Origin of the sequence: Streptomyces sp. NBRC 110035 (genome assembly GCF_000829695.1) — a bacterium.
In the GTDB taxonomy this organism is placed as follows: Bacteria; Actinomycetota; Actinomycetes; order Streptomycetales; family Streptomycetaceae; genus Streptomyces.
Genome location: NZ_BBNN01000015.1, coordinates 401123 through 515335 on the forward strand (window position 1 = coordinate 401123; position 114213 = coordinate 515335).

Below are 114213 nucleotides of genomic sequence, written 5' to 3' on the forward strand. Positions count from 1 at the left end.
CGGATGCGGCGCCGCCGACGCCCCGACGACGAGGTGCTGCCGTCGGTCCTCCCCTTCGTGGTGGTCCTCCTCGGTACGGCCCTGTGGCTGCTTCCGCTCTGCTCTCTGCACCCCACCACGCTGTTCACGTCACCGCTGACGACCGTCTGGCCGGTCGCGGGCGCACTGGTGTCGCTGGCCCTGTTCGCCTGGGCGTGGCGCGTCACCCGCTTCCGCGGGCCCGGGGAGAGCGGGCCCGGCGGGGCGACGCAGTCCGCCGGCCGCGACGACGAGGAGGAGATGTTCCTCCGTGCCCGCTTCCTGGAGGCCACCGACTACAACCCCCGACGCTTCGGCACCCACGTCGTCCTGGGTGGCGACGGCCCGCCCTCCGTCACCCCGCACCCCGGCCCGGGCCGCTTCGCGGCGCGGGCGATCCCGGTGGAACGCCTCGCCCTCAGGAAGGTCCGCCCGGTCCGGGGCAGCGACGACGACGGCGTCCCCGGTGCCTGGCACATCGCCGAACTCGACGACGCCGGCACCCCGGTCCGCCTGGCGGCGGCGCCGGCGGACCTGGGCCGGATCCTTCGGCACCTCGCGCCGGGGCAGGCGCCGGCATCGTCGTAGGGGCCGTCGGTGGAGGCCGCCGCAGCCGGGCGGTTCACACCGTGAGCTTCACGGCCTCCAGCCAGACGTCGTTGTCGAGGGTGCCGCCGAAGGTGTAGGCGGGGCGGGCCTTGCTGCACGTCCGCTGCCCCCAGTCCCTCTGGCGCAGGCGGACGCTGTGGCAGATCTCGCCGCTGCCGACGTTGACGGCGAAGCCCAGCATGTTCGGGGCGCTCTGCTTCGCGCTGCCGATGTAGAAGTTCTTGCCGTCGCCGGTGATGGCCGTCCAGCTCGGCTGCCACTGGCCCCGGCCGTCGACCGGCTTCGACACCTGCCGGAACGCGTTGGCGGCCGAGCCGTCGACGCCGTGCACCGCGATGTTCAGGGCCTTGATCGGCTTGTTCTGGCCCGCCGTACCCGCGATGGTGCCGTCGCACACCGGCTTCTGCCAGCCCTGCCCGGAGACGTACGCGCGGTAGCAGATGTGGCGTCCGGACGGGTCGCTCGCGGCGAGCCGTTTCACGGCACTGGCGGCGGTGTCCTGCGGGGGTTTCGCCGTGACGGTGGTGGTGTCCTTCGGAGGCGTCGCGGTCACGGTGACGGTGACGCCCCCACCGCTCCCGGCCTCCGGGGTGTACGTCGGCTTCGGCCCGTTCTTGGCCTTGTCGTTCTTGTCGTCCTTGTCCTTCGGCTTGGCCGACGGTGAGGCGGACGTCGAACTGGGCGGGGGCGGGATCGGCCGCGGGGGCGTCCTGAGCGTCGGTGAGGCCTCGGCCGAGGGCGAGCTGCTCACACCGGCGGCGGCCTGTTCCTGGTTCCCGCCGCCGTCCGATCCGCCACTGCCCAGGATCACCAGCGGTATGACGACCAGCGCGGCCACACCGAGCGCCACCGGCCCGACGACCAGGGGCCTGCTGAGCAGTCCGGGGCCCTCGAACTCGTCGTCCGACTGCCGGGAGGCGGTCCTGCGTGCAGGCCTCGGCGGCGGTACGGGGCGGGCGGCCGACTCCGACCGGGATTCCGACCCGGAGCCCGAACCCCAGCCCAGTCCCGTGCCCAGACCCGAACCCGACCCGGCCCCGGGCTCCGACCCCGGTTCCGGGCCGCCGGACGGAGGCGGGGGCGGCGGCCCCTCGGGCTCGGGAAGCGCGTACGACGTCTCGTCGAAGTCGTCGTACGCGTCGTCGTCGGCATCGATGCCCGGAGCGACCGCGGTACCGGTGGCACCGACGGGCCCGTCGTCGGCATCGTCGATGGCGTCCCCCTTCACGAGGGACGGTGCTGGTGCTGGTGCTGGTGCTGGTGCTGGTGCGGGTGTCGGTGGTGCTGCCTCCGGCTCCTGCTGCTGTTCCAGCAGCGAGCTCGAGCCGTCGGGGGAGACCTCGACGAACGCCACGTACCCCGCGGCGGGGTCGGAGATCGCCGCCGTGACGGTGACGTCCCGGTCGCGTGCGTGTCCGTGCAGGGTGTCGAGGATCGCGGCGTCGACCGTCTCCCCCTCCGCCACCGGCACGGGCTCACCGTTGATGACGGCGGAGCCGTCACCGGAGATGACCACCGTGAAGTGCGGGGACGGTTCGGAGGTCCCACCGGACACGGCGTGTTCGCCTCCGGCGACCGGCTCGTCCGCCTCTTCTCCTTCGCCCCGGATCATAAGCGTTCCTCTCTGACGTTCCCGGCCGCATGGCACGGCCGGGTCCGTATCGGCGTTGCCCGCGTACCGCAACGGTCGCCGGATGAAAAAGGTTCAACTCCAGGGCGACAACCGGGATAACAGCGAAATCAGCGATGACACGGGACGGAATGGCACGTTCCGTCCAGGTGACGGTGGCGACTTCCCGTCCTACTAGAGTCCGAGGGTGGACCACTACGTGAATTCCGTTCGCTTCGCCGTGCTGGGCCCGGTCCGGGCATGGCGCGGGAAACGGGAACTGGACCTCGGCTCGCCCCAGCAGAGAGTTGTGCTGGCGCTGCTGCTGTTACGGCGTGGACGCCCCGTACCGCTCGGTGAACTCCTCGGCGCCGTCTGGGGGGAGGAGCCGCCCGCGGCTGCCGTGTCCGTCCTGCGGACCTACGTGTCGCGCCTGCGCAAGGTGCTGGAGCCCGGCCGTGACCGGGCCGCCGGGCAGCCCCGGGTGGTCGTCTCCGTCGGGGACGGATACGTGCTGCGGATCCCGGACGACGCCCTGGACCTCGCCGTGTTCCAGCGCCGGGTCGCCCGGGCGAAGAGGGCACGCGCCGCGGGCGACGTGTCCGGCGCCGCGGAACTGCTGCACGCCGCGCTCGGCGAGTGGCAGGGAGCCGCGCTGGCCGGACTCCCCGGCCCGCTGGCCGAGACGGTGCGCTCCTGGCTGGACGAGGAGTGGCTGACCGCGCTGGAGGCGCGGCTGGACGTCGACGTCCAGCTCGGACGCCATCACGAGGTGATCGCCGAGCTGATCCCGCTCACCGGCAGGCACCCCCTGCGGGAGCAACTGTGCCGGCTGCTCATGCTGGCGCTGTACCGGTCCGGGCGGCAGGCCGAGGCACTGGCGGCGTACCGCGGGACACGGAGTGCCCTGGTCAGGGAGCTGGGTGTCGAGCCCGGTGCCTCGCTCCAGAACCTGCATGACCGCATCCTGGCGGCCGACCCGGCCCTGATGCCCGACCCGGCACCCGCTCCGCTCCGGCCCGCGTACCCGCTCAGGCAGCTCCGCCCGTCCGTGACGCCTGTGGCGTCCGAGCCGTCCGTCGTCGCATCGGCGGACGGGAGAGCGGGCGATGACACGGCAACCGGCGGCAGGACGGCGGACGAGCCGGCGTCGGACGACGGTCCGGCCGACCGGCCGACGGACGGGGCCGACCGTTGTGACCCGCACGGCACCCCGGAGGGGACCGCCCGCCCGGCGCAACTGCCCGCCGATCTGCCGACCTTCGCCGGACGGCACGCCGAACTCGAGCGGACCGAAGCCCTGTTGCCCGAGGACGGCAGCCCTCCGTCGACCGTCGTGATCAGCGCGATCGGCGGCATGGGCGGGATCGGCAAGTCCACTCTGGCCGTGCACTGGGCCCACCGGGTCGCCGACCGCTTCCCCGGCGGCCAGCTCTACATCAACCTGCGCGGCTTCGACCCGACCGGCTCGGCGGTGACGCCGGACGACGCCGTGCGGATCTTCCTCGACGCGCTCGGCGTCCCCCCGATGCGCATACCCTCCGGTCTCGACGCGCAGGTGGCGCTGTACCGCAGCCTGCTCGCGCGGAGCAGGCTGCTGATCCTCCTCGACAACGCCCGCGACACCGAGCAGGTCCGCCCGCTGCTGCCCGGATCCCCGGGCTGCCTGGTCATCGTCACCAGTCGCAATCGGCTCACCGGCCTGGTCGCCGGCGAAGGGGCGCAGCCCCTGACGCTGGATCAGATGACCTCCGCCGAGGCACACGACCTGCTGGCCCGGCGCCTCGGCACCGACCGGCTGGCCGCGGAACCCGAGGCGGCGGACGAGATCATCGCGCGGTGCGGCCGGCTGCCGCTGGCGCTCGCCATCGTCGCCGCCCACGCCTGCGCCCACCCGGCCTTCCCGCTCAGCGCCATCGCCGACGAGGTGAGCGACAGCCACGGCAGCCTGGACGCCTTCGCCGGCGGTGACGACATCACCACCGACGTGCGGGCCGTCTTCTCCTGGTCCTACAAGGCGCTGTCCGTCCCGGCGGCACGCCTGTTCCGGCTGCTGGGCCTGCACACCGGGCCGGACATCTCCGCGCCCGCGGCGGCCGCCCTCGCCGGGCTCCCCCCGCGTGAGGCCCGCGGCATCCTCGCCGAGCTGACCCGCGCCCACCTGCTCACCGAGCACTTCCCGGGCCGCTACACCCTGCACGACCTGCTGCGCGTGTACGCCGCCGAACGGGTGCGTGCCGAGGAGACACGGGAGGAGCGGGACCTCGCCGTCGAGCGACTGCTCTCCTGGTACCTGCACACCGCCGACGCGGCCTACCCGCACATCACCCCGAACCGCCGCCGTATTCCCCTGGAACCGCTGCCCGAGGGGTGCCGGCCGCTGGAGTTCACGACGCACGAGCAGGCGCTCGACTGGTGCGAGACCGAACGGCCCAACCTGGTCGTCGCGGTGCACCAGGCCGACCAGGCCGGGAAACCTGGCATCGCGTGGCGGCTGCCCGCCGTCCTGTGGGGGTTCTTCTACCTGCGCAGCCACACGCACGACTGGCTCGACACCTCCCGTACGGGTCTCATCGCCGCCCGCACCGCCGGCGACCGGCAGGGCGAGGCCCAGGGGCTGTCCGACACGGCCGCCGCGCTGCGCAACGCCGGCAGGCTCGAGGAGGCCATCGTGCACCTGCACCGGGCGCTGGAACTGTGCCAGGAACTCGGGGACAGGAAGGCAAGGTCGACGGTGGTCGCCAACCTGGGCGACGTCTACCTGCACGTCGGCCGGCTCGGCAAGGCCGTCGAGTACATCCGAAGGGGGCTGGCCCTCGACCGCATCGAGGGCAGCGCCTGGGGAGAGGGCGTCGCCCTGTGCAACCTGGGCGACGCCTACCAGCGGCTCGGCCGGTACGACGACGCCCTCGGCTGCCTGGAGCGGGCACTGGTGGTGCTGCGCGCCGGCGACAACCGCTGGGTCGAGGGCGTCGCCCTCGACATCCTCGGCACGGTCCACCACCGGCTCGGCCGCTACGACGAGTCCGTCGAGTACTACCGTCAGGCACTCGCGACGCACCGGGACATCGGCAACCGGTGGGGCGAGGGCCACACGCTGGGCAATCTCGGGGACGTCCATCTCGACGCCGAGGAGCCGGAGGCCGCCCGGGCGAGCTGGCACCAAGCCCTCGCGATCTTCGCGGAGTTCGGTCATCCGGACGCCGAGAAGGTCCGCGCGCGGCTCGCCCGCCTGCAGGACGGCCCGGCCGACGCGCGTGCCCGAGGGGCTGCGCCGAAACGGACCGCCTGACATGGATCTCCTCCGATCGTGAGCCCCGTCGAGGAGTCGCCGGGGCACACCCGAACAACGGCCGCGGGGCGAGGACGGTTCAACCCCGGTGATCTTTTGGGAGCCGAACCGCCCTCGTGCCCGCGGCGGGTGCCTCGGTGTCTCAAGACGCCTCAAGGCACCTCAGCGCACCTCGCGGTAGATACGCCCGCTCGCGTTGGCGACCGCCCCGTCGTAGAGACCCGTCCGGTGGGTCTCGGTGGACAGCACGAACCACGCGTAGCGCTCCAGGAAGTCCAGGCCGTTCAGCATCTCGGTCGAGGACCGGACGAAGGCGGTCTGCTCCTGTTCGCTCGGGTAGCGCGGGGTGCCCTGGGAGAAGTCGATCAGGGCGTACTCCGTGAGCCAGACCGGCTTGTTGTAGCGGTCGTGCACGGCCTGCAGATAGCCGCGCAGCTGGTTGACGGCGTCGGGGCCGAAGTCGGCGCCGTACCAGTGCAGGGGAATGAAGTCGACGCGCAGACCGCGCTGTTCGGCCCCCTTCATGAACCGGTCCAGCCAGCCGCCCTCGAGGTCACCGCCGGAGGCGACCGCGGGTGCGCCCAGGCGCAGACCGGTGGACTCCAGCCGGGGCCACAGGTCCAGCGCCTGTTCGGGCGACATGGTGGCCTGGCCCGGATGGTCCGGCTCGTTGAAGCCGAGCAGCACCTTCCCTTCCTTGGCGGCCTGGCCCAGTTGGGCGTCGGTGACCGAGTCGGGGCCCCAGATCATCGGGACGTACTCGACGCCCTCCGGCCTGGTGACACCGTCGCTGGAGGAGGCCCAGTTGTAGAACCAGGACGAACCGGAGTCGGCCAGGGCCTCGGAGGCACCCGCCACGGGGTTGAGGCTGATGCCCTTGCGGGAGGCGGCCGGGGTGTTGCCGCCCTCGCGGGGCTGCTCGGTGACCACGGGGGCCGGCGGGGGCGCGGCGTTGTTGTCGGGCGGGGCGGCGGCCTCGCCGGTGCCGTGGAAGGTGACGGTCATACCGGTGCACTGCCGGCACTGGTACACGACCTGGTTGCCCTGCTCGGTGTCGTGCTTGGACCAGCTGTAAGCGGTCGGGCACTTGCCGGCCAGCGCGTCGCTGTAGGGGGTCTTCGCGTCCCGGTTCGGGTTGACGCAGACCAGCGCCCGGCCGGTGGCCTCGTCCTTGACCAGGTTGTCGGCCGGGCAGGCGGCCAGCAGGTCCTCGACGCAGCCCGCCGACGTGCACTCGCCCGACTCGGGCGGTGTCACGCCGTCCGGCGTGATGGTGATCGGCGACGCGACGGCGTTGACATAGCTGACGTTGTACCAGGGCGCCAGGCTGTCCTTCGGGTCGAAGTTGAACTCGGCCAGTCCGGTCGGCTGTTCACCGGTCGAGCACCGGTCGGAGTACGGACCGCAGTCGCCGACGGCGCAGTGGAACGTGCTGCCCTCCTCGCCGGTGCAGCCCTCGCGGGCGAAGAACTTGCCGCGCCAGTGTCCGGCGCCGGAGTTCTCGGGGATCGTGATGGTGGCCGACTGGCCCGGGTCCAGCGTCGGAAGCCCGGTGAGTTCGGCCGACCCGTCGGCGTTGACCGTGCTGCCGATCCAGATCCGCTGGCCCGTCGTGTTCTTGAAGGTGACGGTGTGCTCGCCGGCGTTGGCGGCCGGTGTGCCCGCGATGCTCACGTCGTCCGAGCGCTGGTTCTGGATCAGCAGGGCGGTGCCGGTGACCCCGACCGCGACCAGGAGCAGTGCCAGCAGGAACGAGGTGCGTCTGCGCAGGACGGGCCTGCGCAGGACGGGCCTGTGGATGAGGGGTCTACGCATGGATCACGCCTCCTGGTGGGGCGACGTATGTCATTTCCGTCCTCTCGGCTGGGAGTTCGTGCGTGTGGTGGTGTGGGCTCTGACGGGCGCCGGGCTGGAGGACCTCGTCGGTGAGTCGCTGCTGCCCGGGGCCGTGGGGGAGCGCAGGGGAGCGAGCGACTCGAGCGAGCTGCGCAGGGCCGCGTGCCCGTCGCCGCTGAGCAGGGACGGCAGGGTTGCGGACGGCGCCAGGGGCGCTACGGGGCTCGGGGGCGCGCTCGTGGGGGCGCTGTCCACCGGGCCGCCTGCGTGGGCGGCCCGCCCGGTCTGCTGAGCAGCCCGCTCGGCCGCGAGAAAGGCCTGTCCGTCGAAGGCGTCCTGGGCACTGGGGGTGGCGGTGGGGGTGGTGCCGAGGCGTTCCCATTGCGTCTGCTGGGCTGCTTGGAAGGCCTGGCCGTCGAAGGCGTCGGTGGGGCGCGGGGTGAGGGTGGGGGTGGTGCCGAGCTGCTCCCGTTGGGCTTGCTCGGCGGCGCGGAAGGCCTGTCCGTCGAAGGCGTCCTGGGCACTGGGGGTGGCGGTGGGGGTGGTGCCGAGGCGTTCCCATTGCGTCTGCTGGGCTGCTTGGAAGGCCTGGCCGTCGGCCATCTCGTTCTGGCGGAGCCCCTCGAAGCCGCTCCGGCCCTGCTCCACGACCGGTGCCACTGCCGGTGCGGCGTCCGACCGCTCCGGCGAAGCCGGACGCTCCCAGCGCTCGCGCAGCGCCGCGAACTGCTGTGCGTCGGCGGCCATGATCCGGTCCCGGGCGGCCTCCATGGCCTCGGTGGCGGTGAGGGTGGGGGCAGCAGTGTTCGTGCTCGTGTTCGCGTCTGTCTGCGTACTGCTGTCGGTGTAGGCGTTCGTGGCCGTGACCGGCGTGGTCCGCAGTGCGGTGTCCTGCGCCGGAGTCCTTTCCCGCTGAGGCGGGTCCACACCTTGGGACGTCTCCCGCAGCGACTCCCGCATGTACGCGTTGGCGGCGTACCGGGCGACGGTCGGCATGCTCTCGGGGGACTGCTCGAACGCCTTCTTCCGGTTCGCGTCGGTCCTGACCAGGTGGAGAACCGCGTCCTCGAAGGCCTCGTGCTGGAGCGTCGACAGCCGGCCGATCCTCTCCCCGAGGCGCGCCACGTCCGGGTGCGCCGATTGCACCGAGGACATCTCGGACGATTTCTCCGCCGGCCTCTGTGCCGGGACGGGCGGCCACGGGTCGGACCGGTCGGCCTCCCGTCCGCCGACGGACGCGTAGTCCCCGCCGGCCGGGGTCGCCGCCGACTGCGACCGGCCCGTCAGACGGTCCATGAGCCGGCGCAGCTCGGCCGCCAGACGGTTCCAGAGGCCCGCCGTGTCGGTCGGATCCCGCCCGTTGTCGCGACGCTCGTCCCGCAGGCGGTACTCGGTCTTGACCAGGTCACGCGCCAGTCCGACTTCGGGGCGCTCCTTGGTCAACCGGTTCCGGCTCGGGGAGGCCGCGTTGTCGTCCGCCACGGTGCCCCCTCTCTCGGGTCGGAGGTTCGGACACGAAGCGACAACGGGCGGGCCGGGGGCAACGGTTCAACGAGCGAAGCGTCCCGGCGGGTCACGGCACGGCGGCCGCGCCTCCCCCAAGGACGCGGCCGCCCTGTGCCGGGCCGGTACGGAGCGGTGCGGCTACTTGCGCCTCCGGCGTTCGGGCTTCTTGCCCTGAGCATTACTCGACAGCGGCTCCACCGGTGCCCTGCTGGTTCTCGTGGAGCTGCTGGGCGGGTCGAAGTTCCCGGCCGGAGCGTTGTTGGCCGGGGCCGGCAGGGACGACGTGGAGGACGGGGGCGGCGAGGCCGGGTTGTACCCGGGCGGGTACTGGCCCGGCTGGTTACCGAGAGGCGGGTTCCGGTGCATTCCGTACATCTCGTAACCGGGGTCCTGCGCCACCCGTTCGGGACTGGTGTGGGCGTGGTGCATGATGTCGGTCATGGTCGCGCCGCCGGCCACCCAGGAGCCCGCTCCGCCGACCATCTTGGTGGTGTCGGACTCCTGGTCGCCCACAGCCGCGTACGTGTTCAGAGCCGTGGATGCCAGCCGGCCGAGGCTCGCGCCGATCTGGACCCCGTCGACGTGGCCGCCCGAGCGGTGCTGCTGGTACTGGCCGTAGAGCTCATGGCCGGCCACCGCGCCCTGGGCGGCGATGCCGACGCCGTTGATGATCGTTCCCGCTCTGCCGGGGGCAAAGGTGGAGGCGCCCTGGATGAGGGTCGGGGAGACGTCGACCAGGGCCTTCACAATGCGGGACTTGTTCTCCGCGACCCACTTCGTCGCACTCTTGCTCCACCGCGCGACTTGGCTGCCCCGCGGGTTGTCCGGGTTGACCGCGTAGAACTGCTGGTTGGTCCGGTCGTACACGCCGGTTCCGGCCCCGGCGAACAGCGGAGGCGCGTTGTCCGGGGCAGGCTTGCTGGAGACCTCGGCCCGTGTCCCCCTTCTGTCCTCACTGATTCTGACGGACACGTAGGAACTGGCGTTGGAATTGGCGCTGTCGTCCGAGTGGGTGGATCCTGCCATGTCACCCTTCCTTCCGGGAGGTGATCGCTCCGCACGGAGCCTGTGACGGTGCCGGGTCCGGCTCCGCCGACCGGATGCTTACTCCGCTCTGCAACCACAACGCGGCTGCCGAGGCAGACGGTTCATCACCTTCCGCCCGCACGTACCACCTGCCGGAGCGGTACCCCGCACGGCTCCGTCAGGACCACGGGGACGGCGGCGGCGGAGGGGGCGGCGGCCCGAAGGGGTCCATCGCCTCGACGACGGGTTTCTCCTTCGGGCGGTGCATGCCGGGCTTGCAGCCCGCGAACGGTCCCTGCGGGTCCCGAAGGGTGTCCATGACCGACGGCATGTAGTCGCGGTGCCAGATGGCGGGTCCGGTCATGTCGGAACCGGGGCCGGTGAGATCCCCCCAGGCGAGCCACAGACCGTGCAACTGGGCCACGGCCTCGGGGTGTTCCCACCACACGGAGCACCAGGGGGACTGGGAGGTGACCTCCCTGCCGTAGACCGGCAGCAGCACGTGGTGCGTCCACAGGGTCAGCTGGCGCAGCGTCTGCGCGTACGCGGGTCCGTCCAGGTAGAGGATGAAGCGGGGCGGGGCGGAGGGCTTCTCGCCGGGGGCCGGGGTCGCCGGACCGCTGCCGGCCCCCTGGGACGGCGCGGCGTCGGGTCGCCCGGCTGCGGAGACCTCGGAGTGGGCCGACTGGGTGGTGGACATGGCGCCCTTCTGGTGATGCGTGGCGTGGCGGCTGGGAGATCGGTGCTCGGTGCCGGGGCGGCGGCCGGTGCGCGTTCCACGTGCTGTCCCCGGACGGAAGGTTCACGCGTCGGGCCGCACCACCCCGAGGATCTCCAGCGACCCGGCCGGCGCCACCGTCACCGAGCGCCCCGGGCGCGGGGCGTGGATCATCCGGCCGTCGCCGATGTAGAGGGAGACGTGGGTGGCGTCGGCGTTGTAGATGATCAGGTCACCGGGGCGCATGTCCGCGACCGGGACGCGGTGGAGCAGGCGCCACTGATCCTGCGAGGTGCGCGGGATGGCCACGCCCGCCGCCAGCCATGCCTGCGAGGTGAGGCCGGAGCAGTCGTAGGAGTCGGGGCCCTCGGCGCCCCAGACGTAGGGCTTGCCGAGCTCACGGGTGGCGAAGGCGACGGCCTTGCTGCCCGCGCTGCTGCCCTCGGTGCCGGCAGTGTCGAGGACGCCCGACTCCACCCACTTCGCCTGGGCCTCGTCGGCGGTCTCCCTTTCGAGCGCGGCCAGTTCACGGCGCTGCTTCTCCGCCAGCCGCGACTCCATCTTCTGTGCCTCGTCGATGCGGGCCTGGATCGTTGTGCGGTGGGAGTCCATGGATCTGCGGTTCTTGCGCAGCCGCTTCAGTTCGTCGTCCGCGTCGTCGCTGCGCGTGCGCAGCTCCTCCTGGGTCTTGGCCAGGGCCGTCATCACACGGTTCGTTCCCCGGTGCGCCTGGCGGGCCAGGGAGGCGTTGTCCAGGGCACGTTCGAAGTTGTCGGCGAGGACGAACTGAACCTCGGCGGGGACACCGCCACCGCGGTACTGGGTGCGGGCCGCCACCCCGGCCAGTTCGGTGAGGCGGGTCAGTTTCTTTTCCGTCGACATCACTTGGGCCTTGAGCGTGCTGACGCGCTTCTTCTGCCGGGTCACCTCGCCGTCGACGGCGTTGTACTTCTCCGTGGCGACCTCGGCGTCGTGGTAGAGGCGGTCGAGTTCGGCACGCACCTCGGGGAGGGTCGCCGGCTCGGCACTGGCGGGCTGGTGGAGCGCCGCCGTCAGAGCGAGAGCCGTCGTGACCACGGCCACCGTCCGGTGGCCGTGTGCGCGCGGGGTCCGTCTCATGTGGGCTGTGGCTCCCTTCGTAGGCGCCGCATGGGCAGGGATGCAGGAACGCGGGGATGCGGGGGCATGGGTCGCCCATACAACGGGGCCGGTCCGTCCGGAGGTTCAAAGCGGGCGGAACGCGACCGGATGAACCGGGGCGACCTCGCCGGCCGTTGTGCGCGCAGGGCACCGGACGGCAGGACCTGGGCGAAGGGATGGGTATGAACGCGCAGTTGGTGCTTCTCGCGTTGTGTACGGGGCTCGGCCTCGGCTTTCTGCTGGCCGCGGTCCGGGCAGCGGCGACGGCCGCGGCCCTGTGGGCGCGCGGCCGGCGGGTGATGGGGTGGGTGACGCCGAGGAAGGCGGCCGACCGGCGGCGTGGCGGGCTCGTCATGTTCTCCGACCACCTCGGCAGAGACCTCGTCCTCGATCCGGGACGGTGCGGGCCGTTCTACGGAGTGCCCCCGGTCGGCGACAACGTGCCGGTCGTGTACGTACGGGAGCGTCCCACGCAGGCCAGGCTGTGGACGTCCAGGCATCTGCTGGCGTCGTCGTTCGGGTGGTTCCTGTCCGCCACCCTGGCGTTCGGCGCCGGGACCGTGATGGCTGGGTGAGGCCGGCCGGGCCCCCACCCGAATGCCCCCGGCGCGTCGGCGAACTCGACGTGCTGCGCGGGTTCGCCCTGTTCGGCATCCTGGTGGTCAACGCCCAGTTGATGGCGGGCCCGTACACGGCCTTCGGCGGCGGGCCCGGCGCCTCGGCACTGGACCGGGGTGCCGCGTGGGCGGTGACCGCGCTGGTCACGGCCAAGTTCTACGTCCTGTTCTCCTTCCTCTTCGGCTACGGCTTCGTCCTCCAGTCCCGGTCCGCCCGGGGGGCGGGCGTCGCCTTCGCCCCGCGCCATCTGCGGCGCGCCGCGGGCCTGTTCGTCCTGGGGGCCGCGCACGCCGTCCTCCTGTATCCCGGCGACATCCTGACCACGTACGCCGTCATCGCGCTGGTGCTGTACGGGCTGCGCGGCATCTCCGCACGGGCCGCGCTGTACCTCGCTGCCGGCCTGCTGGTGGTGCTGTCGGCGCTGCTGCTCGGGTACGGGCTGCTGACCGTCGCGCTGACCGAGCCGGTCACCGCCGTCGAGTACGCGCCCCGCGTCGCCGACACCGTCGCCGCGTACCGGGGCGACGCCGGGTCGGTGCTGGAGGCGCGTCTGCGCGGACTGCCGGCGGTGATCGCCACGGATCTGCTGTACGCGCCGGCCATGCTGGCCGCCGCCCTGGCAGGGCTCGCGGCGGCGAAGTCCCGGCTGGCCGAGCGGCGCGGCCGGGACCGGGTGTGGCTGCGGCGGGCCGTCGTACGCCTGCTGCCGCCCGGCCTCGCCGGCGGTGTGGCCGCCGCCTGCTGCGCGAGCGGGCCACTGGACAACCGCTGGTTCCTGGTCGGGCAGGCGGTGACGGTGCTGACCGCGCCGGCGCTCACGGCGTCGTACGCCTGCGGCCTGCTCCTGCTGCTCCTGCGGCGCGAGGCCCGCGTCCCGGCGGCGGCCGGTGTGCTCGCCGCCGCCGGACGCATGGCACTCAGCCACTACCTCACCCAGTCGCTCGTCCTCGCCTGCGTGTTCACCGGGTACGGGCTAGGACTGTACGACCGGGCCGGCACGGTCGCCGTCCTCGCGGGGTGCGTACTGCTCTACGCCGTCCAGCTCGCCGTCAGCGTGCGGCTGATGGACCGGGTGCGGTACGGGCCGGCCGAGCTGGTCCTGCGTACGATCGCACTGGGCCGCCGGCCCGGCACCTCCCCGCACCGGGTCAGTACACCGGCTTGGACAACGTCACCCCCGGGGCCCCCTGCGCGCCCGGCAGCCCCGGCACCCCCGCCGTCTCCGTCCCGCCCGGAGCATCCCCCAGCCCCGGCAGAAGACGGCGCGCGGCGCGCTCCGTGATGGCCGCCGTCTCCGCCTTCGCGGCCGCCGAGATCGCGCCGGCGCCGGGCTCCTTGTACCAGGGACGCAGCCGGATCAGCGCCGGCTTGACCCCGGTGGCCAGGAGCAGTGCCGTGCCCTTGGGGAGGGCGCGGATGCGGTCCGGCGGCAGGACGGACTCCTGGCGGTAGGAGTACGACCGTGAAGTCCCCTCCTTGCCGCGGGAGATGGTGGGTGTACGGACGTCGTGCTGGCCGACGAGCGTGGAGATCTTCTGCACGAAGTCGGCGTCGTCCAGGCCCGCGCCGAGGAGCTTGATCGTCGCCGCGCTCCACAGCGCGTCCATGCCGATCTCGCCCCACACCCGGGCACCCTGCCGGTAACTCTGCAGAAGTGTCACGACGTTGATGCCGCGTGAGCCGAAGTGCGAGTACAGGTCGGGCAGATCGGAGATGCGGCACACGTTGGCGGCCTCGTCGAGGACCGCCGTCAGCGGCGGGTCGAGCCGGCCGCCCATGCGCTCGGCGGCGACCACGCCCGCCCGCAGCGTCGCGTCGGCGAGCCCCGCGATGACGCCGGCGGCGGAGCCACCGCCGTCCTTGGAGAGCAGGTAGAGCGTGTCCTGGCCGAGGACGTGCAGGTCGGGACGGAACTCGGGCAGGTGGGGGTCGGGCGAGACCCAGGCGAGGATCTCCGGGTCGAGCAGGCAGGACACGGTCTGGCGGGCGGTCTCGTAGATGCCGTCCCGGGTCTCCACCGCACCGCGCACGGTGCCCTGCAACTGCTCGGCCATCGCGACGAGTCCGGCGTCGCGGAGCAGGTCGACCGGGGTGCGGTCGGCGGGATCGGCGAGCCAGCCGAGCAGTTCGGTGATGGGGGTGCGGCTGCGGGCGGCGGCCAGGAAGAGGGCGGTGAGGGTGTTCTGGGCGGCCGAGATCCAGAAGTCCTTCTTCGCGGTGTCGTCGTTGACCGACGCCACGAAGTGACCGGCCATGCGGCGGGCACCCTCGATGGTGTGGCACTCGCCGAGCAGGTTCCACCACATGGCGCGCGGGGTGTGCGCGATGCCCTGCGGGTCGAACGTCCAGACCGTGCCGGCCTTCTCGCGCTCGGCGCGGGTGACGGCGTACACGTCGGACTTGTTGGAGGTGAGCAGGACGGCGCCCTGGGCGCGCAGCACCCGGGGGACGGCGATGCCGGTGGACTTGCCGGCCCGGGGCGCCATGAGGTCCAGTTCCACGTCCTCATAACTGCTGCGCAGCTCGGGGCCCTTGGGGCTGAGGTCGCCGAGGAGGTTGCCGGTCTCGTCCGGGTGCACCCGGTCGCGGCCGTTGAGGCTGGGGCGCAGTTCGCGGGCGCGGGCCTCGATGCCCTTGGGGCACATGGCGGCGAGTTCGCGGCGCCCGGCCAGGCCCTTGGTGCGGCCGGACCGGCCCAGGGCGAGGCGCAGGACGAGGGCGACGGGCAGCGCGATGAGAGCCAGTAAGGCGAGCATGCCCCCGTAGACGGCGACGGCCGGAGCCCCGGGCCACAGGCCGGCCGGCCCGTCGGAGACCAGGTGCGACACGGTCGACATGGCGAACGGCGGGCCGGCCCAGCCGTTGCCGGACAGCCCGGATCCGAGGGTCCCGCCGGTCCAGACGACGGTGAACATGGTCAGACCGGTGCCGGCGATCGCCACGATGGCCCACGGCAGCTGCTCGTGCAGGTCACCGGTGCCTGGAGCACTCACGCGGACCACCTCCCGGCGGCGGCCCCGGCCCCCGGGCCGCCGGGGAACCCCGGAACGCCCGGCTCGCCGGGTCCACCAGGCATCGCGTACGCACCCTCCTGCGCGGCCCGTGCCACCTGCGCGGCGGTGTGGGCGAGCTCCTGCTCGACCGCCTGCTCGACGGCCTCCTCGTTCGGCGTCCACCGGGTGTTGGTGTTGTGCAGCCGGCGCTCGGCGTCGGTGATGGCGACCTTGATGGGGATGCCGGGGCGTCCGCCGACCTTGATGAGGAAGCGGCCCCGGCCGGGCGGCTCCCCATGGTCGCCGGAGACACCCCAGCCGGGCGGCGAGGACCAGGAGGAGACGAGTTCGATCTCACGCCGGGACAGGCCCACCACCTTGCCGAGGTCCTCCATCTCCGCCTTCGGCAGCCCCGCGCACACCACCATCCCGGCCCGCTCGACGAAGCCGCGCGCCTTGGCCCGGTCGGCGTCGCTGCCGAGCGCCTCGGCGTCCTTGAGCGTGTGGGTGATCTTGGCGTCGCCGAGGCCGAGGGAACGGTTGAGGCGGGTCAGGGCGTCGATGCGGTCGACGATGCCGGAGGCGGCCCGCAGCGGGCGCCACAGCTCGTCGAGCACGGTGAAGAACCAGCGCCGGGGCTCGAGCCCGGAGTCCGCGAGAGCGTGCGAGGCTGCCACCGTGCCGAGCCCGTCGGACCAGGCGGCGAGCATCGCGGCGGCGGTCAGCTGGGTGTCGGCCTCACCGATGCCGGAGATGTCGATGCACACCGCCGGAGCGTCCGGGTTGATGCGGGTGGACGTCTCGGAGGCGAAGGTGTCGCCGAGCGGGCCGTCGAGAATGCCGAGCAGGGAGCGGTGCAGCGGGTCGACGGCGTCCCGGTAGCGGGCGTCGTCCCCCCGGTCGAGGGTGACCGCGCGCACCCGGTCGGGGCCCTCGGTGAGCACCCGGAGCACGTCCGGCAGCAGCACGGTCCGGCCGGGCGGGGTGCGTTCGCGCAGGTGGTGCAGGACGGCGGAGAGCACCGACTGCTCGTGGTCGTCCATCGGCCGGCCGCGCACGATGGTGATGAGCGCGGCCACCATGTTCAGCACCCGGCCGTGCGTCTCGGCCTTCAGCACCTCGCCCGCCTCGCCGCCGATCCTGGCCGCCGCCGCGCCCATGGCGCCCGGGTCGAGGACGTTGATGCCGCCCCGGCCGCGGCCGATGGAGATCACCTGGCCGCCGAGGGCACGGACCGTGTCGGCGTAGTCGGGCTTGAGGTCGCCGAGGACCAGCGGGACGACACCGGTGGCGGAGAGCCCGATCAGCATGCGGTTGACGAGCGTGGACTTGCCCAGACCCGGCATGCCGAGCATGAACAGCGACGGGTTGGAGATGTACCGGGCCCGGGTGAACCAGTTCAGCGGGTCGCCGCAGACCGTGGCCCCGGTGAACAGGTGCTGCCCCAGCGGTACGCCCGTCATGGGTGAGCCGGAACCGGCCGCGAACGGCCACATGCCGCACGCCTGCACGGTGGTGGCCCGCCACATGGTCGGCGGATCCAGGTAGCCGACCCGCCCGCCCCCGGCCCCGTACCAGCCGCGTGGCGGCACGTACGGCTCGCGGGGGCGGGAAGCGGCCGTCTTCCCGCCCCCGCCCTGCCTGCCGCCGCCCTCGCCGAGCCCGGCCTTCTCCCGTTCCTTGCGCTCCGTACGGCTCACGCGGCCCTTGCGCCCGGCCTTCTCCGGCCGCGGGGACCCCGCCCCGGGACGCCTCGCCTCCAGCTCCGCGCGTGCCCGCTGCTCCGCCAGCCGGTCGGCCAGCTCGGCCTTCTTCTCGTCGCGGCGGCTCACAGCGCCTCCTGCAGTTCGTGCGGGATCAGGGTCTGCTCCCACGGGAGGATCCCGGCGGGCAGCGTGCAGCTGAACGCGGCCGCCTGCATCCGGTCCGCGGGCCGCATCAGCACCCGGGAGGCCGCGGTCAGGTTGCGCACCGTGACGCTCGCGTCGGCCAGTTGGTCCATGGTGTCGACGGTGACGGTCAGCATCAGCGAGAACTCCACGAGCCCCGCGCCCGACGCCTCCTCGGTAGCGGTCTGCTCCGCCGCCCGTATCTCGGAGGCCGCGCGGGCCTGCACCATGCCCCGGCCGGACGTCGCCATGAACTGGGCGCTGCGCCGGTCCGCCTCGACGATCCGGGCCGAGGTGGCCGGGTCGATCGGCCGGTACACCAGCGCGACCCGCTTGCGCCGCGTGCCGGGCGCCGCCTCCAGCATGCCCCGGAGCACCGAGGACCGTACGGTGCCGCGCGGTGCCAGCGTCATCAGCCAGGTCCGGGACACCCCCGAGTCGTGCTGGTAGCTGCCCACGGTCTCGACGGCGGCGGCCGGCCCGGCGTCGTCCCACTCCAGGCCCGTACCGCCCTGCTGGGCGCGGGCGTTGAGGACGTCGGCGGAGACGGCAGGGTCGTAGGCGACCCGCACGACCTCCGCGATCCGCTCCGCCGACAGCGGGTACGCGGCCCCGCCGCCGGCCGCGACCAGACCGCTGAGCAGGCCCGGGATGCGGATGGCGAGGTCGGTGATCACGTCCTCCTTCTTCCGCTTCTGGCCCGCGGGGACGCCGTAGGTGAGGCTGACGTACGTGTGCATCTCGGAGGACGCGGTGGGGTAGCGCTCGACGACCTCCTCCATCACGGCACGGGCGGCGGCCGGCGCGTCCGGCCGGATGCGGGGCAGCACCTCGTGGGCGAGCCGGGTGCCCGGGTCGGGGGCGGTCTCCACGATCACGGACGCGCCGCGCAGCCCGGGTTCGTGGGACAGGCGGGCCAGCCACTCGCCCCACAGGGCGACCCACACGTCGACCTGGTCCGGGTCGACGAGCGAACCGCCGTCCGGGTCGCAGCCCAGGACGATCGTGTACAGGTTGCGGTTCGGATGGTGCAGCACGCCGAAGGGACGGTCGTAGGCGTCCCGGCCCTCGGTCGCGGAGACCTTGTTGAGCAGCCCCGGCGGACGGAACCGGCCGCCCGGCCGGGCGGACAGCGGCCCGGAGACGTACAGGTGCGCGCCCCTGGCCTTGCGCCGCCGCCAGCCGATGCGCAGGGCGATCAGCTGGTAGACGTTGCGGCCGTCCTGGGTGCGGATGGCGAGCGGGACCAGGAACACCGCGATGGGGACGAACACGACCATCGCCGCGTACAGCGAGATCAGGGACGCGAGCAGGGTGAGGACGAGCCCGCCGAAGACACCGAAGGTGCCGACGAGCCCGAGCGGACCGAGCCCCGGACGCCTTGGGCGGCGCCAGTTCCCGTAGGTCGGATGGGTGACGGCTTCCGTGGACATGAGGGTCCGTTTTCCCTTCGTTCGGTGATCGGGTGACGGGGGCGGGGGTGGGCGGGGCGCGAGGGGGCGGGGGAGGAAAGCGGCCGCCGAACTCCATCGGGGGGACGTGGAGTTCGGCGGCCGTTCAGGAGGCGGTGCGCCGGGTGCCCGTCCGGGCCGCCGGGGTCAGCGGTTGTGCCCCTGGTCGCCGTCGGCGCCCTCGAGGGAGCCGGAGGCGGTACGGCCGGCGACCTGCGCCGCCGTCACCGCCGCCCCGACAGCGACACCGACCGGGCCTCCCGCCGCCGCGGCGGCCCGGCCCGCACCGGCGGCCGCTCCGCCGCCGGCTCCTCCGCCGCCGGCGCCGGCTCCCGCCCCGGCACCCGGGGCTCCCGGCCGGCCCGCGCCGCCGTCGGTGCCGCCGAAACCGGAGGAGCCGGACATGCCGCCGGAACCGGAGGAGCCCTGCGAACCGCCCGAGCCGCCCGAACCGGACGCCCCCGACGCGCCGCGCGGACCGCTCTGCCCGCCGGCGCCACCGCTGCCGCTGCCGCCCCCGCTGCTGCCGCCGAGCGAACGGGCGCCGGACGCCAGGGAGCCGCCCACCGACGACATCGCCCCGGACATCGCGGACGCCCCGCCGAGCGCGGCGGTGGCGGGGACGACGAGTTTCAGCAGGGCGGGCAGGGCGACGGCGGACAGCAGCATCACGCCGATACCGGCGATGCGTTCGTTGATGTCGCTGCCGCCGTCCTGACCCGAGCTGATCATGGCCGAGCCCGCGTACAGCACCAGGCCGGCCGCCGGTTTGTACAACAGCCAGGCGATCATCCAGCCGAGGTGCTTGCGCCACCAGCCGCCGCCCCAGTTCGTCATGGAGGCGGCGGCGGCCAGCGGAAGGGTGCCCAGCAGCAGGATCATCACGCCGAGGCGGATGTAGAGCAGGATCGTGTGGATGATCCCGGCGATCAGCAGCAGGAAGGCGAGGATCAGCAGCAGGAAGGCCTCGATGCCGTTGCCGTCGGAGCAGGCGCCCACGGCGCTCAGCTGCTTCTCCGCGCCCGCGTTGAAGAGGTACGTGGAGTAGTCGTCGGAGAGGGTGGCGGCGGCCGTGACGACGGTGGTGGCGGCGCCCGAGACGAGGATGACCCGCATGATGCCCTTGAGCGCGGTCGTGCCGGCCTCCCCGCGCCGCTCGATGGCCATCCGGGCGGACGCGAACAGCAGCGAGCCGACCGCCAGATAGACCACGATCCACTGTGTCTGGCTGTTGATGTCCTGGGCCGTCGTGGTTCCCGAGAGGGTCGGGATGCTGGTGGTCAGCGCCCCGAACACCGCGATGGCGCCCGCGAGGACGGCGTTGGCGATGCCCTCGACGATGGTCCCGATGGGATCCCCGAGGAAGCTGAAGAACCCCACCGCGATGTCGACGATGGGATTACCGGTCGGGCACGCCATGTCAAACCCCCCAAAGGAGATGGCCGTTGGTTCCCTGGACCGCCTTCACCGGCGTGTGCAGGGCACCGTTGTCGGAGGGCTGGACCTTCCAGTCGCCGCCGCTCCAGCGCAGGGCGATGGAGGTCGTGGCGTAGCCCTGACTGGTCTTGAGCAGCAGTTCGACGGTCGCCGCCTCGCCGGAGTACGCGGGCACCGAGTATCCGGCGTAGGAGGCGACGGACGAACTGCCGGTCCCGGCACTCGCGCCGGAGCCGCCGGAGTCCGACCCGTCACCCGCCTCGGCACCGGAGCCGGATTCGGCGTCGTCCTGGACCGTGGAACGTTTGAAGACGAACAGGTCCCGGCCCCGGCCGGACACGACCTGCTCCCGCGCGACGGTCCGCCAGTCGGGACCGCTCATCTGCGAGGGAATGATATGGGCGGCCAGCACGGCTCCGGTCGGCGTGTGCGCGAAGCACCACCACAGGGGCCCCTGGGTCAGGGCCGGCCCGGCGGAGGCCGAGACGGGCACACGTGTGACGTCGAGGGTGTGCCAGTCGACGTCGTCGGGCGGAGCCGTGGGCAGGGCGTCGCCGTCGCCGTCGTCCGTACGGCACCCTTCGGGCCGGCCGTCCTTCATGGCCGGGGTGCCGGACAGCGGCCCCTCGGCCGCCGGCGCGTTCCCGTTGTTCCCGTCGGTGTCCTGGTCGGCCGTCAGCGCGACGATCCCGCTCAGTACGACGACGACGGCGAGGAACCCCGCCGACACCTGCCAGCCGCGCTGCTTCCAGTACGGCCCCGACGGGTCCGACCGGTACCGGCGTGGCTCCCGGTACTCCCTACGTGTGAACATCCCGACCGTTCCCGTCCGCGGACTCAGTTGAAGACGAACTGGACCAGCGGACCCGCGGTGGCGACCAGGACACAGCCGCCGATCACCATGCCGAGGCGGCTCATGTGCTCCGAACCCTCACCGCGCTTGAGGGAGACGGCCATCATCGTGCCGGTGATCAGCACTCCGGCGACGCCGGCGGCGGTCCCGGCCCAGGCCGCTATACCGAGCACGGTGGTGACCTTGGTGGTCAACTCGCCGGGCGCGTTGCTCACCGGCTGGGGCACGCCGGCGGCGAGTACGGCGGTGGCTTCGAGGAACAGGGACATGGAGAGTCTCCGAGAGGTCGGTCGGCGCCACGGGACGAGCGGTGGACGCGAGATGTGAACGGGATGCTGCCCAGAGGACTGGGACAAGGGGTACCGAAGAGGTGCGCGATCCTCAGAAGAGGGACAGGTCCCCCAGGAACGAGACGAGCGGTCCGGCCGTGGTGGCGAGCAGGCAGCCGAGGACGACGTAGAAGCCCCCGCGGAAGTACGTGGCGCCCTCTCCCATTTCGCCGCGGCGCAACTGCAATGCCATCTGCAGGCCGATGGCGATCATCCCGAAGACCCCCGCGGCCGAGACGCACCAGGAGAGGATGCCGAGAATGGTGTCCGCGTCGGAGGTCGGGGTGTAGCCGGCCAGCCGCTCCCCGAGAGGGAGGGCGGGGTGGCTGATGGAGGAGGTCATGAAACGGTTCTCTCGCCGTCGGTTCCGGGGCCCACCAGGTCGGCGAGCGCGCTGAGTTGTCGGGGCAGGTACGTGGGCTGACCGCCCACGCGCCAGGCCGGGATCCACGGCACCCGGTGCACGTGGGTGACCGAGCGGACGACCCGGATGCGGCGCAGCAGGCTGAGCGGGAGCCGTCCGGGGGCGTCGGCGACGAGGACGACACCCAGCAGGTCGATCCCCTGCGGGGCCTTTCCGTCCTTCAGCGCACCCAACGCCCGTGACACGGAACGCAGTCCGCGCGCGCTGGTCCGGCCGACCAGCATGACCCGGCGCGGCTCGCCCCGCGCGGGCTCCGGCCAGCGGGCCCCCACGTCGACCCCGCCGAGAGCGTCGGCGAGCGAGGAGGCACCGGCTCCGCCGTGCGCCTTGACCCACCCGATCTCGTCCCGCGACTTCCCGCGCAGGGGCACCCGCCGTCTGGGCTCACCCCAGGAGGGCTCGCCGTCGGGGGCGGGGGCCCTCTTGCGGGGGGCGGGGGAGGAGGGGCGGGATGTCCGGGCCGGGGCGGCGGCGGGCGCGGGGGCCGCCGCCTGCGTGGGCGGGGCGGATGCCGTCGGGTGCGCGGGCGGGGCGGGCGCGGCCGCGGGGGCCGCCGACGCGGACGGCGCGGGGAACACCGGAGCGGGTGCCGGGTGCACGGCTGTTCCGGCCTGGGTGTGCTGCCCCGGCGGGATGTGCTGTCCCGGCTGAGGGTGTTGCACCTGCTGAAGGTGCTGTTCCGGTTGGGGGTGCTGTCCCGATGCCCTGGGCTGGACCGGCGTCCCCGGCCGGACTGCCGTACCCGCGCCGTACCCCGTCGCCGGCCCGGTCCCCGGACCCGCAGCCGCCCCGGTTGCCGGAGCCCGGCCCGCACCGGAGGCCCCGCCGTCCGTGGCGGGCGGCGCGGCGGCCGGGGCCGTCGGCCGCGCGGGTTTCGGCCCTCGTACCCACGACTGCGGGCCCGACGGCGTTGCCGGAGGAGTGCCCATGTGCGCCCCGCCCCCTTCTCCGCTCGTGCTTCGGCTGCTCTGGCTCATCTGATTTCCACGGGTTTGAACTTATTCGCGCCGGGGCCCGTTTGGATCTTTCGAGCCCGTCGACAGCACAACGGGCCGTTCGGCCGTCGCGGTTCAAGGTGAGAGGAAGAAGGCGGGCACGCATGAGCGCGGGCACGGGAGAGAGCGGGGAGGGCGGAACCTCCACCGCCGTCAGGAACACCATCGCCGCAGGCACCGGCTGCGGCTGCCTGCTGTCGCCGCTCGCCCTGCTCGGCGCCCTGGTCGTCGTCATCATCATCGGCGGGTTCGGGGTGCTGCTGGCCCCGCTCATCGCGCTGATCCTGCTGTTCTCGGGTGGTGGCGGCGACGGAGGCTCCGCCAGTGAGGACGACGCGGACGAGGTGATCGCCATCTTCAACGGCGACGGCCGGGGAGAGCTGGACACCTCGACGGTGCCCGAGGAGCTGGCCGACCCGATCGAGGAGGCCGGCGAACTGTGCGACGCGATCGGCCCGATCGTCATCGCCTCCCAGCTCGAGAGGGAGTCCGGCTTCAACGAGACGCTCGTCGGCGAGAACGGCGAGGAGGGCGTCTCGCAGCTGCCGCCCGAGATCTTCGACGAGTACGGCGAGGACGACGACGACAACGACGAGACCTCGGCGCTGGACGCGGAGGACTCGATCATGGCGCAGGGCCGTTACCTGTGCGATCTCGCCGAAGAGGCCCAGCAGATGATCGACGCGAACGAGGCCACCGGCAGCGTCCTGGACCTCGCCCTGGCCGGCTACCACGTGGGGATGGACGCCGTCCGCGCGGCCAGGGGGGTGCCGCAGACGAACGAGGCCCAGGGCTATGTCCTCGCCATCCGCGCCCAGTTCGCCAAGTACGAGGGCGTGGCCGCCCCGCCCGCCGGCTCCACCCCGGGTGTCACCCCGGGCATGGGCCCGGACCCGACGGGCTCGCCCTCCGCCTCCCCGTCGCCTTCCCCGTCCACCACCCCCGCCGAATGAGAACAACGAGGAGGAGGACAGCAGCCATGGCCCACTTCGAGGTGCGGATCTCGGGCGAAGGGCTCGCCGAGATCAACGGAGAGCCTCTGGTGCCCGCGCCGGGCCAGTCCGTGCACGAGGCCGTACTGGACCGGTTGCAGCAGTACGCGGAGCAGCGCGCGGCGGCGGTCGGGGCAACGGTGAACGACGGTCCGGGCGGGTCCCACTTCGTCCTGGAGGTGTCCCCCGACGGCTCCAGCCGGGTCCTCGACCCGACGGACCCCGCGCACCGGGCCCCTGAGCCGACGCCTCTCCCCGCGCCCACCTCTGCCCCCGCGCCCACCTCTGCCCCCGCGCCCACCTCTGCCCCTGTGCCCGCCCCTGCCCCCGCGCCCACCTCTGCCCCCGCGCCCGCCCCTGCCCCTGCCCTTGCCCCCGCGCCCGCTCCTGCCCCTGCCCTTGCCCCCGCGCCCGCTCCTGCCCCCGCCTCCGCCATAGCCCTGGCGGTCGCCCGGGCCCGAGCTGCCGCAACGGCACCCCCCGCCCCCGCCCCCGCTCCAGCCCCGGCACCACCCCCCGCCCCGGCGCCGCCTCCTCCCCCTCCGTCCCGCTCCCTCCCGGCGGAGCTGGCGGAGCAGATCACGCGCATCAACGCGCTGGCGACCACGGGCCGGCTGGAGGAGGCGTCGGCCGAGGCGACCGCGCTGCGCGAGCGTCTGACGAGTTCGGCGGGCACGGAGCACCCGGACGCGCTGGAGGCGCGGGCGATGGAGGCGTACCTGGCGCACCTGCGCGGGGACCACCGGGAGGCCACGGTGCTGGCCCTGTCGGTGGCCCGCATCCTGTGCGGGGCCGGCGACCCGCAGGCACCGGCGGCGGTGGCGAGGGCGGCGGCCGCGTGGCAGCGGCTGGAGGACGACAGGGCGGCGGAGATCCACGGGAACGAACTGCTGCACATGTGGGGCAGGTTGCACAGCAGCGGCCGCCTCTCCGCCGCGGACGAGCAGCTGGCCCACCGGGTCCGCACCCAGATGGAGGATCTGTCGGCCTACGTCTGACCCGGGAACCGGCCCGCGAACCGGCCTGCCCCACCGCCCGGGCGACCCCGTTCCACGGGGTGGCCCCACAGGCGTTGTACGAGCCGTAAATCGAACGTCAAACGAACATGGAACACCCCTAGGAACACTCCCTTCCCCGGAGGCCCCGGCTCCAATCCCCACGACTGGGGCCGGCCATCCCAAGGAGCAGGAGCGGGAGCACACCATGAACGTGACGGTGATCGGGTCGGCGAGCGCGGTATCCCCCGAGGAACGGGCCCTGCGGGACCTCTACCTGGAGCACGGACCGGCCCTCTACTCGTACGTGCTGCGCATGCTGGGCGGAGACACCCACCGCACGGAGGACGTCATCCAGGAGACGCTGCTGCGCTGCTGGAACAAGCAGAACCTGGCGGACAGCGAGGGGATGGCCGTGCGCCCCTGGATGTTCCGCGTCGCCCGCAACATCGTGATCGACGCACACCGTACGAAGATGGCCCGCCCGCTGGAGATAGGCGGCGCGACCTGGCTGACCGAACTGGGCGCCGAGGCCGACGACATCGAACGGATGCTGTCGTCCATCGTCCTGCACGACGCCCTCCAGGCCCTGACCCCCGCACACCGTGAGGTCCTGGAGGCCACCTTCTTCGCCGACCGCACCACCCAGCAGGCGGCCGTCACCCTCGGCGTCCCCCAGGGCACGGTCAAGTCCCGCGTCTACTACGCCCTGCGCAGCCTGAAGACAGCCCTGGAGGAACGCGGCATGCGCTGAACGCTCCCCGGCATCCGTCTGCCCTCGTGAACAGGTCCACCGCCGGGCAGTCCTGTCCACCCCGGTACCGGTCAAGATCCCGGAACGCGCCACCGGGGTGCCGCGCGGTCACGGAGAACGGGCGGGGCAGGCCACGTGTCCTGAGCCGTCGGCTCAGGCAGCGGCGGGCAGCCGCTCCTCGCGTCGTCGGCAGTCCCGGCAGTGTCCGGGCCCGGGTGCGCGGAAGGCGCGCTCGCAGCCGTCGCAGGTCTGGAAGGGCAGCACGGCCGGGCGTTCGACGACCGGTGGGAGCGGTGCCGGGGGCGGCGCGGGCAACGGCGTTTCCCGGAGGCGGAAGGCCAGGATGCTTGCCGGGCGGGCCCGGAAGGTGTCGGGGAGCCGTACGGTCAGCAGGTCGGTGATCTCGCGCGGCCCGACCCCGGCCGCCAGCCACGCGGCGACGGCCGGCGCCAGACGGGCGGCCTCCCGAACGGACAGGACGAGAAGGGGATCGACGCGGCGCAGGGAGGTCAGCAGGGCGACCGCCTCCGGGTCGGCACCGGCGAGTGGGAGCGCCGGGTCGGCGTCCGTACCCGCGAGTGAGGAGGCCGGGTTTTCGGCCTCCTCGTGGCGGGGAGCGGGCACCGCCTCCCGCAGGGGCGTGGCAGTGGCCGAGGCCTCCGCGACGGCGGGCTGCTTCCAGGGCCGGGGGTGGGGCGGCTTCGGCGGCCCGGGAGGTCCCTCCGGGCCGTGGCCGCCGTGGTCGCCGCCGCCGGGTACGTCGTAGAAGTACGTCCGCGTGCGGATCTTCCCGGAGGGCAGGCGCTCGCGGCGGCGTTCCAGGTAGCCGGCCGCTTCGAGCTCCCTGAGTGCCCGCGAGATGAGGATCTCGCCCTCGCTGAAGTGCTTGCACAGGGCGGTGATGGTCACGGGGGTGCCGGTGGGCAGGGAGAGGATGTAGACCGCGACGCCGATGGTGACCGCGCTGCCGCGTCGCTGGGCGAGGGCGTTGGAGATCACGGTGAAGTCGGCGGCGAGCCGGGTGCGCACGTGGATCACGCCGGAGACCGGAGCTCCGGCGTCGGCGCGCAGGCGCGCGTTGGCCTGCGAGTCGGCCATTGGGAAAGACTGCTTCCTGATCGGTCAGGCCCTCGTCCGGGATGCCCGTCCCGATCGAGGGCCGTATCTGTTTGCGGTTGTCGCGCCGAACGCGCTTCTCGCGGTGAACGTAACCGCCCGTGTCCCGCCCCTGCAAGCCGGTCACCCGGACGAGTGAGGCGGGCCTTCCGGCAGGGTGGGCGGGTAGTTCTTTCCCACGGTTCTTTGTGGAGGTCAGCGGCCCACCGGACCCTCGCGGACAAGGGCCCGGTGGCCCCGACGGACGGACATCGACCGGACCCCGGCCACCTCAGGGGCGGAGCTGCCCGCCGGCCTTCAGCTCGCTTGTGAACGCGGCCCAGGGGTCGTTTGCGAAGCGCAATGTCGGTCCGTGCGGGTCTTTGCTGTCACGGACGGGGACGAGGGTCCGGAACCCGTCGGCCACCTCCACGCAGTCGCCGCCGGCCTGGTTGCTGTAGCTGCTCTTGCGCCAGGCGGCGCCGGTCGGATCGGGACGGGACGTTCGCTCCACGGTGGTCGTCCTCCGTCACGGATCGGATCATGTCGAGTGACATGAGCGGGGGCAGAGCTGCCGCCCGCAGCCGATCGTAGGCCAGCGCCAAGTTCCTCACATCGTCCGGATTCTGGACGAGTCGGCCGTAATGCGCGCCTTCCGTGTAGGCGCTCTCCGAGCCGTCCGGCATACTGAGCACCGTGAGCGAGCCACCCATCACATCGTGCTCGCCCTGGTCGAACGGCAGCACCTGCACGGTGATGTGAGGTTCCTCCGAGGTCCCGAGCAGCCGCACCAACTGCTCACGCATCACCGCCCGGCCACCGATGGACGCCTGAGCACCGCCTTGTCGAGGACCACCCGCAAATCGGGCCGACTGGGTGTGCCGAGGCGTTCCTGCCGTCCCGTGCGAAGGGCGACCCGTTCTTCCAACTGGTCTTTGCTTCCCGGCGTTAGACCGACGCGCAGCACCGCCCGCGCGTAGTCCTCCGTCTGCAACAGGCCCGGCACCACATGGGCCGCGTACTGCCGGACGGCCAACGCCCGCCCCGAGTACTCCATGAACTTCCGTGACCAGTCCGGAAACGCCTCCCGGTACACGTACGGCCACAACTCGACCAGCAGGTCGTCCCCGCCGAGGACGGCGTCCAGCGCACGGGCCAACTCCAGGGTCGGCTTCGCCCCGGACGCCCGCTCGATCTGCGTGATCCGGGTGCTCACCACGTGTGTCCTGGAGCCGAGTTCGGCCTGGGTCGGTCCGGCGGCCGTACGGAGCCTGCGCACCCGCGCTCCGAACAGGGCGGCCATCGACGCACTGGGGTCGATTGCGTTGGCCAAGGCGTCACTCTCTTTCTTTACGGACCCATACGTAATGCCGTGTCACCTTTCGAGCGTAGGGCGACGCCCCGATTCTTGGGTACGGAACGTGACAACTCGCGCACCGAGCGAGACCTCTCCGGTTCCGCCGAAGAAGAGCACCGCACCGACGTACACCGAAGGACAGGCCCGTGCTGACAGAGCCGACCAAGCCGACCGCCACCCCTCCGCCCGACGAACCCCGCACCCTGTCGGCGCAGTTCACGTCCTCACCGCGAGGTGCGCGGCAGGCCCGGTGCCGCACGGTACGGGCGATGGAGGAGTGGGGATTCCCGCCGGAGTCGGACCCGTCGTGCAGGCTCGCGCTCGTCGTGGCGGAACTCGCGGCGAACGCCGTACAGCACGCCCGCACCCCGGGGCGCGACTTCGCCGTCCGCCTCACCCTGGACGCGACGGCGGACGTGGTCCGCATCGAGGTGGCCGACGCCAACGCGACGAAACGACCCCCCGAGACCCCGCCCACCACGCCGCCGGAGGGCGAATCGGGCCGAGGCCTCCTCCTGGTCGACACCCTGGCCCAACGCTGGGGCACGGTCCCCCGCCACCCCGTCGGCAAGACGGTCTGGGCGGACGTCTCCCTGGACTGCTCCCGCTAGGAGGACGCCTCAACCGGTGACTGCGCTGGTGGACGCAGGTGATCCAGGAGACCGTCGGGCACGGGACAGGGGGTTTCCCGCGGAAGGAGCCGCCGCGCGGCCTCCAGGTCGCCGTCCTGCACGTGCCCGTGGATCTCGTGCGCGAGGCCGGTGACGTCGGTGATGGAGACCGTCCACTCATCCGCGTAGCGGCGGGCGGCCTCACCGGCGAGCCCGAGCTGGAGCGAACGCTGGGGAAGGGGCCGCAGGAGCAGATCGCGCTCGGGGTCCCACTGGACGCGGGCCGGGGCCCGCTGCAACTGCCGCTTCCAGGAGGCCCGGTCCGGGTGCAGCCCCCGCTCATAGTGGGACAGGCAGCCGTGGGCCAGTGCCCACTCGAAGCCCTCGCGGGTGATCTCGACGGCGAGAACGGTTTCCTGCCCCTCCTTGGTGCCCCACCCGCAGCGGTACATCATCCAGAGGAAGGACGGCTTGATCCATGTCAAGGCGCGTTCACAGACCTTTTACCCGGGTGGTAGCGGGCTTTGATCAACGCGATTTCGCGCCTTCCCCTCACTCGAAGCCTTGAGTCATCAAAACGACAGCACCGGTCTGCCACCACGCGTACCATGTCGGATGGTTGGCAACATACGTCGCGGTGGCCCACATTGCTTCACCCGCCCCGGGACTATGCCGGGATGCTGGGAGGGGTGTACGGCGCTGGGCGGCAAAACATGGTCCTCTGATGGGGGACACCACGCCATCAAGGGCTTCGCTTTTCAGTTCGATGCATCATTGCTGCAAGTCCTGACGAACCCTGGTGTAGCCGTCGAGATCGAGGGCGCACAGGATATTGGCGTTCGCACCTTTCATATCCAGGTCAAACACAGAAGCACCTCTTATAGCCTTTCGCGGATCGCGCGGGCGGTGCGACAAATGATGAGCCAGTTCGCCACTGACAGTACACTCGGATTCGCGCTCTATGGACATTTCCCCGATCGGACCCCTGGCGAGACATTGCGAATCAACAGGGAAGAGTTAGAAACCGCACTCGGGAAATTTTCTGACGACTACAGTAATGACATCAAAGATTGGTTTACGAAATCTTTCGAGGTGATTTTTGCACCGGACTTCGTGTCACAATTCAGTTCAGTCCTTGATCATCTGAAGCGAACGCTTCGGGCACGGAGTGAAGCGGAAGCCCTTTGTTGGCATGCGGTAATCCATGGATACCTGCGTGATGTCATCCTGAAGCGACCACTAGGAGAGCGGAGCATCACTCTTCGCGACCTGAGAGATCTAGTACACCGGGCTCGCACGGCCGTCTTCGAGGCCAGTTACGCTCAGGTTTGTGGCCACGAAAAGTATTTGAGATTGATTCGCGAGGAGTACAAGAGCGTCACCGCACATGTGCCACCTCGAGAACGACTTATCCTCGTTGAATGCGACGATCAGACTCACCCGCTGGACCTAGTCGACGTAGCAGTATGTCTCCAGCGTCGATACTTCGCCGGCGAGTCGCCAGCACCATATGTATGTTTCCGCGGCCCCATTGGATTGCTCTCGATTAAGCATGCTCTTTGGCAGCAAAGAGTGCACTTCCATGACGGGTTTGACTATGGTGGTGCAGAGTTTAGCGTCCAAAGCCTTGTCTCCCCGCGCCTTCCTGGCCACGGAATCAAGCTGGTCGATCCCTTAGTTTTGGCGCAACTGGTCGGCCATGTGAAAATGAACGAAGTGCATGACTTCTACCTCACTGAACCAACGGGGAATCTATCCCCTGATGCCAGGGTGCGGCATGTGATCGTTCAGTCACCTTCTGATCTGTGTGAAGTCTTCAAGAGCGGGGGTAGCGGTGTCAAGCGCTGAGGTTGTAGGGGTTTACCCCGACCGCATCAAAATCGCTGTCACTGATATCAAGGAGCTTTCCGAGGGAGATCCCCTCAAGGTCGGCTCTTATTTGCGAGTATTTGATAGTGCTGATTGTTCCATCATTGCCATCATTGAAAACTTCTCGATCGAACTAAAGCCCATTGCTTCAGGGAATGGATCGGGCCCTTCGGAGTACCAGCGGGTGTACATTCTGGAAGCCTTGCCTCTCGGATTCCTCGACACGGACGGCAACTTCGAGCGGGGTGGAGGAAGTATCGCTATTCCTCCTAAATCGGTTGAAGTGGCGACGCGCAGCGAGGTCCAAAAGGTGTACGACACCGTTCCGGATGAAAAGAAATTCCTGTTTGCTCGGCTAGCGCACGAGCGTCACGTAGATGTCCCGGTTGACGGGGACAAGTTCTTTAACCGACACCTCGCGATTGTTGGCTCCACTGGATCTGGAAAGTCGCATGCGATGGCTAGGATCATCCAAACCGCGACTGGCATGAGAGATTCCCAGCATGGGGACTACCAGCTCAACAATACGCATATCGTAATTTTCGACATTCACTGTGAATATCAGACCGCTTTTCCCGATGCGAACTTTCTAAATGTTCATCAGCTCACGCTACCCTTCTGGTTGCTGGATTCCGAAGAACTTCAGGATCTTTTGATCGAGAGTAGTGAGGAGCAGTCGCATAACCAAGTCGCCGTCTTGAAGCGCGCTGTAACCGACAGCCGGCGAGCGCATTTTGATGGCGAAGAGAAGCTAAAAGAGCGCATCCACTACGATTCGCCTCTTCGGTTTGATTTCGAGGATGTATTGACGGCAGTCCGCGGCAAGAATGAGGAGATGATCGACGGGGCCCGCGGCCCGAAGCAAGGGCAATTGCACGGGAAGCTGGATAATTTCCTCACCCGTCTGGAGAATCGCTTCAACGACCGCAGGCTTGACTTCTTGATGGGACAGCGAGCGAAAGAAACAACTCTTGAGGAGACTCTGAGGCAGTTCACTGGTTACACAACTGACTCCACATCCAATGTCACCGTGATCGACCTCAGTGGCGTCCCGTTTCAGGTCTTGAGTATCACCGTTTCACTCATTTCTCGGCTTCTCTTTGACTATGCGTATTACTACAAGAAGACGCATCCCGAAATGCGAACGGATACCCCGCTTTTGGTGGTGTACGAGGAGGCACACAAGTACGTTCCGAAGGGTGGGCCGGCGAAATTTAACGCCGCCCGCAAGGCGATCGAGCGGATCGCTAAAGAGGGCCGCAAGTACGGCATCACGGCTGCGATTGTCAGCCAAAGGCCATCAGAGATCTCCGAGACAATCTTCTCCCAATGCAGCAATTTCCTTGCAATGCGGTTGACGAACCCTGAGGATCAGAACTATGTGAAGCGACTAATTCCTGACTCTCTCGGGCCGTTAACGCAGTCGCTTCCTATGCTTTCCTCGGGTGAGGCACTGCTCATCGGAGACGCCGCTGTCATGCCTTCACTCGTACGCTTGGAGGAAGCGCTGCCAGTGCCTTCTTCCAGCGACGTACGGTACCTTCAGGAATGGGTGCGCCCCTGGCATGATGTACTGTTTCCGCCAATCGTTGCTGATTGGGAACACTAACCTCGACGCAGCCAAGAGAACGTCCTCTATGGGGTAGGCGAAGGTTACCAACCAGAAGGAGATACAGCAGTGAGCGGAAGATTCCCGGAAGTCGATTGGTTCTGCGACCGGTGCCACGAGCACCTGAATAATCAGTCCGGCTTCGACGACAGCAAATATACCTGGAAGTGCACAGACTGCGGCCACAAGAACAGCATTTCGAAAGACAATATATACGAATCCCATGAGAAATTCCTCGGATCTGAATAACCTATAGATCAGGTCACTCTCGTGTACGCGGGTTGTCCCGGGTACGGTCGTAGTCGTGTCTGGCGCACGCAGGGTTGGTCACCCGAAGCGTGCGCAGGGGATCGCGCGACTAGGGGAGCTGGTACGGGCATGGCGGCTGATGCTGCTCGAACGCAAGAGGGGTTCACGTCGGCGAGGGCTACGCGGGTGATGGTTGGCGCGTGCCGGTCGGCGGGGCTGAATGACGGGGGCGCGGAGCTGATCCGGTTCGGGGAAAACGCTCTGTTTCGTCTGGCATCGGTGCCCGTGGTCGTACGGGTGGCTCGGGGCGAGGAGTGGCTGCCCAAGGCGCGTACCGAGGTGGCCGTGTCACAGTGGTTGGCGGGTGAGGGCTTCCCCGGGGCGCGCATCCTCGACGATCTCGAACAGCCGCTCTTGATCGACGGACACCCGGTGACCTTCTGGCATCTCATCCGTGAAAGTGACCGTAAGGCAACCTATGGGGAGTTGGGCGGCATTCTTCGAGAGCTCCACTCGATGACGTTGCCGGCCGGGGTGGAGTTTCCCTCGTTTGATCCCTTCGGCAAGCAAGACTTGCGGATCGACCGGGCTCCGATTCCGGAGGATGACCGGGTCTTCCTGCGGAAGCGCTGGCGTGAGTTGCGTGATCAGTTCGAAGAGCTGAGCTTCGAGACTCCCAAGGGGCCTGTCCACGGTGATGCTCACGTGCAGAACCTCATGGTGGACGATCAAGGGCAAGTCATTTTGATCGACTTCGAGGCGTTCTGCTTCGATCACCCGGAATGGGACCTGATGGTCACGGCAACGGAGCATCACAGCCTTGGGTGGCAGACGGGCGAGCAGTACGCCGACTTCGTGCGGGCGTATGGGCGGGACCTGTATGACTGGCCCGGCTACGACACGCTGCGTCGGCTTCAGGAGTTCGGCATGACGACGTGGCTCATGCAGAACGTGCGGGAGGACGAGGGGACAGCTGCCGAGTACCGCCGGCGCATCTCGGCGTTGCGTAACGATGATGCGCCTCGGGACTGGCGGCCGTGGTAGCTGCTACTCGTCGTCGTCCAGACGGGCCATTGCCTCGCTCACCTTCTCGTTGAACGCGACTACGGCGGGGTGGGCCGCGTGTGTGCTCACCTCGGCCTGGAAGTCGGTCACGTAGCGCTGGAAGCGGGAGGACTGGAGGGAGTCTCCGCCGTCGACGGCCAGGCTCGCGGTGGCGACCGCGGCTTCCAACTCGCCGTCTATGAGCTGGCTCTGGGCGAGCACCATGCGGCAGAAGCCGAGGGTGCGGGCGTATGCCGGGTCGGTGCTGTCGACGGCGCGCTGTGCCTGCTCGACGGCTTCGCGACGCATCCGCAGATCGCGGAAGCAGTGGCAGAACTCGCCCGTGAGTTCCGCCTCGTCGAAGTAGTTCAGCCATGCCGGGTCGTCTGCGCTGTCGGCGTGCTCGAAGTGGCGTTCCGCTTCGTTCATCGCGCGGGCCGCGCCGGCCTTCTCGCCTGCGTTGGAGAGGGCGCGGGCCTCCATGGCCCAGTAGTTGGACATAGCGCGTGGGGTGGCTCGGCCCTTGGCGCCCTCGACGGCGGCGCGGGCGAGTTGGACGGCTTGGGCGTGGTTGCCGAGGTAGTTCGCTTGGTGGCTGAGGTTGCCGAGGATGCGGGCGCCGAACATGCGGTCGTCGATGACCTGGGTAAGGCGGAGCGTGGACGACAGGTAGCGGTGGGCGAGTCGGTGGTTCCCGGTGTCGTACGCGGTCCACGCGAGGAGCTGGGAGACCTCGGCGGCGGCGCCGAATAATGCGGTGCCCACCTTCTCGCTGTAACTGACGTCCAACAGCGGCAGCACTTCGTGGCGGAAGTAGTGGCGTAACGCCTTGTGGCCGTGGCCTCCGCCGTACTTGAAGTCGAGTTGCATGAACATGCTGGCGGCGTCTCTGATCGCGCGTACGTCGCGCATGCCGACCCGTTGGCGTCCGGGACGGTCGGCCTGGATGCCGTCAGGGCGCGCGATCATCCATGAGAGGACAGCGGAGCTGAGGTCACCGTCCGCAACGATCAGCCGGTCGTCGACGGGTGTCCCCACGTTCTCGTCTGCAAGGCTGCCCAGCGTGGAGAGCACTTCGGGAACAGTGCTCGGGTAGCCGACCGGCTGAGGGGCGGCGGGCTGCGCGTGGTCGAAGAAGCCGAGATCGCCGGGCGTGATGCGGCGGCCGAGTTTGGTGCTCAGTACGTCCGCCATGATCGCTGCGGTCTGGGGCTGGATGCCTGTGCCGTCCCGCCATCGCTGTACGGATACGTGCGTCGTTCCCAGGTTGATACCGCGTGCGGCGGCGGTGTCCTTCATGCGCTTCGCAAGGCCCTTGTTCGAGACCTTGGCCTGCTCCATGACGGCAATCAACTGCGCGTTCGGCTCTCGGCTCATGCTCCCCTGCCAACCCGAGAATGACGGCGAGTGTTCATCGTGTCACAGCAGTATCAGCCTCGGGGGTTCATTGGTGAACCCCCTTTGCCTTTGCCGGTGTTCACGTGAACCCCCTGGTGAACGCTCCCGGTCACGCCTGCTTCGCCGTGTACTGGCGTGCGTGAAGCAAGCGGTGCCTTGAGGGCCGCGGGGTCTCGGAAGGGGAAGTGATGGATGCGGGGAAGACCGAACGGCTGGCGGGTGAGCTGGACGCGTATGCGCACTGGTTCGCGTCGCCGGAGCCGTACTCGGACGGGCACTTCCTGTCGTTGACGTTGTTCGCCGAGTTCAGCGACACGGCGCGCGTCGCGCGATACATGACGGCCGTGTTCCTCCGGGGCGCGGGCGCCTGTGCGGTGGTGGACGATGCTCGGTTGGTTGTCTCGGAGCTGGTCGGCAACGTGGTGAATCACGCCGTACCGGACCGGCACCTGTCCACTCCCGGTGGCTGTCGGCGCATTGACCTGATCTTCAAGCTGTGGCCGAAGTGGTTGTTCATCGGTGTCGCCGATGAGGACTCGACCCCTCCGCTGCTTCCGGTGGGAGAGGTGTTCTCCTCGGGACTGCTCGGAGAGCTGCCTGAAGCGGTGCTGCCTGACAGCGGTCGGGGACTGCTGATCGCTCAGCGCCTGGCGGCGGCGGTCTGGTGGACGCCGGAGGAACGCGGCGGGAAGACGGTCTGGGCCCGCTTCGATCTGAACGGCGAAGAAGAGCCCGTACCGCACTGATGATCTCCGGGCCACTGCCCTGGTTTCGCTCCTTCGCGATCGGGAGCGGGCGGCGGCCCGGTAACCGGCCGGAGCTTGACCCCTCCGGCCAGGGCGCGGCTCCTCCGGACTTCCGGGAGCTCCCCTCTCGGCCGGAGGGCCGCGCCTGACAACCACAAACCGAGACCGGGCCACCCCATCAGCCCTGGAAAGCGAAGGGTGGCCCGGCTGGGAACGCGGCGGTTCCCGGTGCCTGATGGTACCGGGGCCGCCGCGCTGCGTGCTTGCCCTGGTCCAAAGAGATGTGACGACTCGTTACCTGGATCGGGACAGAGGTGGGCAAGGTGACTGGCTCGGGTGAGAGCTGGCTGAGCGACGGTCTTGATGACGTTGCAGGGGACGACTACTGCGGACTGTGGGTGCCGGGAGTCGACTACGTATCGGGCTGGCGCACGGCGCGTGAGGCTGCCGACCGGTTGAACCGAGCGCTCCTCGGGGTGGGCATCGAGCTGTCCGCCGTGCGGGCGGTCGCCTCGACGGACGGGGACGGACGCGGGGTTGTGCGGCTGGCTGGCCGGCCGGAAGCTTCTGAGCTCCTTGCCGGGCTTCTGGAAGAGCTCGCTGACCGTAGCGGCGGTGCGGCATGAGGGGCCTTCTCGCCAGTGAGCGGCGCACGTGGGCACGTCGCCTGCCGGAGAGACTTTGGGCGGTAGCTGCCATGGGGCGAGTGAACAGGGGGCCCTACGCTGGCCCGGCGAATCGGGCAGGCACTGGTCCTGCCCGCGTTTGTGCCCGATGGGCCCCCTGTTCTTCGAGGCTCGCCCCATGGGAGCTGCCTAAAGTCTCGGAGGCCGGCGACCCCCGGCCGACCGCGCCCCGGCTCACGACTGCTGGTCGACGCCTCGGCTCCTTGGGCGGGCTGCGGCGTGGGGCGCTCGGCGACCGGACGGGACCGGCGGCCACGCCGCACGCCCGGCCGGGGCGGCCGGGCGACCCGGCGCGCCGCAGGCGCGCCCTTGAGGAAGTGAAGGCGGTTTCGACCGATGCTCCTCGTCCCTCACGCCTTGCGGCGCCGAGCGGGCTGCCTGTCGGCGGTGATCCGGTAGGCGACCTCGGCGCGGTCCGCACCGACGCGCAGTTCTTCGAGGAGCAGAGGGCGGTCGTCGGTGCCGTGCGCGATGCGGGACAGGTGCAGGATCGGAGTCGCGTCCGGGAGCTGGAGGGTGGCGCGCTCGTCGGGCAGCGGCATACGGGCGCGGACCGTCTCCGACCACCACAGGGCGTGGCCACCGTCCTGGGTGAGTAGTCGGTAGATCTCTGCCGGTTGCTGGCACGGCTCCTTCCCGAGCGGCGGGATGGCTTCGGCCACCTCGAAGGGGATCAGCGTGCGGTGCATGGCACGGGTGCCGGTGCCGGGGTCGTGCAGCAGTCGGTCACAGCCGAAGAGCGCTTCCTCTTCGGCGAGTTGGAGCAATCGGCCGGTTGCCTTGGTGGTGCGGGTGCGGTAGGTGGTCGGCTCCTCGGTCTCCTCCCATGCGTCACCGTTGGGCATGGTGAACCGGTCGTCGCTGGTGCGGCTGATGCGACGCTCGATGGTGAGGGCGGGCTGGCCGTCGGACCGTACGAAACTGCCCTTGCCGTGCCGTACATCGATCAGCCCTTCCGCGCGCAGAGCCGCGATCGCGTTGCGCACGGTGGGTCGGGAGACCCCGTAACGGGCGATCAGTTGGGACTCCGACGGCAACGGCGAGTCCGGTGCGAACTCGCCGGACAGGATCGCCTCTCGGATGGCGGCGGCCACCTGCTGGTAGAGGGCTCCGGGGCGCTGGATCTCCGTCATCTCGGCTTCTCCGGTTCGGTGTCGTAGACGCGTCGCACGCGCGTCATCACTCGTCAGCATAAGTAGTTGCACTCCTGCCGTACAGCACTCCATAGTCGTAACTCGTAAGGACAAGTGACGTCCGCATGTGTCGGACGTCCTGATTGGCCAGGGAGGCCGAAGAACATGCAGTCCATTCCCGTGGACACGGCGCGACTGGGCGTACTGCGGTGCGCCATCGCGCCGGAAGCGAAGATCAGCAACCCCGAAACACAGGAGGTGAAGAAGGACCGGGACGGCAACCCGGTGTTCACCGTGGCCGTCACCGTGCGGCAGGACCGGCGGCGGATCTCCGTCATCGAGATCGCGGTGACCGGTGAGCCCAAGGGCATCGAGGAAGGGCAGATCGTCACGGTCACCGGACTCACGGCGTTCATGTGGGCCATGGGCGACCGGCACGGCGTCAGCTTCCGGGCGGACGCGATCACGCCCGTGCACAGCGGCACTGCCGCACACCGCAAGGGCGGTGACGCGTGATGGGGCCGATCCTGCTCGCTTTCGCGCTCGCGGTGCTGGCCTGGGCGCTCGTCGTCGGTGACATGGTGCGCCGGCACCGCCCGGCCTGGCACTGGTACCTCATCGGTTACCCCGTCACCGCGTGCCGGGTGGTCTTCACCTGGCGCAAGGTCGCCATGCTCAACGACCTCGCCGTCTCCCGTCGTCCGCCCCGCGGGCTGCTCGGGGACCTGGTGGTCAAGGGCGATCCGGTCCGGCCGATCGCTCCGAGGGTCTCGTTCCCGCGCGCCACGCTGATGGGGCTGACCGTGGCCGTGCGGCTGCACGCGGGTCAGACCCCGGCGACGTACATGAAGGCGGCTGATGCTCTGGTCCACGCCTGGCGGGTGCACGCGGTGCGGGTCACCTCGCCGGAACGCGGCCTGGTGCTCCTCTCCGCGATGGCCACCGACCCGCTTGAGCGGCCCGGCTTAGCCACCGCCCCGGCCGAACTGCTCTCCGCGCTCATCGGCGCACTGGAGAGTGGCGGTGCGTGGGTGATGAACCTCCGGCTCGTCCCGCACTGGCTGATCACGGGGGCCACCCGGTCCGGCAAGTCCACTGTGCTGGCCCGGCTGATCACTCAGCTTGCCGCGCAACGCGTCGCCCTGGTCGGCATCGACTGCAAGGGCGGCATGGAACTCGGACTGTTCACCGGTCGGTTGAGTGCGCTCGCCACCTGCCGACGCGAAGCGGTCACCGTACTCTCCGCGCTCGTCGTCGACATGCAGGAACGGATGAACGCGTGCCGTACGGCCGGCGTGCGCTCGATCTGGGAGCTGCCCGACAAGCTAAGGCCGGTGCCGGTCGTCGTGCTGGTCGACGAGATCGCGGAACTGTACCTGTCCGACGGCACCCGTGAGGGCAAGGCAGAGGCCGAACAGTGCTCCACGCTTCTGCTCCGCATCGCTCAGCTCGGGGCCGCGCTCGGCCTGCACCTGGTGGTCGCCGGGCAACGCGTCGGCTCTGACCTCGGTCCCGGTGTCACCGCGCTGCGGGCCCAGCTCGGCGGCCGTATCTGCCACCGCGTCAACGACCCCGGCACGGCTGAGATGACCTTGGGCGATCTCAACAAGGATGCCGTGGCCGTCGCGCAAGCGATCACACCGGAGGAACGCGGGGTCGCTGTGTGCACCGGACCGGACGGCGGCTGGAGCCGTGCCCGCTCGCACCTGACCCCCACGGATGAGGCCGTTGCGACAGCCCGCAAGTTCGCCGGCATGACCCCGGAACTGCCCACCGTTCACCGTGCCCTCGTGGCGCTGGAAGGGGAGAACAAGTGATCAGCACCGGTACGGCGTTCACGTTCGCAGTGATCTTCGGGTTCATCACCGTTCTCCTCGTCCGCTCCCGCGACGTACGGGCCTGGGAAGCGGTCTGCGTCGGCCTCTTCGGCCTCTACCTCGGCCAGACCCCCGTGATCCACACCGTGCACGGCCTCGTCACCTGGGTCATCAGCGGCTTCTCCCACACCTGAGCAGGAAGGACCCACCACCATGCCCATGCCTCGCGTAAGGTGCCCGCACTGCAAGGGCGACGGGGCCCGCAGGACCTGGACCGGACGACTGCGCCGCTGCCGCGTCTGCCGGGGCACCGGAACCATCCGCTGACCCCCGCCCACCCACCGACCAAGCAAGAGAGGCGATCCCCATGAGCGACCACGCGCCACCCACCATCCTCCGTGCCGCTGCGGCGGCCCACACCGGAAGGTCACCACCATCACCCCGGAGTTCACCCCGGCTGACAGGCGCGCCGTCCTCGACCGCGCGGCGCGCCTGCGTCAGCTCGCCGAAACGGACCGCGACGCCATCCGCATAGCCCAAGACCCACACTTCTCCCGCTGGCTGGAACAGATCACCGCTACCGGCGGCTGCTCCCACCCCATCCACCTCTCCGGCTCCACCACCACCCTGGACGGCACAACCGGCGAGATCCTCCGCCAGTACGACACCCGCAACGAACCGGGCGAACGCCTCCTCGTCCGCTGCCGCAACCGCCGGGCCACCGTCTGCGCCCCCTGCTCCCGCCTCCACGCGGGCGACACCTTCCACCTCGTCCGCGCGGGACTCCTCGGCGGCAAGAACGTCCCCACCACCGTCCGCAACCGCCCACGGCTCTTCGTCACCCTGACCGCACCCTCCTTCGGCCCCGTGCACCGGACCGGGGAACGCTGCCGCCCTCGCCGTGATCGCGGCACGTGCGGACACGGCCACCCCCCTGGCTGCGGCACCGAGCACACTGCGAACGATCCCCTCGTCGGCCAACCCCTGTGCCCCGACTGCTACGACTACACCGGACACGTCCTCTGGCACGCGCACGCCTCCAAGCTGTGGGACCGCTTCGTCATCGACGTCCGACGGCGCCTCGCCTCCTCCGCCGGCCTCGTACAGTCTCACTTCGCCCGCCACGCCCGACTGTCCTTCGCACGCGTCGCCGAGTACCAGAAACGGGCGGCCGTCCACGTGCACGCCGTCGTCCGTCTCGACGGCCCCGACGGACCGACCGACGACTCTCCGCCCTGGGGCACGGCCGACCGACTCACCGACGCTGTGCGCGCCTCGGCCGGGCGGGTCCTGGTCCGCACTCCGTACAGCCTGGCCGTGGGCGAACTGCACCTTCGCTGGGGTGCCCAACTCGACGTCCGCCCGCTGCACGCCGAGGGTGACGGGCCCGGTGATGACGCGGTGGCCGCATACGTCGCAAAGTACGTCACCAAGGGAGCAAGCGAGACAGGCGCCGGCACCGACCACAAGGTCACCACCTGGGACGACATCAATGCAGCACCCGTGAGCGAGCACATCCGCACCCTGATGCGCACCTGTTGGCGCCTCGGCGGCCTTCGCGAGTACGCACCCCTGCACCTGCGCACCTGGACCCACACCCTTGGCTACCGCGGCCACATCCTCACCAAATCGCGGGCCTACTCCACCACCTACGCAGCATTACGCGCTGAACGTGCCCACCACATCGGCCAAGCCGAGATCCCCGATGCGATCACGGATGCGCACTGGCGCTACGTAGGTTCCGGCCACACCCCCGGCGCCGCCCTCATCGCGGCCGGAGTCGCCAGCGACCTGGCGAGCAACCGCGAGATGGCCCGCGAAGAGATCAGCCGGGCGGCGGTGAGCCATTGACGAAACAGAACCGCGACGCGGACAGAGCCCACCACCTGGAAAGAGTCTGCCGGGCCTTCTCCACCAGGATCGGGCCGGAGTCAGCAAAGCGACTGGCCCGGCTCCTGGAGCGTCAACCAGGAGGAAAGATCGAATGAGACGGCAAGGGGGCCTCGTGTGAGGCCCCCTTCTCTTTCTCTGTGCTGGGGCTCAGGCCCAGATCGGGTTCTGCTCGATGTCGATCCTGCCGTAGTCGAAGTACCGGCCCTTCTTCGTCGCTTCCTTGATCTTGACCGCAGCAAACAGGAAGCGCATCACCGCGTTCATACGCTGGAAGTCCTCCGCCTCCCTCAACGCCTCCCAGCTCGCCCGCGCATGCGGGCCCACAAGACCGTTCAGGACCTCGGTAGTCGGCCGGACGATCATTTTGCGCTCGATCTCCGCGATGCGCGCTTCGACGGTCCTGCGCATCTCGCGGTATTCCCGGGTCTTCAGCTCCTGCTTCTGCCACATGTCCTTGAGCTCGTCGAGCTCGCGCCGGTCCCCCTCGATAGCGGCCCGGTCCTCGTCCGACAGTTCAGAGGGCGTCGGCGCCTCCGACAGATCAAGGCGTTCAAGAAGGTTGATCGCGGCTTCGCTCACGAACTCTTCCAAGATCGGGGCGGAGACGGCCCGGTTGCAGCGTGGAATGTCGAGCCGCTGTGTGTGCTGGCAGACGTACTTGGCGCCGCTTCCTCCGGACCCACCCATGATCTTTCCGCACCCCGTGCAGGTGACCAAGCCACGCAGCAGGTAGAACCGGCCCGGCTGCCTGCCGTTCGCCAGTCTGGCGGCCCGGTAGGCCCGGCGCTCCCGAACCTCGAGCCACATCCCCCGGTCGATGATCGCGGGCCACTCTCCGTCTCCGACCTCCTCACCACGGAACACACGGATGCCGGCGACGTGGCGGTTGTCGAGCACGTCTCGCACTCGCGGGGCAGTCCAGTTGCGCCCCTCGGCGGTCTTCTCACCCCGGTCGAACAGTTCTTTGGCCAGTTGAACCGGGCTCACTCCGTCGAGATAGCGGGTGAAGATCTCCCGCACGATGTCGGCCTCTTCAGGGACGATCACGGTGCCGGTCTTGTCGTACCCGTAGCGTCGGCGGCCGGTGTGCGGCCTCCCGTCCTGCACGCGATCGATCATGGAGTCGATCAGTCGGCGCGACGTGTCGTCACTCGACCGGCACGCGTGCGCAACCTCAATACGCAGGAAGAAGCGGTCATCAGGGTCCGCGAGGTCACGCCGGTTCGCCTGGCCGTGCAACGTGATGTCGTGATCGTCCGCGATCTGCAAGAGCTCTTCGAGGTCGCGCGGCTGTCGCATAAGCCGGTCCGGGTGGTAGGTGAGGACGTGACGCACACGGCCCTTGCCTGCCTCGGCCAGTAGCGCATCCCACCCCGGCCGCCTGCGCTTCCGCTGCCATGCCGACCGGTTGTTGTCCACGTAGACCTGATCTTCGTCCACGACGAGCCCCAGACGATCCGCCACTTCGCGGCAGATCTTCTCCTGACGCTCCACACCCGTCTGATCGTCGTCGTTCACATGGGAGATACGGCAGTAGATCGCCGCTGACTCTCCTGCCCAGTCGGCCCGGTGCCTCTTCGCCCGCTGCTGCGCGCCGGCCGTCTGCCTGGCCCGGAGGGCTCGCCGTAACCGGGCGTCCGTCTGCTGCTCGTCGTCGTCTTCAGCCATGAATAAAGGCTATGAGCACTGCTTGATCCACGTCATCCGGTCCCGCTGCCACTTCGCCGGGAAGCGGCCCTCCCGGGCCGCGGGCCGGCCGATCTCCGGCATGTATGCCTGATGGACGGTGATCGTGGAAGCGGTATGGCGGGCGCGGATCCGGTGCTTGGGTTCTGCCACGGTGACAGCGTGCGGACACTGTTCGATGTGCGCCACCGAATTACCGGGGGGCCCGACGGCCAATGAACCGAAGGGTCCCCCTCCCCAGGGGAGGCCCCGGCCCTCCCGGCCGGAGGTTGCCCCACGCCGACGTCTTGTGCGGCACGGAAGCCGGGTCGGCATCGGTCCCGACATCAGGGCGAGTGCCGAAGAGGGGCGGGAGGGAAGCCGATCCTGTCTCCTGGATCGCTTGAGCGTACGAATGGGCGCAGAATGCGGTAAACGGGCCCCGCGCGTCGGCGTGGGCCGCTGAGGGGTGACTGGTGTGCTTGATGTCCCGCTTTGGCTGTGGCTGGCGTTCGCCGCGACCGTGGTGGTGTCGCTGGTGGTGGACCTGCTGGCCCATCGCACGGCGCACGTCATCGGCTTCAAGGAAGCCGGTGCCTGGAGCGCCCTGTGGGTGGGCCTCGCCCTGGTCTTCGGTGCGGTCGTCTTCCTGGTTCTCGGCACGACGGCGGGCACGGAGTACACCACCGCGTGGCTCCTGGAGAAGAGCCTGTCGGTCGACAACCTCTTCGTCTTCGCCGTGATCTTCGCGTACTTCAAGGTGCCCCGCGCCTACCAGCACCGTGTGCTGTTCTTCGGTGTCATGGGCGCCCTGATCTTCCGCGGGATCTTCCTCACCCTCGGCGTCGCCGTGGTCAGCCGCTTCACCGTCGTGCTCTTCGCCTTCGCCGCCGTGCTCTTCTACAGCGCCTACAAGCTCCTCAAGGGCGAGGAGGAGAGCTTCGACCCGGGCAGGAGCTTCGCCGTACGGATGCTCCGCAGGATGATGCCGGTCCGCGACGAGTACGCCGGCACGAAGTTCTTCGTCAGGGAAGCCGGCAAACGCGTGGCCACCCCGCTCCTGGCGGTGGTGGCCGCCATCGAGGCGGCCGACCTGATCTTCGCCGTGGACAGCGTCCCCGCCGTTCTCGCCGTCAGCGACGACGCCTTCATCGTCTACACCAGCAACGCGTTCGCCATTCTCGGGCTGCGGGCCCTCTACTTCCTCCTCTCAGGGCTCTTGGACCGGTTCCACTACCTGAGCAAGGGCCTCGCGATCATCCTCGCCTTCATCGGCGTCAAGCTCGTCCTGCAGGCGGCCCACAAGACGATCAGCACCAGCGTTCCCGAGATCCCCTCACCGGTCAGCCTCGCGGTCATCGTCGTCATCCTGGCCGGTTCCGTGGCCCTCAGCCTGCTCCGGCCCCCTCCGCCCCACCCGGTGCCCGCCGGTCCGGACGAGGAGGCGGCCTCGCCACCGGAATCGGCCACCACCGGGAAACCCGGCCCGGACGCAGACGCACCCACCGAGAGGGACCGGGACGGGAAGGAGCCGCCTCGACCGGCAGGTTGATCCACGCCGGAGGAGGCGTGCACGTTCCCTCGGGACGTCCACCCACGGCCTCCGCCGAAGCGGGATCCGGGCCGGCAGCAGACCGGGCCCTCGAGGACGAGGGCCCGGTGGGGCCGAGCGGGATCCGATGAGGTCCGATGGGGTCCGGTGGGAGGGGGTGCGGCGCAGTGTGCCGCAGGGGGAGGTCCCGGAACCGGCGTGGCGTCATCCGACCCTTGCCGCGGTCATCGGGCGTCGACGGCCCCGGCGGCCTCCGCGTCGTCCGGCGCGGCCACGACTGCGGGTGCGGGTGCGGGTGTGGGCGTGGGGGTGGGGGTGGTGGGGTTCTTCGGTCCGCGCAGCGCGATGTGGACGAACAGCACGCCCATGACGGCGACGCCTGCCCACATGGCCTGCTGCCATCCGTCGACGAAGGACTGCTGGGCGGCGTGGATCAGGTCCTGTGCGTGCGGGCCCGCACCGCCCGCGGCCTCGACGGCGTTGGCGATGCCTTCCCGGGCGGTGTCCGCGGCCTCCTGGGGGATGCCGTCCAGCCTGCCGTCGACAGTGCTGCGGTAGCCGGCGGACACGAGCGCGCCGAGCAGCGCGACCCCGAGCGCGGTGCCGAACTCACGGGTGACGTCGTTGAGGGCGGAGGCGACACCCTGCTTCTCGCGCGGCAGGGAGCCGGTGATGGCCTCGGTGGAGGGCGTCATCGACAGACCCGTGCCGATGCCCATGGCGAGCATGCCGGGCAGGATGGACACGTAGCCGCCGTCGGCGGAGACGAACAGGGCCATGAGCGCCAGGCCGACGCCGGCCAGCGCGATTCCCGCGGTCATGGTCGGGCGGGCGCCGATACGTGCGGCGAGCTTGGGGGCCAGGCCGGAGGCCGTCATCATCATGACGGCCATGGGCATCAGCGCCATCGTGGAGAGCAGGCCCGACCAGCCGAGCACGGCCTGGAAGAACGGGAAGAGGACCACGGCGATACCCGCCTGGACACCGAAGACCACCAGCAGGGTGACCGAGCCGCCGGTGAGGCCGCGCTCACGGAACAGGCGCACGTCCAGCAGGGAGGCGTCCCGGCGGCGCAGCTCCCAGGCCACGAAGCCGGCCCCGGCGGCGAGGCCGGCAGCAAGGCTGATCAGGGTCGCGACGGCGGTCCAGCCGCGCTCCGGCCCCTCCTGCAGGACGAAGACGAGCCCGACCACCGCGACGGCCGACAACAGTGCGCCGACGGTGTCGAAGGCGTGGGCGGACCTCTCCCGGGAGTTGGGAACCGACTTCAGCGTCATGGCCAGGGCGACGACCACCAGGACCACCGGCAGGACGAACAGCCACCGCCAGTCCGCGACGTCGACGAGGAGGGCGGAGAGGAACATGCCCAGGATGCCACCGCCCCCGGCGACACCGGTCCACACGCCGATCGCGTTGCCGCGCCGCTCCTCGGGGAACGTGGAGGTGATGACGGCAAGAGTGATCGGCATGATCATCGCCGCGCCGACACCACTGGCCACGCGTGCGCCGAGCATCACCTCGGCGGTCGGGGCCAGTCCCGCCGCGATGCTCGCGACGCCGAAGACGACAAGTCCGGCGATCAGCATGGGCTTGCGGCCCAGGCGGTCGCCGATGGCGCCGAGCGGCAGCAGCAGCGCGGCCAACGCGAGGGTGTAGATGTTGATGATCCACAGGACCGTGTTCTGCGAGGCGCCGAACTCGACGGCCAGGTGGGTCTGGGCGACGTTCAGCCCGGACACCGACGCGATGACGGCCATCAGCGCGATCGACACGGCGACCAGGATTGTGCGCAGCTGACGCGCATCCGGCGCGCCCCCGTCGCCCCCGTCGCCCCCGCCGGTCCCGTCGCTCCCGTCGGCGGCCGTTGCTTGCGGAGGCTGGTGTGCACTCGTGTTCGCGCTCATGGATTCCTCGGATTCCTCTCAAAAAGGGCGTGCGGGATCGATGCCGGGGGCATGCGGGGCAGGGCTGGGCAGGGCCGGTCGTCGGGCGGATGAGGTGGTGGGCCGGTGCGGCCCGCAGGCCGGGCGCCGGTGGCGTCCTGGGCCGTGGCCCCGTCGGTTCCGCACCGGACCACTCGCAAGGACCGTAACCACGCTTTGCACCGAAGGCATACGATGTTGCTCATGGCGCAAGACGATGGCGAGCTGGACAGCCTGGTACGCAAACGGATCCGGGCCCTGCGTGTGGCACAGGGCTGGTCCCTGGAGGAACTGGCCGCCCGCGCCAGTGTCAGCCAGTCCACGCTCTCCCGCATCGAGAACGGCCGGCGTCGTCTCGCGCTGGACCAGCTGGTCATCCTCGCCCGCGCCCTGGGCACGTCCCTGGACCAGCTGGTGGAGACCGCCTCCGACGACGTCGTCACCAGCCCGATGATCGACGCCGCCCACGGCCTGATGCGCTGGCCCGTAAAGGCCGATCCCGGCATGACCGTCATGCGTCAGCGCATGACCGAGCCGCCCCCCGACAACCCCTCACGCATGCGTGCCCACCCCGGCCGCGAATGGCTCGTCGTCCTCTCCGGCACCGCGATCCTGATGCTGGGCCACCGCCGCTTCCGCGTCGAGACCCACCAGGCCGCGGAGTTCCCCACCATGCTGCCGCACGCCATCGGTGCCGAGGGCGGCCCGTGCGAGATCCTGGGCATCTTCGACCGCGACGCCCGCCGCGGCCACCAGCGCGACATCGTCGGCAAGGGCTCCGACGACGACTGAGGCACAGGCGGCTCCTGTGCGCGAGTCCGCGCCGCGGTGGGCGTCTTGCGTGTCCGGCACCCCGGGCGGACACCTTCTTGCGTATACCGAAAGCGGTCATGCCGCACGCGCATGGTCGTCCTAGCGTGGGGCCATGACCCACACACACGCGCACACTCCCCACCACGGCGCGCCCCACAGCCACCACGGTCCCCACAGCCACCACGGCGACCAGGTCCTTCAGCGTGCCCCCGCCTCCGCTCCCGGCTCCGGCTCCGGCTCCGGAGCCGGAGCCGGCAGCCAGACGGAGATCCTCGACCTGGACGCGGACGTCCTCGCCGAGCACATCGCCGCCATCACCTCATGGCTGCCCGTCGAGGCGGCCCCACGCGAGATCGTGGACCTGGGCTGCGGGACGGGCACCGGCACCTTCGCCCTCCTCGACCGCTTCCCCGAAGCACACGTCACCGCCGTCGACTCCTCGGCCGAACACCTTCACCGCCTGCGGGAGAAGGCGCGCGCCGGGGGAGTGCAGGAGCGCGTGCGCACCGTGCAGGCCGACCTCGACGCCGCCGACTGGCCCCACCTCGGCACACCCGCTCTCGTATGGGCCTCCGCCTCGATGCACCACATGGCCGACCCCGGCCACGCCCTGCGCACCGTCCGCGACGTGCTCGCGCCCGGCGGTCTGTTCGCCGTCGTCGAGCTGGCCGGCCTCCCCCGCTTCCTGCCCGAAAGCGCACCCGGGAACCGGCCCGGCCTGGAGGACCGCTGCCACGCCGCGACCGAGCACTTCCACGCCGAACACGTGCCCCACCGCGGTGCCGACTGGGGGCCGATGCTCACCGCGGCCGGATTCACCCTCGAAGGTGAACGCACCCTCGCGGTGAACATCGAGGGCTCCCGCACCGAGGGCTCCCGCACCGAGGCGATCGGCCGCTACGCCCTGGCCACCCTGCAACGCGTCCGCAGTGCCGCGGCCGAAGCGCTCTCCCCCGAGGACCTCACCGCTCTCGACCAGCTCCTCGACATCACCGGCCCCCACAGCATCCTGCGCCGCACCGACCTCATGGTCCGCACCGAACGCACCGTCTGGGCCGCCCGCCGCGCGAACTGAACCACGCCGAGCCTTCAGGAGCCGTCGCCGCGTACCGGGACCCCGAGGCCGTGTCCCCCAGGTTGTCGTCCGTCCCGGCGATCGCCATGGCGATCGTCATGGCGATCGTCATGGCGGAGGACTCGCCGTTCCCGGCCTCCGTGACTGTCCCCGCCCGGGTTCGGCCGTCATGGAGCATCGACCGACGGAACACGCGCAAGCGGGACGGACCGGTGCGGCGCGACCGGGGGGTCGTCGAGAGGCGGTGGCGGGTGGCCGAGCGGAAGGCCGAGGAGCAGGAACCCGCAACCGGCGAGGTCGATGATCCGGGTCAGCGTCGTCGGCGGGTGGTGCAGCTGGAAGGTCCCACCGGCCACGGTGGTCTGCCGCGCGGCGTGGAGGAACGCGTTGAGTCCACTGCAGTCGCAGAAGGTGACGGAGGCGAGGTCGACGTCGATGGTGCGGATGCCGTCCCGCAGGCACCCTTCCAGGGACGTGCGCGCCAACGGCGCGGATTCGAGGTCCATCTCACCGGACAGGGTGATCAGCGCCCGCGTCCCCCGGTCGTGCCGGTGGACGTTCAGCCGCGGAAGGGTCATGACGCCTCGCTTCATGGGGCCGGCCGTTCCTCGCGCAGTCGATGCCACAGGGGTGGAAACCGGCTGTTCACCTGGGGTGAGTGGTACGGCGGCGCGACGGGAAGCGGCCTCGACTCCCGTCGCGGGGGTCCCGTCGTTCGCCGCCGGCCGGCGACTCGGACCGGGCGGTGCTGTACCGGTGCACGGCGATCCTGTCGGCGTGCTGGATGTTGAGCCGGTGGATCACGTACGCCCCCACCGCGACGAGGACCACGACGACGGCGACGGTCAGGAGGGCGTTCATGGCGGCCACCTCACATACCGATGATCAGACGACTGGCCCCACCGGGCGGACCGGTCCGTTCCGGAACGGCCGCGGGCGTCGCGGGCGTCGCGGAGGCGCCGCCCTCGTCCTCCCACGACTCGTCAGGGTTCAGTGACCCGTCGGTCGCGGGAACGCCGTGCCGGGCCTCGTCCGCGGCGATGAGCTCGCTCGCGGTCAGGGGCGGGCCGTCGTAGTCGGACGCGGCAGCCATCAGCCGGGCCGCCGACTCCGCTCCGGTCTCGGGCGGGACGACCAGCAGGTCCCAGCGTCCGGTGCGGTAGGAGAGCAGCAGCAGCTTGTGCGGGTCGATTTCCCGGGTGAACCAGCCGACCTTGACGAGGTGGCCGTGCACGGGAACCCTGCGGGGGACGACCGGCCAGTACGTCGGGTTGACGGCGATGCGGGTGATGCGGCCCCACAAGGGGTCCAACATGTCGGTCAGCGCGGGCAGTTCGCTCAGCAGGTCCCGGGAGCGGGGCCACCAGGCGCCGTCCAGGAGCCCACGGGACGTGCCGTCGGTCTTCAGGGTGAGGCGCGCGGCCGGGGCAGCGACGGGCTCGGGGTGCGGCAGGGTCGGGTACAAGGTCGCCGACATGATGCGGACCCGTCTCCGGGCCGCTTCTGCGGCGGCCCGGGTTTCATCGTTCGCCGAGAACGACCCGGCGTGGAAGCCGGTGTACGAAATACCCTCGGTACCGTCCACACTACTCCGCGCTCCGCCGCAGCGCGGAGCAGCGGCCGCCCGGGCCCGGACCTAGACGTGGAGCAGCCGTTGGATGATCTCCCGGTACTGCCTCAGTGCGAGCCTGAGTTCCTCGGGCTGTGTCCCGGGGTCCCCGTCCTGCCACTCCGCGCGCAGGACACGCCGCCGTTCTGCGAGGGCGTCCACGAGCTGGGCGGTGACTTCGTCGTAGGCGCTCTCGGCCTCTTCCAACGCCTCGCGGGGGGTGTCGGCGAAGGTGTTGAGGGCGTGCCGGAGTTGCTGGACGATCCTGTCCTGTCCGTCCGAGGGCAGCAGCGGCTTCGGAGCCGGGCTGCGGCGCTCGGCGGGGCCCGAGGGCTGGTCCGCGGGCTGCTGGGCGCGAGTCTGGTCGTACATCATCGGATGCCGCTTCCGTCCTGCCCGAAGGCGTCCTTGGTCTTCTCGACGGCCTGTTCCAGGCTTCCGGAAACTCGGTCGATCCTGCCCCGGTGCCGCAGTCGCCCGGTGCGGGTGACCCGGCCGGGCTCTTCCGCGATCCCGCCCTTCGTCGTCTGCGCCCTGTTCCTGATGGCCCGTGAAACGGTCATGGCCGACCTCGAAGTCGTCCGGCAGGTGGGTTCCCGCGGAGTCCGGGCGAGGAGGGAAGGCGGAACGCCCCGCCGTGTGGTCCGCGGTGGCACGACCCTGCACCGTGCTGCCAGTCAACGTCCGGCAACGGCCCGTGTCAACGAGGTGGCCACGCGATCCGTCCCGCCCCGACTCGGAGCGCGCGGAAGGACGGTGGCGGAAACGAGGGCTCTTCGCCCGCAGGTGCCCGAACCGGACCCTTCCGGTGCGAGGCGGTGCGAGGCGGTGCGAGGCGTGCGGTCGGGGCCCTGGAGGGAACAGCCCGTAGCGGGGGGCGAGAGGCGGCCGCGGACCTCGCGCGAACCCGTCTGCGGACCTCTGCGCAGGGACAGCCGGCCGGTGGCGTCGCCCGCCGGGAACGACACCGGCATCGGAGCCGGTGTGCGAAGTGCTCCCGGTGAGTCCGCACCACCCCGGCACGCCCCGCGGCCCTCGGGCGCGGCCGGCGAGCTTTCCGGCCGCTGTGGGCCGCGGAGTACGGTGAAGCGAGGAAGTCGCCCAGTTTTCCTCACAGGCAGGCAGGCGAGTGCGATGCCCGAATCCGGCTCCCCGCGGGTGACCAGGCTGCTGCCGGACACCGTCCACCAGGCCGTGCAGCCCGGGACGGCGGTCGTACGGCTGGAGACGACGCACGACCGCCGGGGCGTTCTCGACGGGGCGTGGTGGCCGCGTTCCCGGGACATCGCCGCGGAGCTCCCCGCCCTGATCACCGCGCTGACCGAACACCTCGGCCCGGTCACACGCGTCGGCCTGGACGCCGGAGCCTGGGAAGGACTGCCGACGAGGCTGGTCATCGACGACCGCGTCGTGCACATCGACTCCTTCCCGGTCGGCGACGACACCGTCCTGATCACCCGGGGCGATCAGGACCACTTCTCGCTGCTCGTGGTCCCGCCCCACGCGAGGCCGGACGCGGCACGTGCCGCGATGGCCGAAGCCGTCCGCGCCGACAACGTCACCCGGGCCGAACAGATCCTCATCGACACCGGCACCGGCCGAGCAGCGCCGGAGACGTGAGGGCGGGGCAGCCGCGGCGGTCTCGCCACGATGAGTGCCTGCCCCCTCGATACTTCACCCGTCCGGACCAGCCGGGCAGGAAGCACCACCGTGCGAACCGGCCGGGACCGGTGGTGGCGGACACCCCGCCCGGCCGCCGCGCGACCCTGCTCGGCCGGTCGTCCCGGACTGCGCACGTCCGATCACGCCGACCGGTTCACGCGCTCGGAACGACACGTCCCGGTGCCTGGCGGTGGATCCCCGGCGTCCTGCCGAGACCGGAGCGGGTCGGGTCACACCTTCTTGACGACGACCGTGTCCGGCACCAGCTTCTCCAGGTCGTCGACGTCCGAGGTGAAGACGGTGACCTGTCCCTTCTGCTGTCGCGCGATGACGGCGAGCACGGCGTCGATCGCGTACGTGTGGCCGTGCAACGTGGCGTCGGTCAGGAGTCGGCGTGCCTGGCGGGCCTCGGCCTTCCCGATGTCGACGACCTGGAGCCGGGACAGTACCCAGTCCCAGCGCTGTTCGGTCGTTCTGCCGTCGTACGCCTCGACCAGCGTCATCGGGGACGTCACCACCTCGGCTTCCCCGCGCGCCGCGAGGTCGAGCCAGACGATCATCCTCCGGTCGCCGCGTACCGCAAGGGACAGGGCTTCACAGTCCAGTACGAAAACACGGAGCGGCCGCTGTGTGTGCTCACCGGCCCGCTTCTTCACGCAGCCTCTCCGGTGTTGTGCTTGCCGGCGGCTCGACGCCGCTCGTGTTCGGCGTCGAGTTTTTCGAGTTCGTCGAGCGCTGCCGCATGCTCGTCCTCGGTAACGGGGCCGTGCTCTTCCTGCAGCCAGTCGACCAGTTCCCGGAGCCGGTCCCGGTCGCGCTTGAAGCGCAGCGCCTCGGCGACGTACGCCGACAGGCCCCGCTCTGCCGCGTCCGCGCGGATCTCGTCCAGGAGATCCGCGGGAATCGTCACGGTCACCTTCTTCGTCGCCATACAAGAGACCATACTCCTGGTATCGCACTCCTTACCAGTGGGGCACGGGACCGACGCCCGGCGCTCAGCCGGCCGTGGCGGGGCGCGGGCTGCCGTGGAAGACCTGGCTGGTGTGCCAGGAGCGGTGGACCGCCGCGACGGGGCGGGCACCCGGTTGAGGTCCGATGAGCGGGCGGCCCGCGAGCGCTGTGACGTGCTCCCGGGCGGCGGGACTGTGGCCGACGAAGCGCTGCGAGACCAGGATGCGGTGGCTGTCGCCGATGCCGAGGACGCCCTTGTCGAAGAGCTTGTGGTGCAGCGAGCACAGGCACAGTCCGTTGTCGACGTCGTCGGGGCCGCCGAACGCCCACCAGCGCACGTGCGCGGCCTCCAGCCCGACCGGCACCGCGCCGATCCTGCCGTCGTAGCCGCAGAAGGCGCACCGGTACTCGTAGGCCGTCAGGACCCGCTCCCGCATCCGCGGATCCCGCCGCCTCCGCACGGCGGCCGAGAGCTCTCCGGTCCCCGCCGACTCCAGCTCCAGACCGACGGATTCGCACAGGTCGCCGTGGAGCGAGGGCGGGAAGTGCAGGTCGAGCAGGAGCCGCGCCATCCGGCCGAGCAACGACGGCTCCCGCCGCAGCGCCGCCCGCAGTTCCGGCGCCAGCCGTCCTGCGGCTCCGACGTGCCGCAGCTCCCGCACGTTACTGCCGGGACTGCCCGGCCCGCGATCGGTCCGCACTTCCCACACGCCGTCGCTCACCAGATGGTGGAACGGGTAGGCGGGCGTCGTCCTGCGGGGCGGACCGTACTCGGTCAGCAGGCGCTGCAGATCCTCCTCCACCGCGCTGTACCGCAGTTCGCCGGCGGCATCCTGCTGGAACCGGCCGAGGGCGTACAGCAACAGCAGCGGCTTGTGCGGAGCGCGGGTCCCGTTTCTGCTCCACTGCCTCAGCTTCGCGGTGCGCTCCAGCCAGTCCATGACCGGCGATGGTAGTGGCGCCTCGTCGGGCATCGATCAGCGCATGCTCGGAGGGGGCCGTGGAGAGGGCCGCCCGGGCACGACACCGTGAATAAGCGATCAGGGCCCGATCCACCGAGTGGATCGGGCCCTGATCTACTTGAACAAAGTCGGGGTGGCGGGATTTGAACCCACGACCTCTTCGTCCCGAACGAAGCGCGCTGCCAAGCTGCGCCACACCCCGATTGTCGCTGCTCTCGCGGCGACGACGTTCACTTTAGCCCACCGGTGGCTGGAGACGAAATCCGGTTTTTGCGCCGAGGCGGACGGGGTCCGGGCGGGTGCGGTCCGCGGTGACGAGGACGAGGGCCAGGGCGTAGAGGGCGAGGAGCAGGAGGAGGGAGACGCCCAGGACGTGCTGGTAGCCGTGTCGGCCGATGTCCTGGAAGGGGTGGAGGAAGCGGGCTGCGCCGTCGGGGAGGAGGGCGCCGAGGGTCAGGGCGAAGGTCAGGTACGCCGTCGGGTACAGGAGCCATGCGGCGGCGTGGGCGAGGCGTGTGCGGGCCGGCGGGGAGAGGAGCAGCCAGTCCAGGACCGCGGCGACGGGAAGCGCCGTGTGCAGGGCGGGCGGCGCGAGGGCGGCCAGCGTGGCGGCTGTTCCGGTCAGGGCTGCCGTCGTCGTCGGATCCGTCATCGTGAACGCCGGTGTCGCGTCCGCCGGGAGTACGTGGTGGACCAGGGCTGCCGCGACCACGTACAGCAGCGTCGCTCCGGTCAGGGAGCCCGGCAGGGGGCGGCGGGCCGCCCAGGCCCTGCCGGCCGAGGCGAGCATGACCACGGCCAGCAGGAGCGTGCTCTGGATCGCGAAGTGGCTCAGGACGCGCGCCGGGCTGCCGAGCAGGAGCTCCACGGTCACCGCCGCGATCGCTGCCAGCGCCAGGAGCAGGCGGTACGCCGCTGCCAGGGGGCGGCGTACGGGTGGCGCCACGGCTTCCGCGGGGGCGGACGACGGCATGAGGTTCGTTCGTCTGCCCGGGATGACGGGGAGGTCAGGGATGTCCCTGGGTATCGGGGCGGTCATGAACCCAGAGTGGGTGAACGACCTGGTCGGGGCGATGCGGGTGGGCCGGACGGGGTACGCCGCCGAGTGGCTTGCCGCGTTCGTCCCCGGGCCGGCCCGTCCCCCGGCAGGGCCGGCCGTTCCCGGGCTACTCCCGCCCCACCAGCGTCATCAGCGTCGCCTCCGGAGGGCAGGCGATGCGGATCGGGGTGTAGCGGTTGGTGCCGCAGCCCGCGGAGACGTGGAGGTACGACGTCCGGCCCTCGGACGTGTGCGAGGACAGGCCCTTCACCCGGTCGGTGTCCAGGTCGCAGTTGGTGACCAGGGCGCCGTAGAAGGGGATGCACAGCTGGCCGCCGTGGGTGTGGCCGGCCAGGACCAGGGGGTAGCCGTCGGCCGTGAAGGAGTCCAGGACGCGCAGGTAGGGGGCGTGGACGACGCCCATCGAGAAGTCCGCCGTGCCCGACGGGCCGCCCGACACCTCCGTGTAGCGGTCCCGCTTGATGTGCGGGTCGTCCAGGCCGGTCAGCTCGATCGTGACGCCCTCGATCTTCAGGGTGTCCCTGGTGTTCGTCAGGTTCCGCCAGCCCGCGCCGTCGAAGCCGTCCCGCAGGTCCTCCCACGGGTTGTGGACCACGTCGGCGGCCGGGGCGTTGCCGTTCAGGCCGTGCCGGCCCTGGGCCTTCTCGATCAGATAGCGGGCCGGGTTGCGCAGCTTCGGGCCGTAGTAGTCGTTGGAGCCGAAGACGTACGCACCCGGGAACTCCATCAGCGGGCCCAGCGCGTCCAGTACCTCCGGGACGCCCTCCGGGTCGGACAGGTTGTCGCCCGTGTTGATCACGAAGTCCGGGCGCAGACCCGCCAGCGAGCGCAGCCAGCGCTGCTTCTTGCGCTGGCCGCTCACCATGTGGATGTCGGAGACCTGCAGCACGCGCAGCGGGCGCATTCCGGCGGGCAGGACCGGGATCGTCACCCGTCGCAGCCGGAAGGAGCGGGCCTCGAAGCCCGCCGCGTACACCAGTCCGGCGGCGCCGGCCGCCGTGATTCCCAGGGGGATTCCGTATCGCGCGCGCATGCGTCCATCGTGTCAGATCCGGGAGCGCGGAGGTCCGGCGGTACCAGTTCGCACCGGTCGGCCCCAAAGCCGGTACCGGCCGGCACGGGGCGATGACCGTCCACCCGAACGGGCCCCACGGGAACGGGGTTTGGGAGCACGCCGTAAATGCGCGGGCGCCCCTCCCTCCGTTCCTGCGAGAATCGAGGCATGACCACGCTCAAGTCGAAGCTGCACGACGACCTCAACGTTGCGATCAGAGAGCGCGACGAGCTCAGCTCCTCGACGCTCCGGCTGACGCTCACCGCGATCACCAAGGAGGAGGTCGCGGGGACGGAGAAGCGCGAGCTCTCCGACGACGAGGTCCTCAAGGTGATCACCCGCGAGGCGAAGAAGCGTCGTGAGGCGGCGGACGCCTTCGCCCAGGGCGGGCGTCCCGAGCAGGCCGAGCGGGAGAAGGCGGAGGGCGAGTTCCTCGCGCGCTACCTGCCCCAGCAGCTGTCCGACGACGAGCTGAACGCGATCGTCGCCCAGGCCGTCGAGGAGGCGAAGGCGGCCGGTGCAGAGGGTCCGCGGGCCATGGGCGCGGTCATGAAGATCGTCAACCCGAAGGTGGCCGGGCGGGCCGAGGGCGGCCGCGTGGCGGCCGCGGTCAAGAAGCTGCTCGCCGGCTGAATACGTCCGACGGCCGGGATCGCTCTCGGTCGTCGGACGACGGCGAACCGTCCCCCAGGGCGTTCAGCGGTGGCCGGTGGCCGGTGGCCGGTGGCGCGGTGGTGTGGGGACGGTTGCGTCATGTCGACGAGGGCGCCGGCCCCATGTCGACGAGGGCGCCGGCACCGGGTCCGGCTTTCGTTCCGGGCGCGCATCTTGGCCGCACGGCCGCGGTGAGGAGCAACGCCCGGGTGCCGGTGGTGCCGACGGGGACGGTGTGGTCCTTCAGGCCGGTCCGGGTGCCTGGGCCGAAGACGCCGTTGGCGGTGCCGTCGGCCATGCCGAGTTCGTACCGGAGGGCGCGGGTCAGGGCGTACCCGGTGTTCCAGCCGGTGCGCCCGGCCTCGGTCACGGGCATGCCGATACGGCTGCCGTGGACCTGGTGGACGAACTCCCGGGCCCTGAGCACCGTCTCGTCGGCCCCAGGGCCCCCTTCTGGATGTGGTCCGGCGCGGGTGCGGCTCGCTCAAGCGGTCCGGACACGTGCCGTGCGTCGGGCCGGCCGCACGCGGGTCGTTCCTGTCGGAGCGGTGCCGGTGGCGTGCGCGTGCCGAAGCTTCGGGGCCGGGGATCGGGCGAGCGCGGCAGAAGGGGTCGCCCGGCCCGGCGCGGCTCAGTACCAGGGCGTGCAGCTCCGGTCGCCCGACGGGTCCTCGACGCAGGCTCGCATCATGTGCGTCGAGGGGTTGTGGTACATCGGTGTGCGCGTCCAGTAGTAGTTCGTCCCGCCCGGGATCTTGGCGGTCCAGCCCGAGGCGCCGCCCTTCTTCAGGCCGAGCCGCCAGTAGCAGGAGGACTGATCCTTGGTGCAGCGCTGGACGTACACGTTCCAGTCCTGCTGGCCCGAGCCGCTGATGTAGTGCAGCCGGGCCCAGCTGTACTGGTCGCCGTCCGTCTTTCCCCACCGCAGCTCGTACAGGAAGGAGTTGCCGAGGGTGTAGGGACCGTACGGGGAGACCGGTCCGGACTCCCAGCTCTGGATGTTCGGGTCGTGTCCGTCGCACCCGAAGTCGTAACAGGCCAGTGCGGTGGCCGACGCTGAATTCGGGACGGCGAGTGTGAGGGCGGCCGCCAGCGCGCCGAGTGTCACACCGAGACGGGATCGGATTTTCATGGCCCTCCATGTGAATGGAAAAAGGAAAAAAGGGGCGCCCTCGTGGTCGCGCCGTGAGTGAATATCTCACGGCCCTCGCCCCGAGGGCGCCCCCTTTTTCGAACAACTGGCGCTATTGCGCCGGACCGGCCGAGAGGTTGTGGGGAAAAAGGCGGATCCTGTCCGGCGGGCCGGTCAGCGTCGTCCGCCGGGCCCGTTGCCGGGGCCCTGGAAGAAACCCTCCGGGATGGAGATGGTCGGGAGCGGTTCGGCTCCGCCGTTGGTCGCGGTCCCGCCGTCTCCGCCGCCGTTGCCGCCGCCGTCTCCGCCGCCGAAGAGGCCTCCGATGATCCCGCCGGCGTCGTTGTTGCGGCCGCCACCGCCACCGCCGCCGTTGTTCCCCCGGTCCCGGTCCCGGTCCCGGTCGCGGTCCTCGTTCTCGTCCTTGGGGTCCGGGATGCTGACGAGGTTGAAGCTGGGTGCTTCCTTGCCCGACAGGGCGCCGGTCATCGCGTCCCGCCAGATGGGGCCCGGCACCGAGCCGCCGTAGACCTTGGGGTGCCAGGTACCGCCGATGCTGATGTTGACCATCTTGACCTGCTGGGTGTCGCTGCCGACCCAGACCGCGCCCGACAGGTTCGGCGTGTAACCGACGAACCAGGCGTTCTTGCGCTCGTCCGTCGTACCCGTCTTACCCGCGTTGGCGCGGTCCGTCAGACCGGCCTCCTGGCCCGTACCGGAGTCGACCACACCCTGCAACAGGGTGTTCACCGTGTCCGCGGTCTTCTCGCTCATCGCCCGCGAGCACGTCGACTTCGGTACGGCCAGTGACTTCTGCTGGTCGCCGATCTTCTGGGTGATCGACTCGATGGCGACCGGCGTGCAGTACATGCCCCGTGAGGCGAAGGCGGCGTATGCGGACGCCATCGTCAGCGGCGAGACGCCCTTGGAGCCGAGGGAGATGGCGGGCACCTCCGGAAGCTTCTCGCTGTTGCCCTGCACGACGTGCAGGGCGTCCGTCATCTTCGTCAGCGGGCACAGGCCGATGTCGGCGACCATCTGCACGAAGTAGGTGTTGACCGACAGGGCCATCGCCTCCTTCAGCCGGTACGGACCGACCTCCGACTCGTCCTCGTTGGGGACGGTTTCGCTGCTCTCGTTCATCCAGGGTTTGCCGCTGCACGTCTGTACGGGGTCGGGGTAGGGCATCTCGTACGGCGACGAGTACTCCTGGGTGGGAGGCCTCCCCTCCTCGATCGCGGCCGCCGCGACGAAGGGCTTGAACGTCGAGCCGGTCGGGAAACCGTAGTTGGAGCCGCCCATGCTGTGGTCGACCGAATAGTTGATCTCGGTCTCGTTCTTGTTGTAGCCGTACGGCTTCGACTGGCCCATGCCGAGTACCTTGCCGGTGCCGGGCTCGACCAGGGTGATTGCCGCGGCGACCGAGTCGCTCTTGTTGACGTGGCTCTCGAGCGAGTCCTGCACCGACTTCTGCGCCTGCGGGTCGAGCGTCGTACGGATGGTCAGGCCGCCCTGGTTCCAGACCTTGGCCCGGTCCTCCTTCTCCTTCCCGAAGACCGGGTCGTTCAGGAACACCTCGCGCACGTAGTCGCAGAAGAAGGCCGCGTCGTCGACCGCCGTGATGCAGCCGTTCTTCGGCTTGCTGACCTTCAGCCCGAGCGGTGTCCCCGACGCCTCGGCGGCCTCCTCCCGGGAGATGTCGCCGACCTGGGCCATCCGTGCGAGGACCACGTTGCGCCGCTTGGTGGCCTCCGTCTCGTCGTTGACCGGGTCGTACCGGCTCGGCGACTGGACGAGGCCGGCGATGAGGGCCGACTCCTGGAGGTCGAGGTCCTTGGCGGGCTTGGAGAAGTAGCGCTGGGCGGCGGCCTCCACGCCGTAGGCCTGCTGGCCGAAGTAGGTGATGTTCAGGTAGTTCTCGAGGATCTTCTTCTTGCCCAGCTCCTCCTCGACCTGGATCGCGAACTTCAGCTCGCGGATCTTGCGGCCGATGGTCTGCTGGGTGGCCTGCGCGACCTTCGTCGGGTCGTCGCCTGCCTCCTCCACGAAGACGTTCTTCACGTACTGCTGCGTGAGGGTGGACGCGCCCTCGGAGACGCCGCCGGTCTGCGCGTTGCGGTTGAGCGCGCGCAGTACGCCCTTGAGGTCGACCGCGCCGTGCTCGTAGAAGCGCGAGTCCTCGATCGCGACGATCGCCTTCTGCAGGTGCGGCGAGATGTCCTTGAGGTCGACCACTGTGCGGTCGCGCGAGTAGACGGTCGCGATCCTGCCGCCCGCCGCGTCGAGGATGGTGGTGCGCTGGCTCAGCGGGGGCGTCTTGAGGTTGGCGGGGAGCTCGTCGAAGCTCTCCACCGACCCCTTGGCGGCGAGGCCCAGCGCACCCACGGCGGGGATCGCGATACCGGCCAGCACGGCTCCCGACAGGACACTGACACCGAGGAACTTGGCGGCCTGCTGCGTTGGCGACAGACCACCGCCCGAGCGCTTCTTTGGCATGGGAGCAGCCTACGTTCTCGTTCGCCGGACAGGCGTACAGGCCTTGGCCTAAGCTGCTCACAACTGTCACAGCACTGAGGTCACGTATCCATACGTCCGGCGACCCCGAATCGTTCCGGATCCCTCCGACTTTTTCGTCGGGGTGTGTTGGGTGCGTGTCCGGATCCGCCCTCCGTGTCCCATGATGTCCGTTGTGGCGCAAGTGAAACGACCCGGAACGTCGGGATTGTCGCGCATGTCGCCAGCTCACTCCCCCGGGTGATCTGCCGCTTACCCATAGTCCGTTCGGGCCATTCAAGATTGGGCCCGCTGGGGGTGTTGCGCCGTGCCCACCTTCCGTAACGTCCTCAACTGGCGGCGGTGAATATGCCGCTGCCGCCGTGGGGGAGCCTCGATTCGGGAGAGGACGGCGCCGGTATGGGCTGGGTTACCGACTGGAGTGCGCAGGCTGCCTGCCGCACTACTGATCCGGATGAACTGTTCGTTCAAGGAGCAGCGCAGAACAGGGCCAAGGCGGTGTGCACCGGATGTCCGGTACGCACGGAGTGCCTGGCCGACGCGCTCGACAACCGCGTCGAGTTCGGCGTATGGGGAGGAATGACGGAACGTGAACGCCGCGCACTGCTGCGTCGGCGGCCCACGGTGACGTCCTGGCGCCGGCTGCTGGAGACCGCGCGCACGGAGTACGAGCAGGGGACGGGGATCGTCCCCCTCGGCGACGAGGTGTACGCGAACCTCGCTGCGGTGGGCTGAGGGCTCTCGGGGGGTTCTTGGCCTCTGCGGGGGAGCACGGCGGGCAGGACTCCGGGCGAGCAGACTCCGTGCGGGCAGGACTCCGAGTGCGGGCGGCGTTCGGCGGACGGTCAGTGTTCCGCGGGTGGTCGGTGTTCGGCCGCTGGTCGGTGCTCGGCCGCGCGTGGCGACGGGGCCGTCGGTGCGGACCCGTGGGCCCGTGGGCCCGTGAATCCGTGGGCCCGTGAATCCGTGGGGACTTGCGGACCCGTCCGTCAGGGGATGTCGGCGCGCCTCGGGGCACGTGGGCGCCAGTGACGGCTGGTCCGGTGACGGGGCACGACGCCGCCGTCAGGGCGTGCCGCCGTGTGTCAGGCGCTCGCCCCGGGCAGCTCCGGCCGGTCGGCCGCGAGCCGGTCTCCGATGTCCCGCAGCCCCGCGAGGTCGTGCACGTCGCCGGGCAGCGCGGCCACTTCCGTCACCGCCACCTCGGGGTGGAGCGCGGTGAAGCGGTCCCGTGTGCGCTGCTCGCGTGAGAGCAGCCGCATCCGCTCGGCGTGCAGCCTCAACAGGCCCGCGGTGAGCCGGCCGACGGACCGTTCCGCGTCCGCCTCGTCCGCCCTGCCGGCGCCGGTGTCGTCCACGGTGGCGGGGGAGCCTCCGTCGGGGACGTCGTCCTGTGCCGGGGTGCCGGGAGGGGCGGGTGTGGATGTCTTGGACGTGTCAGGGGTCCCGGGTGCCTCCGGAGTGGGAGTGTCCGCAGCGGGATCGGCCGAACTCTCGTATGTGTCGGGTGAGTTACGAAGTCCAGCTTTCCCGTGCTCCTGATCCACAATGCGGGAGTCCTCAAGATTTTCTGCGGCGGCGAGTGCCCGCTCGGCCGACAGCCGGTCGGCGCCGCTGCCGTGCACCCGGTTGAGGACCAGGCCGGCCAGCGGCATGTCCTCGGCGGCCAGCCGTTCCACGAAGTACGCGGCCTCGCGCAGCGCGTCCCGCTCCGGGGCCGCGACCACCAGGAACGCGGTCCCGGGCGCCTGGAGCAGCTTGAACGTGGCGTCCGCGCGGGTACGGAACCCGCCGAACATGGAGTCCATCGCTGCCACGAACGTCTGCACGTCGCCGAGCAGTTGGCCTCCGAGCACCTTTCCCAGGACGCCGGTCATCATGGACATCCCGACGTTCAGGAACTTCATCCCCGCCCGGCCGCCGACCTTCGCCGGGGCCAGCAGGACGCGGATGAGCTTGCCGTCGAGGAAGGAACCGAGCCGCTTCGGCGCGTCCAGGAAGTCCAGCGCGGACCGGGACGGCGGGGTGTCGACGACGATGAGGTCCCACTCGTCACGGGCCCGCAGCTGCCCCAGCTTCTCCATCGCCATGTACTCCTGCGTGCCCGCGAAGCCCGCCGAGAGCGACTGGTAGAAGGGGTTCCCCAGGATCGCCGAGGCCCGCTCGGGGTCCGCGTGCGCCTCGACGATCTCGTCGAACGTGCGCTTCATGTCGAGCATCATCGCGTGCAGTTCGCCGCCCGCGGAGTCGTCGATGCCCTTCACCCGGCGGGGGACGTTGTCGAGCGAGTCGATGCCCATGGACTGGGCCAGTCTGCGGGCCGGGTCGATGGTCAGGACGACCACCTTGCGTCCCCGCTCGGCCGCGCGCAGACCCAGCGCCGCCGCGGTGGTCGTCTTGCCCACCCCGCCCGAACCGCAGCACACCACGATCCGGGTGCCGCGGTCCTCGATCAGCGGGTCGATGTCGAGCGCGGCTACGGAGGAGAGGCGGTGGCGGGCCGGGTCGCCCGAGTGGGCGGGGCCACCCGGGTGGACCGTGTCGGCGGAGCCCTCCGAGGGGGCCGGGCCGGGCGCCTGCGCCGGTTCCGGACGACGACTCATGACACTCCCTGCTTCCGATGCTTCCGGTTCGGTTGCCGGTCGGTGACGGGCACGCCCGTGCGGGGCGCGGCTTCGGCGGGCGGGTTCTTGCCGGTCATGCCACACCCTGGGCGCGGAGTTCCTCGGCCAGCTCGTACAGGCCGGCCAGGTCCATGCCCTCCGCGAGCAGCGGCAGCTCGTGCCGGGGCAGTTCCACCTCGGCCAGCGCGGCGCGCTGCTCGGCCTCCAGCGCGTACCGCTCGGCGTACTCCTGCGCCTGCGTGAGCAGGGGGTCCACCAGCCGCTCGGCGTGGCCGCCGCGCCGAGCGCCGCCGAGACCGGCGGAGGACAACGACCGCGCGACGGAAGAACGCGTGACCGTCCCCACGAGTTCCAGATCGGACGCGTCCAGCAGTTCCGGGCGCACCATGTTGACGACGACCCGCCCCACCGGCAGCCGGGCCGCCCGCAGCTCGGCGATGCCGTCCACGGTCTCCTGGACCGGCATCTCCTCCAGCAGCGTGACCAGGTGCACCGCCGTCTCCGGCGACTTCAGCACCCGCATCACGGCCTGTGCCTGATGGTGTATCGGGCCGATCCTGGCGAGGCCCGCGACCTCGTCGTTGACGTTGAGGAAGCGGGTGATGCGCCCGGTCGGCGGGGCGTCCATCACGACGTAGTCGTAGACGAACCGCCCGCTCCTGTCCTTGCGCCGTACCGCCTCGCACGCCTTGCCGGTCAGCAGGACGTCCCGCACGCCCGGCGCGATGGTGGTCGCGAAGTCGATCGCGCCGAGCTTCTTCAGGGCCCGTCCGGCGCCGCCCAGCTTGTAGAACATCTGGAGGTAGTCCAGAAGCGCCCGCTCCGCGTCGATGGCGAGGGCGTGCACCTCCCCGCCCCCGGGAGCGACGGCGATCTTCCGTTCTTCGTACGGCAGCGCCTCCGTCTCGAAAACCTGTGCTATTCCCTGGCGGCCCTCGACCTCGACGAGAAGTGTCCGCTTCCCCTCCGTGGCCAGAGCCAGCGCGAGGGCCGCGGCCACCGTGGTCTTGCCGGTTCCGCCCTTGCCGCTGACGACCTGAAGCCTGCTCACGCCTTTGAGCCTAATTCCTCCCCGCGCGTCCCGGCGGATCCGGGTGGGATCTCCCCGGAACGCAGCCGCTAGAGTCGCCGCATGACGAAATGGGAGTACTCCACGGTTCCGCTGCTGGTCCACGCCACGAAGCAGATTCTGGACACCTGGGGCGAGGACGGCTGGGAGCTCGTACAGGTCGTTCCCGGCCCGAACAACCCCGAGCAGCTGGTGGCCTACCTGAAGCGGGAGAAGCAGGCGTGAGTGCGGTCGAGGCGAAGCTGGCCGAGCTCGGGCTGAGGCTGCCCGAGGTCGCCGCCCCGCTGGCCGCGTACCGTCCGGCCGTGCTGTCCGGCCGGTACGTCCACACCGCCGGCCAGCTGCCCATGGTGGACGGTGCGCTCTCGCTGACCGGCAAGGTCGGCGCCGAGGTCACGGCGGAGGAGGCGAAGGAACTGGCGCGCACCTGTGCGCTGAACGCCCTCGCCGCCGTGAAGTCCGTCGCCGGCGACCTGGACCGCGTCGCGCGCGTGGTGAAGGTCACCGGGTTCGTGGCCTCGGCCGCGGACTTCACGGGCCAGCCGGGCGTCCTCAACGGCGCGAGCGAGCTGCTGGTCGACGTCCTCGGCGACAAGGGCGTCCACGCCCGCAGCGCGGTGGGCGTCGCGGTACTGCCGCTGGACGCGCCGGTGGAGGTCGAGATCCAGGTGGAACTGACCGGGACGGACTGACGGAGAAGGACCCCGGACTGACGGAGGCGGCTTACGGGGCGGCTTACGGGGCGGGCGGGTGCTTCTCCCCTGCTCCCGCCCTCGCCCCTCGCCGCTCCCGGCCTTCGTCCCTCGCTCCCCTCGAACATCGGCCCGTCGCGGGATAGCCTCCCGCCATGGCGAATGCGCAGGCTGATGGGCAGGCCGGGGGCCAGTCGGGTGGCCGGGCGGGTGGTCGGACCGGCGGACAGTGGTATCCGCCGGAATGGCCGGAGCGTATCCGCGCGCTCGCGACCGGGACCCTCGCCCCGGTCGCACCGAAGCGCGCGGCCACCGTCATGCTCCTGAAGGGCACCGGTGACGGCTACGCCGTCCACCTGCTGCGCCGACGCGCCTCCATGGCCTTCGCCGGGGGCGCCTACGCCTATCCCGGCGGTGGGGTCGACCCGCGCGACGACGATCTTCACGTCCGCTGGGCGGGCCCCCCGCGCGCGTGGTGGGCGGACAGACTCGGTGTCGGCGAAACGGCGGCCCAGGCGATCGTCTGCGCCGCGGTGCGCGAGACGTACGAGGAAGCCGGCGTGCTGCTCGCGGGCCCGACGCCCGACTCCGTGGTCGGCGACACCACGGGCCCGGACTGGGAGGCGGACCGTGCGGCCCTCGTCGCGCGGGAGACGTCCTTCGCGGAGTTCCTCGACCGCCGGGGACTGGTCCTGCGCTCGGACCTGCTCGGCGGGTGGACCCGGTGGATCACCCCGGAGTTCGAGCCCCGCCGCTACGACACCTGGTTCTTCGTCGCCGCCCTCCCCGAGGGACAGCGCACCCGGAACGCCTCCACGGAGGCCGACCGTACGGTGTGGATCGCCCCGGGCGAGGCGGCCGCCGCGTACGACCGGGGCGAGCTGCTGATGATGCCGCCGACCATCGCGACCCTGCGCCAGCTGACGGCGTACACGGCGGCGGCGCAGGCACTCGAGGCGGCAACCGCGCGTGACCTCACGCCGGTGCTGGCCACCGCGCGGCTGGACGAGGGCGAGGTCGTACTGTCCTGGCCGGGGCACGACGAGTTCACCCGGCACGTCCCGAACGGTGGAGCCCCCGCATGACGGACGCGGCAGCCCTTCCCGGCCAACCACGCGGAGGGGTCCTCTCCGGACCCGCCACCGCGCGGGCGGTCAACGTCCTGGCGCCGAACGCCTCGGCGATGACCCTGGACGGCACCAACACGTGGATCCTGTCGGAACCAGGCTCCGCGCGGGCGGTCGTGATCGACCCGGGGCCGCTGGACGAAGGACATCTGCGCAACGTCGTCGACACCGCCGAGCGGGCCGGCGCCCGCGTCGCCCTCACCCTGCTGACGCACGGTCACCCGGACCACTCCGGGGGCGCCGCCCGTTTCGCCGAGCTGACCGGCACGAACGTACGGGCACTGGACCCGGAGCTGCGCCTGGGGGACGAGGGACTGTCCGGCGGGGACGTGGTCACCGTGGACGGCCTGGAACTGCGGATCGTCCCCGCCCCCGGCCACACCGCCGACTCGCTGGCCTTCCACCTGCCGGCCGACGGTGCCGTCCTCACCGGCGACACGGTCCTGGGGCGCGGTACGACCGTCGTGGCCCACCCCGACGGCCGCCTCGGCGACTACCTGGACACGCTGCGCCGTCTGCGCTCGCTCACGGTCGACGACGGCGTCCACACGGTCCTGCCGGGCCACGGCCCCGTACTGGAGGACGCCCAGGGCGCCGTCGAGTACTACCTGGCGCACCGCGCGCACCGCCTGGCCCAGGTGGAGACGGCCGTGGAGAACGGCCACCGCAGCCCGTCCGAGGTCGTCGCCCACGTCTACGCCGACGTGGACCGTTCCCTGTGGCCGGCCGCGGAGCTGTCGGTCCGCGCGCAGCTGGAGTACCTGCGGGAGCACGGGCTCATCTAGGGCCGGACAGGCCCCGGGGGTCCTGGTGCCCCGGGGGCCGTGGCCCCGGAGGGCCGGGCCGGGGTGGGGCCAGGGCAGCGGGGTCAGCGGGACCGCTTCGCGAGGCGTTCGACGTCCAGGAGGATCACCGCGCGGGCCTCCAGGCGGAGCCAGCCGCGCTGGGCGAAGTCCGCCAGGGCCTTGTTGACCGTCTCGCGGGACGCGCCGACCAGCTGGGCCAGCTCCTCCTGCGTGAGGTCGTGGACGACGTGGATGCCCTCCTCGGACTGCACGCCGAAGCGGCGGGAGAGGTCCAGCAGGGCACGGGCGACCCGGCCCGGAACATCGGAGAAGACGAGGTCCGACATGGCGTCGTTGGTCTTGCGCAGCCTGCGCGCGACGGCCCGCAGCAGCGCGGTGGCGACCTCGGGGCGGGCGTTCAGCCAGGGCTGGAGGTCGCCGTGTCCGAGGGCGAGCAGCTTGACCTCGGTCAGTGCCGTGGCGGTCGCGGTGCGCGGGCCCGGGTCGAAGAGCGACAGCTCACCGATGAGCTCGCTGGGCCCGACGACGGCCAGCATGTTCTCGCGGCCGTCGGGGGAGGTGCGGTGGAGCTTGACCTTGCCCTCGGTGACCACGTAGAGCCGGTCTCCCGGGTCGCCCTCGTGGAACAGGGAGTCGCCCCGTGCGAGGGTCACCTCGCTCAGCGAGGCGCGAAGCTCCGCGGCCTGCTCGTCGTCGAGCGCCGCGAAGAGCGGGTTCCGCCGCAGAACGTCGTCCACGTGTTCTCTCCTTGTCGACCTGCTCAGGGGATCCTGATCCCCACGTACCAGGGGACCGAAGTGCCCATTTTGCCGGACAGTCCAAACAGTGTGATCTGTCACAAGGATGCCGCACAGGCCTGCCGGGGTAAGCGGCAGGGGTCCAATCGGGGGCCGGTCCTCAGGGGTCGGGACGGATGTCAGTGCCGAGCCGTAGGCTGGCCGGGTGTCCAAAACGCCGGTGGGAGAGCACGCCCAAGGGGCTGTTCGGGCGGCGGCGCACCGGGATTCCGCCGTGGGCGAACATGGCTCGGATGGCAGCAGGGAAACGGCGAAACCGACAAAGAAGGCGCCGGTGAAGAAGAAATCGACCGCGAGTACGACCGGGAGCGCGACCTCGGATCCGATGTCGGCCTCGACCTCGAACGGCAACTCGAACCACACCTCGGACGCGGCCTCGAGTGCGAGCCGCGCGGCCGGGGCGGATCCGGCGGATTCCGCGAAGCCGGCGAGGCCGTCGAAGCCCGCGGCCGCCGGCAGGGCGACCAAGCCGCCCGAGGCGGAGTCGCGCATCGCCCTCGTCCGCCGCGCCCGGCGGATCAACAGGGAGCTCGCCGAGGCGTTCCCGTACGCCCACCCCGAGCTGGACTTCGAGAACCCCTTCCAACTCGTGGTCGCCACGGTCCTGTCGGCCCAGACCACCGACCTGCGCGTCAACCAGACGACCCCCGCCCTCTTCGCGAAATACCCCACCCCCGAGGACCTGGCCGCCGCCAACCCGGAGGAGGTGGAGGAGATCCTGCGCCCCACCGGTTTCTTCCGGGCCAAGACCAAGTCGGTGATAGGCCTTTCGAAGGCGCTGACGGAGGATTTCGGCGGCGAGGTGCCGGGCCGGCTCGAGGATCTCGTCACGTTGCCCGGTGTGGGCCGCAAGACGGCCTTCGTCGTGCTCGGCAATGCCTTCGGCCGACCCGGCATCACCGTGGACACGCACTTCCAGCGTCTGGTGCGGCGCTGGAAGTGGACCGGGGAGACCGACCCCGACAAGATCGAGGCGGCCGTCGGCGCGCTCTTCCCGAAGAGCGAGTGGACCGACCTCTCGCACCACGTGATCTGGCACGGCCGCCGCATCTGTCACGCCCGTAAACCCGCGTGCGGCGCCTGCCCCGTCGCCCCGCTCTGCCCGGCGTACGGCGAGGGCGAGACCGACCCCGACAAGGCGCGGAAGCTGCTGAAGTACGAGAAGGGCGGCTTCCCGGGCCAGCGCCTGAACCCCCCGCAGGCCTACCTGGACGCGGGCGGGCGGCCGGCCCCGCCGCTGGGTGCCGGGTGAGTCGCCCGGGCCGTCTGAACCGCGTGACGGGGGCATACACGGCGGGCGTCGGTGGAACGATCCAGGGACCGGCGGGCGTTGGACGAACGGGGCAGGGGAGCGGTGGGGCGAGGACGGCAGAGGTGGCGATGACGCGGGTGACCGATCCCCGGCGCGGCCGGGTGACGCTCAGTACGGAGGGTCTGCCCTCCTGGCTGGACCCCGTGGTCCGGGTCGCGGAGACGGTCGCACCGAACGAGTTGAGCCGCTTCCTGCCACCGGCGGACGGCGCGGGCCGCCAGGCCGCCGTCCTCGTCCTGTTCGGCGACGGTGACGGCGAGCGCGGCCCGGAGCTGCTGCTCATGGAGCGGTCGGCCGCGCTGCGCTCGCACGCCGGACAGCCTGCCTTCCCCGGCGGCACGCTCGACCCCGAGGACGGCGACCCGCTGGCCGACGGGCCGCTGTCGGCCGCGCTGCGCGAGGCCGAGGAGGAGACGGGGCTCGATCCCGACGGCGTCCAGCTCTTCGGAGTGCTGCCGAAGCTCTACATCCCCGTCAGCAGCTTCGTCGTCACGCCGGTCCTGGGCTGGTGGCGGACCCCCAGCCCGGTCGGTGTCGTCGACCCGAGCGAGACCGCGCGCGTCTTCACCGTTCCCGTGGCGGATCTCACCGATCCGGACAACCGGACGACCACCGTCCACCCCAGCGGCCACCGGGGTCCGGCATTCCTGGTCGAATCGGCCGTCGTGTGGGGTTTCACGGCCGGGATCATCGACCGGCTGCTCCATTACACGGGGTGGGAGCGCCCCTGGGACCGGGAGAAGCAGGTCCCGCTGGACTGGCGGTCATGACAGGGTGGGCGCGGTGCCGTGCGGTACGGGGGCTCGTGACGACGGCGGTTCATGCCGTGTGCCCCCGGACTCCGGCCCGGTAAGGACGACCGGAACGACGAGGCGAGGCAAAACGCGGTGAACGTGCTGGACATCCTGTTGCTGGTCGCCGCCGTGTGGTTCGCGGTCGTCGGCTACCGCCAGGGGTTCGTCGTCGGCATTCTGTCGGTGATCGGGTTCCTGGGCGGCGGTCTCGTCGCCGTCTACATCCTCCCCGTCATCTGGGACCTCATGACGGACAACGCGGAGGTCGGCACGGCCGCCGCTGTGGTCGCGGTCGTCGTCGTCATCGTCTGCGCCTCCGTCGGCCAGGCCCTGACCACGCACCTCGGCAACAAGCTGCGCCGTTACATCACATGGTCCCCGGCCCGCGCGCTCGACGCCACCGGAGGCGCCCTGGTCAACGTCGTCGCGATGCTCCTGGTCGCCTGGCTGATCGGTTCCGCCCTCGCGGGCACGACCCTGCCGACCCTCGGCAAGGAGGTCCGCCAGTCCAAGGTGCTGACCGGCGTCTCCCGGGCGCTGCCCGACCGGGCCGACACCTGGTTCGCCGACTTCTCCTCCGTCCTCGCGCAGAACGGTTTCCCCCAGGTCTTCAGCCCGTTCGCGAACGAGCCGATCACCAACGTCCAGCCCCCCGACCCCGCTCTGGCCGGCAGCCCCGTGGCCGGGCGGGCACAGCGGTCCATCGTCAAGGTCACGGGCACCGCCCCGCAGTGCGGCAAGGTCCTCGAAGGCACCGGCTTCGTGTTCTCCGAGCGCCGCGTCATGACCAACGCGCATGTCGTGGGCGGCGTCGACGAGCCGACCGTGCAGATAGGCGGCGAGGGCAGGAAGTACGACGCGACGGTCGTCCTCTACGACTGGAAACGCGACATCGCGGTCCTCGACGTCCCGGACCTGGAGGCGCCCGCGCTGCGGTTCACCACCGAGGACGCGAGCAGCGGCGACAGCGCGATCGTCGCCGGCTTCCCGGAGAACGGCGCGTACGACGTCCGGTCCGCGCGGCTGCGCGGGCGCATCACGGCCAACGGCCCGGACATCTACCACCGGGGCACCGTCCGCCGTGACGTCTACTCCCTGTACGCGACGGTCCGGCAGGGCAACTCCGGCGGCCCGCTGCTGACCCCCGAGGGCCAGGTCTACGGCGTGGTGTTCGCCAAGTCCCTCGACGACGCCGAGACGGGGTACGCGCTCACCGTGGACGAGATCCAGGAGGACATCGTCAAGGGCCGTTCCGCGACCCAGCAGGTGGACAGCGACAGCTGCGCACTCTGAGCCGCGGGAGAGCTGCCGGGGGAGAGCTGCCGCGGACGGGCGTACGGCCGGGAAAACGGCCCGCGTCACGTGCGGCCGTACGCCTCTCGTCAGCCGCGAGGGTGATGGTGACGGAGCCGTACCGAGACCCAGCGGGCCCGGCGGCGGAGGATATGCGGAATCCCGACCCGGAGATCCGTACCTGCCATCTGCGGTGCACCGCCTTGCTGGTGGGATCCCCTGCCGGCCGCCGAGCGGCGGGCGCGGCCTGCGTCACTGTGGTCGTGCGTCCAGCCCATACTCCGACCCCTGCCCCCACCACATGGCCTATAACCGCCTGGAGGGGGGCCAATTGGCCTATGCGCCAGGCAAGTGGCCGTTCGTAGGACAGGTGTTCAGTTCCGGTGGTCGGATCTGCGTACCGGAAGGGGGCGGAAGCGCGCGGAGTAGTGCTGAGAGGTGCCGAGAAGGGCGGAGCGGAAGGGCGGGAGAGGTACCGGAAGCCGCCGCTCGGCCGGTTGTCAGCGGTCGGGTTCCGGGTCCTTCAGCCAGTTGATCAGCTCGGAGGAGAACGCGGCCGGGTCCTCCTCGTGCGGGAAGTGCCCGAGCCCGTCGAACAGCCGCCAGCGGTAGGGCGCTTCGACGTACTCCCCGGACCCGGCGGCGTTGCGGACGCCCACCACGGGGTCGAGCGAGCCGTGCAGATGCAGCGTCGGCACCCGCACCGGCCGCTTCATCCGGCGGTTGAACTGAATGCCGTCCGGCCGGGCCAGGGACCGCACCATCCAGCGGTACGGCTCGATCGAGCAGTGCGCCGTGGAGGGGATGCACATGGCCCGCCGGTAGTGCTCCAGCGCCTTCTCCTCGGGCGGGCAGGGACCGGACCAGTCCCGGATCAGCCTGGCCACCAGCGCCCCCCCGTCGGCGGTGAGCTGCCGCTCCGGGATCCAGGGCCGCTGGAACCCCCAGATGTGCGACATGGCGGACGACTGCCGCACGTCGGCGACCATGGCCGCCCGCCAGCGCCGCGGATGCGGCATGGACGACACCGCGAGCCGCCGTACGAGCTTGGGGCGCATCGCCGCCGCCGTCCAGGCCAGGTATCCGCCCAGGTCGTGCCCGACCAGCGCGGCGTCCGGCTCGCCGAGCGAACGGATCACACCGGTGACGTCCAGCGCGAGGTTGGCCGGGTCGTAACCGCGCGGTGTGCGGTCGCTGCCGCCGACGCCCCGCAGGTCCATGGCGACCGCGCGGAACCCGGCGTCGGCGAGCGCCGTCAGCTGGTGCCGCCAGGTCCACCAGAACTGCGGGAAGCCGTGCAGCAGCAGCACCAGCGGCCCGTCGCCGAGTTCGACGATGTGGAAGCGCGCGCCGTTGGCGGCGACGTCCCGGTGGGTCACCTCGGCACCGCCCGGGATGCCGAGGCGCACGGCCGAGAGGGGGTGCGCCGAAGGAGGGGCGGGGTCCGTCATGAGGATGAGCGTGCCACAGCTTCGACCGCCTCGGGGACCCGGTCCTTGGGGAGTTCGGGACGCGGGTGCGGCTTGGCCTTCTGCAGCACGACCGCCGTCTCCTTCATCGAGGCGGCGACCTTCTGCGGACCGCGGCCCTTCTTCGCCTTCTTCGCGAAGACCACCCCGATCAGGGCCAGGAGGAGCGCGAGCAGCACGTTCGCCGCGAAGGACAGCAGGAAGCAGACGGCGAGGTTCCAGTCGCTCCAGGTGTGGATGCCGTAGGCCAGGGCGAAGCTCAGCATCGGCAGGGAGAAGAGCAGCACGAGGCCGGCCAGGGTGAACAGCCCGCCGCTCGTCGCACCCCGCTGCACATCCCGCTTGAGCTGTGCTTTCGCCAGCGCGATCTCGTCGTGCACCAGCGCGGACATGTTCTCCGTCGCCGAGGCGAACAACTGGCCGATGCTGCGTTCGGCGCCGACCGGGCTGCCGTCGGGTGCGCTCATCGCGGTCTCCCTCTTCTTCTTTCGTCCTGCGTGCCTCTGCGTACCTCTGGGTAAGGCTCAGTCTGCCGCCCGACGGCCCTCGTCCGCCCATCACCTGCGCCCGACCGCGTGCGTCCCGTTGTGGTGGCGGCCGTGATGAGGGCTGCGGGTGCGGCGGGGGGCGGGTGCTGGTGCGGGCGTCCGACGGGGGCGTTCGACCGTCCTGACTTCGTACTGTCCCGTCAGATCATGCCGGACCGTCGTGGTCCTCGCCTGCCCCGCCCGCTACGTCGGCAAGCCCGTTCTGTTCCTCGGCCTTCTCCCGCGCGATCCGCCGGTGCTCGGCGGCCTTCTTCTCGCATATCTCGGCCATGCGCAGGTGGTACGCCGGGTCGTCCTCCTCGTAGATGTCCGGGACGCCGCTGAGGTCGTCGTCGCGTTCCTCGTCCTCGGTCAGCTTGCGGTACTTGGCGTTCTGGATCTTCAGCAGCACGGTCGCGAGGACGGTCGCGACCAGCGAACCGACCAGCACGGAGGCCTTGACGCTGTCCGACATCAGGGCGTCGCCCTCGAAGGCGAGCTCCCCGATGAGCAGGGAGACGGTGAACCCGATCCCGGCGAGGGCCGACACCGCCAGGATGTCCGCCCAGGCGAGGTCGTCGCTGAGCGAGGCCCTGGTGAAGCGGGTGGTCAGCCACGTGCCGCCGAAGATGCCGACCGTCTTGCCGACGACGAGGCCGAGGACCACACCGAGCGTCTCGGGCGTGGTGAACACCTCCCCGAGCGCGCCGCCGGAGACCGCGACCCCCGCGCTGAACAGGGCGAACAGCGGAACCGCGAGACCCGAGGAGATGGGCCGGACCAGGTGTTCTATGTGCTCGCCGGGGGACTGCTTCTCGTCCTCGTGGCGGTGGCAGCGCAGCATCAGGCCCATCGCGACACCGGCGATGGTGGCGTGGATCCCGCTGTTGTACATCAGGCCCCAGATGGCCAGGGCGAGCGGCACGTACACGTACCAGCCGCGTACGCCCTTGCGCAGCAACAGCCAGAAGGCGGCCAGGCCCACCACGGCGCCGCCGAGTGCGAGGAAATCGAGGTCGCTGGTGAAGAAGACCGCGATGATCAGGATCGCGAAGAGGTCGTCGACGACCGCGAGGGTCAGCAGGAAGGCGCGCAGCGCGCTCGGCAGCGACGTGCCGATGACGGCGAGCACGGCGAGCGCGAAGGCGATGTCGGTGGCGGTGGGAACGGCCCAGCCGGCCAGCGAACCGCCGCCGATGCCGTTGGTGACCGTGTAGACGAGGGCCGGTACGATCATGCCGCACAGAGCGGCGACGACAGGGAGCGCGGCGGCCCGGGGATCGCGCAGATCACCGGCGACGAGTTCGCGTTTGAGCTCGATTCCGGCCACGAAGAAGAAGATCGCGAGCAGTCCGTCGGCGGCCCAGTGCGCGACGGACAGGTCCAGACCGAGGGCCGCGGGCCCGAAGTGGAAGTCGCTGACGCTCTCGTAGCTGTCCTGCAGGGCGGGTACGTTCGCCCATATCAGCGCGGTGACCGCGGCGATGAGCAGCAGCACGCCACCGACGGTCTCGGTGCGCAGCGCGTCCGCGACGTAGTTCCGCTCAGGCAGGGAGAGGCGACCGAAAGCCTTGGGCGGGGTGGGGGTGGGGGTGCGGGGTGCGGGCACAGGGTGATCCTCTGGTAGGCGGGCAGCACGAATCGCGTGCCGACCAGACTTCCCGGCGCTCCATGAGACGACGTTTGCTCGGGTGGCCTGTTGTGGCCACCTTTCCTGGTCACTGTAACCAACGTGCCTGGCTGCTGCACCGACAGCTTTTGGTGACGGATGTCACGGAGTAACCCGGCGTGCATGCGGCACCGGGTTGCTCCGTGGCCCGCGGGCGGGCGGGCCGTGACCGACGGTTCCGAGAGGGAACCCGTCCTGGTGTCAGTCCTCGCTGGACGACTGGGGCAGCTTCGCCTGGATCAGGTTCATGACCGTGGCGTCGGTCAGCGTCGTCATGTCCCCGAGCTCACGGTTCTCGGCGACGTCCCGCAGCAGGCGGCGCATGATCTTGCCGGAACGGGTCTTCGGCAGCTCGTTCACCGGCAGGATCCGCTGGGGCTTGGCGATCGGTCCCAGCGCGGAACCCACGTGCGCGCGCAGCTCGGCGACCAGGGCCTCGGTCTCGGAGGCCGTGCCGCGCAGGATGACGAAGGCGACGATGGCCTGCCCGGTCGTCTCGTCGGTCGCGCCGACCACGGCCGCCTCGGCGACCGACGGGTGGGAGACGAGCGCCGACTCCACCTCGGTGGTGGAGATGTTGTGCCCGGAGACCAGCATCACGTCGTCGACCCGGCCGAGCAGCCAGATGTCGCCGTCGTCGTCCTTCTTGGCGCCGTCACCGGCGAAGTACTTGCCCTCGAAGCGGGACCAGTACGTGTCGAGGAAGCGCTGGTCGTCGCCCCAGATGGTGCGCAGCATCGACGGCCACGGCTCGGTGAGGACCAGGTAGCCACCGCCGCCGTTCGGTACCTCGTTCGCCTCGTCGTCGACGACGGTCGCGGCGATGCCGGGCAGCGGGGTCTGGGCGGAGCCCGGCTTGGCGGCGGTCACGCCCGGCAGCGGCGAGATCATGATTCCGCCGGTCTCGGTCTGCCACCAGGTGTCCACCACGGGGGTGCGGTCCGCGCCGATGTTCTTCCGGTACCAGATCCAGGCCTCGGGGTTGATCGGCTCGCCGACGGAGCCGAGGACCCGCAGCGAGGACAGGTCGAACTTCGCGGGGATGTCGTCGCCCCACTTCATGAACGTCCGGATCGCGGTCGGCGCCGTGTAGAGGATCGTCACGCCGTACTTCTGCACGATCTCCCAGAAGCGGCCCTGGTGGGGGGTGTCGGGCGTGCCCTCGTACATGACCTGGGTCGCGCCGTTGGCGAGCGGCCCGTAGACGATGTACGAGTGCCCGGTGACCCAGCCGACGTCGGCCGTGCACCAGAACACGTCCGTCTCCGGCTTGAGGTCGAAGACCGACCAGTGGGTGTAAGCCGTCTGGGTGAGGTAGCCGCCGGAGGTGTGCAGGATGCCCTTCGGCTTACCCGTGGTGCCGGAGGTGTAAAGGATGAACAGCGGGTGCTCGGCCTCGAACGCCTCGGGGGTGTGCTCGGCGGACTGGCGCCCCACCAGGTCGTGCCACCACACGTCGCGGCCCTCGGTGAAGGCGACGTCCTGGCCGGTGCGGCGGACGACGAGGACGTGCTCGACGGTGCCGGCCTTGCCGATCGCCTCGTCCACGGCCGGCTTGAGCGCGGACGGCTTGCCGCGCCGGTAGCCGCCGTCGGCCGTGATGACGACCTTGGCGTCGGCGTCCTGGATACGGGTCGCGAGCGCGTCGGCCGAGAAGCCGCCGAAGACGACGGAGTGCGCGGCGCCGATACGGGCGCAGGCCAGCATCGCGATCGCGGCCTCGGGAATCATCGGCAGGTAGACGGCGACCCGGTCGCCCTTACGTACGCCCAGCTCCAGCAGGGCGTTGGCGGCCTGGGAGACCTCGTCCTTGAGCTGGGCGTAGGTGATCGCGCGGCCGTCGCCGGGCTCGCCCTCGAAGTGGATGGCGACGCGGTCGCCGTTCCCGGCCTCGACATGGCGGTCCACGCAGTTGTAGGCGACGTTGAGCTCGCCGTCCTTGAACCACTTGGCGAACGGCGGGTTCGACCAGTCGAGGGTCTCGGTGGGCTCCTTGGCCCAGGTCAGCCGGCGGGCCTGCTCGGCCCAGAAGCCGAGCCTGTCAGCCTTGGCCTGTTCGTACGCCTCCGCGGTGACGTTGGCGTGTGCGGCCAGGTCGGCGGGGGGTGCGAACCTGCGTTCTTCCTTGAGCAGGTTGGCCAGGCTTTCGTTGCTCACGGCATCTGCCTTTCCCGGAGTGTCCGTTGTGTCCCAGGCCACAGCTCATCAGAACCAGGGGTGCGCTGACAAGGGTCGACGGCAAAGTGGTTTAGACCTTTCGAGGTCGACCGGCTGCGTCCGTGGCCAGGGGTCACCCCTACCCACGGATGCCGGTGATGTGCGGTTCAGCCTCGGCGCTGCCTCGTATGCCTGCGGGGTCCGGTCGCCGTCCCTCACAGCGCCAGGTCCTCGGCCCGTACCCGGTCGAACACCCGCTCCCCGTCCGCCTCGGTGAGGAGATACGCCTGTGCCTCACCGACGTGGAAATAAAGGCCATGGAGCGTCAGGAGCCCGTCCTTCAGGGCGCGGGCCACCGATTCGTGGGCGCGCAGATGCTCCAGTTGCTGGACGACGTTGGCCAGACAGAGCTGCTCGGCCGTGTCCGCCGGTGCCCGCCCGGCCAGCCGCACCCGGGGCCCGCTCCTGTCCCGCATGCGCTCCAGGCTCGGCAGCCCGTGCCGCAGCCATCGTCTCAGCGGGGTGCGGGCGCCGTCCGGCTGGGGATCGAGCAGTGCCTGCATCGCACCGCAGCCCGAATGCCCGCACACCGTGATGGACCGCACCGCCAGCACCTCCACGGCGTACTCGAGGGCGGCTGCCACGGAATCGTCGAGGCTCTCCTGGCCGGGCGGTGGCACGAGGTTGCCGACATTGCGGACCACGAACAGGTCGCCCGGGCCGCTGGAGGTGATCATCGACGTGACCAGCCGGGAGTCTGCGCAGGCGAGGAACAACTGCGTCGGCTGCTGCCCCTCGCGTGCCAGCCGGGCCAGCTCACCGCGCACCAGAGGGGCGGTGCTCCGCTGGAACGTACTGAGCCCGCGCACCAGGTCGGTCCCGGTCCCGGTCCGGGACGTCTCCGGACCGCCTACCCCCGACACGCTGCCGCTGCCGGTCTCCCCTTCCGTGCCCACGCCTGAGCCCGTGCCCGACGGGTCGTTCCCCGCGCCGGGCGGGTTCGGCCGCCCGCCGGGACCGCCCTGCCCGTCACCAGCGTCTCCGGTGTCACGGCTGTCGTGGTCGCCCAGGTCGTCGTCCGGGGCGGAGAGCGGGGGCTCGCACTGGTGGTTGCGCCAGGCGGTCCAGGGCCGGCAGCGGCACCCGGCGCTGGACGGCACGCCGGTCTCGTCCGCCGCGGGAGAGGAGGCGAGCACCGCGGGCTCGGCGATCCGCACGCCCACTCCGGGCCGGCGCCCGGTGATCTCCACCACCCCGCCCCGGGCGGTGTGCGTGTTCTGCCAGTCGTGCAGAGCCTCGTACGCCGCGTGGTCCATGAACGAGCCGTCCAAGGCCACGACACCTGTGGCCCCCTGGGGCACGAGATGCAGGGCCCGGCTGAGTCTCGGCACCGCGAGGAACGTCAACTGCCCTCGGACATGGACGTGATGGACTCCTTCCTTCTTCTCATGCGTGATCCGGGTACGAGTGAGACGGTGCAGGGCCACGCCCACGGCGACGGCGATCCCCAGGGCCACGCCCTCCAGGACTCCCGCGAAGACCACGCCGACGGCGGTCACGGCGTAGACCAGGGCTTCACGGTGGCGGGTCACCGTGCGGATGTGGTGCAGGGACACCATCTGGATGCCGACGGCCATCACCAGGGCGGCGAGCGAGGCCAGCGGGATGAGCTCCAGGAGGGGAACCATCAGCAACGCGGCGACCACTACGAGAACGCCGTGCAGCATCGTGGAGTTCCGGCTCACGGCACCTGCGTGCACATTCGCGGAACTGCGCACGGCCACCCCGGCCACGGGCAGGCCGCCGAGGCAGCCGGAGGCGATGTTCGCGCTGCCCTGGCCGAGCAGTTCGCGGTCCAGGTCGGAGCGTGGGACATCGCCCGGGCCGGGGCGACGGGACACCAGTTTGTCCACGGCGACCGCGCCCAGCAGCGACTGCACGCTGCACACCAGCGTGGTGGTGAGCACGGCGGCGACGAGCCCGAGCACGGGCCCTTCGGGGAGTCCGGCCAGTGCGTGGCTGCGCCAGGACGGCAGGTCGACCTCGGCCAGGACGAGTCCGGCCGCGGCGGCCGTCGAGGTGGCCCCGGTGACGGCGATGAGAGCGGCGGGGATCCTGCGCAGAAGGCGTCCGGCCTGTCCGGGCAGTTTCGGCCACAGCAGGAGCAGGGCCAGGGTGAGCACGCTCACCGCGACGGCGGCGGGGTCCACGTTCGCCAGCTGGGCTGGCAGCGCCCGGAGGTTGTCGGGGACGGAGCTCTGTGGAGTGCCGCCGAGGACGATGTGTACCTGGGCGACGGCGATGGTGACGCCGATGCCGGCGAGCATGCCGTGCACGATCGCAGGGCTGACGGCGAGCGCGCCGCGCGCCACCCGCAGGCAGCCCAGGCCGATCTGGGCGAACCCGGCGAGGACGGTGATGGCGCAGGTCGTCCGCCATCCGTACTGCTGGATGAGGTCGGCGGTGACGACGGTGAGTCCGGCGGCCGGACCGCTGACCTGGAGGGGGGAGCCGCCGATCCGTCCGGCGACGATTCCGCCCACGGCGGCGGCGACCAGGCCGGCCTGGAGCGGCGCGCCGGTGGCGAGGGCGATGCCGAGCGACAGGGGCAGGGCGATCAGGAAGACCGCCACGGCGGCCGACAGGTCGGCGCCCGCGATGCGCGGGCGGCGGGGGCGGGGTGGCCGGGCCGGTGGCGGGCTGTGCGGTGGATGAGCGCGTTCGGGCCGGTCCGGGTCGGCGGCGTGGGTGGGAACACAGGCTGGCATGTTTCCCGTCTCCTCCGGGGCTGCGCGGTCACGGAAAGGGGTGGTGACCCGATCGACTGCGGGGAGTGGACGCGGCCTTGGGGGGCACGGCGTCGGAATGAGGGGATCCCAACCATCAGTAAACGGATCGCAATTCAGAGTAAAGGGCAGGCATAGATTTTCCCGGCAAATAGGGCAATTGATCGCTCTAACGGGTGAAGTGGGCATCCCATCGGCTTGTCGTACTAATTCTTTCTCGAGGGCGTGCGACTTTGGCGGCGCTGTCGGCCTGGGCCGGCACGGCACCAGACATCGCCCCCGCCAGGGTTGGCCCGAGAGAAGGAAGAAGGTGGGCGGGCATGGCCGCCACCCGAAGGATCGCCGTGGGCACCGTGATCACCGCGGTCTGCGCCGCCTCGCTCGCCGGCTGCGGAACCGGCGCCGAGGGCTCCGGAAAGGAATCGCACGGCCCCGAGAGGGCGAAGCCGGCGCCCGCACCGGAGAAGGTGGTCCGTCTGATCGGCGACGGCTCCACCGCGTACACCGGGGAGCAGCCGCACCTGACCCGGCCCGAGCGGCTGAAGCCCGGTGAGAAGCCCCCGCAGTTCGTCGTCTTCTCGTGGGACGGCGCGGGTGAGGACAGCCAGAAGCTCTTCTCGCACTTCCGCAAGGTCGCCAGGGAGAACGACGCGAGCATGACGTACTTCCTGAGCGGCGTGTACATGCTTCCGGAGGAGAAGCGGGACCTGTACCGCCCGCCACAGCACTCGCCGGGCCGTTCGGACATCGGCTTCAACGATGCGGAGGGCATCGCGGCCACCGTGGAGCAGCTGCGCCTCGCGTGGCTGGAGGGCGACGAGATCGGCACCCACTTCAACGGTCACTTCTGCGGTGCCGACGGCGGGGTCGGCGAATGGTCGGTGGAGGAGTGGAAGGACGAGATCGCCCAGGCCAAGGAGTTCGTGAAGTCCTGGAAGACGCACACCGGCATGAAGGACGCGGCCCCCCTGCCCTTCGACTACGACAAGGAGCTCATCGGCGCCCGCACCCCCTGCCTGGAGGGCCGGGAGAACTTCACGAGGGCCGCGGGCGAACTGGGCTTCCGTTACGACACCAGTGGCGTCAACAACCAGGTGTGGCCGAAGAAGAAGCGGGGCCTGTGGGACCTGTCGCTGCAGCTCGTCCCGTTCCCCGGGCACTCCTTCGAGCAGCTCACCATGGACTACAACTTCATGGTCAACCAGTCCGGCACCACCACCCAGGGCGACCCCGCGAAGCACGAACTGTGGGGCGACCAGATGCGGGACGGCCTCGTCGCGGGCTTCCAGCGGGCCTACGACGGCAACCGGGCACCTCTGATCATCGGCAACCACTTCGAGTCCTGGAACGGCGGCACCTACATGCGCGCCGTCGAGGAGACCGTCGAGGCGGTGTGCACCAAGCCGGAGGTGCGCTGCGTCTCCTTCCGGCAGCTCGCGGACTGGCTGGACGCCCAGGACCCGCAGACCCTGGAGAAGCTGCGCACCCTGAATGTGGGAGAGGCCCCGAAGCAGGGCTGGAAGTCCTTCCTGTCCGCCAGCCCCGCCCCGGCTCCCAAGGGTGTACCCGGGGCACCCGCCGCGGAGGGGTGAGCGGCGGCCTCCGCCGTGGCCGCGGGCGGCGATCCGGCGTGAAGAAGGCCACTCCTTCGAGGGGCGGGCGCCGGAGGTGCGTAATGTCGTACTCATGAGTACGACAGGGGCGACCGCCGATCCGCTCGCGGCCCTGGGCTCGCTGCCCGGTGTGGCCGAATCCGTGGAATCCGTGCGCAAGGCCGTGGACCGCGTCTACGGACACCGGGTCATGCGGCGGCGCAGCAACGAGATCACTTCCGAGGCGGCGCTGCGCGGTGCCCGCGGCTCGGCCGCGCTGTCCGGCGCGGACTGGGCGCTGGAGGAGGTACGCAGGCGCAGCGACTTCGGCACCGACGACGAGGCACGCACGGTGGGCGCCGCGCTGCGGCTGTCCGCCGAGGCGGGCCAGTTGCTGACCATCTGGCGGCAGTCCCCGCTGAGGGTGCTCGCCCGACTGCACCTGGTGGCGGCAGCCGACCGGGCCGACCGGGTCGGACGGCCCCGGAAGGACGGTGAGCGGGTCGACGAGCCCTTGATCGGCCTTCCGCTGCCCGGCTCGGCGGAGGCGCACGGCCGGCTGGAGGGCCTGGCCGAGCTGATCATCGCGGGCGGTCCCGCCCCGGCGCTGGTCACGGCCGCCGTCGTGCATGGCGAACTGCTCGCGCTGCGCCCCTTCACCTCCCACAACGGCCTTCTCGCACGTACGGCCGAGCGCATCGTGCTGGTCGGCAGCGGACTGGACCCGAAGTCGGTCTGCCCTGCCGAGGTCGGTCACGCCGAACTGGGCCGCGAGGCCTGTCTGACGGCGCTGGAGGGCTACGCCTCCGGCACCCCCGAGGGTGTGGCCGCCTGGATCGCCCACTGCGGACGGGCGGTCGAGCTGGGGGCACGCGAGTCCATGGCGGTGTGCGAGGCACTGCAGCGCGGGGCGGCGTAACGCGCGCTCGGGGCCCGAGTGCGGGGGCCTGCGCAGAAATGCGGCGGTACGAGTTCTCGTACCGCCGCTGGCATGTCCACCTGGTTACCAGGCGTCCTCGATATGTGCCCATCAGGTCGGGAACTCTGCCCGTCCCTGGTGCGGCTGGCCCGTAATCGACGGGTCGACGTCGCGTGGGTGCCCTGTGGCCATGCTCGGTCCGTGGGGCCAGATGCGTTGTGAAGGTGATCCTCTCGGATGTCCTTGGTCTCGCGGGCCGTTGAGTCCTTTGTACTCCAGGTTCCAAGCAAGCGGAAGTGGAGGTCCCGCTTCTTTACTTTTGGGTTCGAGGGCGCGCCGATCGGGCGTCCGGGTGCCGGACGGAAACCCGGCCCCGCGGACGGCCCAGCGGGTGCGCCTTCGCTGTGCCCGGTCAGGCCACCGGCGCGCGGCGCCGGCTGGTGTACCAGACCAGGCCCGCGGTGGCCGCGGCGGCTCCTATCGCGGCCGCCGCCACGAGGGCCGGGCGGTGCGGGACGGAGAGCGCGGGGATGCGCTGCTTGAGCCGGACGGGCCGGTGGAAGTCCAGGATCGGCCACGCGCGCGCGACGGCTTCGCGGCGCAGCGTCCGGTCCGGGTTCACGGCGTGCGGGTGGCCCACGGACTCCAGCATCGGCACATCGGTCGCCGAGTCGCTGTAGGCGTAGCAGCGGGTGAGGTCGTAGCCCTCCGACTCGGCCAGCCCCCTGATCGCCTCGGCCTTCGTCGGCCCGTACGCGTAGTACTCCACCTCCCCGGTGAAGCACCCGTCGTCGCCCACGACCATGCGGGTGGCGACGACCCGGTCAGCGCCCAGCAGCTCGCCGATCGGCTCGACCACCTCGGCGCCCGAGGTGGACACGATCACCACGTCGCGGCCGGCGGCGTGGTGCTGCTCGATGAGGGTGGCGGCCTCGTCGTAGATGATCGGGTCGATCAGGTCGTGCAGGGTCTCGGCGACGATCTCCTTCACCTGCTGGACGTTCCAGCCGCGGCACAGTGCGGACAGGTACTTGCGCATCCGCTCCATCTGGTCGTGGTCGGCGCCGCCGGCCAGGAAGACGAACTGGGCATACGCGGTACGCAGGACTGCCCTGCGGTTGATCAGGCCGCCTTGGTAGAACGACTTGCTGAACGTGAGCGTGCTCGACTTCGCAATGACCGTCTTGTCCAGGTCGAAGAAGGCGGCTGTACGGGGCAGTGAGTGGTTTTCCACGTCCCTGAGCATAGGCGCAGCCCATTCGGCGTAAGGTGTGGCGCGTGGGTTTGCCTGAGAGGGCTCTCGGGTACACCATGGAAGTCACGGATCGTTCGCGACCGTGCTAACCCGGTCCGGCTCCTCCCCCCCCGAGTCGGCCGTGGGGACGACCCCCGCTCTCCCCCCCGGCGGGGGTCGTCGCATGTCCGGGTGGGTTTTTCCTCCTTCTTTTCACCGTCGAGGCGCAGCTCGACGGCCATGACCGGGGGAATTGTCATGTACATGTCTCGTTGCTCTGTGTAGTTGTTGAGGTGCTCTGCGAGATACTCCCGGGGTTGCCCAGGACTCACCTGTACGGGTGACGGCGATATTCACAGGCGGCGGACTGTCCACAGTTTTCGACCAAGATCCACACGATTTTCCGGATCGCCGCACCGTGATTCCAGCGCGTCCCGCTCGCGGCGAGTTCACCGCCCGTTCCGTTTGGCGAGTCGCGTACGGCCGGTTTCCGCCGGCCGTTCATAAGGAGACCGCTTGCCGGTTTTTCACACGTTTGGGAATCGCGGGGCCGCAGAGGCGGCGCGTGATGCAGCGAAGGGGGAAGGAAATGGCAGGAACCGTTACACACGATCCGCCGCCCGACGCCGGAGGAGGTCGGCCGGGCGGACCGCTGATCGTCACCGAGGACGCCGGGCTTCTCGACGATCTGCTGCGCCTGTGCGCGGCGGCCGGTGCCACCCCGGAGGTCCACCACGGGGTACCGGAGCAGCGGGGCAGCTGGGAGGCCGCACCGCTCGTCCTCGTCGGGGACGACGCCGCGCGGCGCGTGCGCGGTGCCGCGCGGCGGCGCGGAGTGGTGCTGGTCGGCCGCGACCAGGACGACTCCGGGGTCTGGCGCCGGGCCGTCGAGATCGGCGCCGACCATGTGCTGATGCTGCCCGATGGCGAGCAGTGGCTGGTCGACCGCATCGCCGATGTGGCCGAGGGCGTGGGCCGGCCGGCCCTGACCGTCGGCGTCCTCGGCGGCCGGGGCGGGGCCGGCGCCTCCACGCTCGCGTGCGCGCTCGCCGTCACCTCGGCGCGTGAGGGACTGCGCACCCTCCTGGTGGACGCGGATCCGCTGGGCGGCGGACTCGACGTGGTCCTCGGCGGCGAAACGGCGGAAGGGCTGCGCTGGCCCGCTTTCGCCGCCTCACGGGGGCGGGTCGGTGGCGGCGCCCTGGAGGAGTCGCTGCCCGAACTGCACTCCCTGCGGGTGCTCAGCTGGGATCGCGGCGACTGCGTCACCGTGCCGCCGCAGGCCGTACGGGCGGTGCTCGCCGCGGCCCGGCGAGGGGGCGGCACGGTCGTGGTCGACCTGCCGCGGCGCGTCGACGGCGGGGTGGCCGAGATCCTTGCGCAACTCGACCTCGGGCTCCTGGTGGTCCCCGCCGAACTGCGCGCCGTCGCGGCGGCCGGACGCGTCGTCTCCGCCGTCGGCATGGTCCTGCGGGACCTGCGGGTGGCGGTACGCGGTCCGTACGCGCCCGGCCTCGACGACCGAGAGGTGGCCCGGCTGCTCGGCCTGCCTCTCGTCGGCGACGTACCCGTCGAGCCCGGACTGCAGCGCCCGCCCGGTTCGGAACGGCCGCCCGGGGTGTCGAGCCGGAGCCCGCTGGCCCGGTTCTGCAAGGAGTTCTGGGAGCGGGCGCTGGTGGAGGCTAGGGCCGCATGAACATCGGAGTACGTCAGAGGCCGGAGGGGCCGCACGGGATGCCGGTGGGCGGCCGGGAGGGCACACTGCCCCCGGAGCCGTGGGGGACGCCGCCGACGGGGTTCGGGGGCATGGGCCCGGCCGGTGGCGGGGGCGGCGGTCTGGCTGCCGCGGGCTCCCGTAGCGGCGGGGCGGCGGGGCACGGGGCCGGGGCGCCGACGGCGGGAAGGACACCCGGTACGCCGGTGAGCGCCGCCGGGAGTGGGCCGGGAGCGCCTCCCGGACTGCTCGACGGAGTACGGCGGTGGCTCGCGGAGAGCGGGTCCGAACCGACGCCCGCGCGAGTGGCTCAGGCCCTGCGGGAGCAGGGGCGGGTGCTCGGTGCCGCCGAAGTGCTGGGCGCCGCGGAACACCTGCGGTCCGAACTGATCGGCAGCGGACCGCTGGACCCGCTCCTCGCCGACCGGTCGGTCACCGACGTGCTCGTGTCGGCGCCCGACCGGGTCTGGGTGGACCGGGGCGGCGGGCTGGAGCTGACGGGCGTCTCCTTCCCGGACGCGGTGGCCGTACGCAGACTCGCCCAGCGTCTCGCCGCCGTGGCAGGCCGCCGCCTGGACGACGCCCGGCCCTGGGTCGACGCGCGGCTGCCCGACGGGACGCGGCTCCACGCCGTGCTGCCCCCGGTGGCCGTCGGCTGCACCTGCCTGTCGCTGCGCGTCGTACGGCCCCGCGCCTTCACCCTGGACGAACTGACGGCGGCCGGAACGGTGCCGCCGGGCGGCGACCGGATTCTGCGCGCACTGCTCGACGCACGGCTGTCCTTCCTGGTCAGCGGCGGCACCGGAACCGGTAAGACGACCTTGCTCAGCGCGTTGCTGGGGCTGGTCGCTCCGGACGAGCGGATCGTCCTCGCCGAGGACTCGGCCGAACTGCGGCCCGACCACCCGCACGTCGTACGCCTGGAGACCCGGCCCGCGAACCAGGAGGGCGCCGGGCTCGTCACGCTCGAGGACCTGGTGCGCCAGGCGCTGCGGATGCGGCCGGACCTGCTGGTCGTGGGCGAGGTGCGCGGCCCCGAGGTGGTCCATCTGCTCGCGGCCCTCAACACCGGACACGAGGGCGCCGGAACCGTCCATGCCAATGCCGCCGCGGACGTACCCGCCCGGCTGGAGGCGCTCGGCACGGCGGCCGGGCTCGACCGTTTCGGACTGCACAGCCAACTGGCGGCCGCCCTGTCCGTGGTGCTGCACCTCGTCCGCGACCGGACCGGCCGGCGGCGGATCGCTGAGCTGCACGTGCTGGAACGGGACTCGTCGGGGCTGGTGCGGACCGTGCCCGCCCTGCGCTGGGGTTCCGGCGCGTTCGTCCCCGAGCGGGGATGGGAGCGGCTGCGGGGCCTGCTCCGGAGCGGCGGCGCCGACGGGGGCGGACTGTGAGCGGGCGGCTCGCGGGAGGCCGTCCTCTGGACGAGAGGTCTTTGACCGAAGGGCCCTTGAGCGAAGGGCCGCTGAGCCGGTGGAGACAGCAGAAGGTGAGGAAGGACCGAGGGTGAACGGGACTGCAGGGATGCCGACCGGGATGTCGGTGGGGACGGCCATGGCGTGCCTGGGGGCCGCCGCGTGGCTGCTGGGCGGCCGGCGGGCCGGAGCCAGGCGGGCGCGGCTGCTGCTGGCCGACGGGGGGCCGGTCGGGAGCGGGCCGCCGGGATGGCCCCGGGTGATCCGCGCGTGGGGACGCATCCGGGGAAGGCTGCGGGCCGAATGGTGGGCCCTGGCCGCAGGGGCGGTGCTCGCGCTGCTGGGCGCATCGGCGCTGCCGCTCGTCGCGGGCGCGGCCGGGGTGCCGTTGCTGCGGCGGGGGCGGCTGGCCGCTGAGGAGCGCCGGGCCCGTGAGCGCCGGGGCGACGCGGTGATCGCACTGTGCGGGGCGCTCGCCGGGGAGGTGCGCGCGGGGCGGCAACCGGGTGAGGCGCTGTCACCGGCCGTGCGGGAGTCCGGTGGGCTCGGTGCCGCCCGGGCGGCGGTGCTGGCGGCGGCACGGTTCGGCGGGGACGTACCGGAAGGACTCGCGGTGGCGGCGCGGCAGCCGGGCGCCGAAGGGCTCCGGGGACTTGCCGCGTGCTGGCGGGTCGCCGTGGACCAGGGGGCGGGACTCGCGGCCGGACTGGACAGGCTGGAAGCGGCGCTGCGTGCCGAACGGAGCCAGCGTGCCGACCTGCGCGCCCAGTTGTCCGGCGCCCGCGCCACCGCGGTGGTACTCGCCGGGCTCCCCGCCCTGGGGCTCGGGCTCGGCGCCGCACTCGGGGCCGACCCCCTGCACGTCCTCCTGCACACCCCGTCGGGGCTCGGCTGTCTCGTGGCCGGCGGGGTCCTGGAGGGCCTGGGACTGTGGTGGGTGCTGCGGATCATGCGGGGTGCCGAGGAGGCGTCGGCATGAGCGGCGAGGCTGTCCACGGGCTGGGGATTGTCGTGGGGGCGACGCTGGCGCTCGGCTGGCCGGCCTGGTGGCTGCGCCACGTGCGGTGCGAGCGCCGGCTGCGACGACGGCTGGCCGAGACGCTGGCCGAGGAAGAGACGGCTGCCCGGTCGCGCCTCACCGTGCCGGGAGGCGCGCGCGGTTGGCTGCCCCCGGCGGGCGTGGCCTGCGCGGGCTGGTTGCTGGTGGGCGGTCCCACCGGAGTACTGGTCGGGCTGGCCTGCGCCGCCGGACTGTGGCGATGGCGCCTGCGGCAGACGGCGGCCGGCACGCACGAGCGGGAACGCGCGCAGGCCCGTGCGGCACGGCAACTCCCCCTTGCCGCCGATCTGCTGGCCGCCTGCATCGCGGCCGGCGCCGGACCCGTACCCGCTGCGCAGGCCGTCGGTGAGGCCCTGGGCGGGCCGGTCGGGGACGCGCTGGCCAGAGGCGCGGCGGAGGTACGGCTCGGTGGGGAACCGGGCGAGGCCTGGCGTCGGCTGGCCGCTGTGCCGGGAGCCGCGGCCCTGGCCCGGCTGCTGGAACGGGCCGACGTGTCCGGACTCCCCATGGCCGCGCCCGTCGCGCGGCTCGCCGCGGAGTCCCGCGCGCAGTGGGCCCGCGAGGCGACGGCACGGGCACGGCGGGCCGCCGTCATGGTCACCGCGCCGGTCGGGCTGTGCTTCCTTCCCGCCTTCATCGCGGTCGGCGTGCTGCCCGTGGTGATCGGACTCGCCGGCGGGGTGCTGGGAGGGGGTGGTCGATGACGGGAGGGAACCGGATCGGCGGCAGGACGAACCGTCGGACAGCCACGTGGTGTTTCAACAGGACTTTCACATGAGGGAGTGGAGATGTATCAGGTGATGCAGGTGGTACGGGCGCGGTTGTATGCCCTGCTGTGCGGGGGACGCGCTTCACGGAAGGACGCCGGAATGGTCACTTCCGAGTACGCCATGGGCATCGTGGCGGCGGTGGCCTTCGCCGTCGTGCTCTACAAGGTGGTCACGAGCGGCCCGGTCGACGAGGCGCTGACGAGGATTGTGGAGCAGGCGCTCGATGGCGACATGTGAACGGCGCTCGGACCGTGGCTTCGTGACGGCGGAGTCGGCGATGGTGCTGCCCGTACTGGTGATGTTCGCGATGGCGCTGGTGTGGGCGCTGTTGGTGGTGGCGGCGCAGATCCGGTGCGTTGACGCGGCCCGTACCGGTGCCCGCGCGGCGGCCCGGCAGGATTCCCCCGGTGCCGTCGCCGAGGTGGCCCGCCGGGCGGCGCCGTCCGGCGCGGAGGTCACCGTGCGCCGGGAGGCGACGCACGTCCGCGTGACGGTCGTGGCCAGGCCCCCGCTGCTGCACGGGCTGCCCTTCGACGTACGGGAGGAGGCGGTGGCGGCCGTGGAGGAGACGGCGGGGGCGGACACGTGAAGCAGGAGCTCCGTGACAGGCGGCGACGGCAGAGTGGCCGGGTGCGCGGCCGGGTGCGCGGCCGAGGGCGCGAGCGGGGGTGTGGGCGGGGGTGTGGGCGGGGGTGTGGAGCCGGTCCGTCGGACCGGAGGGCCGAGCGCCGTACCCGTGGGGAGCGTGCCGGAGGGCGCGCCGCACAGGCCGGACGGGAGGCGGCCGGGCCCGGGCGGGGCTTGGGCCCGGACGGCAACCGCCACCAGGAGCCCGACCGGTGCCGGGACGCTTGCGGCTGCTGGGAGTCCGACCGTCACCGGGACGCGGACCGGCGTCAGGAGCGCCGCCGGCACCAGGCCCGGCCCCCAGGTCGGCACCGTTGCTCCGGACAGGGCTCCGACCGGGGTTCCGCGACCGTCTGGAGCGTCGGGGCGATCGCCGTGCTGTGTGTCGTCTTCGGTGCCGTCCTCACTTTGGGACAGGCCGTCGTGGTCCGGCACCGGGCGGCCGGTGGTGCGGATCTCGCCGCGCTGGCGGCGGCGGACCGGTGGATGGACGGTACGACGGCGGCCTGCGCGCGGGCCGACCGGGTGGCCGGGGCGCAGGGCGCGCGTCTGGTGCGGTGCACCCTCGAGGGCGAGGTCTCGGACGTGTCGGTGGCCGCGGGACGAGCACTGTTCGAGGCGGAGGTCAGGGCACGGGCGGGGCCGGCCGGTCCGGTGGCCGCCGCTGCCGCTCACCCCGGGCCGGCCTCCGCCGCCATACCGCCCGTCGGGCCCGTTCCGTCCGCCCGCTCCGTCTCGCTCTCCCCCGTTCCGTCCTCCCTCACCGGTGCCCCCTCCAGCAGCACCGTGAGGAGCCGTACCGCACCCCGCTTGTGCAAAGGCTCGTTGCCGTTGCCGCACTTGGGGGACTGGATGCAGGACGGGCACCCGGCCTCGCACTCGCAGGAGGCGATCGCCTGCCGGGTGGCGGTGAGCCAGTCGCCGGCGGTGTGGAAGGCGCGCTCGGCGAAGCCGGCCCCGCCCGGATGACCGTCGTAGACGAAGACGGTGGGCAGCAGGGTGTCGGGGTGCAGGGGGACGGAGACCCCGCCGATGTCCCAGCGGTCGCAGGTCGCGAAGAGGGGCAGCATGCCGATCGACGCGTGCTCGGCGGCGTGCAGGGCGCCGCCGAGGACCTCCGGGTTGATCCGGGCCCGGTCCAGCTGGTCCTCGGTGACCGTCCACCACACCGCGCGGGTGCGCAGCGTACGGGGCGGCAGGTCGAGTTTCGTCTCGCCGAGCACCTCGCCGGTGACGACACGTCGACGCAGGAAGGAGACCACCTGGTTGGTGACCTCGACGGAGCCGAAGCACAGACGGCCGTCACCCCACGGGAGTTCGGTGTCCGTCTCCAGCACGGAGATCGACGTCGTGTCGCGGGCGACCGTCGTGTAGGCCGGGGCGGCCTGCTCGACCAGGGCGACGGAATCCTCCAGGTCGAGGGAGCGGACGAGATACGTGCGGCCCTGGTGCAGGTGGACCGCGCCCTCGTGGACGGTCGTGTGCGCGGCGCCGGCGTCCACCGTGCCGAGCAGCCGTCCCGTCCCGTCCTCGACGACCTGGACGGGACGGCCGCCCTCCCCGCGGATGTCGGTCAGGTCGGCGGCCCGTTCCCTGCGGGTCCAGTGCCAGGCCTTCGTCCGGCGGCGGAGCAGTTTCGCGGCCTCCAGCTGCGGCAGCAGCTCCTCGGCGGCCGGTCCGAACAGTGCCAGGTCCTCGTCCGTCAGCGGCAGTTCCTCGGCGGCCGCGCACAGGTGCGGGGCGAGCACGTAGGGGTTGTCGGGGTCGAGGACGGTGGATTCCACGGGCCGGTCGAACAGGGCCTCGGGGTGATGGACGAGGAAGGTGTCCAGGGGATCGTCACGGGCGACCATGACGGCGAGGGCGCCTTGCCCGGACCGGCCCGCGCGGCCCGCCTGCTGCCACAGGGACGCCCGGGTTCCCGGATAACCGGCGATCACCACGGCGTCCAGGCCGGAGACGTCCACGCCGAGTTCCAGGGCGTTCGTCGCGGCCAGCCCGAGGAGTTCGCCGGAGTGCAGGGCACGTTCGAGGGCACGGCGTTCCTCGGGGAGATAGCCGCCCCGGTAGGCCGCCACCCTCCGGGTCAGCGAGCGGTCGACCTCGGCGAGGCGTTCCTGGGCGATCACCGAGATCAGCTCGGCGCCGCGCCGGGAGCGTACGAAGGTGACCGAGCGGACGCCCTGGACGGTGAGGTCGGTCATCAGGTCGGCGGCCTCGGCGGTGGCCGTACGCCGGACGGGGGCGCCCTTCTCGCCGTGCAGCTCGGTCAGCGGAGGCTCCCAGAGGGCGAACACCAGTTCACCGCGAGGTGAGGCGTCGTCGGCGACCTCGACCACCGGCAGGCCGGTGAGACGGCGGGCGGCGACCGCGGGCTCGGCGGCGGTGGCGGAGGCGAGCAGGAACACGGGCGAGGCGCCGTAGCGGGCGCAGAGGCGGCGCAGCCGGCGCAGCACCTGGGCGACGTGCGAGCCGAAGACGCCCCGGTAGGTGTGGCACTCGTCGACGACGACGTACTTCAGCGACTTCAGGAAGGAGGACCAGCGGGCGTGGGACGGGAGGATGCCCCGGTGCAGCATGTCGGGGTTGGTCAGGACGTAGTTGGCGTACTGGCGGATCCACTCGCGTTCCTCGAACGGAGTGTCGCCGTCGTGGACCGCCGCGCGCACCGAATGGCCCAAAGGTTGTGAAAGTTCCTTCACAGCACGGCACTGGTCGGCCGCCAGGGCCTTCGTGGGGGCCAGGTAGAAGGCGGTCGCACCGCGGCCGTTCGGGGCCTCGGAGCCGTCCAGGAGCGCCGACAGGACGGGCGTGAGATACGCCAGGGACTTGCCGGAGGCGGTACCGGTGGCGACCACGACGGACTCGCCGTCGAGGGCGTGCTCGGCGGCGCGTGCCTGGTGGGCCCACGGATGGTCGATGCCCGCGGCCCGCACGGCGGCGAGCACCTCCGCCCGGATCCGGTCCGGCCAGACGGCATGGCGACCCGCACGCGGGGGCAAGTGCTCCGTATGAGTAATGCGCGAAGCCCTGCTCGGTCCGGCCGCGAGCCGACCGAGGAGCGCCCCCGGCGAGGGCCGGGGTGTGCTGTCCGCCGGGGGCCGATCGGGTCGGAGATTCTTGGCCATCGGCACCGAGTGTGTCACCGGCATGACGGACAATGGGGCCAAGGCGTCGTGCACGCCTGCCGGTAAGTGATTGAATGCCATCGCGGCTGGCGAACCGTCCCGGGGGGCTGAGCCGAGATGCCCCAAGGGCGACCGCTCGAAAGCTAGGTGCTGGAGGATCCGTGGACCTGTCCCTGTCGACCGAGACCATGGGCGATCGCACGATCGTCAGGGTCGGTGGCGAAATCGACGTATATACCGCGCCCAAGCTGCGCGAGCAGCTGGTCGAGCTGGTGAATGACGGCAGTTTCCACCTTGTCGTCGACATGGAGGGTGTGGACTTCCTCGATTCAACCGGACTCGGCGTGCTGGTCGGCGGCCTGAAGCGTGTGCGTGCCCACGAGGGCTCGCTGCGCCTGGTCTGCAACCAGGAGCGCATTCTCAAGATCTTCCGTATCACCGGCCTCACCAAGGTGTTCCCGATCCACACCTCGGTCGAGGAAGCGGTGGCGGCCACCGACTGATCACCGGTCCCGGGCGTCCGCGTCCGGGAGCAGCAGTGAAGTACGAGGAGGACCGGGCTCTTCGGCGGCCCGGTGCCTCCCCACAGCACGCCCGAAGTTTGCGAGGGGGATGCATGGCCACCGTTGAGCTCCGCTTCAGCGCGCTGCCCGAGCATGTCAGGACCGCCCGCCTGGTGGCGGCAGCGGTGGCGCGCAGGGCCGGAGTGGACGAGGCCGTCCTCGACGAGGTCCGGCTGGCCGTCGGTGAGGCATGCACGCGTGCCGTCGGACTGCACCAGAACGGCGGTATCTCGGCCCCTGTGAAGGTGCTGCTGATCGAGGAGGAGAAGCAGTTCTCCATCGAGGTCGGTGACGAGGCGCCCCACGCGGTTCCCGGCGGGCGCACGCCCGGCGACGGACCCGGGGGCACCGAGGCCGAGATCGAGGAGGACGAGATGGGCCTCGCGGTCATCAGCGGACTCGTCGACGACGTCGAGGTCAGTGCCGGGGAACACGGCGGATCGATCCGCATGAGGTGGTCCACCACGCCGCCGGCCACCTTCCCCGTCTGACCCGTCTGACCCGTCTGACCCGGGCGTGCCCGACTCGCTCGTACCGAAGGGCCCCACCACCTGTGGGGCCCTTCGGCGTGCGCGGGTGTGATCGCCCGCGCCTGCGGTGGCCCCTGTACCGGCCGCCCCCGCGCTCCGCCGCCATGCTCCGCCTTCACGTTCCGTCCTCGTCCTCAGCCCCCTCCGGGGCGGTCCCCGGGCACACGGTCCTGTGCGCCCAGGGGCGTGCGAGCGGTTCCGGGCGGGCTGTCCGCAGTGCCGTTCACCGCGTGAATCCGTTCACGACCAGCCAGGTGATCGAAAGGGTTTTTACGCGACCACCGAAAGGATCATTAGCCTGATCAGGTGAATGATCCCTCGAATGCCTCAGTGGCATTACGGATTGTGGTTCCCGGGTCGTCCGGCGATCATTGCGTGAAGAACATGTGCGGCCATTTGCATTTAACGCACTCTGTTTTGATCAGGTTCCGGGTACCTACAATCCCGTCCACGTCTTGAGCTCAGCCCAAGCGTCAAGGAGGACGAATGGCGGAGCTTTCGCTCTCACATCAGCCAGGCCAACCCCTCTCCCTCGCAGCTGCCGTGCTGACCGACGGCAACCGTGTGCTCGTGGTGGTCATCGGGCTCGTAGCACTGGCAGCGCTGGCCGTCGCGGGCGTCCTGGTGCGCCAGGTTCTCGCGGCCGGCGAGGGCACCGAAAAAATGAAGGAGATCGCCGCAGCGGTCCAGGAGGGTGCGAACGCCTATCTGGCCCGCCAGCTTCGCACGCTCGGCGTATTCGCCGTAGCCGTGTTCTTCCTGCTCCTGCTGCTGCCCGCGGACGACTGGAACCAGCGTGCCGGACGATCGGTTTTCTTCCTGATCGGAGCGGCGTTCTCGGCGGCCACCGGATATATCGGCATGTGGCTCGCCGTCCGTGCCAACGTGCGAGTCGCCGCGGCGGCCCGCGAGGCCACACCGGCTCCGGGGGAGCCGGAAAAGGACCTCACCGCCGTCTCGCACAAAGCAATGAGGATCGCCTTTCGTACGGGCGGTGTGGTCGGCATGTTCACCGTCGGGCTCGGCCTGCTGGGCGCCGCCTGCGTGGTGCTCGTGTACGCGGCCGACGCGCCGAAGGTGCTCGAGGGCTTCGGGCTCGGGGCCGCGCTCATCGCGATGTTCATGCGGGTCGGCGGCGGCATCTTCACCAAGGCCGCCGACGTCGGCGCCGACCTGGTCGGCAAGGTCGAGAAGGGCATTCCGGAGGACGACCCGCGCAATGCCGCGACCATCGCCGACAACGTGGGCGACAACGTCGGCGACTGCGCGGGCATGGCGGCCGACCTGTTCGAGTCGTACGCCGTGACGCTGGTGGCCGCGCTGATCCTGGGCTCGGTCGCCTTCGGTGACGCCGGACTGGCCTTCCCGCTGCTCGTGCCGGCGATCGGCGTCCTCACCGCGATGATCGGCATCTTCGCGGTGTCCCCCAGACGCACCGACCGCAGCGGCATGAGCGCGATCAACCGCGGCTTCTTCATCTCCGCGGGGATCTCGCTCGTCCTGGTCGCGATCGCCGTGTTCGTCCATCTGCCGTCGTCGTACGCCGGCCTCGACGGCGTCACCGACGCGGCGATCCAGGGCAAGGACGGCGACCCGCGGGTCCTCGCGTTCGTCGCGGTCGCCATCGGTATCGTCCTCGCCGCCCTCATCCAGCAGCTCACCGGCTACTTCACCGAGACCACCCGGCGCCCCGTCAAGGACATCGGGAAGACCTCGCTCACCGGCCCGGCCACCGTCGTCCTCGCCGGTATCTCCCTCGGGCTCGAGTCGGCCGTCTACACCGCCCTGCTGATCGGTCTCGGCGTGTACGGGGCCTTCCTGCTCGGCGGTACGTCGATCATGCTGGCGCTGTTCGCGGTGGCGCTCGCGGGTACCGGCCTGCTCACCACGGTCGGCGTGATCGTCGCGATGGACACCTTCGGACCGGTCTCCGACAACGCGCAGGGCATCGCCGAGATGTCCGGCGACGTGGAGGGCGCCGGAGCCCAGGTGCTCACCGACCTGGACGCCGTCGGCAACACCACCAAGGCCATCACCAAGGGCATCGCCATCGCCACGGCGGTTCTCGCGGCGGCGGCGCTGTTCGGCTCGTACCGCGACGCCATCACCACCGGCGCCCGGGAGGTGGGCGAACGGCTCAGCGGGGAGGGCGCCCCGATGAGCCTGATGATGGACATCTCGCAGCCCAACAACCTCGTCGGGCTCATCGCGGGCGCGGCGGTCGTCTTCCTCTTCTCGGGACTGGCGATCAACGCGGTGTCGCGGTCGGCGGGTTCGGTGGTCTTCGAGGTGCGGCGGCAGTTCCGTGAGAAGCCCGGAATCATGGACTACAGCGAGAAACCGGAGTACGGCAGGGTCGTCGACATCTGCACCAAGGACGCCCTGCGCGAACTCGCCACCCCTGGCCTGCTCGCCGTGATGGCACCCATCTTCATCGGGTTCACGCTCGGCGTCGGGGCACTCGGCGCCTTCCTCGCGGGCGCGATCGGCTCGGGCACCCTCATGGCGGTGTTCCTCGCCAACTCCGGCGGCGCGTGGGACAACGCGAAGAAACTCGTCGAGGACGGCCACCACGGCGGCAAGGGCAGCGAGGCCCACGAGGCGACCATCATCGGCGACACCGTCGGCGACCCCTTCAAGGACACCGCGGGACCGGCCATCAACCCGCTGCTGAAGGTGATGAACCTGGTCGCGCTGCTCATCGCGCCCGCGGTCATCCAGTTCTCCTACGGCGCGGACAAGAACGTCGGCGTACGGGTGCTGGTCGCGGTCCTCGCCCTGACCGTGATCGTCGGCTCGGTGTACGTGTCCAAACGGCGCGGGATCGCCATGGGCGACGAAGGCGATACCGAACCGGACTCCCCATCGGCCGACCCGGCGGTGGTGTCGTAGGCACGCCACCGAGTCCCCGTTCAAGGTGCGGGCGGGCAGCGCGTCGTGATGACGCGTCGCCCGCCCGCGCTGTGTGCGGTGAGCCCCTCGCCGTGAGCCTTCTCTCGGTGGTGCAAATGGCTTCAAGGATGGTCTTAGCGGACATTCGACGGGGAGCTGTCGCGCATCCGGCGTGTATGTTCCGGGGCCGGGAGTCATGGAAGGGGCCGATCCGGTGAACAAGAAGCTCGCGGCCGCGCTGTCCAGCGGTGCGGTACTGGTACTGGCGCTGACGGGATGCGGCGGCGACGACGACAACGAGAAGCTGAACTCCTGGGCGGACCAGGTCTGCGGCGCGGTACAGCCGCAGGCGAAGAAGATCCAGGCCGCCAACGCCGCGATCCAGAAGGAGACCTCGGACAACAGCACCCCGGAAGAGGTCCAGAAGACCGACTCGAAAGCCTTCCAGGACATGTCCGACGCCTACAGGGCGATCGGTGCGGCCGTGACCAAGGCGGGGGCGCCGGACGTGGAGAACGGCGAGAAGAAGCAGACGGACGCGGTCAAGGAACTCAACGGCATCTCCGCCTCGTACGCCTCCCTGAAGAAGCAGGTCGACGGGCTCGACACGGACGACCAGGCGAAGTTCGCCGACGGTCTGAAGGACATCGCCGCCGAGCTGGACAAGCTCAGCAAGAGCGGCAACGACGCCCTCAAGACGCTGGAGGAGGGCGAGGTCGGCGAGGCGATGGCCCGGCAGCCCAGCTGCAAGACGGCCACCGGTTCGGCGCAGTCCACGACGGGCTGACGGCGCGCCGGCGCGCAGCCGCCCCCACCCCGTGATCACGGGGGCCGCCGCGACCGTCGCGCCGGCCACGGCGGTGGCCCGCGACGGCTGCCACCGCCGTGGCGGTCGCGGCCGGTCGCGGCGGGCCACGGCACGCGCGGGGAGAGGGGGGCGGCCACAATGGAGGGTGTGAGTAACACCGGCCTGCCGCCCCTGCCCTCGTCCGACCGTCCCGACACCGCCGCCCGCCTCCGGGAGGCGCTGCTCGGGGTCTCCTTCACCGCCGACGGACTGCTCGAACTGCTCGGCGCCCCCGCGTACGCGGCGTTGGCCCGCAGCGAGACCGTGCCCGCCTTCCGGGCCACGCGCGGGGACACCCCGCTGGAGACGCTCGTGCGCCTCTTCCTGTTGCAGCAGTCCGTGCCGCACGCGCGTGTGGCGGACGTGCTGCCCGTCGACGCCTGCCTGGAGGACGGGTGGCTGGCCCGCGCCGGCGCGGGAGACGTCACCGCGACCGTGGACGTGCGGCCGTACGGCGGGCCCGCGGACGAGGACTGGTTCATCGTGTCCGACCTCGGGTGCGCGGTCGGCGGCGCGGGCGGCATCGGCAGTGCGCACGAGGGCGTCGTCCTCGGCGTCGGCGGGGCGTCCACGACCCTGGCCGGCATCACCGTCCGCACGCCCGTGGCCTCCGCGCTCGACCTCGGCACCGGCTCCGGCATCCAGGCGCTGCACGCCACCCGGCACGCCACGCGCGTGACGGCCACCGACGTCAACCCGCGCGCGCTGCACGTCACCGCGCTCACCCTGGCCCTCTCCGGGGCCCCGGCCGCCGATCTGCGCGAGGGGTCGCTGTTCGCGCCGATCCGCGCGGACGAGAAGTACGACCTGATCGTCTCCAACCCGCCCTTCGTGATCTCGCCGGGCGCGCGGCTCACCTACCGTGACGGCGGTATGGGCGGGGACGATCTGTGCCGCACGCTCGTTCAGGAGGCGGGGGAGCGGCTCGGGGACGGAGGGTTCGCGCAGTTCCTCGCCAACTGGCAGCACGTCGAAGGGGAGGACTGGCAGGACAGGCTCAGGTCCTGGGTGCCCCGTGGGTGCGACGCCTGGATCGTGCAGCGCGAGGTGCAGGACGTCAGCCAGTACACCGAGCTGTGGCTGCGGGACGCCGGTGACCACCGCGGTGACACGGCCGAGTACCGGGCGCGGTACGACGCCTGGCTGGACGAGTTCGAGGCCCGCGGGGTGAAGGCGGTCGGCTTCGGCTGGATCACGCTGCGCAAGTCGGGTGCCGACCTGCCGTCGGTCACGGTGGAGGAATGGCCGCATCCGGTCGAGCAGCCGCTCGGGGACACGGTGCGGGCCCACTTCGAGCGGCTCGACCACCTCCGCGCGCACGACGACGCGGCACTGCTCGAGGCACGCTTCAAGCTGGCCGCCGAGGTGGTGCAGGAGCAGGTCGGGCTGCCCGGCGCGGAGGACCCGGAGCATGTGGTGCTGCGCCAGAACCGCGGCATGCGCCGGGCCACCCGGGTGGACACCATCGGCGCCGGCTTCGCGGGGGTGAGCGACGGCACGATGAGCGCGGGCCGCATCCTCGACGCCATCGCCCAGCTCCTCGGCGAGGACCCGGTCGTGCTGCGCGACCGCACCCCGGCCCAGATCCGGCTGCTGGTCGAACAGGGCTTCCTGGAGCCGGTGAGATGACGGTGCGGGACTTCCGGCCCGGACGACGGTGGGGGCGGATCGAGGGCCCGGGAGGGGAGGAAGGGCTCGGGAGGGTGGTGGGTTCGCCAACTTCCGAGTGGTTTCGGACACCCTCACCGAGGGCGGACGCCCTCACCGGGGTCGGCCGCCCCCGCCCCCGCCGCCCCCGCCCCTGTCGCACCCGTCCCCGTCGCCCCCGCGTTCACTTCCGGTTCGCCTTCCCGCCGCTCGCGCGTGCCAGCCTCACCCCCGGGCCGGCACAGCGGCCGGGAAGAAGGGTTCGGGGGACCATGGAAAGCGGACCGGCGGTCTTCACGGGGATGGTGTTCTGCCTGTTCGGGGGCGGGCTGCTGGCCTGGATCGCGATCAGCGTCCGCCGGCGTCGCCCCGTGGCCCAGGGGGTGAGCCCGGTCGCCTCGGTCACCGTCGCGAGCCTGGTCTCGCTGACCTCCCTCCTCGTCGGGGTGTGGTGCCTCACCCGCCTCTGAGGGGCGGCCGGGGAGCGCGGGCGAACAGGGGGTTCCGGTAACCGGGAGGTCGCGCTCCGCACAGGGGCGGGCAGGGTCTGGGCAGTCCGGGCGGCAGGAACGGTGCAAGTCGGGTTACCGTTCGAGTGGCCGTTGCGGGCTTTTCCCGTTTGACACGGGGGCGGGATGTACCGTCACACTCCGCAGCGGCACGAACCGTGCATGCAGACCCGACCCCGGGCCGAGAGCCCGGGGAGGCCCCAGCGTCGACCGGAGAGAAGAGCGAAGTTGTCCCCGACCAGCGAGACCGCGAAGGGCGGCCGCCGACTCGTCATCGTCGAGTCGCCTGCCAAGGCGAAGACGATCAAGGGCTATCTCGGCCCTGGCTACATCGTCGAGGCGAGCGTCGGGCATATTCGCGACCTTCCCAACGGCGCCGCGGAGGTGCCCGAGAAGTACACCGGTGAGGTCCGCCGTCTCGGTGTGGACGTCGACCACGACTTCCAGCCGATCTATGTGGTCAACGCCGACAAGCGGGCCCAGGTCAAGAAGCTCAAGGACCTGCTGAAGGAATCCGACGAACTCTTCCTCGCCACCGATGAGGACCGCGAGGGCGAGGCCATCGCCTGGCACCTGCAGGAAGTGCTCAAGCCGAAGATCCCGGTCAAGCGGATGGTCTTCCACGAGATCACCAAGGAAGCGATCCGCGCGGCCGTGGCCAACCCGCGCCAGCTCAACCAGAAGCTGGTCGACGCCCAGGAGACCCGCCGCATCCTCGACCGCCTCTACGGCTACGAGGTCTCGCCGGTCCTGTGGAAGAAGGTCATGCCCCGGCTGTCCGCCGGCCGTGTCCAGTCCGTCGCCACCCGGCTCGTGGTCGAGCGGGAGCGCGAGCGCATCGCGTTCCGTTCCGCCGAGTACTGGGACCTGACCGGCGCCTTCGCGACCGGCCGCGCCGGAGACGCGTCGGACCCGTCGACGCTCGTCGCCCGTCTGCAGTCCGTCGACGGCAGGCGCGTCGCGCAGGGCCGCGACTTCGACTCCCTGGGGCAGCTGAAGAGCGCGAACACCCTCCAGCTCGACGAGGCGAACGCCCGCGCCCTGGCCGCCGCCCTGGAGAACACCCGGTTCTCCGTGCGGTCCGTCGAGTCCAAGCCGTACCGCCGCTCGCCGTACGCCCCGTTCCGTACGACGACGCTGCAGCAGGAGGCGAGCCGCAAGCTCGGCTTCGGCGCGAAGTCCACCATGCAGGTCGCGCAGAAGCTGTACGAGAACGGCTACATCACCTACATGCGTACGGACTCGACGACGCTGAGCGAGACGGCGGTCACCGCCGCCCGCGCCCAGGTCACGCAGCTGTACGGTGCCGACTACCTGCCGCCGCAGCCGCGCACCTACGCCGGGAAGGTGAAGAACGCGCAGGAGGCGCACGAGGCGATCCGCCCCTCCGGCGACCGCTTCCGCACCCCGGCCGAGACCGGCCTGACCGGCGACCAGTTCCGGCTCTACGAGCTGATCTGGAAGCGGACCGTCGCCTCCCAGATGAAGGACGCCACCGGCAACTCCGTCACCGTGAAGATCGGTGGCACGGCGGCCGACGGACGCGACGTCGAGTTCACCGCGTCCGGTAAGACCATCACCTTCCACGGCTTCCTGAAGGCCTACGTCGAGGGCGCGGACGACCCGAACGCCGAACTCGACGACCGCGAGCGCAGGCTGCCGCAGGTCACCGAGGGCGACGCCCTCACTGCCGAGGAGATCACGGCCGACGGCCACGCCACCAAGCCTCCGGCCCGCTACACCGAGGCGTCGCTGGTCAAGGAGCTGGAGGAGCGGGAGATCGGCCGTCCGTCGACGTACGCGTCGATCATCGGCACGATCCTCGACCGCGGCTACGTGTTCAAGAAGGGCACGGCCCTGGTGCCGTCCTTCCTCTCCTTCGCCGTCGTCAACCTGCTGGAGAAGCACTTCGGCCGACTCGTCGACTACGACTTCACCGCGCGCATGGAGGGCGACCTCGACCGCATCGCGCGCGGCGAGGCGCGGTCCGTGCCGTGGCTCAAGCGGTTCTACTTCGGTGAGAGCGCCCCCGGCAGCGGCTTCCCCGCGGGCGGCACCGGCGGCGGAGCGGCCGAGGCGGGCAACGGCGACGGGGACCACCTCGGCGGCCTCAAGGAGCTGGTGACCGACCTGGGCGCGATCGACGCGCGCGAGGTGTCGTCGTTCCCGGTGGGCGACGGCATCGTGCTGCGGGTCGGCCGCTACGGCCCGTACATCGAGCGCGGCGAGAAGGACTCCGAGAACCACCAGCGCACCGACGTTCCCGAGGACCTGGCGCCCGACGAGCTGACGGTGGAGTACGCCGAGGAACTGCTCGCCAAGCCGAGCGGTGACTTCGAGCTGGGCACCGACCCGGCGACGGGCCGCCCGGTCGTCGCCAAGGACGGCCGTTACGGCCCGTACGTCACGGAGATCCTCCCCGAGGGCACCCCGAAGACCGGCAAGAACGCGGTCAAGCCACGTACGGCCTCCCTCTTCAAGTCGATGTCCCTGGACACGGTGACGCTCGACGACGCGCTGAAGCTGATGTCGCTGCCGCGCGTGGTGGGCGCCGACGCGGAGGGCGTGGAGATCACCGCGCAGAACGGCCGGTACGGGCCGTATCTGAAGAAGGGCACCGACTCGCGGTCGCTGCAGTCCGAGGACCAGCTCTTCACGATCACGCTGGAGGAGGCGCTGGCGATCTACGCCCAGCCCAAGCAGCGGGGGCGGGCCGCGGCGAAGCCGCCGCTCAAGGAGCTGGGCACCGACCCCGTCAGCGAGAAGCCGGTCGTCGTCAAGGACGGCCGCTTCGGCCCGTACGTCACCGACGGCGAGACCAACGCGACCCTGCGCTCCGGCGACAGCGTCGAGACGATCACCCAGGAGCGCGGATTCGAGCTGCTCGCCGAGAAGCGCGCCAAGGGGCCCGCCAAGAAGACGGCGAAGAAGACGGCCAAGAAGGCCCCGGCCAAGTCGGCGGCGGCCAAGAAGGCTCCGGCGAAGAAGACGGCGGCCGTCAAGAAGACCGTGGCGAAGAAGGCCACGGCCGCGGCGAAGACGACGGCGCGGAAGACGACGACGGCGACGGCCGCCGCGGCGAAGACCGCCGCGAACAAGGCGACGGCCGCATCGAACGGCGCCGGAGCCGAGGGCTGAGGGGCCTTCAGGCCCTGCCCGTTCCCAGGTGTGGATCTTCGCCGGGGGTTGGGAACGCGAACGTCCCGGCAACGCTTCGGTGTCGGGACGTGCGCATGCCAGGGCGGAGGCCCGGGGTGTCGGCGCGGGCCGATAGGCTGAACGCATGACGCGAGCCGAGCCGCCAACGGACCCTCAGACGGCCCCCGACGACGCCCTGGTCGCGGACTCCCGCGAGCGCGCCGTCCGGGCCCTGCTGCGCAGCCCGCAGCAGAAACGCCTCTGGAGCGCGCAGTTCGTGGGCGGTGTCGGGGACATCCTCGCCCTCCTCGTGCTGGTGCTCCTCGCCCTCCAGGCGGCGGTCGCCGAGGGTTCGTTCGGCGGCGGCTACCGGGGCGTCGCGTTCGCAGTGGCGACCGTTTTCGGGGTGCGGATCCTCGCGACGCTCCTGTTCGGCGCCGTCCTCCTCGGCCCGCTCACCTCGCTCACCTCGCCGGGCGGCCCGCTGGACCGCCGCTGGACCATGGTCGGCGCGGACGGACTGCGGGCGGCCCTGCTCATCGTCGCGCCGCTGTGGATCGACTGGACGCCCGACGACGCGCTCGCCCTGCTCCTCGTCACCACCTTCGTGACGTCGGTCGCCGAGCGGTTCTGGACGGTGTGCCGCGAGAGCGCGGCGCCCGCGCTGCTGCCCGCCCCGCCCCTGGAGGGCGCGACGGTGCGGCCGCTGCCGGACCACATGGACGCGCTGCGCCGCCTGTCGCTGCGTACGGGCTTCGTGGCGGTGCCCGCCGCGGCCCTCGTCCTCGCCGTCGCGGGACTTCTCAACAACCTGCTGGGCGCGGGCATCGACTGGTTCGGGCAGCACCAGGCGGCGCTCGCCTCGTACGTCGCGGCCGGACTGTTCGCCGCGTCGCTGTCCATGGTCACGTTCCTCGAGCTGCCCGGCACGCGCACCCCCCGCGCGCGGTCGCCGCTGGAGGGGCTGCGCCGGCCGAGGAGCGGCACCGGTTCCGGTGCCGGTTCGGACAGGGGCCGCACCGGCGCCATGCCGCTGCTGGTGCTCGCGTCCGCGTCCGTGGCCGCCGCGGTGTCGGCCGCCGTCGCCGTGTTCGTGCTGCACGCCAAGGACCTGGGCGGCGGGCCCGTGCTGTACGGCCTGCTGGTGGCCGCGCTGACCGGCGGTGTCGTCGTCGGCATACGGACGGCGCCGGCCCTGCTGCCGTCGCTGTCGCGGCGCCGGCTGCTCGCGCTGGCTCTCGCCTTCACCGGCGTCGCGCTGCTTGCCGCCGGACTCGTGCCGGACGTCACCAGCGTGCTGCTGATCGCCGCGCTGGCCGGTGTCGGCGCGGGCACGGCGGCCAACACCGGGCACACCCTGCTCGACCAGGAGACCGAGGACCAGCGGCGGGCCCGTACGACGGAGCACCTGCACGCGGTCGTCCGCCTCTCCGTGGCACTCGGCGCGGTGATCGCCCCACTGGTGGCCGCGGGCATCGGACCGCACCGGCTGGAGAGCGGCCGGTTCGTCTTCGCGCACGGCGGTGCCGCGTTCACGCTGATGCTGGTGGGCGCGCTGCTGCTGCCGGTGGCCGCACTCGTGCTGGCCAAGGTCGACGACCGTTCGGGGGTGCCGCTCCGCCACGACCTGCGGGACGCGCTGCTCGGCGGCGACGACCCGGCGCCCGCACCGGCGGGCGCCGGATTCTTCATCGCCCTGGAGGGCGGCGACGGGGCCGGGAAGTCCACCCAGGCCGAGACGCTCGCCGAGTGGATCCGGGACAAGGGCCACGAGGTCGTCCTCACGCGAGAGCCGGGAGCGACGCCGGTCGGCAAGCGGCTGCGGTCGATCCTGCTGGACGTCTCCAGCGCCGGACTGTCCCACCGCGCGGAGGCCCTGCTGTACGCGGCGGACCGCGCCGAGCACATCGACACGGTCGTACGGCCCGCCCTGGAGCGCGGCGCGGTCGTCATCTCCGACCGGTACATCGACTCCTCCGTGGCCTACCAGGGCGCCGGGCGCGACCTGTCTCCCACCGAGATCGCCCGCATAAACCGCTGGGCGACCGACGGCCTCGTACCGCACCTCACCGTGCTGCTCGACGTGGCGCCGGAGACTGCGCGCGAGCGGTTCACCGAGGCGCCGGACCGGCTGGAGTCGGAGCCCGCCGAGTTCCACGCGCGCGTGCGGGCCGGTTTCCTCACGCTGGCCGCGGCCGACCCCGGCCGGTACCTGGTCGTCGACGCCGGTCAGGAGCCGGACGCGGTCGGCACGGTCATCCGGCACCGGCTCGACCAGGTGCTGCCGCTGTCCGAGGCCGAGATCGAGGCCATCGAGGAAGCGCGGCGCAAGGCCGAGGAGGAGGCCCGCCGCAAGGCGGAGGAGGAAGCGGCGCGCAAGGCCGAGGAGGAGCGTCTGGAGCGCGAGCGCCAGGAGCAGCTGGCCCGGCTGCGTGCCGAGGAGGAGGAGCGCAAGCGGCGCGAGCTGGAGGAGGCGCAGCGGCGCGAGGCCGAACGGCAGGCGGAGGAGGCCCGGCAGCGGGCCGAGGAAGCCGCCCGCCGAGCGGAGGAGGAGCGGCAGCGGCTCCTCGCCGAGGAGAAGGCACGCGCGGAGGCGGAGGCCCGCCGCAAGGCGGAGGAGGAGCGTCGCCGCAAGCAGGCCGAGGAGGAGGAGCGGCTGCGTGCCGAGGCCGAGGCACTGCGCCTGGAGAAGCAGCGCAAGGCCGAGGAGGCACTGCGGCGGGCCGAGGAGGCCCGACGCCTCGCGGAACAGGCCGCGGCCGCGGCGGCGACGGGTCCCTCCAGGACGATTCCGCCGAGCACGCCGAGCACGCCGAGCACGCCGGACACGCCGAGCACGCGCGACACGCCGGGCAGGTCGGACGCTTCGCGTGGGCCGGATGCTTCCGGCGGGTCGGACGCGTCCCGCGGGTCCGCGTCGGCGGACGACACGGCGGTGCTGCCCAGCGTGCCGGGCGACACGGCGGGCGCCGCAGCCGGAGCCGGAGAGGACGGGCCGGGCTCCGGTGCATCCTCGGACCGGTTCCGCAAGGACCGGCACGACTCCGCCCGGGGCGAGAGCGGGGGACAGCCCGGCTGGGCCGGGTCCTCCCAGCCGTCCGAGGCCGAGGCGACGACCGAGCTGCCGCAGGTGTCGGTTCCGCCGGAGGCGGCCGACGACGAGACCGAGGTACTGCCGGCCGTGCCGCCGCCGAGCGCCACGGAGGAGACGGCGGTGCTTCCCGCGGTCACCCGGGACGACGACGAGGTGACCAGCACGCGCGAGCTGCCCCAGGTCGACCTCGGGAACATGCCGGACCGGCGCAGGCAGCGCTCGGACTGGGCCGAGGAGACCCCGCTGGACGACCTGCCGACCCTGGCGGACGAACTGCTGGGCTCGCGCGACGACGAGCGCGGCGAACCGGGCGGGCCCGACGAGGGCGGCAAGGGCAAGGGCAAGGGGTGGGGACGGCGCCGCTGACACGAGCGGCGGTCCACCGGGGTGCACCGGTGCCGGGCTGGGCGGGGGCGGAACGACGGCCCCCGCCCAGCGCCGTTCTTCCCGGGCCGGCCCGTCGCTGGTCCGGAACTGTCGGTGGTCACCCCCACAATGGATTCGGTCACTGGATCCGGCCAATGGATTCAGTGAGCAATGACGGCCATGACGGATGTGACGGAAGGGCGGAGAGACCCGTGACCGTGTGGGACGACCTCGTCGGGCAGCACCGGGTGAGCGACCAGCTCGCCGCCGCCGCGCGGGACGCCGACGCCCTCGTCACGGCCGCGGCGGCCGACGCCCCGCCACCGGAGGCGTCGAAGATGACGCATGCGTGGCTGTTCACCGGCCCGCCCGGCGCGGGGCGCAACCAGGCGGCGCGCGCCTTCGCCGCCGCGCTGCAGTGCGTGAGCCCCGACCGCGCGCTCGGCGGCTCCCCGGGCTGCGGATTCTGCGACGGCTGCCACACCGCCCTGGTCGGCACCCACGCCGACGTGAGCACGATCGCCGCCGTCGGTGCGGTGATCCGGGTGTCGGACATGCGTGACACCGTCCGCAAGTCGTTCACCGCACCGGCGAACGGCCGCTGGCAGGTGATCCTCGTCGAGGATGCCGAGCGGCTGAACGAGAGTTCCGCCAACGCCGTCCTCAAGGCCGTCGAGGAGCCCGCGTCCCGCACGGTCTGGCTGCTCTGCGCCCCCTCCGTCGAGGACGTCCTGCCGACGATCCGCTCCCGTTGCCGCCACCTCAACCTGACCACACCCTCCGTGGACGCCGTCGCCGACCTGCTCGTACGACGCGAGGGCATCGATCCGGACATCGCCGCGGCCGTGGCCCGTGCCACCCAGGGGCACGTCGACCGGGCCCGCCGGCTGGCCACCGACCCGGCGGCCCGGGAGCGCCGCGCCGCCGTACTGAAGCTGCCGCTGCGTGTCGAGGACATCGGGGGCGCGCTCAAGGCGGCCCAGGAACTCGTGGACGCCGCCGCCGAGGACGCCAAGCAGATGGCGGAGCAGACGGACACCAAGGAGACCGACGAGCTGAAGGCGGCACTCGGCGCGACGCCGGGCGGCCGGCTGCCGCGCGGCACCGCGGGCGTGGTCAAGGATCTGGAGGACATGCAGAAGCGCCGCAGAACCCGTACCCAGCGGGACAGCCTCGACGTGGCCCTGACCGACCTCACCAGCTTCTACCGCGACGTCCTCGCCCTGCAGCTCGGCTCCCGCATCGCCCTCGCCAACGCGGATGCCGAGGACACCCTGGAGCGCCTGGCCCGGGGCAACTCGCCCGAATCCACACTCCGCCGCATCGAGGCCATCGCCGCCTGCCGCGACGCCCTCGACCGCAACGTGGCCCCGCTCCTGGCGGTGGAGGCGATGACGATGGCCCTCAGAGCAGGCTGATCAGCCCACCGGAACCCCCTCACCCTCACCCCCCCCAACCCCATAACCCGTGACTCGCACGAGGCACGACACGCGCACAGCGCACTCGTCGCGTCGCGCAGAGTTACGCTCGCTGCATGCACACATGGCGCACCCCCCGCAGGACCCGTACCGGAGCCACGCTGCTCGCCGCCGCCGCGCTCCTGGTCTCCGGCTGCTCCTCCGGGAGCACGACGACCACCACGAGTTCCGCGGCGAAGGGGGCGGCGGTGCTGGCCGCCCTGCCCCGCTCCACGCCCGGGGCGCTCGCGCCGTACTACGAGCAGGAGCCGGCCTGGCGCGACTGCGGTGCGCCCGGCTTCCAGTGCGCCACGCTGAAGGCCCCGCTCGACTACGCAGACCCGTCGGCCGGTGACATCCGCCTCGCCGTGTCCCGCAAGAAGGCCACGGGCCCGGGGGAGCGGCTGGGATCCCTGCTGGTCAACCCGGGCGGGCCGGGCGGCTCGGCGATCGGCTACCTCCAGGCGTACGCCGGCATCGGCTACCCGGAGGAGGTGCGCGCCCGTTACGACATGGTGGCCGTGGACCCGCGCGGCGTGGCCCGCAGCGAGCCCGTCGAATGCCTGGACGGCCCCGGGATGGACGCGCACACGCGGACGGACTTCACACCGGACGGCGAGAGGGAGACGGACGCGCTGGTCGGCGCGTACCGGAAGTTCGCCGAGGGCTGCGCGACGGACGCGCCGAAGCTGCTGCGCCACGTGTCCACCGTCGAAGCGGCCCGGGACATGGACATCGTGCGGGAGGTACTGGGCGACGAGAAGCTGAACTTCGTCGGAGCCTCCTACGGCACCTTCCTCGGGGCGACGTACGCGGGGCTCTTCCCGGACCGGACGGGCCGTTTGGTGCTGGACGGCGCCCTGGACCCGTCCCTGTCGGCACGGCAGCTCAACATCGAGCAGACGGCGGGCTTCGACACGGCGTTCACGGCCTTCGCGAAGGACTGCGTGCGGCGGAGCGACTGCCCGCTCGGTGACCGGAACACCGGCCCCGAGGAGGCCGGCGCCCACCTGAAGGAGTTCTTCGGCAAGGCCGACGCCCAGCCGGTCCCCACCGGTGACGCCGACGGCCGTGAGCTCACCGAGTCGCTGGCCACCATCGGCGTGATCGCCGCGATGTACGACGAGGGCGCCTGGCCACTCCTGCGCAAGGCCCTGACGGCGGCGACGAAGGAGAACGACGGTGCCGGGCTCCTCGCCCTGGCCGACAGCTACTACGAACGCGACGCCGACGGCGAGTACTCCAACCTGATGTTCGCCAACGCCGCCGTGAACTGCCTGGACCTCCCGGCCGCCTTCGACTCCCCGGAACAGGTGCGCGAGGCGCTCCCGGACTTCGAGAAGGCGTCCCCGGTCTTCGGTGAGGGCTTCGCCTGGGCCGCTCTGAACTGCGCGTACTGGCCGGTCGGCGCCACCGGTGAGCCCCAGCGCATCGAGGCCGAGGGCGCGGCCCCGATCGTCGTCGTCGGCACCACCCGCGACCCCGCGACCCCCTACCGCTGGGCGGAGGCCCTGGCCGGCCAGCTCACCTCGGCCCGCCTCCTCACGTACGAGGGCGACGGCCACACCGCCTACGGCCGGGGCAGCGACTGCATCGACTCCGCGATCAACACCTACCTCGTCGAAGGCGCCCCGCCCGCGGACGGAAAGCGCTGCTCATAGCCGGTGTGCCCACCCCGGAGGCGGGCCCCTCGGCCCGCCTCCGGGGCAGGTACGAAGCACCATCCGAAACTGTGTAGACTTACCGTCGTCGCTGATCGCACCATGGTGCCAGCAGCGCGCCGCCTTAGCTCAGATGGCCAGAGCAACGCACTCGTAATGCGTAGGTCTCGGGTTCGAATCCCGAAGGCGGCTCCATGGTGAACCCCAGGTCAGGCCTATGACCTGGGGTTTTTTCTTTTGATTGACCTTGGCATTCGGGTAGATCGGACACTTGTGGTCTGTGCATCGCAATGCGTTGGTCGCAGGTTCGCTCTCTGTCGCTAACGAGCCGCGAAGAGGCTTTGACCTGCGGTTTTGGTGCATTGAGCCCTTCGGCTGGCCATGCAGGCAATGCTCCGGTGGACAGTCGGTGGACAAGCGTGCGTGACGGCTTGTCAGAACCGCCTCGCCGCCCCTGGGGGAGCCGAGGGTTTCGGGTGCCTTGGGAAGGGTGGTCGGCGGCGTAGGGCTTGTGCTGTTCCGACAGGCTGGGGAAACCCTGGCTGCCGAGGGGCGACGTCACTGGTGAGGTTTCCCGCCGCAGCGTCGCCCACGGACGGGACCTCCATCCGTGGGAGGATCGGCAGGCAGGCCGGAGTGCGGCGGAGGTGACAGCGTTGGTGGCGGACGAGGCGATGACACAGCGCCTGCTGGGTTGGCTGGTGCCCGACGGTGACCCGCTCGTCGCGCTCTCGGCGGCTGAGGTCGAACGGTTCTGCTGGTATGAGCTGCCTCGCAAGTGGCACGCGGACACCCCTGAGCAGCGGCGGGCTGTCGCCGTCCTGGCCGACCTGCTGACCGGAGTCGGCCGCGTTCGGGCCGCCGCGGTGTGCACGAGCGGGACCACCGCCCAGGTGCTGGCGGCCTGGCAGTGTTCCGAGGAGGCGGGCTTCGCGGCCTACCGCAAGGCCGCGGCCGCCTCGCCCACGACCCCGCCGGACGTACCCGAGCTGAGCTGGGGGCAGGTCATGGGCACCCGGGAAGCGCTGGCCCGTGCCAGCTTCGAACGGCGACTGGAGCAGGCTCTGGACGAGGGCGAGCTCGACCTGGACGCGCGTACGTTCCCGGCCGCGCGCCGACGGTTCGTCCAGCACTGGCTCGCCACTGCGCAGCCCGTGTTCGAGGGCCGCGCCCTGCTGGAGGCCGTCCGCCGCGAACGGCGCGAGTTGTGGGCCGCGGCTCCCCCGGCTGAGCGCCGCGCCCTGCTCGCAGCCGTCCTGCCTGTCATGGAGGAGTCGGCTGCGGCACCTGTGGACACAGCTGAGCCGCTGCGGTGGTTGCTGGAACAGATCGGTGAGGGCGTCACCCTGACCCAGGCCGGCTACCTGCCACGGGAACGGGAGTGTCTAATATCAACGGGTCTGGCCCGTTAAGGGTTGGCACACCCCTACGTCGAGCAGGTGAGGGCGTGCGGCCCGCAGGCACGTCGCCTGCGGGCCGCATGTCACTTGGTGTGCCGGAACGACCTCAAGAGACGTGCGTCGTGGCAGCTGCCGCCACGGAACCGATCGGTGAGCACGTGGCTTTGAGACCGCCGTTGTCCACCGTCAGCTCCGACGGTGTGAAGGTCACATCCCCAGGCGCCGAGAGGCTCACCTGCGCGGTCCCACCCGAAAGGACAGGGACGGTCCCCTGCGGAATCTCCTCAGGATTCGTCAGTCCAGTTGCCGTGACGGCTCCCGATCCGGCACCTCCCACGGCGACCACCATCTGAGCGGTGACAGATTTAGCGGGAACGGTCCCCGTGGTCTTGGTCCCATGCTCGACGGCGACCTGAAGCGTCACCGTGTCGCCCGTGTTGGCCGTCGCCGGAGCAGTGATGGTGATCTTCTCCGTGACCTCCAATGTCTGGCCGCCGGCGGCACATGAGTATGTGGTGGACACCGTGTCGGCCATCGCGGTACCAGCCCCGATTCCCGTGACCAGACCCAGTACTGCGCCGGTCATCGTAAGGCCTGCCGCAGTCCTGCCGATTGCGCGCATGACACACTCCTCTGCCGAGAATGCCGCAGCGCATCGAAGCGGCACCCTCACGTAGTCGTTGTTCCTCGCGCAGCCTAGGAGTGACATGGTCAACTCAATACTCACTATTGAGCAACGTGATCGCGACCTCGGTGATCAAGTTCTTCGGCGCGGGCACGGCCGCGAAGGAGTTGTCCGTCGTGGCCGGGCTGGTCGTCGGCGCGGACAGCATCGACGACCCGGATGTCCGGCGCCGCGGTGGCCTGTCCCGCCTGTTCGGCCGGGTGCGAGCTCCATCCACGCTGGGCAACTTCCTGCGCACCTTCACCTGGGGACATGTGCGCCAACTCCAGTCCGCCACACGGGCGTTCACCTGCAACCTGGCCGCGCACACCGACCTGGTGCCGAAAACGGACGAGGTGGTGTTCGTCGACATCGACTCCAACGTCAAGCAGGTCTACGGGCCGGCCAAGCAGGGCGCCTCCTTCGGCTAGGCCAAGGCCCGCGGCCCGCACTTCCAGATCGTCACCGTCAAGACATCCACCTGCGCGCCAGTCATCGTCGCCGCCAGACTGCGCAAGGGCTCGGCAGGCTCCGGCAAGGGAGCTGCGAGTCTGCTGCGTGAGGCCCTGGCCACGGTGCGGGCGATGGGCATCACCGCGCAGATCATCGTCCGCGCCGACTCCGTGTACTTCTCCCACAAGGTCGTCGACGCCTGCCGCACGGCCGGCGTCCCCTTCTCTCTGGCGGTTACGGTCAAGAAGACGATCCGCGAGGCCATCGGGAACATCGCCGAGGACGCCTGGGCGCCGATCGAGTACACCGACGCCATCTGGGACGATGAGGAGGGACGCTGGGTCTCCGACGCGGAGCTCGCCAGATCCCCTTCACTGCGTTCCCACACCATGGCCCGGCTCATCGTGCGACGCGTGAAACGTCTCAACCCCAAAAACGTCCCCGAAGGCCAGGCCGAACTGTTCGGCGTCTGGCGCTACCACGTCATCTTCACCGACAGGCGCTTTACCCTCGGCCAGGTCGAGCCGGTGCATCGCGGACACGTCGTGTCGAACAGGCCTTCGCCGAGCCGGGGACTCCACGCTCGGCCGTCTGCCCTCGGGGAGGTTCACCGCGCACGCCACCTGGTTGGCTCGGGCCGCCACCTACAACCTCACTCGCGCCAGCGGCCATCTCGCCTCTGTCTTCCACGCCAGGGCACGGACCGGAACCATCCAGGCTCAGGGAACTCGGCTGCACCAGGTTAACCTCGCGCTTTCCCGAGGAGGGCTGTCCGGCTGGTGATCAGGAAAGCAGAAAGTGCCTCTAATGGGAGCTGCCGGGTCCGGGAGAGACTCGGTGCCGTAGCCGCCAGCAGGCGAGCACTATGTGCCTCGGAACCGTTCGAGTTCTGTGGTCAGACCGTGCCCCTGCTGGTCGGCCGGAAGGCCAGACCGCTGATGGGGTGGCGTGCCCGCCGAGCATGGCGTGAGCACTGGATCCATTAGGGAGCGCGCGAGTCTTCCGCAGGCTGCACCAGCAAGCGAAGTACCTGACCAGGAGAGCAAGTTGCTGTTCATCGGCGACGACTGGGCCGAGGACCACCACGACATCGAGGTCCAAGACGCAACCGGCAGGAAGCTGGCAACCGCCAGACTGCCCGAGGGTGTGGAAGGCATCGTCAAACTCCACGAACTTGTTGCGAAGCACGGAGGTGACATCCTCGATGCCGGCCAGGTGGTGGTGAGCATCGAGACCGACCGTGGCCCGTGGGTGCAAGCCCTGCTCGCCACCGGCTACCAGGTCTATGCGGTGAACCCGAAGCAGGCCGCCCGGTTCAAGGAGCGGTACGGCACCTCGGGCGCCAAGAGCGACAAGGGCGACGCCCACGCGCTCGCCGACATGGTTCGCATCGACCGCGACCAGCTGCGGCCGATCGCCGGGGACACCGAACAGGCCCAGGCGGTCAAGGTCGTCGCCCGCGCCCACCAGAGTCTGATCTGGGAGCGCACCCGCACCTTCCAGCGGCTGCGTTCCGCGCTGCGTGAGTACTTCCCCGCCGCCCTCAACGCCTACGCCGATCTTTCGCTGACCAGCACGGATGCGATGGAGCTGCTGGTCAAGGCACCGACACCGCAGGCCGCGGCGAAGCTGACCCGCACGCAGATCACCGCCTTCCTGGCACGGCATCGCCGCCATAACCGGACCGCGAAGGCAGCCACGATCCAGGCCGCACTGCGGGAGCAGCACCTCGCCCTGCCGAGCCGGTCACGGCCGCCTACGCGTCCACCGTCACGGCGCACGCACGGCTGCTGATCACCCTGAATGAGCAGATAGCCGAGCTGGAAGGGCAGGTGAAGGCGCATTTTTTCGCGCACCCGGACGCTGAGATCTACCTCTCGATGCCCGGCATCGGCGCCATCACCGGCGCCCGGGTGCTCGCCGAGTTCGGGGACGACCCCACCCGCTACGCATCCGCCAAGGCGCGGAAGAACTACGCTGGCACCAGCCCGATCACCCGGGCCTCCGGCAAAAGCCGCACCGTCCAGGCCCGCTACGTCCGCAACAATCGCCTCGCCGACGCGCTGCAAGCCCATGCGTTCTCCGCCCTGAACGCCTCCCCTGGAGCCCGCCGCTACTACGACAAGCAACGTGCCCGCGACGTCGACTACAACCCCGCCCTTCGCCAGCTCGGCAACCGGCTCGTAGGCATCCTCCACGGATGCCTCAAGGGCCGAACCCTCTACGACGAAGCAACCGCCTGGTCGCACCACGCGCATCTCCATGCCGCTTGACGGCAAACGACATGGGGTGTCTGACCAGCGAGAATGAGGATTGCTGAGGTCCTTGTTCCCGCCACCGCCGGAGGCACTTTCCAGGTGAAGAAGCGTATCGGGTCCTACCCGCGTGTCCGCGTCGAGGCCGGCGGTCGCGGAGTCGTCTCGCAGGCCGGTGCGGTGCTCTTGGTCGAGACGGTCCGCAAGACCGGTCTGGATGCGGCGATATCGGCGGCGCTTATGCCGGGGCGCAAGCCGCGGGCGGTGCACGATCCGGGCAAGATCCTGCTGGATGTCGCGCTCGCGGTGGCGCTGGGCGGGGACTGCCTGGCCGATGTCGGGATGCTGCGGGCCGAGCCGGCCGTGTTCGGGCCGGTGGCCTCCGACCCCACGGTCTCCCGGCTGATCAGCAAACTGGCGTCGGGCGGACATCGGGTCCTGGCCGCGCTGCGCACCGCCCGCGCCGAAGTACGCGAAATAGGTATGGCGGTTGGCTGGTGACACAGCACCGGACGCCGGCGGGCAGGTGATCGTGGACATCGACGGCGTCCTCGTCCTGGCCCACTCCGAGAAACAGGACGCCGCCGCGACCTGGAGGAAGACGTTCGGCCACCACCCGTTGATGGGGTTCGTCGACCACGGCCCAACTGCGCTTCACCGACGCCGACGGCATGCGCCTTACCTGCTTCGCCACCAACACCGCCGACGAGGCGATCGCCACCCTCGAACTGCGCCACCGGCAGCGGGCCCGGGCCGAGGACCGCATCCGCGCCGCCCGCGCCACCGGCCTGCGCAACCTCCCCCTCCACGACGCCGCACTGAACCAGATCTGGCTGGAGATCGTCCAGATCGCCCTTGACCTGCTCGCCTGGATGCCCCTGCTCGCCCTGACCGGCACCGCCCGGCTATGGGAGCCCCGCCGCCTGCGGCTCCGGCTGTTCTCCACCGCCGCTCAGCTCGTCACCACCGGCCGCCGCCGCTACCTCCGCCTCGCCACGCACTGGCCCTGGACCGACGTGATCACCTATGCCCTGGACCGGCTCCACGCCCTCCCGCACCCCGGCTGACCAGCAGCGTTCCGTCCCTGCGAGCAGCACCACCCCGACCGGAGCCGTGGAACCCGGCGCACACCCGACGCGACAGTCGGGCGCTCAACCTGCCCAGACTCCGAAAAACCCCACCAGCAGTCACCACAAAGGGTCCGTCAGCAAGCTGACGGACCCTCATGAACGATCGAGGTTAATGGCCGTTGCTTCCAGTGGAGCCGGCGAGGACGATTATGCCGAGTGCCGGAGTACTGGTTCTCCTTCGTTCGGGTCCGTGGCGAGGAAATCCGAAATAGAGGCGGAATCGACGAGCAGTGTGCCGTCCGGCAAGCGTCTGACGAGACCGAGGCCGTTGAAGTTCTTGAGGAAGAAACCTATCCGAGACCGGGTCGTCCCCACCATGGCGGCCAGTTCGTCGTGGGTGATCCGGGCGTCGATATGCTGCCACTGGGAGTCCTGCTCGGCAAAGCGGTCGGACAAGTTCAGCAGGA

97 protein-coding genes, 2 tRNA genes and 6 pseudogenes (2 of these 105 only partly in view) are annotated in these 114213 nt (G+C 71.0%); 55 read left to right on the forward strand and 50 right to left on the reverse strand.

What is annotated here, in order from left to right; genetic code table 11:
• Positions 1 to 606 carry the 3' portion of a membrane protein gene (locus TU30_RS01915; protein ID WP_042163607.1) on the forward strand. 975 nt of this gene lie to the left of the window's left edge, so 606 of the gene's 1581 nt are visible here — the last part of the coding sequence; the start codon falls outside the window, past its left edge; its stop codon occupies positions 604 to 606.
• A gap of 34 nt (positions 607 to 640) precedes the next feature.
• Here the strand turns inward: TU30_RS01915 and TU30_RS32775 are convergent, their stop codons facing one another.
• The gene (locus TU30_RS32775) at positions 641 to 2239 is read right to left on the reverse strand and encodes a hypothetical protein (RefSeq protein ID WP_052479717.1); all 1599 of its coding nucleotides are present in this window, start codon (positions 2237 to 2239) and stop codon (positions 641 to 643) included.
• Positions 2240 to 2444: 205 nt separating this feature from the next.
• On the opposite strand from TU30_RS32775, the gene TU30_RS01925 reads away from it, so the two are divergent.
• Positions 2445 to 5528, forward strand: a complete 3084-nt coding sequence (locus tag TU30_RS01925; protein ID WP_042163611.1) for a BTAD domain-containing putative transcriptional regulator — start codon at positions 2445 to 2447, stop codon at positions 5526 to 5528.
• Between the two features lie 162 nt (positions 5529 to 5690).
• Here the strand turns inward: TU30_RS01925 and TU30_RS32780 are convergent, their stop codons facing one another.
• From TU30_RS32780 to TU30_RS01955, 5 genes are all read right to left on the reverse strand, one after another.
• Positions 5691 to 7343: a glycosyl hydrolase gene (locus tag TU30_RS32780; protein WP_052479718.1), complete on the reverse strand. Its 1653-nt coding sequence runs from the start codon at positions 7341 to 7343 to the stop codon at positions 5691 to 5693.
• A 30-nt stretch (positions 7344 to 7373) separates the two neighbouring features.
• Complete coding sequence (locus tag TU30_RS01940; protein ID WP_042163613.1) at positions 7374 to 8846, reverse strand: hypothetical protein; 1473 nt, start codon at positions 8844 to 8846, stop codon at positions 7374 to 7376.
• Positions 8847 to 9008: 162 nt separating this feature from the next.
• Complete coding sequence (locus TU30_RS01945; RefSeq protein ID WP_042163615.1) at positions 9009 to 9896, reverse strand: hypothetical protein; 888 nt, start codon at positions 9894 to 9896, stop codon at positions 9009 to 9011.
• Positions 9897 to 10074: 178 nt separating this feature from the next.
• Positions 10075 to 10596, reverse strand: a complete 522-nt coding sequence (locus TU30_RS01950; protein WP_078878044.1) for a DUF4913 domain-containing protein — start codon at positions 10594 to 10596, stop codon at positions 10075 to 10077.
• 102 nt (positions 10597 to 10698) lie between these two features.
• Complete coding sequence (locus TU30_RS01955) at positions 10699 to 11733, reverse strand: NlpC/P60 family protein (RefSeq protein ID WP_042163618.1); 1035 nt, start codon at positions 11731 to 11733, stop codon at positions 10699 to 10701.
• Positions 11734 to 11936: 203 nt separating this feature from the next.
• On the opposite strand from TU30_RS01955, the gene TU30_RS01960 reads away from it, so the two are divergent.
• A complete protein-coding gene (locus TU30_RS01960) occupies positions 11937 to 12329 on the forward strand; it encodes a hypothetical protein (protein WP_042163927.1) in 393 nt (130 codons plus the stop codon).
• Between the two features lie 644 nt (positions 12330 to 12973).
• Positions 12974 to 13480: pseudogene (locus tag TU30_RS36745) on the forward strand (DUF418 domain-containing protein); the annotation flags it as partial.
• Positions 13481 to 13520: 40 nt separating this feature from the next.
• On the opposite strand, the gene TU30_RS01970 reads toward TU30_RS36745, so the two are convergent.
• From TU30_RS01970 to TU30_RS36750, 8 genes are all read right to left on the reverse strand, one after another.
• Positions 13521 to 15365, reverse strand: coding sequence for a type IV secretory system conjugative DNA transfer family protein (locus TU30_RS01970; protein ID WP_078878061.1), 1845 nt, complete (start codon positions 15363 to 15365; stop codon positions 13521 to 13523).
• A complete protein-coding gene (locus TU30_RS01975) occupies positions 15362 to 16957 on the reverse strand; it encodes an ATP/GTP-binding protein (protein ID WP_107068355.1) in 1596 nt (531 codons plus the stop codon). Before TU30_RS01975 ends, TU30_RS01970 begins: the two co-directional genes overlap by 4 nt.
• Positions 16958 to 17193: 236 nt before the next feature.
• Entirely contained in the window at positions 17194 to 18687 is a 1494-nt protein-coding gene (locus TU30_RS01980) for an SCO6880 family protein (RefSeq protein ID WP_042163628.1), read from the reverse strand.
• 165 nt (positions 18688 to 18852) lie between these two features.
• Complete coding sequence (locus TU30_RS01985) at positions 18853 to 20124, reverse strand: hypothetical protein (protein ID WP_042163630.1); 1272 nt, start codon at positions 20122 to 20124, stop codon at positions 18853 to 18855.
• Position 20125: 1 nt separating this feature from the next.
• Entirely contained in the window at positions 20126 to 20956 is an 831-nt protein-coding gene (locus TU30_RS01990) for a hypothetical protein (RefSeq protein WP_042163632.1), read from the reverse strand.
• A gap of 23 nt (positions 20957 to 20979) precedes the next feature.
• The gene (locus tag TU30_RS01995; protein ID WP_042163635.1) at positions 20980 to 21264 is read right to left on the reverse strand and encodes a hypothetical protein; all 285 of its coding nucleotides are present in this window, start codon (positions 21262 to 21264) and stop codon (positions 20980 to 20982) included.
• Positions 21265 to 21376: 112 nt separating this feature from the next.
• Entirely contained in the window at positions 21377 to 21667 is a 291-nt protein-coding gene (locus TU30_RS02000) for a hypothetical protein (protein ID WP_042163638.1), read from the reverse strand.
• Positions 21664 to 22410 (reverse strand): hypothetical protein, encoded by a 747-nt coding sequence (locus TU30_RS36750; RefSeq protein ID WP_234307734.1) that lies wholly within the window; start codon positions 22408 to 22410, stop codon positions 21664 to 21666. The genes TU30_RS02000 and TU30_RS36750 overlap by 4 nt, the downstream gene beginning before the upstream one ends.
• Positions 22411 to 22847: 437 nt before the next feature.
• Between TU30_RS36750 and TU30_RS02010 the strand changes: the two genes are divergently transcribed.
• The 3 genes from TU30_RS02010 to TU30_RS02020 all read left to right on the forward strand — a co-directional run bounded on the left by TU30_RS02010 (position 22848) and on the right by TU30_RS02020 (position 25484).
• Positions 22848 to 23696 carry a transglycosylase SLT domain-containing protein gene (locus TU30_RS02010; protein WP_234307735.1) on the forward strand — a complete coding sequence of 283 codons (849 nt, stop codon included), beginning with the start codon at positions 22848 to 22850 and terminating at the stop codon, positions 23694 to 23696.
• 26 nt (positions 23697 to 23722) lie between these two features.
• Positions 23723 to 24733, forward strand: a complete 1011-nt coding sequence (locus tag TU30_RS32785; protein WP_052479719.1) for a hypothetical protein — start codon at positions 23723 to 23725, stop codon at positions 24731 to 24733.
• 205 nt (positions 24734 to 24938) lie between these two features.
• A complete protein-coding gene (locus TU30_RS02020) occupies positions 24939 to 25484 on the forward strand; it encodes a sigma-70 family RNA polymerase sigma factor (protein WP_042163641.1) in 546 nt (181 codons plus the stop codon).
• 153 nt (positions 25485 to 25637) lie between these two features.
• On the opposite strand, the gene TU30_RS02025 is transcribed toward TU30_RS02020, so the two are convergent.
• The 3 genes and pseudogenes from TU30_RS02025 to TU30_RS36765 form a co-directional block, all read right to left on the reverse strand.
• Positions 25638 to 26582 (reverse strand): hypothetical protein, encoded by a 945-nt coding sequence (locus TU30_RS02025; protein ID WP_199816809.1) that lies wholly within the window; start codon positions 26580 to 26582, stop codon positions 25638 to 25640.
• A 289-nt stretch (positions 26583 to 26871) separates the two neighbouring features.
• Entirely contained in the window at positions 26872 to 27093 is a 222-nt protein-coding gene (locus tag TU30_RS36755) for a DUF397 domain-containing protein (protein WP_234307736.1), read from the reverse strand.
• Between the two features lie 82 nt (positions 27094 to 27175).
• A pseudogene (locus TU30_RS36765) lies at positions 27176 to 27882 on the reverse strand (Scr1 family TA system antitoxin-like transcriptional regulator); the annotation flags it as partial.
• Positions 27883 to 28082: 200 nt separating this feature from the next.
• Here TU30_RS36765 and TU30_RS02035 point away from each other — a divergent pair.
• A complete protein-coding gene (locus tag TU30_RS02035; protein WP_042163644.1) occupies positions 28083 to 28547 on the forward strand; it encodes an ATP-binding protein in 465 nt (154 codons plus the stop codon).
• Here TU30_RS02035 and TU30_RS02040 read toward each other — a convergent pair.
• Positions 28544 to 29002, reverse strand: a complete 459-nt coding sequence (locus tag TU30_RS02040) for a DUF4291 domain-containing protein (RefSeq protein ID WP_234307749.1) — start codon at positions 29000 to 29002, stop codon at positions 28544 to 28546. The two genes, TU30_RS02035 and TU30_RS02040, sit on opposite strands and share 4 nt — an antisense overlap.
• Positions 29003 to 29162: 160 nt before the next feature.
• Here TU30_RS02040 and TU30_RS35890 point away from each other — a divergent pair, with 160 nt between their 5' ends.
• The 3 genes from TU30_RS35890 to TU30_RS02050 all read left to right on the forward strand — a co-directional run bounded on the left by TU30_RS35890 (position 29163) and on the right by TU30_RS02050 (position 33318).
• Positions 29163 to 30395, forward strand: a complete 1233-nt coding sequence (locus TU30_RS35890) for a hypothetical protein (RefSeq protein WP_158719288.1) — start codon at positions 29163 to 29165, stop codon at positions 30393 to 30395.
• Positions 30382 to 32025, forward strand: coding sequence for an ATP-binding protein (locus TU30_RS02045; RefSeq protein WP_199816810.1), 1644 nt, complete (start codon positions 30382 to 30384; stop codon positions 32023 to 32025). Before TU30_RS35890 ends, TU30_RS02045 begins: the two co-directional genes overlap by 14 nt.
• Positions 32026 to 32403: 378 nt before the next feature.
• On the forward strand, positions 32404 to 33318 hold the full coding sequence (locus tag TU30_RS02050; RefSeq protein ID WP_042163647.1) for a phosphotransferase enzyme family protein: 915 nt from the start codon (positions 32404 to 32406) through the stop codon (positions 33316 to 33318).
• A gap of 3 nt (positions 33319 to 33321) precedes the next feature.
• On the opposite strand, the gene TU30_RS02055 is transcribed toward TU30_RS02050, so the two are convergent.
• Positions 33322 to 34695 carry a hypothetical protein gene (locus tag TU30_RS02055; protein ID WP_042163650.1) on the reverse strand — a complete coding sequence of 458 codons (1374 nt, stop codon included), beginning with the start codon at positions 34693 to 34695 and terminating at the stop codon, positions 33322 to 33324.
• A gap of 209 nt (positions 34696 to 34904) precedes the next feature.
• Between TU30_RS02055 and TU30_RS02060 the strand changes: the two genes are divergently transcribed.
• Both TU30_RS02060 and TU30_RS02065 read left to right on the forward strand, forming a co-directional pair.
• Positions 34905 to 35462: an ATP-binding protein gene (locus tag TU30_RS02060; RefSeq protein WP_042163652.1), complete on the forward strand. Its 558-nt coding sequence runs from the start codon at positions 34905 to 34907 to the stop codon at positions 35460 to 35462.
• A 314-nt stretch (positions 35463 to 35776) separates the two neighbouring features.
• Complete coding sequence (locus TU30_RS02065) at positions 35777 to 36088, forward strand: hypothetical protein (RefSeq protein WP_078878048.1); 312 nt, start codon at positions 35777 to 35779, stop codon at positions 36086 to 36088.
• 410 nt (positions 36089 to 36498) lie between these two features.
• On the opposite strand, the gene TU30_RS02070 is transcribed toward TU30_RS02065, so the two are convergent.
• Complete coding sequence (locus tag TU30_RS02070) at positions 36499 to 37281, reverse strand: GntR family transcriptional regulator (RefSeq protein ID WP_042163655.1); 783 nt, start codon at positions 37279 to 37281, stop codon at positions 36499 to 36501.
• Positions 37282 to 37446: 165 nt separating this feature from the next.
• Here TU30_RS02070 and TU30_RS02075 point away from each other — a divergent pair, with 165 nt between their 5' ends.
• The 4 genes from TU30_RS02075 to TU30_RS02090 all read left to right on the forward strand — a co-directional run bounded on the left by TU30_RS02075 (position 37447) and on the right by TU30_RS02090 (position 40949).
• Complete coding sequence (locus tag TU30_RS02075) at positions 37447 to 37797, forward strand: hypothetical protein (RefSeq protein ID WP_042163656.1); 351 nt, start codon at positions 37447 to 37449, stop codon at positions 37795 to 37797.
• On the forward strand, positions 37797 to 39098 hold the full coding sequence (locus TU30_RS02080; protein ID WP_042163658.1) for an FtsK/SpoIIIE domain-containing protein: 1302 nt from the start codon (positions 37797 to 37799) through the stop codon (positions 39096 to 39098). The genes TU30_RS02075 and TU30_RS02080 overlap by 1 nt, the downstream gene beginning before the upstream one ends.
• Positions 39095 to 39292: a hypothetical protein gene (locus TU30_RS02085; protein WP_042163661.1), complete on the forward strand. Its 198-nt coding sequence runs from the start codon at positions 39095 to 39097 to the stop codon at positions 39290 to 39292. The genes TU30_RS02080 and TU30_RS02085 overlap by 4 nt, the downstream gene beginning before the upstream one ends.
• 298 nt (positions 39293 to 39590) lie before the next feature.
• The gene (locus TU30_RS02090) at positions 39591 to 40949 is read left to right on the forward strand and encodes a replication initiator (protein WP_042163663.1); all 1359 of its coding nucleotides are present in this window, start codon (positions 39591 to 39593) and stop codon (positions 40947 to 40949) included.
• A 189-nt stretch (positions 40950 to 41138) separates the two neighbouring features.
• On the opposite strand, the gene TU30_RS02095 is transcribed toward TU30_RS02090, so the two are convergent.
• Entirely contained in the window at positions 41139 to 42659 is a 1521-nt protein-coding gene (locus tag TU30_RS02095) for a recombinase family protein (protein WP_042163667.1), read from the reverse strand.
• Positions 42660 to 42680: 21 nt separating this feature from the next.
• A pseudogene (locus tag TU30_RS36770) lies at positions 42681 to 42866 on the reverse strand (DUF4291 family protein); the annotation flags it as partial.
• A gap of 268 nt (positions 42867 to 43134) precedes the next feature.
• Between TU30_RS36770 and TU30_RS02105 the strand changes: the two are divergent.
• Positions 43135 to 44208: a TerC family protein gene (locus TU30_RS02105; protein ID WP_042163673.1), complete on the forward strand. Its 1074-nt coding sequence runs from the start codon at positions 43135 to 43137 to the stop codon at positions 44206 to 44208.
• 224 nt (positions 44209 to 44432) lie between these two features.
• Here the strand turns inward: TU30_RS02105 and TU30_RS02110 are convergent, their stop codons facing one another.
• Positions 44433 to 46112, reverse strand: coding sequence for an MFS transporter (locus TU30_RS02110; protein WP_078878050.1), 1680 nt, complete (start codon positions 46110 to 46112; stop codon positions 44433 to 44435).
• A gap of 222 nt (positions 46113 to 46334) precedes the next feature.
• Here TU30_RS02110 and TU30_RS02115 point away from each other — a divergent pair, with 222 nt between their 5' ends.
• Positions 46335 to 46922 (forward strand): helix-turn-helix domain-containing protein, encoded by a 588-nt coding sequence (locus TU30_RS02115; RefSeq protein ID WP_370626541.1) that lies wholly within the window; start codon positions 46335 to 46337, stop codon positions 46920 to 46922.
• A gap of 133 nt (positions 46923 to 47055) precedes the next feature.
• Positions 47056 to 48018: a class I SAM-dependent methyltransferase gene (locus tag TU30_RS02120; RefSeq protein ID WP_042163678.1), complete on the forward strand. Its 963-nt coding sequence runs from the start codon at positions 47056 to 47058 to the stop codon at positions 48016 to 48018.
• Positions 48019 to 48185: 167 nt separating this feature from the next.
• Here the strand turns inward: TU30_RS02120 and TU30_RS02125 are convergent, their stop codons facing one another.
• Genes TU30_RS02125 through TU30_RS02145 form a run of 5 tightly spaced genes read right to left on the reverse strand, consistent with a single transcriptional unit; the run spans position 48186 to position 50190 of the window.
• The gene (locus tag TU30_RS02125) at positions 48186 to 48611 is read right to left on the reverse strand and encodes an STAS domain-containing protein (protein ID WP_370626542.1); all 426 of its coding nucleotides are present in this window, start codon (positions 48609 to 48611) and stop codon (positions 48186 to 48188) included.
• A 52-nt stretch (positions 48612 to 48663) separates the two neighbouring features.
• The gene (locus tag TU30_RS02130) at positions 48664 to 48879 is read right to left on the reverse strand and encodes a hypothetical protein (RefSeq protein ID WP_042163946.1); all 216 of its coding nucleotides are present in this window, start codon (positions 48877 to 48879) and stop codon (positions 48664 to 48666) included.
• A gap of 10 nt (positions 48880 to 48889) precedes the next feature.
• On the reverse strand, positions 48890 to 49603 hold the full coding sequence (locus tag TU30_RS02135) for a DUF5994 family protein (protein WP_042163680.1): 714 nt from the start codon (positions 49601 to 49603) through the stop codon (positions 48890 to 48892).
• Between the two features lie 51 nt (positions 49604 to 49654).
• Entirely contained in the window at positions 49655 to 50002 is a 348-nt protein-coding gene (locus TU30_RS02140) for a hypothetical protein (RefSeq protein WP_042163682.1), read from the reverse strand.
• Positions 49999 to 50190 carry a hypothetical protein gene (locus tag TU30_RS02145; RefSeq protein WP_042163684.1) on the reverse strand — a complete coding sequence of 64 codons (192 nt, stop codon included), beginning with the start codon at positions 50188 to 50190 and terminating at the stop codon, positions 49999 to 50001. Before TU30_RS02145 ends, TU30_RS02140 begins: the two co-directional genes overlap by 4 nt.
• 571 nt (positions 50191 to 50761) lie before the next feature.
• On the opposite strand from TU30_RS02145, the gene TU30_RS02150 reads away from it, so the two are divergent.
• Complete coding sequence (locus TU30_RS02150; protein ID WP_042163685.1) at positions 50762 to 51247, forward strand: DUF5994 family protein; 486 nt, start codon at positions 50762 to 50764, stop codon at positions 51245 to 51247.
• A 272-nt stretch (positions 51248 to 51519) separates the two neighbouring features.
• Here the strand turns inward: TU30_RS02150 and TU30_RS02155 are convergent, their stop codons facing one another.
• The 6 genes from TU30_RS02155 to TU30_RS02180 form a co-directional block, all read right to left on the reverse strand.
• Complete coding sequence (locus TU30_RS02155) at positions 51520 to 51945, reverse strand: PIN domain-containing protein (protein ID WP_042163687.1); 426 nt, start codon at positions 51943 to 51945, stop codon at positions 51520 to 51522.
• On the reverse strand, positions 51942 to 52220 hold the full coding sequence (locus TU30_RS02160; RefSeq protein WP_042163689.1) for a hypothetical protein: 279 nt from the start codon (positions 52218 to 52220) through the stop codon (positions 51942 to 51944). Before TU30_RS02160 ends, TU30_RS02155 begins: the two co-directional genes overlap by 4 nt.
• 64 nt (positions 52221 to 52284) lie before the next feature.
• Positions 52285 to 53181: a phosphorothioated DNA-binding restriction endonuclease gene (locus TU30_RS02165; protein WP_042163690.1), complete on the reverse strand. Its 897-nt coding sequence runs from the start codon at positions 53179 to 53181 to the stop codon at positions 52285 to 52287.
• A gap of 149 nt (positions 53182 to 53330) precedes the next feature.
• Positions 53331 to 53404 (reverse strand) — tRNA-Pro (locus TU30_RS02170).
• Between the two features lie 33 nt (positions 53405 to 53437).
• A complete protein-coding gene (locus TU30_RS02175; RefSeq protein WP_042163692.1) occupies positions 53438 to 54241 on the reverse strand; it encodes a Pr6Pr family membrane protein in 804 nt (267 codons plus the stop codon).
• Between the two features lie 127 nt (positions 54242 to 54368).
• Positions 54369 to 55295 carry a metallophosphoesterase gene (locus tag TU30_RS02180; protein ID WP_042163694.1) on the reverse strand — a complete coding sequence of 309 codons (927 nt, stop codon included), beginning with the start codon at positions 55293 to 55295 and terminating at the stop codon, positions 54369 to 54371.
• A gap of 189 nt (positions 55296 to 55484) precedes the next feature.
• Between TU30_RS02180 and TU30_RS02185 the strand changes: the two genes are divergently transcribed.
• Positions 55485 to 55949, forward strand: a complete 465-nt coding sequence (locus tag TU30_RS02185) for a GatB/YqeY domain-containing protein (protein WP_042163696.1) — start codon at positions 55485 to 55487, stop codon at positions 55947 to 55949.
• A 118-nt stretch (positions 55950 to 56067) separates the two neighbouring features.
• Here the strand turns inward: TU30_RS02185 and TU30_RS02190 are convergent, their stop codons facing one another.
• The 3 genes from TU30_RS02190 to TU30_RS02200 form a co-directional block, all read right to left on the reverse strand.
• The gene (locus TU30_RS02190) at positions 56068 to 56397 is read right to left on the reverse strand and encodes a hypothetical protein (protein WP_042163698.1); all 330 of its coding nucleotides are present in this window, start codon (positions 56395 to 56397) and stop codon (positions 56068 to 56070) included.
• A 204-nt stretch (positions 56398 to 56601) separates the two neighbouring features.
• A complete protein-coding gene (locus tag TU30_RS02195) occupies positions 56602 to 57102 on the reverse strand; it encodes a hypothetical protein (RefSeq protein ID WP_042163700.1) in 501 nt (166 codons plus the stop codon).
• Positions 57103 to 57276: 174 nt separating this feature from the next.
• Positions 57277 to 59598, reverse strand: coding sequence for a transglycosylase domain-containing protein (locus TU30_RS02200; RefSeq protein ID WP_042163703.1), 2322 nt, complete (start codon positions 59596 to 59598; stop codon positions 57277 to 57279).
• 417 nt (positions 59599 to 60015) lie between these two features.
• Between TU30_RS02200 and wblA the strand changes: the two genes are divergently transcribed.
• Positions 60016 to 60351, forward strand: a complete 336-nt coding sequence (gene wblA, locus TU30_RS02205) for a transcriptional regulator WblA (RefSeq protein WP_176726184.1) — start codon at positions 60016 to 60018, stop codon at positions 60349 to 60351.
• Positions 60352 to 60701: 350 nt separating this feature from the next.
• On the opposite strand, the gene TU30_RS02210 is transcribed toward wblA, so the two are convergent.
• Complete coding sequence (locus tag TU30_RS02210; RefSeq protein ID WP_078878051.1) at positions 60702 to 62219, reverse strand: ArsA family ATPase; 1518 nt, start codon at positions 62217 to 62219, stop codon at positions 60702 to 60704.
• Positions 62220 to 62313: 94 nt separating this feature from the next.
• The gene (locus TU30_RS02215; RefSeq protein WP_042163707.1) at positions 62314 to 63291 is read right to left on the reverse strand and encodes an ArsA-related P-loop ATPase; all 978 of its coding nucleotides are present in this window, start codon (positions 63289 to 63291) and stop codon (positions 62314 to 62316) included.
• Positions 63292 to 63372: 81 nt separating this feature from the next.
• Between TU30_RS02215 and TU30_RS35130 the strand changes: the two genes are divergently transcribed.
• From TU30_RS35130 to TU30_RS02230, 4 genes are all read left to right on the forward strand, one after another.
• Positions 63373 to 63534 (forward strand): DUF4177 domain-containing protein, encoded by a 162-nt coding sequence (locus TU30_RS35130; RefSeq protein WP_019355547.1) that lies wholly within the window; start codon positions 63373 to 63375, stop codon positions 63532 to 63534.
• Entirely contained in the window at positions 63531 to 64001 is a 471-nt protein-coding gene (locus TU30_RS02220; RefSeq protein WP_042163709.1) for a RidA family protein, read from the forward strand. Before TU30_RS35130 ends, TU30_RS02220 begins: the two co-directional genes overlap by 4 nt.
• Before the next feature lie 155 nt (positions 64002 to 64156).
• Complete coding sequence (locus TU30_RS02225) at positions 64157 to 65086, forward strand: NUDIX domain-containing protein (RefSeq protein ID WP_158719289.1); 930 nt, start codon at positions 64157 to 64159, stop codon at positions 65084 to 65086.
• Positions 65083 to 65913 carry an MBL fold metallo-hydrolase gene (locus tag TU30_RS02230; RefSeq protein WP_042163711.1) on the forward strand — a complete coding sequence of 277 codons (831 nt, stop codon included), beginning with the start codon at positions 65083 to 65085 and terminating at the stop codon, positions 65911 to 65913. Before TU30_RS02225 ends, TU30_RS02230 begins: the two co-directional genes overlap by 4 nt.
• Before the next feature lie 83 nt (positions 65914 to 65996).
• Here the strand turns inward: TU30_RS02230 and TU30_RS02235 are convergent, their stop codons facing one another.
• On the reverse strand, positions 65997 to 66671 hold the full coding sequence (locus TU30_RS02235) for a Crp/Fnr family transcriptional regulator (protein ID WP_042163713.1): 675 nt from the start codon (positions 66669 to 66671) through the stop codon (positions 65997 to 65999).
• A gap of 334 nt (positions 66672 to 67005) precedes the next feature.
• On the opposite strand from TU30_RS02235, the gene nth reads away from it, so the two are divergent.
• The 3 genes from nth (at position 67006) to TU30_RS02250 (ending at position 70130) form a co-directional block, all read left to right on the forward strand.
• Positions 67006 to 67983: an endonuclease III gene (gene nth, locus TU30_RS02240; protein ID WP_234307738.1), complete on the forward strand. Its 978-nt coding sequence runs from the start codon at positions 67006 to 67008 to the stop codon at positions 67981 to 67983.
• A 128-nt stretch (positions 67984 to 68111) separates the two neighbouring features.
• A complete protein-coding gene (locus tag TU30_RS02245) occupies positions 68112 to 68813 on the forward strand; it encodes a CoA pyrophosphatase (RefSeq protein ID WP_042163951.1) in 702 nt (233 codons plus the stop codon).
• 117 nt (positions 68814 to 68930) lie between these two features.
• Positions 68931 to 70130: a MarP family serine protease gene (locus TU30_RS02250; RefSeq protein WP_042163716.1), complete on the forward strand. Its 1200-nt coding sequence runs from the start codon at positions 68931 to 68933 to the stop codon at positions 70128 to 70130.
• Between the two features lie 89 nt (positions 70131 to 70219).
• On the opposite strand, the gene TU30_RS36775 is transcribed toward TU30_RS02250, so the two are convergent.
• The 6 genes from TU30_RS36775 to TU30_RS02275 form a co-directional block, all read right to left on the reverse strand.
• Positions 70220 to 70408, reverse strand: coding sequence for a hypothetical protein (locus TU30_RS36775; RefSeq protein WP_078878053.1), 189 nt, complete (start codon positions 70406 to 70408; stop codon positions 70220 to 70222).
• A gap of 222 nt (positions 70409 to 70630) precedes the next feature.
• Positions 70631 to 71581 (reverse strand): alpha/beta fold hydrolase, encoded by a 951-nt coding sequence (locus tag TU30_RS02255; protein ID WP_042163718.1) that lies wholly within the window; start codon positions 71579 to 71581, stop codon positions 70631 to 70633.
• The gene (locus tag TU30_RS02260) at positions 71578 to 72066 is read right to left on the reverse strand and encodes a phage holin family protein (RefSeq protein WP_042163720.1); all 489 of its coding nucleotides are present in this window, start codon (positions 72064 to 72066) and stop codon (positions 71578 to 71580) included. The genes TU30_RS02255 and TU30_RS02260 overlap by 4 nt, the downstream gene beginning before the upstream one ends.
• Before the next feature lie 226 nt (positions 72067 to 72292).
• Complete coding sequence (gene nhaA / locus TU30_RS02265) at positions 72293 to 73735, reverse strand: Na+/H+ antiporter NhaA (protein WP_042163721.1); 1443 nt, start codon at positions 73733 to 73735, stop codon at positions 72293 to 72295.
• 261 nt (positions 73736 to 73996) lie between these two features.
• Positions 73997 to 75952: an acetate--CoA ligase gene (gene acs / locus TU30_RS02270; RefSeq protein ID WP_042163723.1), complete on the reverse strand. Its 1956-nt coding sequence runs from the start codon at positions 75950 to 75952 to the stop codon at positions 73997 to 73999.
• Positions 75953 to 76167: 215 nt separating this feature from the next.
• Positions 76168 to 78720 carry a bifunctional SulP family inorganic anion transporter/carbonic anhydrase gene (locus TU30_RS02275; protein WP_042163725.1) on the reverse strand — a complete coding sequence of 851 codons (2553 nt, stop codon included), beginning with the start codon at positions 78718 to 78720 and terminating at the stop codon, positions 76168 to 76170.
• A gap of 338 nt (positions 78721 to 79058) precedes the next feature.
• On the opposite strand from TU30_RS02275, the gene TU30_RS02280 reads away from it, so the two are divergent.
• Positions 79059 to 80330 carry a lipoprotein gene (locus tag TU30_RS02280; protein ID WP_042163726.1) on the forward strand — a complete coding sequence of 424 codons (1272 nt, stop codon included), beginning with the start codon at positions 79059 to 79061 and terminating at the stop codon, positions 80328 to 80330.
• Between the two features lie 94 nt (positions 80331 to 80424).
• Positions 80425 to 81249, forward strand: coding sequence for a hypothetical protein (locus TU30_RS02285; RefSeq protein WP_042163728.1), 825 nt, complete (start codon positions 80425 to 80427; stop codon positions 81247 to 81249).
• Between the two features lie 412 nt (positions 81250 to 81661).
• On the opposite strand, the gene TU30_RS02290 is transcribed toward TU30_RS02285, so the two are convergent.
• Entirely contained in the window at positions 81662 to 82495 is an 834-nt protein-coding gene (locus TU30_RS02290; protein ID WP_042163730.1) for an HAD family phosphatase, read from the reverse strand.
• A gap of 577 nt (positions 82496 to 83072) precedes the next feature.
• Between TU30_RS02290 and ssd the strand changes: the two genes are divergently transcribed.
• The 7 genes and pseudogenes from ssd to TU30_RS36780 form a co-directional block, all read left to right on the forward strand.
• Positions 83073 to 84179, forward strand: a complete 1107-nt coding sequence (gene ssd / locus TU30_RS02295) for a septum site-determining protein Ssd (RefSeq protein ID WP_042163732.1) — start codon at positions 83073 to 83075, stop codon at positions 84177 to 84179.
• Positions 84180 to 84289: 110 nt separating this feature from the next.
• Complete coding sequence (locus TU30_RS02300; RefSeq protein WP_370626544.1) at positions 84290 to 85594, forward strand: TadA family conjugal transfer-associated ATPase; 1305 nt, start codon at positions 84290 to 84292, stop codon at positions 85592 to 85594.
• 130 nt (positions 85595 to 85724) lie between these two features.
• Positions 85725 to 86594: a type II secretion system F family protein gene (locus TU30_RS02305; RefSeq protein ID WP_107068348.1), complete on the forward strand. Its 870-nt coding sequence runs from the start codon at positions 85725 to 85727 to the stop codon at positions 86592 to 86594.
• Positions 86591 to 87379, forward strand: a complete 789-nt coding sequence (locus tag TU30_RS02310) for a type II secretion system F family protein (RefSeq protein ID WP_042163736.1) — start codon at positions 86591 to 86593, stop codon at positions 87377 to 87379. The genes TU30_RS02305 and TU30_RS02310 overlap by 4 nt, the downstream gene beginning before the upstream one ends.
• A 93-nt stretch (positions 87380 to 87472) precedes the next feature.
• A complete protein-coding gene (locus tag TU30_RS02315; RefSeq protein ID WP_042163957.1) occupies positions 87473 to 87682 on the forward strand; it encodes a DUF4244 domain-containing protein in 210 nt (69 codons plus the stop codon).
• The gene (locus TU30_RS02320; protein WP_042163738.1) at positions 87669 to 88034 is read left to right on the forward strand and encodes a TadE family type IV pilus minor pilin; all 366 of its coding nucleotides are present in this window, start codon (positions 87669 to 87671) and stop codon (positions 88032 to 88034) included. The genes TU30_RS02315 and TU30_RS02320 overlap by 14 nt, the downstream gene beginning before the upstream one ends.
• Before the next feature lie 413 nt (positions 88035 to 88447).
• Positions 88448 to 88657: pseudogene (locus TU30_RS36780) on the forward strand (Rv3654c family TadE-like protein); the annotation flags it as partial.
• Positions 88658 to 88743: 86 nt separating this feature from the next.
• Here TU30_RS36780 and TU30_RS02325 read toward each other — a convergent pair.
• On the reverse strand, positions 88744 to 91281 hold the full coding sequence (locus tag TU30_RS02325; protein WP_234307739.1) for a DEAD/DEAH box helicase: 2538 nt from the start codon (positions 91279 to 91281) through the stop codon (positions 88744 to 88746).
• Between the two features lie 80 nt (positions 91282 to 91361).
• On the opposite strand from TU30_RS02325, the gene bldG reads away from it, so the two are divergent.
• The 12 genes from bldG (at position 91362) to TU30_RS02385 (ending at position 109316) form a co-directional block, all read left to right on the forward strand.
• Positions 91362 to 91703: an anti-sigma factor antagonist BldG gene (bldG, locus tag TU30_RS02330; RefSeq protein ID WP_003991900.1), complete on the forward strand. Its 342-nt coding sequence runs from the start codon at positions 91362 to 91364 to the stop codon at positions 91701 to 91703.
• Positions 91704 to 91816: 113 nt separating this feature from the next.
• Positions 91817 to 92254, forward strand: coding sequence for an ATP-binding protein (locus TU30_RS02335; protein WP_042163743.1), 438 nt, complete (start codon positions 91817 to 91819; stop codon positions 92252 to 92254).
• A gap of 525 nt (positions 92255 to 92779) precedes the next feature.
• Positions 92780 to 95185 (forward strand): sodium-translocating pyrophosphatase, encoded by a 2406-nt coding sequence (locus tag TU30_RS02340; protein WP_042163744.1) that lies wholly within the window; start codon positions 92780 to 92782, stop codon positions 95183 to 95185.
• Positions 95186 to 95381: 196 nt separating this feature from the next.
• On the forward strand, positions 95382 to 95972 hold the full coding sequence (locus TU30_RS02345) for a small secreted protein (protein ID WP_042163745.1): 591 nt from the start codon (positions 95382 to 95384) through the stop codon (positions 95970 to 95972).
• A gap of 159 nt (positions 95973 to 96131) precedes the next feature.
• Complete coding sequence (locus TU30_RS02350) at positions 96132 to 97661, forward strand: class I SAM-dependent methyltransferase (RefSeq protein WP_176726183.1); 1530 nt, start codon at positions 96132 to 96134, stop codon at positions 97659 to 97661.
• A gap of 290 nt (positions 97662 to 97951) precedes the next feature.
• Positions 97952 to 98149 carry a hypothetical protein gene (locus tag TU30_RS02355; protein WP_042163746.1) on the forward strand — a complete coding sequence of 66 codons (198 nt, stop codon included), beginning with the start codon at positions 97952 to 97954 and terminating at the stop codon, positions 98147 to 98149.
• Between the two features lie 267 nt (positions 98150 to 98416).
• Positions 98417 to 101326 (forward strand): type I DNA topoisomerase, encoded by a 2910-nt coding sequence (topA, locus tag TU30_RS02360; protein ID WP_042163747.1) that lies wholly within the window; start codon positions 98417 to 98419, stop codon positions 101324 to 101326.
• 145 nt (positions 101327 to 101471) lie between these two features.
• Complete coding sequence (tmk, locus tag TU30_RS02365; RefSeq protein WP_042163749.1) at positions 101472 to 104786, forward strand: dTMP kinase; 3315 nt, start codon at positions 101472 to 101474, stop codon at positions 104784 to 104786.
• A gap of 212 nt (positions 104787 to 104998) precedes the next feature.
• Positions 104999 to 106204, forward strand: coding sequence for a DNA polymerase III subunit delta' (locus TU30_RS02370; RefSeq protein ID WP_042163751.1), 1206 nt, complete (start codon positions 104999 to 105001; stop codon positions 106202 to 106204).
• Between the two features lie 116 nt (positions 106205 to 106320).
• The gene (locus TU30_RS02375) at positions 106321 to 107904 is read left to right on the forward strand and encodes an alpha/beta hydrolase (RefSeq protein ID WP_042163753.1); all 1584 of its coding nucleotides are present in this window, start codon (positions 106321 to 106323) and stop codon (positions 107902 to 107904) included.
• Between the two features lie 118 nt (positions 107905 to 108022).
• Positions 108023 to 108099, forward strand: a tRNA-Thr gene (locus TU30_RS02380).
• Positions 108100 to 108551: 452 nt separating this feature from the next.
• Complete coding sequence (locus TU30_RS02385; protein ID WP_042163755.1) at positions 108552 to 109316, forward strand: hypothetical protein; 765 nt, start codon at positions 108552 to 108554, stop codon at positions 109314 to 109316.
• 94 nt (positions 109317 to 109410) lie between these two features.
• Here the strand turns inward: TU30_RS02385 and TU30_RS02390 are convergent, their stop codons facing one another.
• Positions 109411 to 109926, reverse strand: coding sequence for a hypothetical protein (locus TU30_RS02390; RefSeq protein WP_042163757.1), 516 nt, complete (start codon positions 109924 to 109926; stop codon positions 109411 to 109413).
• Positions 109927 to 110042: 116 nt separating this feature from the next.
• Between TU30_RS02390 and TU30_RS32790 the strand changes: the two genes are divergently transcribed.
• The 4 genes and pseudogenes from TU30_RS32790 to TU30_RS02405 all read left to right on the forward strand — a co-directional run bounded on the left by TU30_RS32790 (position 110043) and on the right by TU30_RS02405 (position 113743).
• Positions 110043 to 110399 carry a hypothetical protein gene (locus TU30_RS32790; RefSeq protein WP_158719290.1) on the forward strand — a complete coding sequence of 119 codons (357 nt, stop codon included), beginning with the start codon at positions 110043 to 110045 and terminating at the stop codon, positions 110397 to 110399.
• A gap of 63 nt (positions 110400 to 110462) precedes the next feature.
• Positions 110463 to 111167: a transposase gene (locus tag TU30_RS33435; RefSeq protein ID WP_267889321.1), complete on the forward strand. Its 705-nt coding sequence runs from the start codon at positions 110463 to 110465 to the stop codon at positions 111165 to 111167.
• A gap of 301 nt (positions 111168 to 111468) precedes the next feature.
• Positions 111469 to 112694 (forward strand): annotated as a pseudogene (locus tag TU30_RS02400) (IS110 family transposase).
• Positions 112695 to 112778: 84 nt separating this feature from the next.
• Positions 112779 to 113743 (forward strand): annotated as a pseudogene (locus TU30_RS02405) (transposase).
• 210 nt (positions 113744 to 113953) lie between these two features.
• Here the strand turns inward: TU30_RS02405 and TU30_RS02410 are convergent.
• Positions 113954 to 114213 carry the 3' portion of a Crp/Fnr family transcriptional regulator gene (locus TU30_RS02410; protein WP_052479722.1) on the reverse strand. It continues 454 nt past the right edge of the window, so 260 of the gene's 714 nt are visible here — the last part of the coding sequence; its start codon lies beyond the right edge, outside the window — the gene reads right to left on this strand; it ends in the stop codon at positions 113954 to 113956.

Excerpts from the sequence above, each read along its gene's own strand:
- TU30_RS35890 (WP_158719288.1), top strand. The coding sequence starts at position 29,163 with ATGGTTGGCAACATACGTCGCGGTGGCCCACATTGCTTCACCCGCCCC.
- TU30_RS32775 (WP_052479717.1), bottom strand. The coding sequence starts at position 2,239 with ATGATCCGGGGCGAAGGAGAAGAGGCGGACGAGCCGGTCGCCGGAGGC.
- TU30_RS02310 (WP_042163736.1), top strand. The coding sequence starts at position 86,591 with ATGAGCGGCGAGGCTGTCCACGGGCTGGGGATTGTCGTGGGGGCGACG.
- TU30_RS02390 (WP_042163757.1), bottom strand. The coding sequence starts at position 109,926 with ATGCGCGCAATCGGCAGGACTGCGGCAGGCCTTACGATGACCGGCGCA.
- TU30_RS02200 (WP_042163703.1), bottom strand. The coding sequence starts at position 59,598 with ATGCCAAAGAAGCGCTCGGGCGGTGGTCTGTCGCCAACGCAGCAGGCC.
- wblA (WP_176726184.1), top strand. The coding sequence starts at position 60,016 with ATGGGCTGGGTTACCGACTGGAGTGCGCAGGCTGCCTGCCGCACTACT.
- TU30_RS02140 (WP_042163682.1), bottom strand. The coding sequence starts at position 50,002 with ATGATGTACGACCAGACTCGCGCCCAGCAGCCCGCGGACCAGCCCTCG.
- TU30_RS02185 (WP_042163696.1), top strand. The coding sequence starts at position 55,485 with ATGACCACGCTCAAGTCGAAGCTGCACGACGACCTCAACGTTGCGATC.
- TU30_RS02210 (WP_078878051.1), bottom strand. The coding sequence starts at position 62,219 with ATGAGTCGTCGTCCGGAACCGGCGCAGGCGCCCGGCCCGGCCCCCTCG.
- TU30_RS02120 (WP_042163678.1), top strand. The coding sequence starts at position 47,056 with ATGACCCACACACACGCGCACACTCCCCACCACGGCGCGCCCCACAGC.
- TU30_RS01955 (WP_042163618.1), bottom strand. The coding sequence starts at position 11,733 with ATGAGACGGACCCCGCGCGCACACGGCCACCGGACGGTGGCCGTGGTC.
- TU30_RS02110 (WP_078878050.1), bottom strand. The coding sequence starts at position 46,112 with ATGAGCGCGAACACGAGTGCACACCAGCCTCCGCAAGCAACGGCCGCC.
- TU30_RS02075 (WP_042163656.1), top strand. The coding sequence starts at position 37,447 with ATGCAGTCCATTCCCGTGGACACGGCGCGACTGGGCGTACTGCGGTGC.
- TU30_RS01985 (WP_042163630.1), bottom strand. The coding sequence starts at position 20,124 with ATGGCGTGCCCGACCGGTAATCCCATCGTCGACATCGCGGTGGGGTTC.
- TU30_RS02020 (WP_042163641.1), top strand. The coding sequence starts at position 24,939 with ATGAACGTGACGGTGATCGGGTCGGCGAGCGCGGTATCCCCCGAGGAA.
- TU30_RS02350 (WP_176726183.1), top strand. The coding sequence starts at position 96,132 with ATGGAGGGTGTGAGTAACACCGGCCTGCCGCCCCTGCCCTCGTCCGAC.
- TU30_RS02000 (WP_042163638.1), bottom strand. The coding sequence starts at position 21,667 with ATGACCTCCTCCATCAGCCACCCCGCCCTCCCTCTCGGGGAGCGGCTG.
- TU30_RS02040 (WP_234307749.1), bottom strand. The coding sequence starts at position 29,002 with ATGATGTACCGCTGCGGGTGGGGCACCAAGGAGGGGCAGGAAACCGTT.
- TU30_RS02275 (WP_042163725.1), bottom strand. The coding sequence starts at position 78,720 with ATGCCAGCCTGTGTTCCCACCCACGCCGCCGACCCGGACCGGCCCGAA.
- TU30_RS02025 (WP_199816809.1), bottom strand. The coding sequence starts at position 26,582 with ATGGCCGACTCGCAGGCCAACGCGCGCCTGCGCGCCGACGCCGGAGCT.
- TU30_RS02180 (WP_042163694.1), bottom strand. The coding sequence starts at position 55,295 with ATGCGCGCGCGATACGGAATCCCCCTGGGAATCACGGCGGCCGGCGCC.
- TU30_RS02225 (WP_158719289.1), top strand. The coding sequence starts at position 64,157 with ATGGCGAATGCGCAGGCTGATGGGCAGGCCGGGGGCCAGTCGGGTGGC.
- TU30_RS02320 (WP_042163738.1), top strand. The coding sequence starts at position 87,669 with ATGGCGACATGTGAACGGCGCTCGGACCGTGGCTTCGTGACGGCGGAG.
- TU30_RS02285 (WP_042163728.1), top strand. The coding sequence starts at position 80,425 with ATGAGTACGACAGGGGCGACCGCCGATCCGCTCGCGGCCCTGGGCTCG.
- TU30_RS02060 (WP_042163652.1), top strand. The coding sequence starts at position 34,905 with ATGGATGCGGGGAAGACCGAACGGCTGGCGGGTGAGCTGGACGCGTAT.
- TU30_RS02115 (WP_370626541.1), top strand. The coding sequence starts at position 46,335 with ATGGCGCAAGACGATGGCGAGCTGGACAGCCTGGTACGCAAACGGATC.
- TU30_RS01990 (WP_042163632.1), bottom strand. The coding sequence starts at position 20,956 with ATGTTCACACGTAGGGAGTACCGGGAGCCACGCCGGTACCGGTCGGAC.
- TU30_RS02290 (WP_042163730.1), bottom strand. The coding sequence starts at position 82,495 with ATGCTCAGGGACGTGGAAAACCACTCACTGCCCCGTACAGCCGCCTTC.
- TU30_RS02055 (WP_042163650.1), bottom strand. The coding sequence starts at position 34,695 with ATGAGCCGAGAGCCGAACGCGCAGTTGATTGCCGTCATGGAGCAGGCC.
- TU30_RS02345 (WP_042163745.1), top strand. The coding sequence starts at position 95,382 with ATGGAAGGGGCCGATCCGGTGAACAAGAAGCTCGCGGCCGCGCTGTCC.
- TU30_RS02300 (WP_370626544.1), top strand. The coding sequence starts at position 84,290 with ATGGGCCCGGCCGGTGGCGGGGGCGGCGGTCTGGCTGCCGCGGGCTCC.
- TU30_RS02125 (WP_370626542.1), bottom strand. The coding sequence starts at position 48,611 with ATGAAGCGAGGCGTCATGACCCTTCCGCGGCTGAACGTCCACCGGCAC.
- TU30_RS02375 (WP_042163753.1), top strand. The coding sequence starts at position 106,321 with ATGCACACATGGCGCACCCCCCGCAGGACCCGTACCGGAGCCACGCTG.
- TU30_RS02150 (WP_042163685.1), top strand. The coding sequence starts at position 50,762 with ATGCCCGAATCCGGCTCCCCGCGGGTGACCAGGCTGCTGCCGGACACC.
- TU30_RS36775 (WP_078878053.1), bottom strand. The coding sequence starts at position 70,408 with ATGGGCTGGACGCACGACCACAGTGACGCAGGCCGCGCCCGCCGCTCG.
- TU30_RS02335 (WP_042163743.1), top strand. The coding sequence starts at position 91,817 with ATGGCCACCGTTGAGCTCCGCTTCAGCGCGCTGCCCGAGCATGTCAGG.
- TU30_RS02080 (WP_042163658.1), top strand. The coding sequence starts at position 37,797 with ATGGGGCCGATCCTGCTCGCTTTCGCGCTCGCGGTGCTGGCCTGGGCG.
- TU30_RS02145 (WP_042163684.1), bottom strand. The coding sequence starts at position 50,190 with ATGACCGTTTCACGGGCCATCAGGAACAGGGCGCAGACGACGAAGGGC.
- TU30_RS02050 (WP_042163647.1), top strand. The coding sequence starts at position 32,404 with ATGGCGGCTGATGCTGCTCGAACGCAAGAGGGGTTCACGTCGGCGAGG.
- TU30_RS32785 (WP_052479719.1), top strand. The coding sequence starts at position 23,723 with ATGGCCCACTTCGAGGTGCGGATCTCGGGCGAAGGGCTCGCCGAGATC.
- TU30_RS01980 (WP_042163628.1), bottom strand. The coding sequence starts at position 18,687 with ATGTCCACGGAAGCCGTCACCCATCCGACCTACGGGAACTGGCGCCGC.
- TU30_RS02095 (WP_042163667.1), bottom strand. The coding sequence starts at position 42,659 with ATGGCTGAAGACGACGACGAGCAGCAGACGGACGCCCGGTTACGGCGA.
- TU30_RS02165 (WP_042163690.1), bottom strand. The coding sequence starts at position 53,181 with ATGGACTGGCTGGAGCGCACCGCGAAGCTGAGGCAGTGGAGCAGAAAC.
- TU30_RS02130 (WP_042163946.1), bottom strand. The coding sequence starts at position 48,879 with ATGAACGCCCTCCTGACCGTCGCCGTCGTCGTGGTCCTCGTCGCGGTG.
- TU30_RS02280 (WP_042163726.1), top strand. The coding sequence starts at position 79,059 with ATGGCCGCCACCCGAAGGATCGCCGTGGGCACCGTGATCACCGCGGTC.
- ssd (WP_042163732.1), top strand. The coding sequence starts at position 83,073 with ATGGCAGGAACCGTTACACACGATCCGCCGCCCGACGCCGGAGGAGGT.
- TU30_RS02160 (WP_042163689.1), bottom strand. The coding sequence starts at position 52,220 with ATGGCGACGAAGAAGGTGACCGTGACGATTCCCGCGGATCTCCTGGAC.
- TU30_RS01945 (WP_042163615.1), bottom strand. The coding sequence starts at position 9,896 with ATGGCAGGATCCACCCACTCGGACGACAGCGCCAATTCCAACGCCAGT.
- TU30_RS02195 (WP_042163700.1), bottom strand. The coding sequence starts at position 57,102 with ATGAAAATCCGATCCCGTCTCGGTGTGACACTCGGCGCGCTGGCGGCC.
- TU30_RS01960 (WP_042163927.1), top strand. The coding sequence starts at position 11,937 with ATGAACGCGCAGTTGGTGCTTCTCGCGTTGTGTACGGGGCTCGGCCTC.
- TU30_RS02255 (WP_042163718.1), bottom strand. The coding sequence starts at position 71,581 with ATGACGGACCCCGCCCCTCCTTCGGCGCACCCCCTCTCGGCCGTGCGC.
- TU30_RS35130 (WP_019355547.1), top strand. The coding sequence starts at position 63,373 with ATGACGAAATGGGAGTACTCCACGGTTCCGCTGCTGGTCCACGCCACG.
- TU30_RS02070 (WP_042163655.1), bottom strand. The coding sequence starts at position 37,281 with ATGACGGAGATCCAGCGCCCCGGAGCCCTCTACCAGCAGGTGGCCGCC.
- TU30_RS02230 (WP_042163711.1), top strand. The coding sequence starts at position 65,083 with ATGACGGACGCGGCAGCCCTTCCCGGCCAACCACGCGGAGGGGTCCTC.
- TU30_RS01995 (WP_042163635.1), bottom strand. The coding sequence starts at position 21,264 with ATGTCCCTGTTCCTCGAAGCCACCGCCGTACTCGCCGCCGGCGTGCCC.
- TU30_RS01950 (WP_078878044.1), bottom strand. The coding sequence starts at position 10,596 with ATGTCCACCACCCAGTCGGCCCACTCCGAGGTCTCCGCAGCCGGGCGA.
- TU30_RS02305 (WP_107068348.1), top strand. The coding sequence starts at position 85,725 with ATGCCGACCGGGATGTCGGTGGGGACGGCCATGGCGTGCCTGGGGGCC.
- TU30_RS02355 (WP_042163746.1), top strand. The coding sequence starts at position 97,952 with ATGGAAAGCGGACCGGCGGTCTTCACGGGGATGGTGTTCTGCCTGTTC.
- TU30_RS02010 (WP_234307735.1), top strand. The coding sequence starts at position 22,848 with ATGAGCGCGGGCACGGGAGAGAGCGGGGAGGGCGGAACCTCCACCGCC.
- TU30_RS32780 (WP_052479718.1), bottom strand. The coding sequence starts at position 7,343 with ATGCGTAGACCCCTCATCCACAGGCCCGTCCTGCGCAGGCCCGTCCTG.
- tmk (WP_042163749.1), top strand. The coding sequence starts at position 101,472 with ATGACGCGAGCCGAGCCGCCAACGGACCCTCAGACGGCCCCCGACGAC.
- TU30_RS02325 (WP_234307739.1), bottom strand. The coding sequence starts at position 91,281 with ATGGCATTCAATCACTTACCGGCAGGCGTGCACGACGCCTTGGCCCCA.
- TU30_RS02175 (WP_042163692.1), bottom strand. The coding sequence starts at position 54,241 with ATGACCGCCCCGATACCCAGGGACATCCCTGACCTCCCCGTCATCCCG.
- TU30_RS02340 (WP_042163744.1), top strand. The coding sequence starts at position 92,780 with ATGGCGGAGCTTTCGCTCTCACATCAGCCAGGCCAACCCCTCTCCCTC.
- TU30_RS02245 (WP_042163951.1), top strand. The coding sequence starts at position 68,112 with ATGACGCGGGTGACCGATCCCCGGCGCGGCCGGGTGACGCTCAGTACG.
- TU30_RS02260 (WP_042163720.1), bottom strand. The coding sequence starts at position 72,066 with ATGAGCGCACCCGACGGCAGCCCGGTCGGCGCCGAACGCAGCATCGGC.